General features: G+C 62.9%; 99 protein-coding genes (2 of these 99 only partly in view). 50 read left to right on the top strand and 49 right to left on the bottom strand.

All coding sequences use genetic code 11. The features are described from left to right. Positions 1-890: the final stretch of a peptidase U32 family protein gene (locus Q7F16_RS01220; RefSeq protein ID WP_409555448.1), read on the top strand. The gene continues 1,111 nt to the left of window position 1, outside the view; the window shows 890 of its 2,001 coding nt (coding positions 1,112-2,001); its start codon lies beyond the left edge, outside the window; it ends in the stop codon at positions 888-890. A gap of 337 nt (positions 891-1,227) precedes the next feature. Next, positions 1,228-2,967, top strand: a complete 1,740-nt coding sequence (locus Q7F16_RS01215; RefSeq protein ID WP_409555447.1) for a dipeptidase — start codon at positions 1,228-1,230, stop codon at positions 2,965-2,967. Positions 2,968-3,086: 119 nt separating this feature from the next. Here the strand turns inward: Q7F16_RS01215 and Q7F16_RS01210 are convergent, their stop codons facing one another. Next, on the bottom strand, positions 3,087-3,314 hold the full coding sequence (locus Q7F16_RS01210; protein WP_046062150.1) for a DUF3079 domain-containing protein: 228 nt from the start codon (positions 3,312-3,314) through the stop codon (positions 3,087-3,089). A gap of 204 nt (positions 3,315-3,518) precedes the next feature. On the opposite strand from Q7F16_RS01210, the gene Q7F16_RS01205 reads away from it, so the two are divergent. Genes Q7F16_RS01205 through Q7F16_RS01190 form a run of 4 tightly spaced genes read left to right on the top strand, consistent with a single transcriptional unit; the run spans position 3,519 to position 6,628 of the window. Beyond that, a complete protein-coding gene (locus Q7F16_RS01205; protein ID WP_014339191.1) occupies positions 3,519-4,049 on the top strand; it encodes an iron transporter in 531 nt (176 codons plus the stop codon). Between the two features lie 2 nt (positions 4,050-4,051). Then, positions 4,052-4,396, top strand: a complete 345-nt coding sequence (locus Q7F16_RS01200) for a cupredoxin domain-containing protein (RefSeq protein WP_046062149.1) — start codon at positions 4,052-4,054, stop codon at positions 4,394-4,396. Between the two features lie 22 nt (positions 4,397-4,418). Further along, positions 4,419-5,273 carry an FTR1 family iron permease gene (locus tag Q7F16_RS01195; protein WP_409555446.1) on the top strand — a complete coding sequence of 285 codons (855 nt, stop codon included), beginning with the start codon at positions 4,419-4,421 and terminating at the stop codon, positions 5,271-5,273. Then, a complete protein-coding gene (locus Q7F16_RS01190; protein ID WP_409555445.1) occupies positions 5,261-6,628 on the top strand; it encodes a 4Fe-4S binding protein in 1,368 nt (455 codons plus the stop codon). Before Q7F16_RS01195 ends, Q7F16_RS01190 begins: the two co-directional genes overlap by 13 nt. A 191-nt stretch (positions 6,629-6,819) precedes the next feature. Here the strand turns inward: Q7F16_RS01190 and Q7F16_RS01185 are convergent, their stop codons facing one another. From Q7F16_RS01185 to Q7F16_RS01130, 12 genes are all read right to left on the bottom strand, one after another. Then, positions 6,820-8,439 (bottom strand): methyl-accepting chemotaxis protein, encoded by a 1,620-nt coding sequence (locus tag Q7F16_RS01185; protein WP_409555444.1) that lies wholly within the window; start codon positions 8,437-8,439, stop codon positions 6,820-6,822. A 111-nt stretch (positions 8,440-8,550) separates the two neighbouring features. Next, entirely contained in the window at positions 8,551-9,246 is a 696-nt protein-coding gene (locus Q7F16_RS01180; protein ID WP_041476031.1) for an anaerobic ribonucleoside-triphosphate reductase activating protein, read from the bottom strand. Further along, on the bottom strand, positions 9,243-9,404 hold the full coding sequence (nrdD, locus tag Q7F16_RS01175) for an anaerobic ribonucleoside-triphosphate reductase (RefSeq protein ID WP_014339185.1): 162 nt from the start codon (positions 9,402-9,404) through the stop codon (positions 9,243-9,245). The genes Q7F16_RS01180 and nrdD overlap by 4 nt, the downstream gene beginning before the upstream one ends. Before the next feature lie 31 nt (positions 9,405-9,435). Then, complete coding sequence (locus Q7F16_RS01170; protein ID WP_409555443.1) at positions 9,436-11,451, bottom strand: ribonucleoside triphosphate reductase; 2,016 nt, start codon at positions 11,449-11,451, stop codon at positions 9,436-9,438. Positions 11,452-11,764: 313 nt separating this feature from the next. After that, the gene (moaA, locus tag Q7F16_RS01165; RefSeq protein ID WP_409555442.1) at positions 11,765-12,757 is read right to left on the bottom strand and encodes a GTP 3',8-cyclase MoaA; all 993 of its coding nucleotides are present in this window, start codon (positions 12,755-12,757) and stop codon (positions 11,765-11,767) included. A 25-nt stretch (positions 12,758-12,782) separates the two neighbouring features. Beyond that, positions 12,783-13,751, bottom strand: a complete 969-nt coding sequence (locus Q7F16_RS01160) for a peptidylprolyl isomerase (RefSeq protein WP_409555441.1) — start codon at positions 13,749-13,751, stop codon at positions 12,783-12,785. A 10-nt stretch (positions 13,752-13,761) separates the two neighbouring features. Beyond that, complete coding sequence (gene narI, locus Q7F16_RS01155; protein ID WP_409555440.1) at positions 13,762-14,442, bottom strand: respiratory nitrate reductase subunit gamma; 681 nt, start codon at positions 14,440-14,442, stop codon at positions 13,762-13,764. Further along, on the bottom strand, positions 14,435-15,190 hold the full coding sequence (narJ, locus tag Q7F16_RS01150; RefSeq protein WP_014339180.1) for a nitrate reductase molybdenum cofactor assembly chaperone: 756 nt from the start codon (positions 15,188-15,190) through the stop codon (positions 14,435-14,437). Before narJ ends, narI begins: the two co-directional genes overlap by 8 nt. A 2-nt stretch (positions 15,191-15,192) precedes the next feature. After that, positions 15,193-16,731 carry a nitrate reductase subunit beta gene (gene narH, locus Q7F16_RS01145; protein WP_409555439.1) on the bottom strand — a complete coding sequence of 513 codons (1,539 nt, stop codon included), beginning with the start codon at positions 16,729-16,731 and terminating at the stop codon, positions 15,193-15,195. Between the two features lies 1 nt (position 16,732). After that, positions 16,733-20,506, bottom strand: a complete 3,774-nt coding sequence (locus Q7F16_RS01140; protein ID WP_409555438.1) for a nitrate reductase subunit alpha — start codon at positions 20,504-20,506, stop codon at positions 16,733-16,735. A 64-nt stretch (positions 20,507-20,570) separates the two neighbouring features. Further along, complete coding sequence (locus tag Q7F16_RS01135; protein ID WP_046062143.1) at positions 20,571-21,968, bottom strand: NarK family nitrate/nitrite MFS transporter; 1,398 nt, start codon at positions 21,966-21,968, stop codon at positions 20,571-20,573. Further along, positions 21,946-23,247: an MFS transporter gene (locus tag Q7F16_RS01130; protein ID WP_189664758.1), complete on the bottom strand. Its 1,302-nt coding sequence runs from the start codon at positions 23,245-23,247 to the stop codon at positions 21,946-21,948. The genes Q7F16_RS01135 and Q7F16_RS01130 overlap by 23 nt, the downstream gene beginning before the upstream one ends. Positions 23,248-23,554: 307 nt before the next feature. On the opposite strand from Q7F16_RS01130, the gene Q7F16_RS01125 reads away from it, so the two are divergent. From Q7F16_RS01125 to Q7F16_RS01115, 3 genes are all read left to right on the top strand, one after another. Further along, positions 23,555-25,354 carry a HAMP domain-containing protein gene (locus Q7F16_RS01125; RefSeq protein WP_046062141.1) on the top strand — a complete coding sequence of 600 codons (1,800 nt, stop codon included), beginning with the start codon at positions 23,555-23,557 and terminating at the stop codon, positions 25,352-25,354. Next, positions 25,351-25,998 carry a two-component system response regulator NarL gene (gene narL, locus Q7F16_RS01120; RefSeq protein WP_003202460.1) on the top strand — a complete coding sequence of 216 codons (648 nt, stop codon included), beginning with the start codon at positions 25,351-25,353 and terminating at the stop codon, positions 25,996-25,998. Before Q7F16_RS01125 ends, narL begins: the two co-directional genes overlap by 4 nt. A 248-nt stretch (positions 25,999-26,246) precedes the next feature. Continuing rightward, on the top strand, positions 26,247-26,924 hold the full coding sequence (locus Q7F16_RS01115) for a Crp/Fnr family transcriptional regulator (protein ID WP_046062140.1): 678 nt from the start codon (positions 26,247-26,249) through the stop codon (positions 26,922-26,924). Between the two features lie 601 nt (positions 26,925-27,525). On the opposite strand, the gene Q7F16_RS01110 is transcribed toward Q7F16_RS01115, so the two are convergent. The 9 genes from Q7F16_RS01110 to norR form a co-directional block, all read right to left on the bottom strand. Next, on the bottom strand, positions 27,526-27,726 hold the full coding sequence (locus Q7F16_RS01110; RefSeq protein WP_409555617.1) for a nucleoid-structuring protein H-NS: 201 nt from the start codon (positions 27,724-27,726) through the stop codon (positions 27,526-27,528). A gap of 95 nt (positions 27,727-27,821) precedes the next feature. Beyond that, positions 27,822-28,187: a putative zinc-binding protein gene (locus Q7F16_RS01105; protein ID WP_095974048.1), complete on the bottom strand. Its 366-nt coding sequence runs from the start codon at positions 28,185-28,187 to the stop codon at positions 27,822-27,824. Continuing rightward, positions 28,187-28,657 (bottom strand): ubiquinone anaerobic biosynthesis accessory factor UbiT, encoded by a 471-nt coding sequence (gene ubiT, locus Q7F16_RS01100; protein WP_079303978.1) that lies wholly within the window; start codon positions 28,655-28,657, stop codon positions 28,187-28,189. The genes Q7F16_RS01105 and ubiT overlap by 1 nt, the downstream gene beginning before the upstream one ends. Continuing rightward, on the bottom strand, positions 28,651-29,541 hold the full coding sequence (locus Q7F16_RS01095; protein ID WP_003202470.1) for a U32 family peptidase: 891 nt from the start codon (positions 29,539-29,541) through the stop codon (positions 28,651-28,653). The genes ubiT and Q7F16_RS01095 overlap by 7 nt, the downstream gene beginning before the upstream one ends. 11 nt (positions 29,542-29,552) lie before the next feature. Next, entirely contained in the window at positions 29,553-30,548 is a 996-nt protein-coding gene (gene ubiU / locus Q7F16_RS01090; RefSeq protein ID WP_409555437.1) for a ubiquinone anaerobic biosynthesis protein UbiU, read from the bottom strand. Between the two features lie 80 nt (positions 30,549-30,628). After that, entirely contained in the window at positions 30,629-31,876 is a 1,248-nt protein-coding gene (locus Q7F16_RS01085) for a molybdopterin molybdotransferase MoeA (RefSeq protein WP_409555436.1), read from the bottom strand. Beyond that, complete coding sequence (moaB, locus tag Q7F16_RS01080; protein ID WP_409555435.1) at positions 31,873-32,427, bottom strand: molybdenum cofactor biosynthesis protein B; 555 nt, start codon at positions 32,425-32,427, stop codon at positions 31,873-31,875. Before moaB ends, Q7F16_RS01085 begins: the two co-directional genes overlap by 4 nt. A gap of 87 nt (positions 32,428-32,514) precedes the next feature. Next, entirely contained in the window at positions 32,515-33,162 is a 648-nt protein-coding gene (gene pdxH / locus Q7F16_RS01075) for a pyridoxamine 5'-phosphate oxidase (RefSeq protein WP_046065837.1), read from the bottom strand. A 206-nt stretch (positions 33,163-33,368) separates the two neighbouring features. Then, the gene (gene norR / locus Q7F16_RS01070; RefSeq protein ID WP_014339167.1) at positions 33,369-34,901 is read right to left on the bottom strand and encodes a nitric oxide reductase transcriptional regulator NorR; all 1,533 of its coding nucleotides are present in this window, start codon (positions 34,899-34,901) and stop codon (positions 33,369-33,371) included. A gap of 161 nt (positions 34,902-35,062) precedes the next feature. On the opposite strand from norR, the gene ytfE reads away from it, so the two are divergent. Then, positions 35,063-35,737 (top strand): iron-sulfur cluster repair protein YtfE, encoded by a 675-nt coding sequence (ytfE, locus tag Q7F16_RS01065; RefSeq protein ID WP_409555434.1) that lies wholly within the window; start codon positions 35,063-35,065, stop codon positions 35,735-35,737. Between the two features lie 186 nt (positions 35,738-35,923). On the opposite strand, the gene Q7F16_RS01060 is transcribed toward ytfE, so the two are convergent. Next, a complete protein-coding gene (locus Q7F16_RS01060; RefSeq protein ID WP_079303969.1) occupies positions 35,924-36,361 on the bottom strand; it encodes a hypothetical protein in 438 nt (145 codons plus the stop codon). Between the two features lie 25 nt (positions 36,362-36,386). After that, the gene (locus Q7F16_RS01055) at positions 36,387-37,577 is read right to left on the bottom strand and encodes an NnrS family protein (protein WP_409555433.1); all 1,191 of its coding nucleotides are present in this window, start codon (positions 37,575-37,577) and stop codon (positions 36,387-36,389) included. A gap of 577 nt (positions 37,578-38,154) precedes the next feature. Here Q7F16_RS01055 and Q7F16_RS01050 point away from each other — a divergent pair. Beyond that, on the top strand, positions 38,155-38,838 hold the full coding sequence (locus tag Q7F16_RS01050) for a Crp/Fnr family transcriptional regulator (protein ID WP_046065833.1): 684 nt from the start codon (positions 38,155-38,157) through the stop codon (positions 38,836-38,838). Continuing rightward, a complete protein-coding gene (locus tag Q7F16_RS01045; RefSeq protein ID WP_046065832.1) occupies positions 38,835-39,035 on the top strand; it encodes a hypothetical protein in 201 nt (66 codons plus the stop codon). Before Q7F16_RS01050 ends, Q7F16_RS01045 begins: the two co-directional genes overlap by 4 nt. A 4-nt stretch (positions 39,036-39,039) precedes the next feature. Here the strand turns inward: Q7F16_RS01045 and Q7F16_RS01040 are convergent, their stop codons facing one another. From Q7F16_RS01040 to Q7F16_RS01015, 6 genes are all read right to left on the bottom strand, one after another. Then, positions 39,040-40,878 carry a nitric oxide reductase activation protein NorD gene (locus tag Q7F16_RS01040; RefSeq protein ID WP_409555432.1) on the bottom strand — a complete coding sequence of 613 codons (1,839 nt, stop codon included), beginning with the start codon at positions 40,876-40,878 and terminating at the stop codon, positions 39,040-39,042. Between the two features lie 178 nt (positions 40,879-41,056). Next, a complete protein-coding gene (locus Q7F16_RS01035) occupies positions 41,057-42,484 on the bottom strand; it encodes a cbb3-type cytochrome c oxidase subunit I (RefSeq protein ID WP_079304768.1) in 1,428 nt (475 codons plus the stop codon). Between the two features lie 3 nt (positions 42,485-42,487). After that, positions 42,488-42,928 carry a c-type cytochrome gene (locus Q7F16_RS01030; protein ID WP_003202495.1) on the bottom strand — a complete coding sequence of 147 codons (441 nt, stop codon included), beginning with the start codon at positions 42,926-42,928 and terminating at the stop codon, positions 42,488-42,490. 331 nt (positions 42,929-43,259) lie between these two features. Beyond that, positions 43,260-43,517: a cytochrome C oxidase subunit IV family protein gene (locus Q7F16_RS01025; protein WP_409555431.1), complete on the bottom strand. Its 258-nt coding sequence runs from the start codon at positions 43,515-43,517 to the stop codon at positions 43,260-43,262. A 12-nt stretch (positions 43,518-43,529) separates the two neighbouring features. Next, complete coding sequence (locus Q7F16_RS01020) at positions 43,530-44,114, bottom strand: cytochrome c oxidase subunit 3 family protein (protein WP_409555430.1); 585 nt, start codon at positions 44,112-44,114, stop codon at positions 43,530-43,532. Further along, positions 44,098-44,901: a CbbQ/NirQ/NorQ/GpvN family protein gene (locus Q7F16_RS01015; RefSeq protein ID WP_079304772.1), complete on the bottom strand. Its 804-nt coding sequence runs from the start codon at positions 44,899-44,901 to the stop codon at positions 44,098-44,100. The genes Q7F16_RS01020 and Q7F16_RS01015 overlap by 17 nt, the downstream gene beginning before the upstream one ends. 198 nt (positions 44,902-45,099) lie before the next feature. Here Q7F16_RS01015 and Q7F16_RS01010 point away from each other — a divergent pair, with 198 nt between their 5' ends. The 11 genes from Q7F16_RS01010 to Q7F16_RS00960 all read left to right on the top strand — a co-directional run bounded on the left by Q7F16_RS01010 (position 45,100) and on the right by Q7F16_RS00960 (position 54,416). Further along, positions 45,100-46,779 carry a cytochrome D1 domain-containing protein gene (locus tag Q7F16_RS01010; RefSeq protein WP_409555429.1) on the top strand — a complete coding sequence of 560 codons (1,680 nt, stop codon included), beginning with the start codon at positions 45,100-45,102 and terminating at the stop codon, positions 46,777-46,779. A gap of 24 nt (positions 46,780-46,803) precedes the next feature. Further along, positions 46,804-47,112, top strand: coding sequence for a c-type cytochrome (locus Q7F16_RS01005; protein WP_014339157.1), 309 nt, complete (start codon positions 46,804-46,806; stop codon positions 47,110-47,112). A gap of 180 nt (positions 47,113-47,292) precedes the next feature. After that, a complete protein-coding gene (locus tag Q7F16_RS01000) occupies positions 47,293-47,622 on the top strand; it encodes a c-type cytochrome (protein ID WP_024616180.1) in 330 nt (109 codons plus the stop codon). Further along, entirely contained in the window at positions 47,619-48,797 is a 1,179-nt protein-coding gene (locus Q7F16_RS00995) for a cytochrome D1 domain-containing protein (protein WP_409555428.1), read from the top strand. Before Q7F16_RS01000 ends, Q7F16_RS00995 begins: the two co-directional genes overlap by 4 nt. Positions 48,798-48,799: 2 nt before the next feature. Beyond that, positions 48,800-49,258 (top strand): Lrp/AsnC family transcriptional regulator, encoded by a 459-nt coding sequence (locus tag Q7F16_RS00990; protein WP_046065825.1) that lies wholly within the window; start codon positions 48,800-48,802, stop codon positions 49,256-49,258. Next, entirely contained in the window at positions 49,255-49,767 is a 513-nt protein-coding gene (gene ahbB, locus Q7F16_RS00985; RefSeq protein WP_046065824.1) for a siroheme decarboxylase subunit beta, read from the top strand. The genes Q7F16_RS00990 and ahbB (Q7F16_RS00985) overlap by 4 nt, the downstream gene beginning before the upstream one ends. Next, on the top strand, positions 49,760-50,203 hold the full coding sequence (locus Q7F16_RS00980) for an Lrp/AsnC family transcriptional regulator (RefSeq protein WP_018613495.1): 444 nt from the start codon (positions 49,760-49,762) through the stop codon (positions 50,201-50,203). Before ahbB (Q7F16_RS00985) ends, Q7F16_RS00980 begins: the two co-directional genes overlap by 8 nt. Then, positions 50,178-50,747 carry a siroheme decarboxylase subunit beta gene (gene ahbB, locus Q7F16_RS00975; RefSeq protein WP_409555427.1) on the top strand — a complete coding sequence of 190 codons (570 nt, stop codon included), beginning with the start codon at positions 50,178-50,180 and terminating at the stop codon, positions 50,745-50,747. Before Q7F16_RS00980 ends, ahbB (Q7F16_RS00975) begins: the two co-directional genes overlap by 26 nt. A gap of 114 nt (positions 50,748-50,861) precedes the next feature. Next, positions 50,862-52,040 carry a heme d1 biosynthesis radical SAM protein NirJ gene (gene nirJ, locus Q7F16_RS00970; protein WP_409555426.1) on the top strand — a complete coding sequence of 393 codons (1,179 nt, stop codon included), beginning with the start codon at positions 50,862-50,864 and terminating at the stop codon, positions 52,038-52,040. A 40-nt stretch (positions 52,041-52,080) separates the two neighbouring features. Then, on the top strand, positions 52,081-52,923 hold the full coding sequence (gene cobA / locus Q7F16_RS00965) for a uroporphyrinogen-III C-methyltransferase (RefSeq protein WP_409555425.1): 843 nt from the start codon (positions 52,081-52,083) through the stop codon (positions 52,921-52,923). Then, positions 52,920-54,416, top strand: a complete 1,497-nt coding sequence (locus Q7F16_RS00960) for a cytochrome D1 domain-containing protein (RefSeq protein ID WP_409555424.1) — start codon at positions 52,920-52,922, stop codon at positions 54,414-54,416. The genes cobA and Q7F16_RS00960 overlap by 4 nt, the downstream gene beginning before the upstream one ends. A 293-nt stretch (positions 54,417-54,709) precedes the next feature. Here Q7F16_RS00960 and Q7F16_RS00955 read toward each other — a convergent pair whose 3' ends face one another. From Q7F16_RS00955 to Q7F16_RS00945, 3 genes are all read right to left on the bottom strand, one after another. Beyond that, on the bottom strand, positions 54,710-55,894 hold the full coding sequence (locus tag Q7F16_RS00955) for a porin (protein ID WP_409555423.1): 1,185 nt from the start codon (positions 55,892-55,894) through the stop codon (positions 54,710-54,712). A gap of 343 nt (positions 55,895-56,237) precedes the next feature. Continuing rightward, positions 56,238-57,512: a glucarate dehydratase family protein gene (locus tag Q7F16_RS00950; RefSeq protein WP_409555422.1), complete on the bottom strand. Its 1,275-nt coding sequence runs from the start codon at positions 57,510-57,512 to the stop codon at positions 56,238-56,240. Continuing rightward, complete coding sequence (locus tag Q7F16_RS00945) at positions 57,509-58,924, bottom strand: MFS transporter (protein ID WP_409555421.1); 1,416 nt, start codon at positions 58,922-58,924, stop codon at positions 57,509-57,511. The genes Q7F16_RS00950 and Q7F16_RS00945 overlap by 4 nt, the downstream gene beginning before the upstream one ends. Before the next feature lie 90 nt (positions 58,925-59,014). On the opposite strand from Q7F16_RS00945, the gene Q7F16_RS00940 reads away from it, so the two are divergent. Next, a complete protein-coding gene (locus tag Q7F16_RS00940; protein WP_409555420.1) occupies positions 59,015-59,911 on the top strand; it encodes a LysR substrate-binding domain-containing protein in 897 nt (298 codons plus the stop codon). Between the two features lie 119 nt (positions 59,912-60,030). Here the strand turns inward: Q7F16_RS00940 and Q7F16_RS00935 are convergent, their stop codons facing one another. Beyond that, complete coding sequence (locus Q7F16_RS00935) at positions 60,031-60,393, bottom strand: DUF6124 family protein (RefSeq protein WP_409555419.1); 363 nt, start codon at positions 60,391-60,393, stop codon at positions 60,031-60,033. Positions 60,394-61,104: 711 nt separating this feature from the next. Here Q7F16_RS00935 and Q7F16_RS00930 point away from each other — a divergent pair. Further along, positions 61,105-61,539: a nuclear transport factor 2 family protein gene (locus Q7F16_RS00930; protein WP_014339142.1), complete on the top strand. Its 435-nt coding sequence runs from the start codon at positions 61,105-61,107 to the stop codon at positions 61,537-61,539. A gap of 189 nt (positions 61,540-61,728) precedes the next feature. On the opposite strand, the gene Q7F16_RS00925 is transcribed toward Q7F16_RS00930, so the two are convergent. Beyond that, a complete protein-coding gene (locus tag Q7F16_RS00925; RefSeq protein ID WP_046062694.1) occupies positions 61,729-62,652 on the bottom strand; it encodes a LysR family transcriptional regulator in 924 nt (307 codons plus the stop codon). 128 nt (positions 62,653-62,780) lie between these two features. On the opposite strand from Q7F16_RS00925, the gene Q7F16_RS00920 reads away from it, so the two are divergent. Both Q7F16_RS00920 and Q7F16_RS00915 read left to right on the top strand, forming a co-directional pair. Then, a complete protein-coding gene (locus tag Q7F16_RS00920) occupies positions 62,781-62,987 on the top strand; it encodes a tautomerase family protein (protein ID WP_003202537.1) in 207 nt (68 codons plus the stop codon). A 325-nt stretch (positions 62,988-63,312) separates the two neighbouring features. After that, entirely contained in the window at positions 63,313-64,047 is a 735-nt protein-coding gene (locus tag Q7F16_RS00915) for an SDR family NAD(P)-dependent oxidoreductase (protein WP_046062695.1), read from the top strand. A gap of 66 nt (positions 64,048-64,113) precedes the next feature. Here the strand turns inward: Q7F16_RS00915 and Q7F16_RS00910 are convergent, their stop codons facing one another. Both Q7F16_RS00910 and Q7F16_RS00905 read right to left on the bottom strand, forming a co-directional pair. After that, on the bottom strand, positions 64,114-66,258 hold the full coding sequence (locus Q7F16_RS00910; protein WP_409555418.1) for a TonB-dependent siderophore receptor: 2,145 nt from the start codon (positions 66,256-66,258) through the stop codon (positions 64,114-64,116). Between the two features lie 258 nt (positions 66,259-66,516). Continuing rightward, a complete protein-coding gene (locus Q7F16_RS00905; RefSeq protein WP_046062697.1) occupies positions 66,517-67,908 on the bottom strand; it encodes an aminotransferase-like domain-containing protein in 1,392 nt (463 codons plus the stop codon). Positions 67,909-68,045: 137 nt separating this feature from the next. Here Q7F16_RS00905 and Q7F16_RS00900 point away from each other — a divergent pair, with 137 nt between their 5' ends. From Q7F16_RS00900 to Q7F16_RS00820, 17 genes are all read left to right on the top strand, one after another. Continuing rightward, on the top strand, positions 68,046-69,212 hold the full coding sequence (locus Q7F16_RS00900; RefSeq protein ID WP_046062698.1) for an MFS transporter: 1,167 nt from the start codon (positions 68,046-68,048) through the stop codon (positions 69,210-69,212). A gap of 205 nt (positions 69,213-69,417) precedes the next feature. Then, on the top strand, positions 69,418-70,089 hold the full coding sequence (locus Q7F16_RS00895) for a GntR family transcriptional regulator (protein WP_046062699.1): 672 nt from the start codon (positions 69,418-69,420) through the stop codon (positions 70,087-70,089). Positions 70,090-70,201: 112 nt separating this feature from the next. Continuing rightward, positions 70,202-71,134, top strand: a complete 933-nt coding sequence (locus tag Q7F16_RS00890; protein WP_095961927.1) for a 4-hydroxyproline epimerase — start codon at positions 70,202-70,204, stop codon at positions 71,132-71,134. Continuing rightward, entirely contained in the window at positions 71,131-72,246 is a 1,116-nt protein-coding gene (locus tag Q7F16_RS00885; RefSeq protein WP_409555417.1) for an NAD(P)/FAD-dependent oxidoreductase, read from the top strand. The genes Q7F16_RS00890 and Q7F16_RS00885 overlap by 4 nt, the downstream gene beginning before the upstream one ends. A 188-nt stretch (positions 72,247-72,434) precedes the next feature. Further along, positions 72,435-72,671, top strand: coding sequence for a 2Fe-2S iron-sulfur cluster-binding protein (locus tag Q7F16_RS00880; protein WP_003202550.1), 237 nt, complete (start codon positions 72,435-72,437; stop codon positions 72,669-72,671). Continuing rightward, complete coding sequence (locus tag Q7F16_RS00875; RefSeq protein ID WP_409555416.1) at positions 72,668-73,924, top strand: FAD-dependent oxidoreductase; 1,257 nt, start codon at positions 72,668-72,670, stop codon at positions 73,922-73,924. Before Q7F16_RS00880 ends, Q7F16_RS00875 begins: the two co-directional genes overlap by 4 nt. A 204-nt stretch (positions 73,925-74,128) precedes the next feature. Then, positions 74,129-74,878, top strand: coding sequence for an AraC family transcriptional regulator (locus tag Q7F16_RS00870; protein ID WP_409555415.1), 750 nt, complete (start codon positions 74,129-74,131; stop codon positions 74,876-74,878). 234 nt (positions 74,879-75,112) lie between these two features. Then, the gene (locus Q7F16_RS00865) at positions 75,113-75,931 is read left to right on the top strand and encodes an ABC transporter substrate-binding protein (RefSeq protein WP_014339130.1); all 819 of its coding nucleotides are present in this window, start codon (positions 75,113-75,115) and stop codon (positions 75,929-75,931) included. Between the two features lie 10 nt (positions 75,932-75,941). After that, positions 75,942-77,720: a cis-3-hydroxy-L-proline dehydratase gene (gene lhpI / locus Q7F16_RS00860; RefSeq protein ID WP_409555414.1), complete on the top strand. Its 1,779-nt coding sequence runs from the start codon at positions 75,942-75,944 to the stop codon at positions 77,718-77,720. Next, entirely contained in the window at positions 77,713-78,378 is a 666-nt protein-coding gene (locus Q7F16_RS00855) for an amino acid ABC transporter permease (RefSeq protein WP_409555413.1), read from the top strand. Before lhpI ends, Q7F16_RS00855 begins: the two co-directional genes overlap by 8 nt. A gap of 11 nt (positions 78,379-78,389) precedes the next feature. Further along, on the top strand, positions 78,390-79,040 hold the full coding sequence (locus Q7F16_RS00850) for an amino acid ABC transporter permease (RefSeq protein ID WP_003202560.1): 651 nt from the start codon (positions 78,390-78,392) through the stop codon (positions 79,038-79,040). Next, entirely contained in the window at positions 79,033-79,755 is a 723-nt protein-coding gene (locus tag Q7F16_RS00845) for an amino acid ABC transporter ATP-binding protein (RefSeq protein ID WP_046062706.1), read from the top strand. The genes Q7F16_RS00850 and Q7F16_RS00845 overlap by 8 nt, the downstream gene beginning before the upstream one ends. 120 nt (positions 79,756-79,875) lie before the next feature. Further along, positions 79,876-80,904: a trans-3-hydroxy-L-proline dehydratase gene (locus tag Q7F16_RS00840; RefSeq protein WP_095974032.1), complete on the top strand. Its 1,029-nt coding sequence runs from the start codon at positions 79,876-79,878 to the stop codon at positions 80,902-80,904. 171 nt (positions 80,905-81,075) lie between these two features. Continuing rightward, entirely contained in the window at positions 81,076-81,993 is a 918-nt protein-coding gene (locus Q7F16_RS00835) for a dihydrodipicolinate synthase family protein (protein ID WP_046062708.1), read from the top strand. A gap of 150 nt (positions 81,994-82,143) precedes the next feature. Further along, positions 82,144-82,698, top strand: coding sequence for a DinB family protein (locus Q7F16_RS00830; RefSeq protein ID WP_079304816.1), 555 nt, complete (start codon positions 82,144-82,146; stop codon positions 82,696-82,698). A gap of 26 nt (positions 82,699-82,724) precedes the next feature. Continuing rightward, positions 82,725-83,075 (top strand): DUF6152 family protein, encoded by a 351-nt coding sequence (locus Q7F16_RS00825; RefSeq protein WP_079304818.1) that lies wholly within the window; start codon positions 82,725-82,727, stop codon positions 83,073-83,075. Then, positions 83,075-83,578, top strand: coding sequence for a DUF6644 family protein (locus Q7F16_RS00820; protein WP_409555412.1), 504 nt, complete (start codon positions 83,075-83,077; stop codon positions 83,576-83,578). The genes Q7F16_RS00825 and Q7F16_RS00820 overlap by 1 nt, the downstream gene beginning before the upstream one ends. A 64-nt stretch (positions 83,579-83,642) precedes the next feature. Here Q7F16_RS00820 and Q7F16_RS00815 read toward each other — a convergent pair whose 3' ends face one another. From Q7F16_RS00815 to Q7F16_RS00795, 5 genes are all read right to left on the bottom strand, one after another. Further along, entirely contained in the window at positions 83,643-84,707 is a 1,065-nt protein-coding gene (locus tag Q7F16_RS00815; RefSeq protein WP_225919188.1) for a 2,3-butanediol dehydrogenase, read from the bottom strand. A gap of 84 nt (positions 84,708-84,791) precedes the next feature. Beyond that, a complete protein-coding gene (locus Q7F16_RS00810; protein WP_095961933.1) occupies positions 84,792-85,904 on the bottom strand; it encodes an acetoin dehydrogenase dihydrolipoyllysine-residue acetyltransferase subunit in 1,113 nt (370 codons plus the stop codon). Continuing rightward, complete coding sequence (locus Q7F16_RS00805) at positions 85,904-86,920, bottom strand: alpha-ketoacid dehydrogenase subunit beta (RefSeq protein ID WP_014339122.1); 1,017 nt, start codon at positions 86,918-86,920, stop codon at positions 85,904-85,906. The genes Q7F16_RS00810 and Q7F16_RS00805 overlap by 1 nt, the downstream gene beginning before the upstream one ends. 36 nt (positions 86,921-86,956) lie before the next feature. Next, positions 86,957-87,934 (bottom strand): thiamine pyrophosphate-dependent dehydrogenase E1 component subunit alpha, encoded by a 978-nt coding sequence (locus Q7F16_RS00800; protein ID WP_409555411.1) that lies wholly within the window; start codon positions 87,932-87,934, stop codon positions 86,957-86,959. A gap of 2 nt (positions 87,935-87,936) precedes the next feature. After that, the gene (locus Q7F16_RS00795; RefSeq protein WP_409555410.1) at positions 87,937-89,010 is read right to left on the bottom strand and encodes an ATP-NAD kinase family protein; all 1,074 of its coding nucleotides are present in this window, start codon (positions 89,008-89,010) and stop codon (positions 87,937-87,939) included. Between the two features lie 342 nt (positions 89,011-89,352). On the opposite strand from Q7F16_RS00795, the gene Q7F16_RS00790 reads away from it, so the two are divergent. Next, a complete protein-coding gene (locus tag Q7F16_RS00790; RefSeq protein ID WP_046062716.1) occupies positions 89,353-91,218 on the top strand; it encodes a sigma-54-dependent Fis family transcriptional regulator in 1,866 nt (621 codons plus the stop codon). A 4-nt stretch (positions 91,219-91,222) separates the two neighbouring features. Here the strand turns inward: Q7F16_RS00790 and Q7F16_RS00785 are convergent, their stop codons facing one another. The 3 genes from Q7F16_RS00785 to Q7F16_RS00775 all read right to left on the bottom strand — a co-directional run bounded on the left by Q7F16_RS00785 (position 91,223) and on the right by Q7F16_RS00775 (position 93,407). Further along, entirely contained in the window at positions 91,223-91,552 is a 330-nt protein-coding gene (locus tag Q7F16_RS00785; protein ID WP_027911912.1) for a hypothetical protein, read from the bottom strand. A 210-nt stretch (positions 91,553-91,762) separates the two neighbouring features. Continuing rightward, positions 91,763-92,974: a cytochrome c biogenesis protein DipZ gene (locus Q7F16_RS00780; RefSeq protein ID WP_409555409.1), complete on the bottom strand. Its 1,212-nt coding sequence runs from the start codon at positions 92,972-92,974 to the stop codon at positions 91,763-91,765. 169 nt (positions 92,975-93,143) lie between these two features. Then, positions 93,144-93,407, bottom strand: a complete 264-nt coding sequence (locus tag Q7F16_RS00775; RefSeq protein WP_409555408.1) for a DUF2790 domain-containing protein — start codon at positions 93,405-93,407, stop codon at positions 93,144-93,146. A 224-nt stretch (positions 93,408-93,631) separates the two neighbouring features. Between Q7F16_RS00775 and Q7F16_RS00770 the strand changes: the two genes are divergently transcribed. The 4 genes from Q7F16_RS00770 (at position 93,632) to Q7F16_RS00755 (ending at position 97,620) form a co-directional block, all read left to right on the top strand. Continuing rightward, complete coding sequence (locus Q7F16_RS00770) at positions 93,632-94,372, top strand: response regulator (protein ID WP_003202589.1); 741 nt, start codon at positions 93,632-93,634, stop codon at positions 94,370-94,372. Next, the gene (locus tag Q7F16_RS00765) at positions 94,369-95,679 is read left to right on the top strand and encodes an ATP-binding protein (protein WP_409555407.1); all 1,311 of its coding nucleotides are present in this window, start codon (positions 94,369-94,371) and stop codon (positions 95,677-95,679) included. Before Q7F16_RS00770 ends, Q7F16_RS00765 begins: the two co-directional genes overlap by 4 nt. Positions 95,680-96,460: 781 nt before the next feature. Further along, complete coding sequence (locus Q7F16_RS00760) at positions 96,461-97,096, top strand: ferric reductase-like transmembrane domain-containing protein (protein ID WP_409555406.1); 636 nt, start codon at positions 96,461-96,463, stop codon at positions 97,094-97,096. 17 nt (positions 97,097-97,113) lie between these two features. Continuing rightward, entirely contained in the window at positions 97,114-97,620 is a 507-nt protein-coding gene (locus Q7F16_RS00755; protein ID WP_409555405.1) for an HvfX family Cu-binding RiPP maturation protein, read from the top strand. A 143-nt stretch (positions 97,621-97,763) separates the two neighbouring features. On the opposite strand, the gene Q7F16_RS00750 is transcribed toward Q7F16_RS00755, so the two are convergent. The 3 genes from Q7F16_RS00750 to Q7F16_RS00740 all read right to left on the bottom strand — a co-directional run bounded on the left by Q7F16_RS00750 (position 97,764) and on the right by Q7F16_RS00740 (position 99,983). Continuing rightward, positions 97,764-98,525, bottom strand: a complete 762-nt coding sequence (locus Q7F16_RS00750; protein ID WP_046062723.1) for an HvfC family RiPP maturation protein — start codon at positions 98,523-98,525, stop codon at positions 97,764-97,766. Next, positions 98,518-99,363: an HvfB family MNIO-type RiPP peptide maturase gene (locus Q7F16_RS00745; RefSeq protein ID WP_046062724.1), complete on the bottom strand. Its 846-nt coding sequence runs from the start codon at positions 99,361-99,363 to the stop codon at positions 98,518-98,520. Before Q7F16_RS00745 ends, Q7F16_RS00750 begins: the two co-directional genes overlap by 8 nt. Positions 99,364-99,596: 233 nt before the next feature. Then, entirely contained in the window at positions 99,597-99,983 is a 387-nt protein-coding gene (locus Q7F16_RS00740; protein ID WP_409555404.1) for an HvfA family oxazolone/thioamide-modified RiPP metallophore, read from the bottom strand. A gap of 358 nt (positions 99,984-100,341) precedes the next feature. Here Q7F16_RS00740 and Q7F16_RS00735 point away from each other — a divergent pair, with 358 nt between their 5' ends. After that, positions 100,342-102,915 carry a bifunctional diguanylate cyclase/phosphodiesterase gene (locus Q7F16_RS00735; protein ID WP_409555403.1) on the top strand — a complete coding sequence of 858 codons (2,574 nt, stop codon included), beginning with the start codon at positions 100,342-100,344 and terminating at the stop codon, positions 102,913-102,915. Between the two features lie 149 nt (positions 102,916-103,064). Here Q7F16_RS00735 and Q7F16_RS00730 read toward each other — a convergent pair whose 3' ends face one another. Beyond that, positions 103,065-115,343, bottom strand: partial view of a filamentous haemagglutinin family protein gene (locus tag Q7F16_RS00730; protein WP_409555402.1) — the 3' portion only. Its footprint extends 288 nt past the window's final position; the window shows 12,279 of its 12,567 coding nt (coding positions 289-12,567); its start codon lies off the right edge, out of view; the stop codon is at positions 103,065-103,067.

The following is a 115,343-nucleotide window of genomic DNA, read 5'->3' as shown; positions in this document are numbered from 1 at the left end:
ATGGCCAGAAGCGTTACCGCTACCGCGTCGAGCCCAACGAAATGCCGGCCGGCATGTACCAGTTGCGCCCCAACCACCCGTTGAGCCGCAACCTGGACCACAACTGGCAGCAAGCGTTGCTCAAGACCTCCTCCGAACGCCGCGTGGGCCTGGCCTGGGTTGCACGCCTGCGTGAAGCGCGCCTGGAACTGACCGCCACCAGCGAAGAAGGCATCAGCGCCAGCGTCGCCCTGGATGGGCCGTTCGGCGTGGCCAACAAGCCGGAGCAGGCCCTGGAGCAGTTGCACGACCTGCTCGGCCAGCTGGGCACCACCGAATACCACGCCACCGCGATCAAGCTGGATGCGCCCCAGGCGTTCTTCATCCCTAACTCGCAGCTCAAGGCGTTGCGCCGCGAAGCCATCGAGGCCCTGACCGCCGCCCGCATCGAAGCCCACCCACGCGGTGGCCGCAAGGCCGAGACCAGCCCGCCGCCGGTGTACCCGGAGTCGCACCTGTCGTTCCTGGCCAACGTCTACAACCAGAAGGCCCGGGATTTCTACCATCGCCACGGTGTCAAGCTGATCGACGCGGCGTTCGAGGCCCATGAGGAAACCGGTGAAGTGCCGGTGATGATCACCAAGCACTGCCTGCGCTTCTCGTTCAACCTCTGCCCCAAGCAGGCCAAGGGCGTCACCGGCGTACGCACCAAGGTGGCACCGATGCAGCTGATACACGGTGATGAAGTGCTGACACTGAAGTTCGACTGCAAACCCTGCGAAATGCATGTGGTCGGCAAGATCAAGGGGCACATCCTCGACCTGCCATTGCCCGGCAGCACCGCGCAACCGGTGGTCGGCCATATCAGCCCTGAAGACCTGCTCAAGACGATTCCGCGCGCGCCGCATTAAACCAATACCCACCCGCTTCCCCTGTGGGAGTGGGTGTTCACAAAACTGGCATCCACCGCAGCCCCCCTGTGGGAGCGAGCTTGCTCGCGAAAGCGGTGGATCAGTTTGCATTGATGTTGAATGTGCCGCCGTCATCGCGAGCAAGCTCGCTCCCACAGTAGGTTCTCGGCTGTTTGATGACCCTCCGCTATTTTTCATTTCTGCGCCGTTTTTGCCTCACTGTGCGACAAATTCCCCCGCCAGACTCCCCTGCCCCACAATCGCCTGTTAGGTTGTAAGGGTTTGTGTCACCAAATCAGACACTTATCCCTTACAGCCTGCAAAGGAATGCCCAGCAATGGACTTCTCGCTCAAACACCTGGCCGTGACCACCCTGCTATTGTCCAGCCTCGCTTCGATCACCACCCCAGCATTCGCCAACATCAGCGCCCAACAGGGCGCCGCCATCGTCAAAACCTTCTCCGACACCTCCGTCACCGATTTCCGACAGTTCCTTGGTGAGGTAGCCAAAAGCGACCTGGGCAAAACCGCCAACCTCGGCCCGGCCATCAGCGCGTTCCAGGGCAACAAAACCCTTTCGGCTGAACAGCAGAACGAAATCCATCGTCTGCTGGGCCTCTATGCCCGAGTGAAATACGGCCAGGCGGCCACCGAGACACTGAAGGAACTGGTCGCCATCCCGACCTTTCGCAAGGACGGCGTGGCCCAGCACGAGAACCCGGAATTCCTCAAGATCGCCGACAAGATCAAAAACCTGGCCGAGGCGTTCAACCTCAACTTCCGCAATGTCGACAACCGCGTCTATGAGACTTCCCTCGAAGGCAGCGGCGACGAAGTCGTGGGCATTCACGCCCATGCCGACGTGGTGCCGGTAACGCCGGAAAACTGGGTGTTGAAAGATGGCACCCGCCTCGACCCGTTCAAGGTCACCCTGGTGGGCGACCGCATGTATGGCCGCGGTACCGAGGACGACAAGAACGGCATCGTGGTCGCGCTCTATGCGATGAAGATCATCAAGGAAGAGAAACTGCCGCTGGCGCGCAACTTCAAGCTGCTGGTCGACACCACCGAGGAAACCACCGGCGACGCCATCCCCTATTATTTCGAACGCAACCCGACGCCCAACTACAACCTGGCGCTGGATGGCGGCTACCCTGTGGTGATTGCCGAGAAAGGCTATGGCACCGTCATGGCGAACTTCACCCGGCGCGCTGCACAGGGCAAGGGGGCAGAAATTACCGCGTTGACGGGCGGCCTGGCGACCAATCAGATTCCGTCGACGTCCGTTGCTACCTTCGCCAGCGACAAGCCCGCCGAACTGGCCGCCAGCCTGCTCAAGGCCGGTACCGACTATGCCAAGCGCAACGGTGGCAACTTCGAAGTGACCAGCCAGGTCGTCGGCAAGGACGTCAATCTGACCTTCACTGGCGTTTCCGCCCACTCCTCCGAGCCCGAGTCAGGCGTCAACCCGGTGGCAAGGATGCTGGACTTCATCAATAGCCTCGACGGCAAGGTCGCGCTCAAACACAACCACATCACCGACGCCGCCCGCTACGCCGCCGACAACTGGGGCCTGGACTATCTGGGCAGCAAACTGGGAGTTGGTTTTTCCGATGCCTTCATGGGCCCGCTGACCGCGTCCCTGACCTACGTCGGGATGGATGAGAAGACCTTCAAGTTGGCAGTCAACCTGCGGGTGCCGGTGGGCAAGACCACAGAAGTCCTCAAGACTGAAATCGCCGACAAGCTGGCCGCCTGGAGCAAGAAGTCCCACGTCGCAGTGGCCTTCGACTATTCCATTGACGAGCCGATGTACCGCAACCCTGAGGGTGAATGGGTCAAGGCACTGTTGGCTGTGGCCAGTGAAAACCTGGGTATGGAACACAAATACGGCACCTCCGCCGGCGCCACGTCGGTCCATGAACTGCCCAACGGTGTGCAGTTCGGCCTGGCAATGCCCGACGTCAAGTACACCGGGCACAACGACAACGAGTTCAAGACGGTCGAGCAGTTCCTGTTGGACTTGCAGATCGTGACCGAGATGATGGGGCGGATCGGGCAATTGCCGAAGCTCTAAGGCGCGTGTGATCCATTGTGGCGAGGGAGCTTGCTCCCGCTCGGTTGCGCAGCGACCGCAAGTTTTTTGGGACTGCTGCGCAGTCCAGCGGGAGCAAGCTCCCTCGCCACAGGTTTACTTCATTCCTTCACGTGAGTGGCGCTTGGATCGATGACCTTGGCGGTAATGTCGACCAGCTCCAACCCCCAATCCCCATGCAGGTACCAGTCATCTCCAATCATCTCGGCCGGGTGCATCGTTCGATCGGCACCGTTACCGCAGGCCAGCGCACTGGTCGGACAGTAACGATCACAACCCCAGCAAATGCGCTCGGGATGTTTGGGACTGATGGGAAAGGGCTTTGCCATGACGACCCCGTATAACTGATGGGTGTACCCGCACCCTACCGCGTCGGGGCGCCGTGCCCCTTGATCCCGATCAAGAACAACCGTGCAGGAACGAGCCGGCATTTGTTGTTGGAAAATTCGCGCTAAAAATTGACAAGAATCATTATTATTCGCAGAAAAGCTTCCTAGACTCGGCGCCATCATTTAGCCAACCAGGAAGTCATCATGCGCACACTTGCCACTCTACCTCTGGCCTTGCTGTTTCTCGCACCACTGGCCCAGGCCAAGGAATACCCCATCGGCGAACCGCAACTGTGCCCAGGACTGGAGGTCGGTGCGGTGTATTTGCAGCCGATTGAAATGGCACCCGCCGGGATGATGCGGGCCACGGCTGACTCCGACGTGCACCTGGAAGCCGACATCCGCGCCACGGCGGACAACCAGCAGGGCTTCCAGGAAGGCAGTTTCGTGCCCTATCTCAACGTGTCGTTCCAACTGAAGAAGCAAGGCAACGACACCGAGCTCAAGGGTGACTTCCACGCCATGGTCGCCAACGACGGGCCGCACTATGGCGACAACGTCAAGCTGCTCGGCCCAGGCAAATATCAGCTGACGTTCACCGTCCTGCCACCCGGTGGCCATGGCTCCCTCGGTCGTCATACCGACAAGGAAACCGGCGTGGCGCCATGGTTCGAGCGCTGTGAATTGCACTACGAATTCGTCTACGCCGGGATCGGGAAAAAAGGCGGGTACTGAAAATGAATCGCCGATCCTGGCCGTCATACCTGGCCTGGCTGATGCTGGCCGGTCTGCTGCAACCGTCAATCGCCCAGGCTGAACTGCCGACCTACGAGCTGAGCATGCGCGACGGGCATTTCACGCCGGCGCAACTGCAAGTGCCGGCCGGGCAACGGTTCAAGATCGTGCTGAAGAACGTCGGCCAGGGCCCGGCAGAGTTCGAAAGCACGCCTTTGCGCGTCGAGAAAGTGCTCTCGCCCGGCGTCACGACCTTCGTGGTCATCCACCCGCTGCGTCCCGGGCACTATCCGTTTTTCGACGAATTCAATCCGCAACTGCCCGAGGGCGGGATTCTCGCCCAGTAATCGCTCAGCAGGAGGCGTTTGCATGACTCAATCGATGTTTATTGTCTGGCGCGAAAGCGTCGAGGCGTTGTTGGTGATCGGGATTCTCCAGGCCTGGGTCAGCCGGCAACAACAGGCCAGCCAACTGCTGCGCTATGTCTGGGCTGGCGCAGCGTTGGGCTTGCTGCTTTCCGGTGTGCTCGCAGGGCTGATCCTGCTGGCCGGCGAGGCCATGAGCGGGACGGCCAATGAATGGTTCCAGGCGTCGCTGGCACTGGTCGCCAGCTTGCTGATCGTGCAGATGGTCGGCTGGATGCACCGAAACGCGAGGACGCTCAAGCATGACCTGACACGCCACGCCGACCAGCGCCTGAGCCGCCAGGGCGGCCTGGGATTGTTGGTGCTGGCGCTGCTGGCGGTCAGCCGCGAAGGCAGTGAAACCGTGGTGTTCCTGTATGGCGCCGGTGCGCGCCTGCAAGGGCCGCAACTGGGCTTGTTCGCCGTCGGCGCGCTGGCCGGGCTGGTGTTGTCGCTGCTGACCGTCTCCTTGCTGCACAGCAGTCGCCGGCTCATCTCATGGCCGCGTTTCTTTGCCATCAGCGAAGCGATCCTGCTGCTGTTGGGGGCGGCGTTGCTGGTCAGCGGTATCGAGCGGGTCGGCGGGCAACTGCTCGCGATGGATTGGCCTGAGGCGGTGTATCGCGGCATTGGCGACGCGCTGTGGGACAGCAGCGCGATACTCGACGACGGCCATGGTTTGGGCGGGTTCCTGGCGGACTTCACCGGGTATCGGGCCAGCCCGAGTGCGATGACGCTGCTGGTGTGGCTGGGCTATTGGGGCGTCGTCGCAGGCTGGCTGTGGCCGCGCAAGGCGGAAAACCTGCCATGCCCAACCTGAACCCCTGGCTCCAGCGCCTGGGCGACGGCATGCGGCGCCACGGTGCAACCATTCGTGCCGTGCAATGGACGGTGGTGCTGTTCTACGCGGTGCTGTTGGTGGTGCCGGCCCTGCTGCCATTGCCCAGCGGCCAGGCACGCCTGTTCGACAATCTCACGTTGCTGGCGCAGTTTCTGTTCTGGGGCCTGTGGTGGCCGTTCGTGTTGCTGTCGATCGTGTTGTTCGGGCGGCTCTGGTGTGGCGTGCTGTGCCCGGAAGGCGCCTTGAGCGAATGGGCCAGCCAGTATGGCAAGGGCTTCGGGGTGCCGCGCGGATTGCGCTGGGCTGGCTGGCCGACCCTGGCGTTCTGCCTGACCACCCTCTACGGTCAACTGATCAGCGTCTACGACTACGCCCAGGCTGCATTGCTGATCCTGGGGGGCTCGACCGTCGCTGCGGTGATCGTCGGCCTGTTGTTCGCCCGGGGCAAGCGGGTGTGGTGCCGTTACCTGTGCCCGGTCAGCGGCGTCTTCTCCCTGCTTGCTCGCCTGGCGCCAGTGCACTTCCGGGTGGACGAACAACGCTGGCTGGAAAACCCGGCACCGCGTCGCCCTCCCCCCAACTGCGCGCCCTTGCTGGACATCCGCCGTATGCGCGGCGCCGCCGATTGCCACGCCTGTGGTCGCTGCAGCGGCCAGCGCGATGCGGTACGGCTGATTACCCGCTCCAGCAGCGAGGAAATCCTGCACTCGACGGCTGACACCCTCTCGCCCTGGGATGTTCGCTTGCTGTTGTTCGGTGTCATAGGCCTGGCCATGGGCGCCTTTCAGTGGACCGTCAGCCCGTGGTTCATTGCCCTCAAGCAAAGCCTGGCCCAATGGCTGGTCAGTCATGATTGGCTCTGGGCGCTCCAGGACAATGCGCCCTGGTGGCTGTTGACGCACTATCCGCAACTCAATGACAGTTTCAGTTGGCTCGATGGTTTTTGCATCGTCGCGTACCTGGGCATGAGTGCGCTGTTGATAGGCACTTCGCTGATGCTGCTGATACGCCTGGCGGCACGCCTCTCGGGGGATGGCGCACAATATTGGCCCTTAGCCATCACCCTGACGCCCCTTGGCGGTGCAGGGTTGTTCCTCGGCTTGTCGGCCACCACGGTCAAACTGTTGCGCTATGAGGGGCTGTTGCTGGAATGGGTCCAACCGGCTCGGGCCGGGTTGCTGATAGCGGCGATAGCCTGGAGTTTATGGCTGGGCTGGAAACGCCTGCAGCAAACAGAGGTATCACCGACCCAGCGATTGCCAGCCATGGCATGCCTGGTCTTGGCCAGCGGCCTGGTGGGTTATGGCTGGTGGTTGCAATTCTGGGGATGGTGATAGCCCCCGAACACAACACAAAATCCTGTGGGAGCGAGCTTGCTCGCGAAGGCGCCGGCACATCCAACATCACCACAGTTCAGACCTCCGCTATCGCGAGCAGGCTCGCTCCCACATTGAATTTGTGTTGCCCACAACATTCGGATTCGACACAAAACCCTGTGGGAGCTGAGGCTCCGACATTGCCCCGCCTACACCTTGAACCGCGCTACCGTCTCATGCAGTGAACCGGCCATCTGCGCCAGGTCCTGGCCCGCCGTATCGGTATGTCGGGCGCCCAGCATGACCTGTTCGGAGAGGTTGCGGATACCCACCAGGTTACGGTCCACCTCTCGCGCCACCAGGGCCTGCTGTTCCGTGGCGCTGGCGATCATCAGGTTGCGCTCGTTGATCTGCGAGATCGAGCGGGCGATTTCGTCCAGGGCATCGCCGGAGCGCTGGGCCACTAGCAGCGTGGCCTGCACCAGTTCGCTGTTGTTTTGCATGGAGCTCACCGCGTGCCCGCTGTCCAGGCGGATGTTACCGATCATGCCCTCGATTTCCCGCGTCGAATCCTGGGTTCGATGAGCCAGCGCCCGGACTTCATCAGCGACCACCGCAAAGCCACGCCCGGCATCGCCGGCGCGGGCCGCTTCGATGGCAGCGTTCAGGGCCAGGAGATTGGTCTGATCGGCAATGCTGCGGATCACATCCAGCACCGAGCTGATGTCCTGCACCCGCCCGGCCAATTGCTGGATTCGCCCGGAACTGTCCGTCACACCTTCGGCCAGGGCGGTAATGGAAGCCACCGTTTCCTGGACCTGTTCACGGCCGCGCTGTGCGGTTTGCTCAGACACTCGCGAGGCTTCGCTGGTACTCACGGCATTGCGCGCCACTTCATCCACCGCAGCGGTCATCTGGTTCACGGCCGCGGCCGCCTGTTCGATTTCATGCCCTTGCAACTGCAAGGTGCTGCTGGTCTGGCTGCTCACCGCGCTCAGTTCTTCGGAGGAACTGGCCACCCGATCCACCGAGGCCGCAATGTGCCGGACCATGCTATTGAGGCTCTGCTGCATGTCGTGCATGTTGCTCATCACGCTGTCATTGGCGCCGACGCCCACGGGCACGCGGATCGTCAGGTCGCCCTGGGCGATGAGGTTAAGCACCCGCGCCGCGTCATTGGGTTCACCGCCAAGGGGACGGGTCACGCTGCGGGTCACCAGGACCGCCACGGTGGTCACCAGAGCCAGACAGGCCAGCACCAACGCCAGCATGTTGCGCCTCGCATCGTTGTAACGTGCCTGGGCCAGGTGCTCACGCTCGACGAAGAGCTTGCCCTGCATCGCCATGATCCCTTCGAGACTCTTGTACACCTCGCGCTCTGCCGGAATCACCCCCTGCTTGAGCTGCGTCATCGCCTCCTGCGTCGCACCCTGACGGATCAACGCCTGCACCTGGACGAAAGCCGCCACATAGGCCTCGCGACGCTTCTTCAATTCGGCATACGCGGCCTTGCCTTCAGGCTGATCGAACAGCGGCTCCAGCGTGGCGAAGGCCTGGGTAATCCGTTGCCGGGTGGCGTCGATGGATTGCTGGACCTGTGCATTGTCCTTGTCGATCAGCAAGTCCCGGGTGTTCCTGGCGTTGTCGCGCACACCCGTGGCGATCACCATGATCGGGTCGATCTTGGGCCAGTCCTGCCTGACGATCTGCTCGGCCTGGTCGCGCAGCATCGCCAGGTCGTTCAAGGCGTAGAACGTCAAGGCGATCAAGGCCAGCGGCGCGATGGCAAAGCCGATCACGATGCGTTGGGCGGTGGTGAGTCTGGTCATATCAAATGCTCCCTGTTCAACTACCTGCCGGTTGGCAGCGCATTTGAAAACCTTGAAAAAAGAGGGCCCGGTTGTCCCGGGCCGCTGTCGGTCGTTCATCCCGGCGTCCGCTCAACTGCGCAATACGAACGAGGGAAACAGCTCGCGCATGGCGGCCCATAGTTCGGGCTGCAAAGCGTGTGCCGAGACGCTGGAAAGGTGGGGATCGAGCATCCGGGCGGTGCGTACCAGTTGCACGGCGAAACGTGTGACGCCGCGCTCACTCAAGCGTCGGGCCAGGGTCAGCAACCGCTCCGGGTCGAACAGATGCCAGTGCACCGTCGTGCGACACTCATAATCCACGCCGCTGGCCAGCAGATAGTCGAGGCTGCGCCAGTTGGCAGGGCCGCTGCCTTCGACCCGGGTCACGTCGAGGGCATCTTCGGGCAAGGCCTTGACGTCGAAACCCACCCAGTCGGCTTGTCCGACCACTTTGGCGAAGGCCGCCGGCTTGATGCCGGCACTGTGCAGGCCGATGCGAAAGCCCATCTGCCGCACTTCCTCCATGGCCGGCGCCAGGCCGTCCTGCAAGGTCGGTTCGCCGCCGCTGAAGACCACGGCGTCGAGCAGATCCTGACGGCGTTGCAAGAACGCCAACACCCGGCACCAATCCACCTCCTCGCTGCCGCGCGGCGGGATCAGTTGCGGGTTATGGCAATAACGACAACGCCAGGCACAACCCTGGCAAAACAGTACGCACGCCAGTTGACCCGGATAATCGAGGGTGGTCAGGGGCACCATGCCCCCGACCCGTAGCACTCGACTCATGGACGCCCGGCCGCGCGTTCGGTGAAGTGCACCCGCTCGCGGTGCTCGGACTGCTTGCCCGGGTTGAAGGCCGTTACCGGGCGGTGATAACCCATCACGCGGGTCCAGACTTCACAACGTTGACGCTGTGCTTGGGGAAGGCTTTGCGATGCATTCATGGGTGAAGCTCCTTGCGGTCGATGGATCGGATCAGTGAACGCTGCCTGCCAACTGCTGTTGCAGCAGCAAGGCCTCGTCGCATTTCGGGCAAAACTCGTGTTCGCCGGCCAGGTAGCCGTGCACCGGGCAGATGGAAAAGGTCGGCGTGATGGTCAGGTACGGCAGGCGGAAGCGTCCCAGGGCCTTGCGCACCAGCTGCTTGCAGGCCTGTGTCGAGGAAATCTGCTCGGCCATGTACAGGTGCAACACGGTGCCGCCGGTGTATTTGCATTGCAGTTCGTCTTGCAGCTCCAGGGCTTCGAATGGATCGTCGGTGAAGCCCACCGGCAGTTGCGACGAGTTGGTGTAGTACGGTGCGACCGGGCTGCCGGCCTGCAAGATATCCGGGTAGCGCTTGAGGTCTTCCTTGGCGAAGCGGTACGTGGTGCCCTCGGCGGGCGTGGCTTCGAGGTTGTAGAGGTGGCCGGTTTCTTCCTGGAATCGCAGCAGCGTGGCCCGCACGTGATCCAACAGTTTCAGGGCGAATTTCCGGCCTTGCTCGGTGTGCAGGCCTTGCTGGTCATCGGTGAAATTGCGCAGCATTTCGTGCAGGCCATTCACGCCGATGGTGGAGAAGTGATTGCGCAAGGTACCCAGGTAGCGCTTGGTGTAAGGGTACAAACCGGCATCCATGTGATGCTGGATGACCTTGCGCTTGACCTCCAGGCTCTCCATCGCCAGTTCCATCAGGGTGTCGATGCGTTGCAGCAAGGCGCTGGTGTCGCCCTTGTACAGATAGCCCAGGCGGGCGCAGTTGATCGTCACCACCCCCAGGGAACCGGTCTGTTCCGCCGAGCCGAACAGGCCACCGCCGCGCTTGAGCAACTCGCGCACGTCCAGTTGCAAGCGGCAGCACATCGACCGCACCTGATTGGGTTGCATGTCCGAGTTGAGAAAGTTCTGGAAGTACGGCAGGCCGTAGCGGGCGGTCATTTCGAACAGCCGGTCGGCGTTCTCGCTGTCCCAGGGGAAGTCATGGGTGATGTTGTAGGTCGGGATCGGGAAGGTGAAGACCCGGCCTTTCGCATCGCCGGCCTGCATCACCTCGATGTAGGCGCGGTTGATCAACTCCATTTCCGCTTGCAGGTCTCCGTAGGCGAACGGCATCTCCTGGCCACCGATCACCGGGATCTGTTCGCGCAGATCCTCCGGGCAGACCCAGTCGAATGTCAGGTTGGTGAACGGCGTTTGCGTGCCCCAGCGCGACGGCACATTGAGGTTGTAGATGAACTCCTGCAACGACTGGCGGACCTCGTCGTAGCTGAGTTGGTCCTTGCGTACATAGGGCGCCAGGTAGGTGTCGAACGAGCTGAACGCCTGGGCGCCGGCCCATTCGTTTTGCAGGGTGCCGAGGAAATTCACCATCTGTCCCAAGGCACTGCTCAGATGCTTGGGCGGCCCGGCCTCGACCCGCCCGGGCACGCCGTTGAGGCCTTCGTGCAACAGGGTGCGCAAGGACCAGCCGGCACAGTAGCCAGCGAGCATGTCCAGGTCATGGATATGCAGGTCAGCCTCGCGGTGCGCCTCGCCGATGGCCTGGCTGTAGACTTCGTCGAGCCAGTAGTTGGCGGTGACCTTGCCCGAAACGTTGAGGATCAGCCCGCCGAGGGAATACCCCTGGTTGGCGTTGGCCTGCACGCGCCAGTCTTCGCGATCCAGGTATTCGTTCATCGACGTGGCGACTTCCACCAGTGTGCGACGATCCCGACGCAGGCGTCCGTGTTGCTCGCGATAGACGATGTAGGCACGCATGGAGAGAAAGAAACCGGCGTCCATCAGTACCCGTTCGACACGGTCCTGGATCTGCTCGACGTTCAACCGCGTCTGCCCTTCCAACCGCGCCAACACCGCCTCCAGCAACGCCTCGGCCTCGGCTTCGGCGTATTCGCCGGTGGCCTTGCCGGCGGCGATCAGCGCCTGGCGGATCTTGTCCGCATCAAAGGCGACCACACTGCCATCGCGCTTGTGCAAGCGGTTACACCCTACTGAGATCAACGTGCTCTGCATTTTCGCTCCAGACACTACATATAGGCTTTTTGAGATCTTTAAACACAATATGCAGTGGAGAGTACGGGCAAAAGGCAGGGTTGCAATTGATCGACATCAAGAATCGGTTGCGACTATCCATCAGGCTTGAAAGGTCATTTTGCAGCCCCCTGATCCCCTGTGGGAGCAAAGCTTGCTCGCGATGAACGATGACACGGTCCTGCAGTTAAACCGTGTCGCCTGCATCGCGGGCAAGCCTTGCTCCCACATGGGTTACGGCGTGACTGTAAGATTTGTATCCACAACAAATCCCCTTGTGGGACCTGAGCACTGCTCACCCCCCACTCATGTTCATGAACCGCACAATCTGCACTTCCCCACCCGGATTGAAGTCATGGCGCAGTGGCTTGCCACGCAACGCCTGCTGCACCGCCTGAATCACCGGTTGGTCTTCCAGCGGATAACGCCGCAGCAAGCCGCGCAGGTCGAGGGAGTCCTCTTGTCCCAGGCACAACAGCAAGCGCCCTTCGACGGTCATGCGCACGCGGTTGCAACTGGCGCAGAAGTTGTGGGTGTTGGGCGAAATGAAACCGATGCGGGTATCCGGATGACGCTCCAGGCGCACATAGCGCGCCGGCCCGCCGCTGCTCTCGGCGCTGTCGAGCAGGCGATGATGGCGGGCGATCTCGGCCCGTACCTCATCGCTGGAACAGAACGACTCGCCCCGGGAACGCCCGACCTCCCCCAATGGCATTTCCTCGATGAAGCTGATGTCGATGCGCTGCTCGATGGCGTATTGCACCAGCGCCGGAACTTCATCGAAGTTGCGTCCCTTCATGACCACGCAGTTGAGCTTGATCCGTTCGAACCCGGCGACCTTCGCCGCTTCGATGCCGGCCAGCACCTGGTCCAGGTTGCCGTTGCGGGTGATCGCCCGAAAACGTTCGCCGTCCAGGCTGTCGAGGCTGATGTTCATGCGCTTGACCCCGGCCTCGACCAGCGGCTGGGCCAACCGCCCCAACTGCGAGCCGTTGCTGGTCATCACCAGTTCCCGCAGGCCGGGCAATGCAGCGATCTCACGACACAACCCGACGATGCCCGGACGGATCAGCGGCTCGCCACCGGTCAGGCGGATTTTCTTCACCCCCAGGCCGACGAACAGCCGCGCCAGGCGCTGCAACTCCTCCAAGGTCAACACTTGCTGACGTGGCAGGAACGTCATGTTTTTCGCCATGCAATACACACAACGAAAATCACAACGATCGGTCACCGACATCCGCAAGTAATCGATCTGGCGCCCAAATCCGTCCTGCAACACCGCGTTCATGAAAATCTCCCGATTGAGCCCGTGCTCACTGCACCAGCGGCGAGTCGGCACCCTGAAGGTGAATGCCGCGAATATCCGCCGCACCGATCAGGGTTTGCAGGTACTGCACCAGCGCTTTTTGCCACACGCCCTGCTGCAACTGGGTACGAATCGCCGTCGCTACCGCCTCATACGGCAATGGCTGGCCATCGATTCGCTGGTCGATGCTGATCACGTGCCAGCCGTAACGACTTTCCAGCGGTTTACCGGCCAGGCCCGCCGGCAGGGTGAACAACTGGCGCTCCAGTTCAGGCACGGTCTGGCCCTTGCTGATCTGCCCCAGCGAACCGCCTTGCGCCTTGGATGGACACGCCGAATGCTTCAGCGCCAACTCGGCAAAACTGCCCGGGAACTGGTCCAGCCGCTCCAGCAGCAGCTCGGCCTGGACATGTGCCAGGCTGCGCGCCTCGGCATCGTCCGGCGCACACTCGAGCAGGATGTGCCGCACTGCCAGCAACGGTGCGCTGTGAAACCGCGCCCGGTTGCTTTCGTAATAACGCAGGCAGGTAGCCTCGTCGCACTGCGGCACCTGCACCTCGCGTTCGAGCAGCAGCCGCGTGGCCGCTTCCTCTTCGTTTTCACCGGCGCCGACCTGCAACGCCAGGCCCAGTTCGGCGATACGTTGCTGCAGCAACTCACGAATCACCAAGGCCCGTGCCGCTTGGTAAACCGCCTCCTCGCGGCTTTGTGCCGGGTGATACTGCAGCTCCTGGGCCATCGCCTGCGGGGTGACCGACACCCCGTTGACGCTGACGATCGGCCACTCTTGCTCACTGCTGGCAATCAACTGTGGCGCTTCATCCTCCGCCACCGGCCCGGCCTGGGCCGGCTCGAACTGCACCGCCCCCACTGGTTCGGCATCGGCCACCGGCGCGATCACCGGTGCCGCTTTTGCCGAAGAACCACAGCCGCCGCTGCCGCCACCACCACCGCCACATCCGCATCCACTCGCCATGATCTTCTCCTCAAAACTTCTGCCGAACGATTTGATAACGACGTCCCAGGTACCAGACCGGCGCACTGACGATGTGGACCAGACGAGTGAACGGGAACAACACGAACAGGGTCAGGCCCAGCACCACGTGGAGCTTGTAGACCAGGCCCACCGGCGCTATCGAGGTCGCGGCTTCAACCGGACGCAACAGCACGGTGTTCTGGGCCCAATCGGCCAGCATCACCATTACCGAGCCGTCCATATGGGCGGTGGACGCGACGATGGTCATCAGCCCCAACACCAGTTGCACCAGCAGCACCACCAGCACCAGGATGTCCGAGGCATTGGAGGTGGCGCGAACCCGTGGGTCAGTCAGGCGACGGTTGAGCAGCATCACCAGGCCAATCAGGCCGAGTACGCCGAAGAAACCGCCGGAAACCATCGCCAGCAACTGCTTGTTTTCGGTGCTCAGGAAGTGGTGATAAACCGCCGAAGGCGTCAGCAGCCCGACGAAGTGGCCGGCCAGCACGAACAGCACGCCGATGTGAAACAGGTTGCTGGCCACGCGCATGCCGCGCTTGTTCAGCATCTGGCTGGAACCGGCCTTCCAGGTGTACTGGGACAGGTCGAACCGCGCCCAGCTACCGATCAGGCAAATCGCCAGGGCGACATAGGGGTAGACCCCGAACAACAACAGATCCCATTTAGACATTGCCCACCTCCCCGGCTGGCGCTGCGGCCCGCCCTTCATGCTGAAAATCCACCCAGTGCAGCGGCACCGCACTTTCGTCCCGCGCCTTGCCCGGCGCGCTTGGCATCGAGCTGCAACGGTCTTGCTGCTCGGCCTTCATGAAATCGACCGCCTCTTCTTCCCAGACCCTGTCCAGGGCTTCGAGGGAGTCGTCCCGTGGCTCGGCCTTTACTTGCTCAAGCATCTCGGCCACCGCCACCTGGGGTTCAGCGCCGGATATCTGCAGCAGAGCCCGGAAGCAACTGGCGTAGGCGCTTTCACGCTCTTCCAGGCGCGCCGCGAGCAAGGCCAGCAGGTGCGCTACATCGGCCAGGCCCTCGCGGGCCTCGATGTCTTCGCGGGTGGAAAGAAACTCCAGGTACAACGGGATGTAGTCAGGCAGCTCCTTGACGCCGATGGCGAAACCGGCTTCTTCGTACTGGGCCATCATGTCGACCATGGCCTGGCCGCGGTCACGGGATTCGCCATGGACATGTTCGAACAACAGCAGCGACAGCGAACGACCGCGGCCGAACAGCGCACCGTAGTGCTCCTGGCCGTCCATCAGGTCCTTGCCGCAGATCACCTCCAGCAACTCGAACAACCCGGAGCGCTGGGCGGGACTGATTTCCCGCGCCTGGAGAATGGCCTGTTCCAGCTCGTCACGACCGGCCACCAGGGTCTCGGTCGGGTAATCGAGCAGCAACGAAATCACTTTGAGAATGCGCATGCTCATTCCTCCCACAACTGCACGGTTTTGATCACGTCGCGGCGGTTGGCCTTCTTGCCACCGAACATGTTGGTGTCGGAACTGCCACTGCAACCACTGCCAAAGCTGAAGCCGCAACCGGAGCGCTCGGCGAACGCGTCGCTCATGGCGTCTTCGCGGTGGGCGCTTGGCACCACGAAGCGGTCTTCGTAGTTGGCGATGGCCAGGTAGCGGTACATCTCTTCCACCTGGTTCACGCTCAAGCCGACGTCGGCCAGCACTTGCAGATCCTGCACGCCGTCGACCTGCTCGGAACGCTTGTAGGCCCGCATCGCCAGCAAGCGTTTGAGCGCAAGCTTGACCGGCTTTTCATCGCCGGCGGTGAGCATGTTGGCCAGATAGCGCAGCGGGATACGCAAGCTGTCGACGTCCGGGATCACCCCGTTCATGCCCACGGTGCCGGCCGTCGCAGCGTTCTGGATCGGCGACAGTGGCGGCACGTACCAGACCATTGGCAAGGTGCGGTATTCCGGGTGCAGCGGCAGTGCGAGTTTCCAGTCCACGGCCATTTTGTAGACCGGCGAGCGTTGCGCCGAGTCGATCACCGACTGCGGTACACCATCGGCCAGGGCCTGGCGAATCACCGCCGGGTCGTTCGGGTCGAGGAAGATCTCCAGTTGTTTCTCGTACAGGTCCTGCTCATTGGCGGTGCTTGCCACTTCGCTGATGCGATCGGCGTCATACAGCAGCACACCGAGGTAACGGATCCGTCCAACGCAGGTTTCAGCGCAGACGGTCGGCATCCCGGCTTCGATGCGCGGGTAGCAGAAAATGCATTTTTCCGATTTGCCGCTCTTCCAGTTGAAGTAGATCTTCTTGTACGGGCAGCCGCTGATGCACATGCGCCAGCCGCGGCATTTCTCCTGGTCGATCAGGACAATGCCGTCCTCCTCGCGCTTGTAGATCGCACCGCTCGGGCACGACGCCGCGCACGCCGGGTTCAGGCAGTGCTCGCACAGGCGCGGCAGGTACATCATGAAGGTGTTTTCGTACTCGCCGTAGATGTCCGCCTGGATCTTGTCGAAGTTCTTGTCCTTGCGCCGCTTGGCGAATTCGGTGCCGAGGATTTCCTCCCAGTTCGGGCCCCATTCGATTTTCTGCATGCGCTTGCCAGACACCAGCGAACGCGGGCGTGCGGTGGGTTGATGTTCGCCCAGTGGCGCGGTGTGCAGGTGCTGGTAGTCGAAGTCGAACGGTTCGTAGTAGTCGTCCAGGCTCGGCAGGTCCGGGTTGGCGAAGATGTTCGCCAACACGCGGAACTTGCCGCCGATGCGCGGGTTGATCGAACCGTCAGCGTTGCGGATCCAGCCGCCTTTCCACTTGTCCTGGTTTTCCCACTCCTTGGGATAGCCGATGCCCGGCTTGGATTCGACGTTGTTGAACCAGGCGTATTCCATGCCTTCACGGCTGGTCCAGACGTTCTTGCAGGTAATCGAGCAGGTGTGGCAGCCGATGCATTTGTCCAGGTTCAGGACCATGCCGATTTGTGAGCGAATCTTCATCTCAGTTCTCCTCGATATCAGTCGGCAGTGGACGCGGCAAATCATCGCCACTGGAACCATCGAGCCAATCGACCTTGACCATCTTGCGCACCACGACGAATTCGTCGCGGTTGCAACCGACCGTGCCGTAATAGTTGAAGCCGTAGGCCTGTTGGGCGTAGCCGCCAATCATGTGGGTGGGCTTGAGCACCACGCGGGTCACCGAGTTGTGGTGGCCGCCACGGGTCTTGGTGGTTTCCGAACCCGGCACGTTCACGATCCGTTCCTGGGCGTGATACATCATCACCATGCCTTCCTTGACCCGTTGGCTGACCACCGCACGGGCGGTCAGCGCGCCGTTGACGTTGAAGCATTCGATCCAGTCGTTGTCCTCGATACCGGCGCGCTTGGCGTCGATTTCCGAGAGCCAGACAATCGGTCCGCCACGGCTCAAGGTCAGCATCAGCAGGTTGTCGCTGTAGGTGCTGTGGATGCCCCACTTCTGGTGCGGGGTGATCCAGTTCAGGACGATCTCGGTCTCGCCATTGCTGCGTTTACCCTTCACGCCGGCGATGGTGCGGGTGTTGACCGGTGGCCGGTAACTCATCAACTGCTCGCCGAACGCCTGCATCCACGGGTGGTCCTGGTAGAACTGCTGGCGACCGGTGATGGTGCGCCATGGGATCGACTCATGGACGTTGGTGTAGCCGGCGTTGTAGCTCACGTGATCGTCTTCCAGGCCAGACCAGGTCGGGCTGGAAATGATCTTGCGTGGCTGGGCCTGGATGTCACGGAAGCGAATCGCCTCGTGCTCCTTGGAAATGGCCAGGTGGCTGTGGTCGATGCCGGTGAATTCCGACAGCGCCGCCCAGGCTTTCAGTGCGACATGGCCGTTGGTTTCCGGCGCCAGGGACAGGATCACTTCGGCAGCGTCGATGGCGCTGTCGATTTTTGGCCGCCCTTGGCTGATGCCCGCCTCGACTTCCTTGTGGTTCAGCTCACCGAGGAATTTCACTTCGGTTTCGGTGTTCCAGTTGATGCCCTTGCCGCCGTTGCCGAGTTTTTCCAGCATCGGGCCCAGGGAGGTGAACTGCTTGTAGATGTTCGGGTAGTCGCGTTCCACCACGTGCAGGTTCGGCGCGTTCTTGCCCGGGACCGGTGCAACGCCGGCGCTTTTCCAGTCGGTGCCGCCAAATGGCTGGGCCAACTCGCCGACGCTGTCGTGCATCAGGGGTACGGTGACCAGGTCTTTCTCGACACCCAGGTGGCCGACCGACATGGCGGAAAACGCCTTGGCGATGCCCTTGTAGATTTCCCAGTCCGAACGCGATTCCCAGGCCGGATCGATGGCGGCCGACAGTGGGTGAATGAACGGGTGCATGTCCGAAGTGTTCATGTCGTCTTTTTCGTACCAGGTAGCAGTCGGCAAGACGATGTCGGAATACACGCAGGTCGAGGACATGCGGAAGTCCAGGGTGGTCACCAGGTCGAGCTTGCCAATGGCGCCCTCGTCGACCCATTCGGCTTCGGTGGGCTTGCACTCGGTGCTATGGCCGATGTCTTCATTCATCACGCCGTTCTTGGTGCCCAGCAGGTACTTGAGCATGTACTCGTGGCCCTTGCCCGAGGAGCCCAGCAGGTTGGAACGCCAGATGAACATGTTGCGCGGGAAGTTCACCGGGCTGTCCGGTTGCTCGCAGGCAAAGCGCAGGGAACCGTCCTGCAGCGACTTGACCACGTAGTCCTTGGGGTCCAGGCCCGCGGCGGCGGCGTCCCGGCAGATGTGCAGCGGGTTGGTGTTGAGCTGCGGTGCACTCGGCAACCAGCCGGCCCGTTCGGCGCGGATGTTGTAGTCCAGGGCGTGCTCGGGGAATTGCGATTTGTCGGCCAGGGGCGAGAGCACATCGTGCATGCTCATCTTCTCGTGGCGCCATTGCGAACTGTGGCCGTAGAAGAAGCTGGTGCCGTTCATCTGCCGTGGCGGACGGTTCCAATCCAGGCCAAAGGCCAGGGGCAGCCAGCCGCATTGCGGACGGAGTTTTTCCTGGCCGACATAGTGGGCCCAGCCGCCGCCGGTCTGGCCGACACAACCGCAGAGCATGAGCATGTTGATCAGCCCGCGGTAGTTCATGTCCATGTGGTACCAGTGGTTCATCGCCGCACCGACGATGATCATCGAGCGTCCACGGGTCTTGTCGGCGTTGTCGGCGAACTCGCGGGCGATCTGGATCGCCTTCTCGCGGCTCACACCGGTGATCTGCTCCTGCCAGGCCGGGGTGCCGGGTACCGAAGCGTCGTTATAGTCCTTGGCAACGTTGGCGCCGCCCAGGCCACGGTCGATCGCCAGGTTGGCCGCCGACAGGTCGAATACGGTGGCGACTTTCGCCACGCTGCCATCGGCCAGCACCACGCTGTGCACCGGCACCCGACGGAACTGCACCGCATCACCGGCCACATGCTGGAAGTACTCCTGGGCTTCGCCGGCGAAGTACGGGAACGCCACCTCGGCGACGTCGCCGCCGATCAGGCTCAGCTTGAGGTCGATCTCACGCCCCTCGCCGCCTTCACGGGGCAGGATGTTCCACTTGCCCTTCTCACCCCAGCGATAGCCGATGGAGCCTTGGGGCGAAACCAGTTCGCCGCTGGCATCCAGGGCGATGGTTTTCCATTCCGGGTTGTTGTCCTGGCCGAGGTTGTCGGTCAGGTCGCTGGCCCGCAGGAAACGGTCCGGCTGGTAACCGGCACCCGGCGCGGCGCCGAGCATTGGCTTGAGCATCACCAGCACCGGCAGGTCGGTGTAGCGCTTGGCGTATTCGGTGAAATAGGCGCTCGGCTTGTCCAGGTGGAATTCTTTGAAGATCACATGGTTGAAGGCCTGGGCCAACGCGGCGTCGGTGCCCTGCTTGGGGTTGAGCCACAAGTCGGTGAGCTTGGCGACTTCTGAATAGTCCGGGGTGATCGCCACGGTCTTGGTGCCCTTGTAGCGCACCTCGGTGAAGAAGTGGGCGTCAGGGGTGCGGGTCTGCGGGACGTTGGAGCCCCAGGCAATGATGTAGTTGGAGTTGTACCAGTCGGCCGATTCCGGCACGTCGGTCTGCTCGCCCCAGACCATCGGCGAAGCTGGCGGCAGGTCGCAATACCAGTCGTAGAAGCTCAGGCACACGCCACCGATCAACGACAGGTAACGCGAGCCGGCGGCGTAGCTGACCATCGACATGGCCGGGATCGGCGAGAAGCCCACCACCCGGTCCGGGCCATGTTCCTTGATGGTGTAGACGTTGGCCGCGGCGATGATCTCGTTGACTTCTTCCCAGTTGGAACGGATGAAGCCACCCATGCCGCGCTTGCTTTTATAGGAGTAGGCCTTGGCCTTGTCCTCGACGATGCTGGCCCAGGCTTCCACCGGCGGCAGAGTCTGCCGGGCTTCGCGCCACAGCTTGAGCAATGGCTTGCGAATTTTCGGGTACTTGAGCCGGTTGGCGCTGTAGATGTACCAGCTGTAGCTCGCGCCGCGAGGGCAGCCGCGTGGTTCGTGGTTGGGCAGATCGTTGCGGGTACGCGGATAGTCGGTCTGCTGGGTTTCCCAGGTGATCAGGCCATTCTTGACGTAGATTTTCCACGAGCACGAACCGGTGCAGTTCACCCCATGGGTGGACCGCACGATCTTGTCGTACTGCCAGCGCGAACGGTAGACGTTCTCCCAGTCGCGGGACTCCTTGCGGGTCTCGCCGTGACCATCGGAAAACTCGCCTTGCTTGCGGTTGAAAAACCGCAGTTGATCCAGTAAATGACTCACAGTGTGTTCCTCTCAGGCTTGCTCCGCGGGGTCTGCGCCCCGCCCACGCAGGTTTAGGTTCGGCTTAGCAAGGTGTCGCGGCGCCCTTGCGGGCATACCACCACCAGGTCACCACGATGCAGCTCAGGTAGAAGCCGACGAACATGTAGAAGGCCATCTCCGGGCCGCCGGTCAGGGCCATCGAAGTGCCGAATGATTTGGGAATGAAGAAGGCTCCGAAGGCGCCCATGGCCGAGCTGAAACCCAGCACGGCGGCCGATTCCTTGCCGGCATTCTTGAGCGCCTGCTCGCGCACCTCGGGCTTTTTCCCCAGGGCGGCTTTTTCATGCAGGGTGCGGAAGATCACCGGGATCATGCGGAAGGTCGAACCGTTGCCCACACCCGTGGTAATGAACAGCAACATGAACATGCCCAGGAAGCCGTAGAAGCTGCCGCCCTGGCCGTTCTGCGGAAGAAAGTGCAGGACGCCGAAGACCATCGCGATCATCAACACGAAGTTCCACAAGGTGACCTTCGCGCCACCGAGCTTGTCCGCCAGCCAGCCGCCCAGCGGCCGTACCAGCGCGCCCACCAGCGGGCCGAGGAAGGCGAATTTCAGGGCGATGACTTCCGGGAACGAGGTCTTGATCAGCAGCGGGAAGGCGGCGGAGAAACCGATGAACGAACCGAAGGTGGCCAGGTACAGCCAGCACATCAGCCAGTTGTGCTTGCGCTTGAAGATCACCGCCTGCTCGCTGAACGAAGCGCGGGCGCTGGACAGGTCGTTCATGCCGAACCAGGCAATCAGGGTCACGGCGAGGATGAACGGCACCCAGATGAAGCCGGCGTTCTGCAACCACAGCGAGCTGCCGTCGGCCAGGACTTGCGGTTGGCCGCCCATGAAGCCGAACACACCGAAGGAAATCACCAGTGGCACGCTGAACTGCATCACCGACACGCCCAGGTTACCCAGCCCGGCGTTCAGGCCCAGGGCGGTGCCCTGCTGGGACTTGGGGTAGAAGAAGCTGATGTTGGACATGCTCGAGGCGAAGTTGCCGCCACCAAAACCGCAAAGCAATGCGATCAGCACGAACACGCTGTAGGGCGTGGCCGAATCCTGCACGGCGAAGCCCATCCACAAAGCCGGTATCAGCAACGACGCCGTGCTCAGCGCGGTCCAACGACGCCCGCCGAAGATCGGCACCATGAACGAGTAGAAGATGCGCAAGGTCGCGCCGGACAGCCCCGGCAATGCCGCCAGCCAGAACAGCTGGTCAGTGCTGAAGCTGAAGCCGATGGCGTTCAGGCGCACAATCACCGTGCTCCAGACCATCCACACCGCGAAGGCCAACAGCAGCGCCGGGATGGAAATCCACAGGTTGCGCCGGGCGGTCAGTTTGCCGCTACTGCCCCAGAAAGCAGGGTCTTCCGGGCGCCAGTCATGAATGACCGGGCCCTTTTCAGGCGTTTGCAGAACGGACATGTTCTTCTCCTTGGGCAATGCTGGAAAACGGGGATTGAGTGGCCGGCGGCTGTTTACCCAGCAGCGGGCGCTTGCGTATTTCGCTGAAGTACATCCAGGCCAGGGACACCCAGACCACGCCGTACATCAACATGAAGCAGGACGAGCGCACGCCGGTGAGGTCCACCAGGGCGCCGAACATGATCGGCAGCACGAACCCGCCCAGGCCGCCGGCCAGGCCGACGATGCCGGACACTGCGCCCATGTTTTTCGGGTAGTCGTTGGCGATGTACTTGAAGACCGAGGCCTTGCCGAACGCGAAGGCGATGCCCATCACGAACAGCAGCACGGTGAACAGCGTGGCGTTGAGGCCGATGTGGAAATCGACGATGCCGTTGACGGTCTGCACTTGCAGTTGAGTCTGGGGATAGGAGAGCAGGAACAGGCAGATCCAGCTGACCCACAACACCCACCAGGTCACGCTCTGGGCGCCCCAGCGGTCGGACATCCAGCCACCGACGGCCCGCAGTACGCCACCGGGCAGGGAGAAACACGCCGCCAGCAGCGCCGCGCTTTGCAGGCTGAAGCCGTATTCCTGCACGTAGTACTTGGTCATCCACAAGGCCAGCGCCACGTAGCCGCCGAAGACGATCGAGTAGTACTGGCAGTAGCGCCACACGGCTGGCTCTTTCAGGGTTTGCAATTGCTCGCGCAACGTCGCACCGCCAGTGCCGCTGTGTTCCTTTTTCTCGGTGGTGAGAAACCAGAACAGCAGCGCAGTGATGAACAGGATGGCGCTGAACACTTTCGGCACCAGGTGCCAGCTGCCGAACGCGATCAGCGCCGGAGCGAGGAACTTGGTCACCGCCGCACCGGCGTTGCCGGCGCCGAACACGCCCATGGCAAAACCCTGGTTCTGCTTGTCGAACCACTTGGCGACGTAGGCGATGCCCACCGAGAACGAGCCCCCGGCCAGGCCGACGAACAGGCCCAGCACCAGGAACTGCCAGAAGGCCGTGGCGAGGGTGATCAGGTACAGCGGCAGTACACAGGCCAGCATCAGCAGGAAGAACACGATCCGTCCGCCAAAGCGGTCGGTCAGAAGCCCCAGGGGTAGACGCACCAGCGAACCGGTCAACACCGGCGTGGCGGCCAGCAGGCCAAACTGGGTTTCATTGAGGGCCAGCAGTTCCTTGATCGGAACCCCCAGCACAGCAAACATCATCCAGACCATGAAGCACACGGTGAAGGCCAGGGTACTCATCCCTAGTACCAGCCCTTGTTGCACTTGCGCTCGCATCACGATGCACTCCGTCAGTTCGATGGGCGCAGCCTAGTGATACGAACCCCGCGAAAACTTGACCTGGGTCAACGTGCGCCGGGGCGGTACAGGCCTATGCTTGGCCCGTCTACCTCCAAGGAGGTAGGTCCTGATATTGATACAACCCTTTATTTATCAATACTTTGAACAAGTCTGCCGAAGCTTTTATGGAAATGGAGCGGCCGACAACTCTTTAGAGGTAGTACGCCCAGGATTGGCTGCTACACCCCCAGGTCCAAGGCGCGCCCATGCTCGCTTCACCGTTTTTCCTCGCAGGTCCGCGTCGATGATGCGTTGGCTGCGCAGTTCCCTGCCCGCTCGCGCCGGGCTGGCGGTGATCTTGATCGCCATCCTGGCCCTGGCCAGTTCCTTGAGTGCCGGGTTGATCGCCTGGTTCAGCCAGGGTGACGCTGCCGCCATCAACACCGCCGGCTCCGTGCGCATGGAGACCTACCACCTGAGCTGGAAACTGGCGGCGGGGGCCCACGACGACATCCCGGCGATCATGGACAGCCTGCAACAACGCCTCGACAGCCCTGCCCTGCGCGCTGTGCTGGAAGACGGGCCGGAAACCTCCCTGCACACGAGCTATCGCGACCTTGTACAACGCTGGAACCAGACCTTGCGCCCGGCCATCGAGCGTGGTGACTCGGCATTTTTCCAGGCCAGCGCCAACACCTTCGTCGATCAGTTGGACCAGTTCGTCACCCTGCTGCAACGCCAGAGCGAGCATAAGCAAGGCTGGCAGCAGGCGATCCAGGGCATGGCGCTATTCAGCACCATGATCATCCTGCTGATCGGCCTGTATGAATTGCAGTACGGCGTGGTCACGCCCTTGCAGGAGTTGGTCGACGCCACCCAGCGCTTTCGCCGTGGCGAATTCCAGGTGCGGGTCAATCACCAGTCCGAAGATGAACTGGGCCAGTTGGCGACCAGTTTCAACACCATGGCCGAAACCATCGAACAATCACACCGCACCCTGGAAAACCAGGTCCAGCAAAAGACCCTGAACCTGCAACAGGCCAACGCCGCCCTGGAGCTGCTGTACCAGAGCAGTCGCAGCCTGGCGACGCGCCAGGCCAATGCCGAAGGGCTGGATGAACTGATCCGGCGCTTCCAGCAGCGCCTGCCGGGCCTGCGTCTGACGTTGTGCCTGCAAGGGCAATTGCAGTCACCGGCCAGGCACCTGCTGGCCCTGCATGGCGCCGCCAGCCGCCAGGTCTGCGCCAGCAGCGATTGCGCCAGTTGCCATAAACACAACGCTGCGCGCCCGCAAGCCTTCAGCATCAGTAACCAGGGCAACGAGCTGGGTGAGCTCAAGGCGCATTTTGTCGACGGCCACGCCGCACAGCCCTGGGAAACCGCATTGATCCAGGCCCTGGCCAACCTGATCGGCACCTCGCTGTCCCTCAAGCGCCAGCGCGAACAGGACCATCGCCTGCTGCTGCTCGATGAACGCACGATCATTGCCCGCGAGCTGCACGACTCCCTGGCCCAGGCCTTGTCGTACATGAAGCTGCAAGTCAGCCGCATGCAGACCCTGATGCGTCGCGGCGAACCGGTGCAGACCCTGGAGACCGTCACCGGTGAACTGCGTGAAGGGCTCAACAATGCTTATCGCCAGTTGCGCGAGTTGCTGACCACCTTCCGCTTGCAGATCCACGATGACGGCCTGGTCGAGGAACTCAAGGACACCGCCGAGGAGTTCTCCAACCGAGGGGATTTCCAGGTGCACCTGTTCATCGACACCCTGGCCTTCGAGCTGTCGGCCAGCGAGCAGATCCACATCCTGCAGATCACCCGCGAGGCCCTGTCCAACTGCCTGCGCCACGCCCATGCACAAAACGCCTGGCTCGAACTGCGCCAGGAAGGCGAGACCGTGCAGCTGTCGATCGAAGACGATGGCCGCGGCTTCAGTGGCGAGGTCGACCAGCGCGAACACCATGGCCTGAACATCATGAACGAACGGGCCCGCAGCCTGCACGGCCAACTGCAGATTCTCTCCAGAACACCCCAGGGCACCCGCATCCAGGTGCATTTCCAACCGGAATTCCTGGGCCAACACACCGAAGGCCTCGCAACATGAACGCCCCCCTGCGCCACACCCTGCTACTGGTCGACGATCACCCGATGATGCGTCGCGGGATCCGCCAGATGCTAGAGCTCGAAGACGATTTGCAGATCGTTGGTGAAGCCAGCCACGGCGAAGAAGCCCTGACCCTGATCGAGCCGCTCAAGCCCGACCTGGTCCTGCTGGACAACAACATGCCGCAGATGAACGGCATCGAGACCCTGCGCCGGCTGCGCGCCATGCACTACACCGGCAAGGTACTGCTGTTCACTGTCTCCGATGCCGAGGACGACATCCGCGATGCCTTGCGCCTGGACGCCAACGGTTACCTGCTCAAGGACATGGAGCCGGAGCTGCTGATCCAGTACATCCGCGATGCCCTCAACGGCGCCCTGGTGATCAGCCCGGGCCTGACCCGCGTCATGGCCCAGGCGCTGCGCTCGCCACCGCGCCAGGCCGATGTGGAACTGACCGAGCGCGAACGCCAGGTACTCAAGACCATCGCCGGCGGCTACAGCAACAAGGTCATCGGGCACAAGCTGGGCATCACCGAAGGCACGGTCAAGGTCCACGTGAAGAACCTGCTGCACAAGCTCGGCTTGCGCTCACGGGTCGAAGCCGCCGTGTGGGCGATGGAGCATTTGCGCGGGGCGGGTTAGCCCAGCAAAACACACCAACTGTGAGAGCAGAGCCTGCAGGAAAAAAACCTGTGGGAGCAAAGCTTGCTCGCGATAGCGGTGGTTCAGCTTGCGCAAATGTTGAGCGTGCTGCCGCCATCGCGAGCAAGCTTTGCTCCCACAGGATTTGTGTCTTGATCGAGAGGCCCATCCCTCTTCCGAGGTAGGCCTGCCGAGGCATAGGCCGGCGGCGATTTGGGCTCTACCATGACGGCACGCGGAGGTACGCCATGCTGACCCACCCTTCCATCGTTTTACTGTTGCGTCGTCATCACCTGTTCAGCCAACTGCCGGAGCGGGTTTTTGAGGATGTCTGCAGCCTGGCTGTCCTCAAACGCCTGGAATGCAACAGCACGCTCATGCACCAGGGCGATCCGGCCAAGCGGTTTTTCTTGCTGGTCAGTGGCCAGATCAAGCTGTTCCGAGTGACCGGTGAGGGCCAGGAGAACCTGGTGGAAATCATCCAGCCCGGCCAGACCTTCGCCGAGGCCCTGCTGTTCAGCCAGGCCCGTTGCTATCCGGTCAGTGCGTCGGCGATCAAGGACAGCGTGCTGGTGAGTATCGAAGGTACCCATTACCGCAAGGCCCTGGAGGACCAGCCCAAGGTCTGCCTGGCGATCCTGGCGAGCATGAGTATTCATTTGCATCAGCGGCTCAAGGACATCGACAACCTGACCTTGGCCAGCGCCAGCCGGCGGGTGATCAATTTCCTGCTGCAGGAACGCGATCCGCGCGATGGTCAGGTGGTTTTGCAGGTGTCCAAGCGGCTGGTGGCTTCCAAGTTGGGGATCCAGCCGGAGACGTTTTCGCGGATTCTTCATCGGTTGGTGGATGGGGGGTTGATTGCCATGGAGCGACGTCAGATTCGTATCTTGTCCGAGGATGGGCTTGAGGGTTATCAGCAGTAGGTTTCTTTGTGTGAATATCCATTTCTTCGGTAACGGCTACTTAGGGTTCCGCCCTGACGGCGGCTCACTTTTGAGAAGCGCAAAAGTAAGCAAAACGCTTTTTGCCCCACCACTCGGTGCCTCGCTTAGGCTCGGCATTCCCTCACTCAGGCATTGCTCCGTGGGCCGCCGCGAAGGGCCATCCATGGCCCAGCGCGGCTACCTCGGCATCCATGCCGAGGTGCCCACTCCACAATGCCTGCGTTCGGCCATCGTGGTTAACGGGGCGCCGAGATCAACGTCCACCACGAGGCGGCCTGATAGCCGACCTGGCTCTGGGTGAGACCGCGTTTCTCCTGTGGGAGCAACTGTCTTGGATGGTTTATTTAGCCGGCACATTCAGCATCCGCGTCGATTGTGAGACCGCATTCGCGAGCAAGCTCGCTCCCACAAGAGGGCTGCGGCGTACATAGGTTTTGTGGCTGCTGAAGATCCAGTGTGGGAGCGAGCCTGCTCGCGATTGCGGTGGTTCAGTCACATGGATGTTGAACTTGCTGGCCTCTTCGCGAGCAGGCTCGCTCCCACAGGGGAAACGCGGTCCCACCAAGAACCAGGTCGGCTATCAGGCCGCCTCGTGGTGGACGTTGATCTCGGACGCCCCGTTAACCACGATGGCTGAACGCAGGTATTGCGCAGTGGGCATCCCGGCATGGATGCCGGGATAGCCGCGCTGGGCCATGGATGGCCCTTCGCGGCGGGCCCACGGAGCAATGCCGGAGTGAGGGCACACCGAGCCTAGGCGAGGTGCCGAGTGGTGGGGCAAGAGCGTTTTGCTTACTTTTGCGCTTCTCAAAAGTGAGCCGCTGTAAGAGCGGAACCATAAGCCGCCATTACCGAAAAAATGGATATTCACCCAACCTAACCCACATCAATCAACCCCACCACCCGCGAAAACACCAACTCCATCTCAGGCTCACCGCAATCCACCCCGAACCGCTTGCGCAACCCCAGCTGGTTCAGAATCACATGCACATCCGCCACCAAATCATGCTGCCGCAAACACGCCTGAACGCACTGCAACGGACAACCATCCAACGCAATGATCCGCCGCCCCGACCGCGCCTTGTCAACCAGCGGCGCCACACCCCCACCCACCCCGACAATGCAGGACATCTCAGCCAGCCCCGCACGATCCAGCCGCAGGGCGACGGTGTTGGCCAGTTGCGCCACGTTGGAACAACCGGAACACGAATACACCAGAGGCAATAAACTCGGGGCTTTCATCAGACCGTCGCCAACCCCTTGCCCGCCCGCTCCAGATTGCGCCAGAGCCAAGGCGGCAGGACGTCCGGATCAAGACTGTCGATCAAATTCTTCAACGCCAGCCCCAACTCGGTATCCCCCTCGATCACCAACCGGCGACGGAAGAACAACGTGTCAGGATCCTCCTGCCGACTGGCCAACAACAGGAACTCGCGCCAGTTGCCGCTGATGGTGACCTGGGCCTCGGCGCGTTCGGCGATGCGCAACCCATCCCGCGCCAGGGTCAGGTACCAGCACAACTTCAGATCAGGCACCCGCAGGCACAACCAGCGCCCACGCAGCATCTCGAAACCACCGTCGCGCAACGGCTCGGCCAGGCAGCGATTGAGCGCCTGCTGCAACGCCAGTCGCTGCACCACGAACGGCACCTTGCCCACCAACGGCAGCAAGCGGTCGGCGCCTTTGAGCACCCATTTCTTCGGACTCAACACAGACCAGCCTCCTCTACCTTCAACATGCCGGCATGGCCGTGCCAGTAGCCATTGCAACCGTCCACGAACAGCGGGGGTGCCTCGCCCTGGCGAACCTTGTCGAAGGCCGTCACCACTTCGGCCATGCCCTGGGCGCGCGGACTCAGGCGCAGCACATCGGCGCCGCAGGCCATTAGCGCGTTGTAGTCGGCCAGCAGGTTCGTCACCTCGCCGGACATCGTCTGGATGCCGTTGAGGGTGAACAGCTGTTGGCCTTCCTGACTGCTCAGCGCCAGGCCGTCGGGGTAGTTGATGCAGCAGAACTGACAGTCGTCCTTGGGGCGGTTTTCGGCTCGGGCGGTAAAGCAGCGTGCCGAGTACGCCAAGGGCAGATGACCGTAGGCGAAGATCTCCACCTCGGGCACCTCGCGGTCCATGTCCCGCACCTGCTCCAGCACATCGCCGATCAGTGCCGCCGAACATTCCACGGGCGGCACCCAACGGATCATGCCGCTGTCGAGCAATTGCCCCAGGGCGTGGCCGTTGTACAAGTTCAGCGCCGGGCCGCCGACGAAAGGCAGCTTGCGTTCGGCCATGAACTGCACCGCGCCCATGTCATTGGCTTCCACCAACAACTGGCCGTTGTCACACAGGCGTCGCAGCGAGGACAGCTCCGAGGCCGCCTCGATCAGCGTCAGGCTCGACAACACAATCTGTGCCTGGCTACACGCTTGCAGCTCGCGCGCCAACCCCAGCCATTGATCCAGGGAGAACGCCCGGCGTTTCGAACACACGGTTTCCCCCAGGTAAATCACGTCCAGCGGCAATGCCGACATCTCGGCATAGAAATTCCCCAGTTGCGCTTTGTCCCAGTAAAACAGGACCGGTCCCAGGCTGAGTTTCATCTGGCCTCCCCTCATTGCCATGATCGATGGTAGGCACCCAGGGTGGTCTGGCTGCCTTCGGACAAGCCAGCCAGCACCTGGCGCCATTCTTCCTGCACCCGGAACCGTTGCGGCGCGACCTGGTGGGCATCCAGTGCGGCGCGCCAGACCCGGGTCACTTGTTCAACGTAAGCCGGGCTGCGTTGGCGACCTTCGATCTTCACCGCTTCGACGCCGATGGCTGCCAACTCCGGCAGCAGGTCGAGGGTGTCGAGGCTGGTGGGTTCTTCCAGCGCATGGAAGCGCTTGCCGCCGACCAGGAAGCGGCCTTTGCACAGGGTCGGATAACCGGCCGGTTCTTCGGGGGTATAACGGTCGATCAGCACCTCGCTCAGGCGTGCGCTGAGGCCCTGGGCATCCTCGCTCCAGCGCACCGCCTTGGCGGGCGAGCAGACGCCGCACAGGTTCGGCGATTCGCCGGTGATGTAGGAAGACAAGTGGCAACGGCCTTCGGCCATGATGCACAGGCTGCCGAAACCGAAGACTTCGATCGGCACCGGACTGCCCGCCGCCACCTGTCGCACCTGGGCCAGGGACAGTACCCGTGGCAGCACGGCGCGGCGGATGTCATAGCGCTGGGCGTAAAAAGCCAGGGCCGCGGCGTGGGTCGCCGAGCCTTGTACCGACAGGTGCAGCGCCAGTTTCGGATGGCGCTGGCTGGCGTAGCTGAGCACGCCGGGGTCGGCGGCAATCAGGGCATCCACGCCAAAATCGGCGGCACGGTCCACTGCCCGTTGCCAGCGCTCCCAACCCTTGGGTTGCGGGTAAGTGTTGACCGCCACGTACAGCTTGCGTTGGTGCTGACGGATGTGTGCGACAGCCGCGTCGAACTGCTTGTCGTCCATGTTCAGCCCGGCAAAATGCCGGGCGTTGGTGTCATCGCGAAAGCCGACATAGACGGCATCGGCGCCTTGGCGCACCGCCGCTTTGAGGGCAGGCAGATTCCCTGCCGGGCAAACCAGTTGCATGGGGCATCCTCATGAGAAAACTCAAGCGCCGCCAGTCTAGCCAGACCTCGGCCGGCGACCTTGACGGCAATCAATTGCCGTCAATGCATCAGCTCGGCGAACGGCAGGTACAGCACCTTGTCGTGCTTGTGCACTTGCGCCTGGCACTCCACCACGGCCAAGCCATCGGCCCAGCATGCGGCCGCCAACATGGCCGAACTCTGCTGGGGATGCAGCTCGACACACAGCGAGCCATCGGCGCTCGGGGTCAATTTCGCCCGCAGGTACTGCCGTCGCCGGTTGGGCTTTGGCCAGTCGAACCCGGCCGGCAACTGCAACGCCACGGGCAACACGTCATCCACGCCCTGGGCCCGGAACAGGAACGGGCGCACGACAATCAACATGGTAATCAGCGCCGCCGACGGGTTGCCCGGCAGCCCGATCCAGGGTTTGCCGGCCACCTCGCCAAAGGCCAGGGGTTTGCCCGGCTGGATCGCCAGGCGCCACAGGTCAACACTACCCAGTGCTTCGATGGCTTGCTTGAGATGATCTTCCTCGCCCACCGACACGCCGCCGGAGGTCAGCAGCAAGTCGCATTCGGCCGCCGCCAGGCTCAAGGCTTGGCGACTGGCGAGCAGTTTGTCGGGCATGACGCCGTAGTCATGTACCTCCATACCCCAGCCGCGCAGCAGTGCCGCAAGGCTGTGGCGATTGCTGTTGTAGATTTGTCCCGGTGCCAGCGTTTCGCCCGGCTCACGCAGTTCATCGCCGCTGCTGAGCAGGCCCACCTGCAAAGGTCGATAGACCTCCACCCGCGCAATCCCGGCCCCGGCCAGCAACCCCAGCTCCTGGGCCCGCAAGCGTTTTCCGGCCGCAAGCAAACGGTCCCCGCGCTGCATTTCCTCGCCTTCCTTGCGTACATGCTCCCCGCCATTGACCGGTGGCAACCAGACCCGCTCACCTTCCACCCGGCAGCTTTCCTGAGGCACCACGGTGTCAGCCCCCGGCGGCAACGGCGCGCCGGTAAAAATCCGCACCACCTGCCCGGCCTGTAACGGTTGGCCCGGTGCCGCTCCGGCGGCAATGCGTCCGGCCAAGGTCAGATGCCCCCCGACGGCCGGCAGGTCGGCGGCCCGCAGGGCATAACCGTCCATGGCGCTGTTGTCCCACGGCGGCAGGTTCATGGGGCTGCGAATGTCTGCCGCCAGCACTCGGCCCAAGGCCTGGTCCAGCGCCATCCGCTGCACCGGAGGCGGCAGCGGTGCCTGATCCAGCAGGTAGCGGATAGCTTCATCCACCGGCATCAGCGCGCCGCTGTCACAGGCGCTGCCACACGCGCCGCTGCTCATGAACGCGCCTCACAAGGTTCCAGGGCAATACCGGGTTGCGGCTTGAGGTGGGGTGTGAAATTGCACGGGCCGGTGCGGCTGTCCAATTGCCCGCCCAGGATCTGCTCCCAACCGGTCCGGCACGCCCCTGGCGAACCCGGCAAGCAGCACACCAGCACCCCATTGCTCATGCCTGCCAAGGCGCGCGATTGCAGGGTGGACATGCCGATCTCCGCCAGCGACACCTGGCGGAACAGCTCGCCAAAACCGTCCACCTGTTTGTCCAGCAGTGGCGCCACCGCTTGGGGGGTGTTGTCGCGCGGGGTGAACCCGGTGCCGCCGGTCATCAACACCACCTGCACCTTGGGGTCGGCGATCCATTGGGAGACCTGGGCGCGGATCTGGTAGATATCATCCTTCACCAGCCCACGGTCGATGAGCACGTGTCCGCCCGTTTGCAGCAGGTCCGCCAGGGTTTGGCCCGAGGTATCGGTGTCGAAGGTGCGGGTATCGCTGATGGTAAGGACCGCGATGTTCAGCGGTTGAAAGAGGCGTTGCGTCAGATGGGCCATGATCAGCCGTCCTGTCAGAAAAGATGGCCCAGCCTGAACCGCAATCGTTGCCGGGCCTATTCCTCCTTGGAGGTACCTCCCTTGGCGTCAGGGTGCCAGGCGGCAACGCTGCCAGGCGCCATCCTGCAGGCGGTAGTCGAGGCGATCGTGCAAACGGTCGGCGCGGCCCTGCCAGAACTCCATCCGTTCGGGCCGCAGGCAATAGCCTCCCCAATGGTCGGGGCGCCGCACGGGTTGATCGGCAAAGCGTTTTTCGGTTTGCGTCAGCAAGGACTCGAGCGCGGCCCTGTCCTCCAGTGGTCGGCTTTGTGGCGAGGCGCAGGCACCCAGGCGACTGGCGACGGAACGGGATTCGAAATAGGCATCCGACAACGCTGGATCGAGTTTGTCGACCGGCCCTTCGATGCGGACTTGCCGCTCCAGCCCCGGCCAGAAAAACGTCATGGCCGCCCAGGGGTTGGCCGCCAGGTTCTGGCCCTTGCCACTTTGGTAGTTGCCAAAAAAAGAGAAGCCCTCATCGCTGAACCCCTTGAGCAACAGGATCCGGCAATGCGGCCGACCCTGCTCGTCCACCGTCGCCAGGGCCATGCTGTTGGCTTCCACGGGTGGACTTTCGGTGTCGCGGGCCTGTTGCATCCAGAGCCTGAACAAAGCCATGGGGGCGTCGGGTGCCTGGGTTTCATCCAGGCCATCGAGGGTGTACTGGCGGCGCATTTTGGCCAGGGAAAGGGGCATGACGGTGATCTCCACGATGGATTTGGGCCAGTGTGGATTCTGCGGCGGTGGCGGGCCTTGATCGTTGTCAATGCCGGTTCTTGTGGTGAGTTGAAGGGTGCTATCGCGAGCAAGCTCGCTCCCACAGGTGATCTGCTGTGCTCACAAGATCCCTGTGGGAGCGAGCTTGCTCGCGATGAAGGCAACTCGGTCTAACGGATCAACGACTACTTAAGCCCCAACCGCCGCGCCAGCTTATGCAGATTGCTCGGGTCAACCTCCAACAACCGCGCCGCCCCCGCCCAGTTCTGCCCGCAGCGTTCCAGGGCCTTGAGGATCGCCTGTCGCTGGCAACCGTCGACAGCCTCGCTCAAGGGTTGCACGGGCGCATCCAACGCTTGCAGGGCCTGTTCCGGCAGCGCCTGCGCCGAAGCTGCGCTGGCGTTGACGTCAAGATCCAACACCTGCGGTTCCAGGGTCATGATCAGGCTGCGACTGGCGCCCCGGCTCAGTTGCTTCAACGCCGCGCGGCTGATGACGTGCTCCAGCTCCCGCACATTGCCGGGCCAGCTGTACGCCAGCAACGCCTGTTCGGCGGCCGGTGACAGGCGCAAGCCGCGCAAGCCCAGGCGCGTGCGGTTCAGTTCGAGAAAGTGCCCGGCCAGCATCAACACATCGTGGCCGCGCTCGCGCAGCGGCGGGATCGGCACTGGGTAGACCGAAAGCCGGTGGTACAGGTCGGCGCGAAACAGCCCGTCGCGAATGCTGTCGGGCAGGTGCCGGTTGGTGGCGGCGATGATCCGCACATCGACGTGCAGCGGCTTGTCCGCCCCCAGGCGCTGGATCTCGCCGTTCTGCAGGGTACGCAGCAACTTGGCCTGCACGCTTAGCGGCAACTCGCCGACCTCATCGAGAAACAGCGTGCCACCATTGGCCGCATCGAAGCGCCCGGCGCGGTCGGCGGTCGCCCCGGAGAACGCGCCTTTGACGTGACCGAACAACTCGCTTTCGGCCAGGGACTCCGGCAACGCTGCGCAGTTGACCTGGACCAACGGCTTGTGGCCCCGCCGGGACAGCCGATGCAGCCGCCGGGCGAACAACTCCTTGCCGACACCGGTTTCGCCCAGCAACAGCACTGGCAGTTCGGAGTCCGCCAGCACATCCAGCTCGTTGAGCAACTGCTGCAACCCCTCGCTGCGCCCGAGGATCTCGCCCTCTTCGGCGGGCAGCCGCAGATCGGTCTGGTCGCTGCGCGACGCCCGCAAGCTGCGGTTTTCCTGCTCGAGCCGGGTGACCCGCACAGCGGCCTCGATCTGCAACGTACAGCGCTTGAGTTCCTCGCGAGCACGGCTGTCGAAGGTGCCGGCGTGCAACGCATCCAGGGTGATCGCCCCCCAGAGCCGGCCTTCCACGTACAGGCTCACGCCCATGCAGTCATGCACCGGCAGTGGCTCGCCGACGTGGTTGTCGAGCAAGCCGTCATAAGGATCCGGCAAACGGCTGTCCGGCTCGAACCAGGTGGGTTCGCGCGACGCCATGATCGCCGCCAGGCGCGGGTGCTGGGCGATCACGAAGCGCCGTCCCAGCGCCTCATGGACCAGGCCCACGGTGGCCACGGGCCTGAGACTGTCGTCGTCCAGGCGCAGCAGCCCCACGGCGCCACTGTTGAAGTATTCGCGCAGGGTCTGCACCAGGCGCTGCAATCGCACCGCATTGGGCAGCTCGACGATCAGGTCGGCGGCCAGGCTTTCACGCAGCATGGTAGTGATGACCCTCCAGGGTTCGTTTGACCCTTCACAATCAGGGTGACAATCACCCTGGCAAAAATTTAATGCTTTGTTTTCAATCAGTTGAATCTGGCACGTCGGCTGCAACGACAGCGTTCATCTGTCCCTGCCGGGATTCAACCCAAGGAAACATGATGAGCCTCGATCTGCTGGAACAAAGCCTCGGCCAACTGGCCTGCGACATTCCCGGTGCTACTCGTACCTTCCATCATTACAACCTCGACTTCTGTTGCGGCGGGCGAAAATCCTTGCGCGAAGCCGCGCTGGGCAAAGGCCTGAACCCACTGCTGATCGCCGATGCCCTGCGCACCCTGCAAGCCGCCGGGGAGATGGGCCATGACTGGCGCGACGAGCCCCAGGCGACCTTGATTGCCCACATACTGGAGCGTTACCACGCACGCCATCGCGAACAACTGCCGGAACTGATCCGCCTGGCCCGGCGCGTCGAGCAGGTCCACGGTGTGCGACCCAGTTGCCCGAACGGCCTGGCCGATCACCTGCAGGACATGTACCAGGAACTCGAAGGCCACATGCTCAAGGAAGAACAGGTGCTGTTCCCGATGCTGCAACAAGGCTTGGGTGAACGGGCCTCGGCGCCGATCCAGGTGCTGCGCTACGAACACGACCAGCACGGTGAAGCCCTGGAAACCATGCTCACCCTGACCGACCAGATCACCCCGCCCTCCGACGCCTGCAACACCTGGCGCGCCCTCTATCGCGGGTTGGTGGAGTTTCGTGATGACCTGATGCAGCACATCCACCTGGAAAACAATGTGTTGTTCATCAATGCGATGAAGCCTGCTCACTAACTCTCAAACATTGCCCATTACTTCTGTGTTACTCCTGTGGGAGCAAAGCTTGCTCGCGATGGCGTAGTGTCAGTCAATATCAATGTTGACTGATTCACAGCCATCGCGAGCAAGCTTTGCTCCCACAGGCATTTGCAGCTCTCATTTGCACATTTGCAGCTCTAATTTGCTGCCCTCATCTGCTGCTCAAAACTGCCAATAGAACATCGCCTTGGCCAACACCACGATCAGCACCATGTGCCCCAGGATACTGCGGCGCAACCAGCAGGCGCGACTGGGCGTCAGGCGACCGCTCTTGAGCCAGTACGCCAGCCACAAATAGTGACCGATGATGCTCAGCGCCAGCAGGATCTTCAGGCTCAGCAGCAGGCCGAAACTGTTGCTCAACGGCTGGCTCAATGCGCCGCGATGCTGCCAGGCCAGGGCCAGGCCGGCGCCGTACAGCACCAGCACGACGCCGTGCAGCACGTGCCGCGAGCGCTGGGCGATGGCTTGGTCGGCAGCGTCCTTGACGCCTTGGGCCAAGGGCCGACGGGCGTTATGCCAGATGAAGACCTCGAAAAACAGCGTGCCAATGAAAGCAATGGCCGCCAACAGGTGGGTAACCAGCAGGACCCCGTACATTATCGATTCCCTCTGCCCAACCGGCTCATCCCGGATGCCCATCCACCCGGGCCTTGAGCAGCATCGGCCCATAGCGCCAGGCGTATAAACCGAACGCCAGTGTCCAGCACAGCGCCGCCAGCCACAGCCCGGCCAACGGCAACAGCAGCACCAACAGCACGCGGCTCAGGCACGCCAGGTTCAGCAGGATGAACGCCAGGGTCATGCCCGCTGGTGGCTCAAGGGGGCGCCCGGTATGGCCCAGGCTGACACGGGCAACCATCGCCAGGATCAATCCGGCCATGGCGCCGATGGTCAGGCTGTGCACCGCCAGGCTCGGGTTCACCGGCACACCGAAGTGCCACAGCGCCATGCCCAGGCAGGCCACCGCCAGCCAGGCGTAGGCCAGGTGCAACGACCACAGCAGTGGCACCCGCCACAAATCCCGATCATGCCAACGCACCAGTCGAATCCCGTGGCCCACCGCCAACGCGGCGAACAACAGGCCGACCCAGACGCTGGCCACCAGCGCCGGACCGAAGGCATACAGCAACGCCACCAGCGCCGACCCTGCCAGCAACAGGCGATCAAGCCACGGCCAAGGGGCAACGCCCTCGACCCTACCAAGGCCGCGCTGGGTAAAAAATGGAATCACGCGCCCGCCGATCAACCCCATCATTGCCGCCACCAGCCACAGGCCGGTGAGCACGCTCTGGCGTTGCAAGCCCTCGTTGTGCTGCACCAGGCCGTACACGGATAACCCATCGGCGGCGGCCAACAGCAGCAATACCAGCACAATCGGGTAATTGCGCTTCTGCCGCACACGCCACAACGTCACACCCATCAACGCCGCGACCGCCAGGGCAAAACCCAGCTCCAGCAGCGTCAGCAATGGCCAGGGCGCATCGACCAGCCAGGCCAACCGCGCGCCCAGCCACAACAATGCCAGGGTTGCCAAGCGCTTGCCGCTGAGGCCCGGGGTTGCGGTCCAGGTTTGCACCGCCGTCAGCAGGAACCCGGCGATGATCGCCAGGCCGAAACCGAACAACAGTTCATGCCGGTGCCAGGCCAACCATCCTCCGGCCGGCTGCCAGGCCGACAATCGCCCGGTAAACGCCGCGAGCCAAAAGGGAATGGCCAGCAGCGCCAACACACAACCGGCCAGAAAGAATGGCCGAAACGCCAGGCGCCACAGCGGCGCGATGGCCATGGCCTTGCGACGGTCAAGCACTTGCATACATCACTCCTTTTGCCTCGCTGAACCGCCAGCGAGGTACAACAAACCAGGGTTCGAATGATCGACTATCGACGCCGGCCGGCCTTGTCTCAGATCAAGCCAGCTCATCGGCAACCTCCCGTCTCGAACAGGTACTTGCAAGGGGCTTGCCGAACTGGATCAAGCCTCCCGACAAAACACCTCTGCCCCCTGTGGGAGCGAGCTTGCTCGCGATGGCGGTGGGTCAGGTGGCATTGATGTTGGGTGTGCTACCGTCATCGCGAGCAAGCTCGCTCCCACAAGGACTATAGCCACAAAGGGTATTTATGACCCTTTCATGGTTGTTTTAACCCTGCTAGACCAGGGTCATTTATACCCTCCCCAACCCCAACGCCCCACGAATCAACGCCCGCAGGCATGGCCCGTCTCTTGCTCAGGCACGGCATCACCTTTCTTGTCGGGGTCATCCATGAAATCCGTCGTTCTGCCGCTTACCTGGTTCGTCTTGCTCTCCTGCGTCGTGGCGCTTGCCAGCGGCCTGTCCCTGAGCCTGGTCTGACCCCGATCACCTCTTTCGCCCTTACAAGGATTCCATGCCATGGTGCTCCACCGCGTCCATCACCAGATTCTGCGCAGCCATCACCTGTTCGAGCCCTTGAACGAAGAAGAGCTCAACGAATTGATGAGCAACAGCCAACTGCTGAACATCGACAAGGGCGATCCGCTGTTCCGCCAGGGAGAACCGGCGCAGGCGTTTTACTTCGTGATTTCCGGCGCCGTGAAAATCTACCGGCTGACCCCGGACGGCCAGGAAAAAGTCTTCGAGGTGATCGGCGAGCGCCAGACCTTCGCCGAAGCCATGATGCTGATGGACACACCCAACTACGTCGCGTCCGCCGAAGCCGTCGGCCCGACCCAGGTCTACCGGTTGTCCAACGCCACTTACATGCGTCTGCTGCAAAGCAACAGCCGGCTGACCTTCGCCCTGCTCGGCAAACTCTGTGTGCGCCTGCACCAACGGGTCAACGAGATTGAAACCCTGTCGCTGAAGAACGCCACTCACCGCGTGGTGCGCTACCTGTTGACGCAACTGGTGCGCCTGCAAACCGTGGACAGCCAGTTCGAACTGCCGATGGCCAAGCAGTTGATCGCCGGGCACTTGTCGATCCAGCCGGAAACCTTCTCGCGGATTATCCGGCGCCTGATCGATGAAAAAATCATCACTCAGGACGGTCGCCAGATCGCCATTCTCGATCGCCTGCGCCTGGAACAGTTCGAATGACTACACAGCCCACCTGCCTGTATTGCCAGCAAGCCAACCCGATACATGAAACCGAATGTCGCCAGTGCGGCATGCCCCTGCCAGTCGAGGCCGCAAAGGCCAGCGAGCGCCGGTTGCGGCACTTCACCTGGTTCTGTGTCGGCTTGACGATCTTCTGCATCGTCATGTTCTTCTGGCTGCCCCGTGACATCGTCTGAACCCTCAATCCTGAGTCAATTGCCGGTACAACTGCGGTAAACGCAGCGGCAGTTGCTCGGGCTGGCGAATCAAGGTGTAGCCATTGGCCCCGAACATGTACGGCAGGTAATCCCCCGCTTCGCGATCGATGGTGATGCAGAACGGCGTCAGCCCTTGGCGCCGGGCTTCCAGCACTGCCTGGCGGGTGTCTTCCACACCGTAGCGTCCTTCGTAAAGATCCAGGTCATTGGGCTTGCCGTCACTGAGCAGCAACAACAATTTGCGCCGCCGCTTGCAACCCGCCAACCGTTGCGTAGCCTGGCGAATCGCCGCGCCCATGCGCGTGTAGTAACCGGGCTTGAGGCCCTGGATGCGTCCGCGGGTGTGATCGTCGTAGCGCTGGTTGAAGGCCTTGAGCTCATGCATGCGCACCTGCTGGCGGCGCAGGGAAGAGAACCCATACAAGGCGAAATCATCCCCCAGCACCGACAGGGTTTCGCCGAACAGCAACAGGCTGTCGCGGATCACGTCGATCACCCGGTGTTCGTCGTTGAGGTGGGCATCGGTGGACATCGACAGATCGGCCAGCAGCAGGCAGGCCAGGTCGCGGCGAGTCTGGCGCTGGTCCATGAACAGTCCGCGTTCGCTGCACTGCCCGTGCTGGCGCTCGACATGAAAATCCAGCCAGGCTTGCAGGTCCAGTTCCGAGCCTTGGGTTTGCTGGCGCAACCATTGGCGATCGTTGCGCAAGTGTTCGAACTGGCGACGCAAGCGCTGGGCCGAGCTCCGCAGGCGTGCGGGCAACGGCTGAGGCGGGCAATCGCGGGGGGTGAAGGTTTGCAGGCTGACGAAGTCGTCCTGCAATCGTTGCTTGCGGTAATCCCATTCCGGCAACAGGATGCCTGCGCCCAACGGGATGTCATCCACATCGGCCGGCGGCAGGTCCAGGTGCAGTTTCAAACCACCGCCCTTGCGCAAGCGGGTGCGCGACAGGGTCAATTGGTCCAGGTCTTCGGCGACGCGGGCAGCGTCCGGGTCTTCGCTGTCATCCGCCCAGCGATCCAGGTCCACGTGTTCGGTCCAGCTGAACAGGTTTTCCAGGCGCACGATCAGCAGCCCACCGTCACGGGTGGTGTCGTCGATTCGCTCGGCGCGCTTGCGCCCGCCCTGCTGTTCGCCGGGCGGCGTCGCCAGGTATTGCTCGGACTCCTCAAGGTTGGCGGCCTGGGGATTGGCCAGGTGTTGGGGTGGGTATAGCCACAGCGGCAACGGCCAGGCCGCCCGCTCGCTGCGGGGAAACTGTTCGACACTGCCCGGTTCGCACAAGGCCTGGCACAACGCCCGCTCCAGGGCGGCTTCGGCCGGGTTGAGCGTGGCCGGATCGGGGCGCAGGGACAAGTGCGCCTCCACCAGTCGCCGGTAGCGAGGCCGCAGCGCCGGGTAGCGCTTCAACACCGCCAGGGTCCAGCGCTGATTGTCCCGCCCCCAGTGCTTCATCGGCCCCGACTGCGCCGCCAGCAACGCCAGCCAGCGATACAGCTCTTCGTTGAGCCCGACATCAGGGAACGTCGCCAGGCTCGCCGGCAGCCGCAGATTGTCGCCATCGCAACAGGCCAGGGGCACTTGCTTGCAGGTGCCGGCGATCTGCTGCAACAGGTTGCGACGCAGCAGCAGGTCGCGGTCGCTGACCGCTTCCACCCCCAGGTGAGGCGCACCGCCGGTGGCGCGAAACAGCACCTGCAACGCGCGTTGCCGGGGGACCAGTTCGACCCGGGCCTCAGGAAAATCGGCACTGGCCCGGCGGGTGATGAAACGGTGCCAGACACTGCCGACCCATTCTTCCAGCTCCAGGGTGAATGCCATGGTTATTCTCCTATCAACCCATTGCAGTGAAGAGACTGGCTCATACTGCTTTTGTGGCGAGGGAGCTTGCTCCCGCTTGGGTGCGAAGCGCCCATCAAAAAGGGTCTGCTGCGCAGCCCAGCGGGAGCAAGCTCCCTCGCCACAAAAGCTCCCTCGCCACAGTCTCAGTGGCGATGATTTACGAAGGCACCACCGCCGCCGGTGCGCGCAGGGCCGCACGACCACGTTGACGGAAGCTGAACAGGTAGCAGAGCAACCCGGCCAGGAACCCGACGCCGCTGACCAGTCGCGCCCAGAACAGCGGCTTCAAGTGATCCATCGTGGCCATGAATGGCAAGGCACTGCCATCCGTCATCCAGCGCTGCAACCAGACCTGGACGACACCGGCCGCGGTGAGGAACAAGGTGATCATCACCATCGACAAGGTCATCAACCAGAAGCCCCAGATCTCCAGGCGCTGCGAACGCTCGTCCGCCGCTTCACCCAAGCCCCGCAAGCGTGGCATGGCGTAGCTGATCAGCGTCATCACGATCATTGCGTAGGCACCGTAGAAGGCCAGGTGACCATGGGCCGCGGTCAGTTGCGAACCGTGGGTGTAGTAGTTGACCGGTGCCAGGGTGTGCAGGAAACCCCAGACGCCCGCGCCGAAGAACGCGGTGACCGTGGTGCCCTTGGCCCACAAGGTAGCGGCGCGGTTCGGGTGGTGCCGACGACGGTTTTTCACCATGCTGAAGGCGAAGACCACCATCGCCAGGAACGGCAGCGGTTCCAGTGCCGAGAAGATCGAGCCTACCCACAACCAGACCTCAGGCGCGCCGATCCAGAAGAAGTGGTGGCCGGTGCCGATGATCCCGGTGATCAATGCCATGGCGATAATCACGTAGAGCCACTTCTCGACCACTTCACGGTCCACACCGGTGATCTTGATCAGGACGAAGGCGAGCATCGAACCCATGATCAGTTCCCAGACGCCTTCCACCCAAAGATGCACCACCCACCACCAGTAGTACTTGTCGCGAGCGAGGTTTTCCGGGTTGTAGAAGGAGAACAGGAAGAACACTGCCAGGCCGATCAGGCCGGTCATCATCACCATACTGACCGTGGTCTTGCGACCTTTGAGCAGGGTCATGCCGATGTTATAGAGGAACCCCAGGCACACCACCACGATACCCATCTTGGTGATGGTCGGCTGCTCCAGGAACTCGCGACCCATGGTCGGTAGCAAGTCGTTGCCGGTGAATTTCGCCAGCGTCGCATAAGGCACCGAGAGGTAGCCCAGGATCGTTGCCACGCCTGCGGCGGCGAACACCCAGAACAACACGAGCGCCAGTTTCGGGCTGTGCAGTTCGCGGTCGGCCTCCTCCGGTATCAGGTAATACGCCGCGCCCATGAAGCCAAACAGCAGCCAGACGATCAGCAGGTTGGTGTGGACCATGCGGGCCACGTTGAAAGGGATCAGCGGGAACAGGAAGTCGCCGACCACGTATTGCAGGCCCATGATCAAACCGAACAACACCTGCCCCAGAAACAGCATCAGGGCAAACACGAAGTAGGGTTTGGCGACGGCCTGCGAGGCGAATTTCAGATGCGGATTAGCCATGCTCATCTCTCAGCCCTCCTTGTTTGGCGGCCAGCCATTGGTATTGATTTTCGAGCTCCATTTGAGGAACTCGGCGATGTCGTCGACTTCCTGCTCGCTCAGGTTGAACTGCGGCATGGCCCGACGACCCGGAACGTTCAGCGGCTGCATTTTCATCCAGGCCTGCAGGAACGGCTTGAAGGCTTCATCGCCACCGCGACGGTTGACCACGTTGCCCAGCTCCGGCGCAAAGTACGCGCCCTCGCCCAGCAGGGTATGGCAGCCGATGCAGTTGTTGCGCTCCCAGACGCCCTTGCCGCGTATCACCGATTCCGTCAATTGCGCCTGGTTGCTGCGTTCCGGAAAGGTCTGTTCCGTGTGGTAGGTCAGGGCCAGGAATATCAGGAAAAAGAAGATGCTTCCCCCGAAATAAATATTCCTGGCCATGCCTTTGGTGAAGGTATCTGACATGGTCACTTCCTCATTGCTTGGCGTGTTCATTCTAGGAAGCAAGGGGTCGGAAACCGCTTGATGGCGATCAAGAATCTCCGATGGTTTTGGTGGGTTGTTCCAACACCGCCCGAAAAGGCGGGTGAGCTGTTGTGTTTTGCTGGGGTGTTCCAACACTGCCAGAAAGGCAGGTGAGCTTTTGTGGCGAGGGGATTTATCCCCGCTGGGCTGCGAAGCAGTCCCTATGGCTGGCGCCTCGGTGTGTCAGATGTAGCGAGTGAGCTGTCTTGGGACTGCTTCGCAGTCCAGCGGGGATAAATCCCCTCGCCACAGGGGTTCTGTGTTTGCAGGGTCAGATCGCGATGGAAATTACGATCCCTATAACGGTCGCAAGCAGCGCCGCCCAGCTCAACACCAACCGCCGCCACAACCGCGGCGCGTGGCGCAGCTCCATGAAGCCGTCGGCGATCAGCCAGGCCTTGGTCACCGCGACCACCAGGATGGCAATGGACACCAGCCCGGTAGCCGCGACCTGGCCCAGGGCGACGGTACCGGTGCTCAGCACCGCCAGCGTCATCCAGCATGCAATCAAGACACGGGAAGCCGACATGAGCACCTCCGCTCAATCAAGGATGTAGACCACCGGGAACAACAGCACCCAGACCAGATCGACCATGTGCCAATACAGCACGCCGGACTCCAACCCACTGTTGCGCTGCGACCCATAGCGACGCCGCCGACAACCCTCGGCCAACCAGGCGAGGATCACCATGCCCAGCAGCACATGCAGGAAGTGGAACGCGGTGAGGATCCAGTACAAGGTGAAGAACGTGTTGTGCTCCATGCCCAAGCCGTTCGCCAACAGATGGGCGTACTCCGTGAGCTTGATCCCCACATAGCCGCAGGCGAGTAACAAGGCCACCCACAACAACAGTGCGCCTCGACGCGGTCGGTCCTGCCTGACTTGCTCCTGGGCCAGGGCGGCGAACAGGCCAGCGGTCAGCAGGCTGAGGGTCATCGCCAGGCCCGTGGAGCGGTCCAGCAATTGCCGGCCTTCGCTGAAAGTCTGCGGATGCAACGCCTGGGCAACGGTGAACGCCAGGATCAACAGCGCGAACACCGACAGCTCGGCGAGGATGAAAAACCACATCGCCAGGTCCCCGGGCAAACGTCGGGGCACGGCAACGGCTTCAGCCAAAGTGGACATCGACTACATCCATCAACGCGGAGACAGTCTGCGGATCGTCACTCAATGGCTCGGCCAGGCACGCCAGACAGGCTTGGCGCGGGTCCATGCCGGAGCCGATCATGCGCGCCGCGAAGATCAGCAGGCGCGTAGAGGCGACTTCCTCCAGGTCATGCTGATCGAGCCGGCGCAGCGCCTGCCCCAACCGCACCACCTGGGCCGCCAGGGCCAGATCAACCCCTGCCTCGCGGGCGACGATGCGTTCTTCATCGGCCACCGCCGGATAGCCAAAGCGCATCGCCACGAAACGCTGGCGCGTGCTGGGCTTCATGCCCTTGAGCAGGTTCTGGTAACCGGGGTTGTACGACACCACCAGCATGAAGGACGGCGGCGCCTGCAGTACTTCGCCGGTGCGTTCCAGGTACAACTGCCGACGATCATCGGCCAGCGGGTGCAACACCACGGCCGTGTCCTGGCGCGCTTCGACCACCTCATCCAGATAACAGATGCCGCCCTCGCGCACCGCCCGGGTCAAGGGCCCGTCCTGCCACCAGGTGCCCTGGGCGCCGATCAAGTGACGGCCCACCAGATCGGCCGCGCTCAAGTCATCGTGGCAGGCCACGGTGTACAGCGGCAGTTTCAGGCGGTGGGCCATGTGCTGGACGAAGCGGGTCTTGCCGCAACCGGTGGGGCCTTTGATCAGTACCGGCATGCCGTGATGCCAGGCCTGTTCGAACAGCGCCTGCTCGTTGTCCTGGGGTTGATAAAAGGGTTCGTCGGGGTGCTGCAAAGTGTGGATAGCGTTCATGGCAAGGCCTGATCAGACAACACGATTGCAGGCCACGCTACGGTGCCCTGCGACAACCTGGCAAGGGCTGCGGCCGGCAAACTTGATCGCCGTCAAGCGGCTAACCACCGCCTCGGGCATAGCCTTGCACCGCACCAAGAACCTGCGCGCCGAACGTCAATTACAGCGCAGCGCGGGTCACGCCTGAGGAGAAATGGAATGCTGATCAGCCACAAAAAATCGTGGGCCCTGCGGGTCACGGCGCTGTGTACAGCGCTGGCCGCCCCCCACGCCTTCGCCGACCAAACCGCTGCGCCGGAACAACCCCGCGTGGTCAAGACTGAAGGCGCGCCCGACCTGAGCCAGGCCGACTTCGATTCGGCCAAGGAAATCTACTTCCAGCGCTGCGCCGGTTGCCACGGTGTGCTTCGCAAAGGCGCCACCGGCAAGCCGCTGACACCCGACATCACCCAATCGCGCGGCCAGGCCTACCTGGAGGCGCTGATCACCTACGGCTCGGCCGCCGGCATGCCGAACTGGGGCACCTCCAATGCACTGACCAAAGACCAGATCACGGTGATGGCCAAGTTCATCCAGCACACCCCACCGACCCCACCGGAATGGGGCATGGCCGAAACCCGCAAGACCTGGAAAGTGCTGGTCAAACCCGAAGACCGGCCGACCAGGCAGATCAGCACCCTCAACCTGCAGAACCTGTTCTCGGTGACCCTGCGCGACGACGGCAAGATTGCCCTGATCGACGGCGACAGCAAGAAGATCGTCAAGCTGATCGACACCGGTTATGCGGTGCACATCTCGCGCATCTCGGCCTCGGGTCGCTACCTGCTGGTAATCGGCCGGGACGCCAAGATCGACATGATCGACCTGTGGCCGAAAGAGCCGACCAAGGTCGCGGAAATCAAGGTGGGTATCGAGGCCCGCTCGGTGGAAACCTCGAAGTTCAAGGGCTACGAAGACAAGTACACCATCGCCGGTTCCTACTGGCCGCCGCAGTTCACCATCATGGACGGCGAGACCCTGGAACCCAAGCAGATCGTCTCGACTCGCGGCATGACCGTCGACACCCAGCAATACCATCCCGAGCCTCGGGTCGCAGCCATCATCGCGTCCCACGAATGGCCGGAGTTCATCGTCAACGTCAAGGAAACCGGCAAGGTGATGCTGGTCAACTATCAGGACATCAAGAACCTCACCATCACCAGCATCGACGCCGCACCGTTCCTGCATGACGGCGGTTGGGACAGCAGCCATCGCTACTTCATGACGGCCGCCAACAACTCCAACAAAGTCGCGGTGATCGACTCCAAGGAACGCAAGCTCACCGCCCTGGTGGACGTTGGCAAGATCCCGCACCCGGGACGCGGCGCCAACTTCAATCACCCCCTCTACGGACCGGTCTGGGCCACCAGTCACTTGGGCGATGCCGGGGTTTCGCTGATCGGCACCGACCCGGTCAAACACCCGCAATACGCCTGGAAACAGGTCAGCACGCTCCAGGGCCAAGGTGGCGGCTCGCTGTTCATCAAGACTCATCCTGCGTCTCGCCACCTGTATGTCGACACCACCCTCAGCCCTGACGCCAAGCTCAGCCAGTCGGTGGCGGTGTTCAACATCGACAAGCTCGACGCCGGCTACACCGTGCTGCCGATTGCCGAGTACGCCGGCATCAAGAAAGGCGCGCTGCGTGTGGTGCAACCGGAATACAACAAGGCCGGCGACGAGGTCTGGTTCTCGGTCTGGAGTGGCCAGGAAGACGAGTCGGCGCTGGTGGTGATCGACGACAAGACCCTCAAGGTCAAGAACGTGATCAAGGACAAACGCCTGATCACCCCAACCGGAAAATTCAACGTCTACAACACCCAACACGACATCTATTGAGCCCCATCAATAAGAGGAAAAACCATGAAGCCTATTCTGATTGCCTTGGCCTTGACTGCCGCCTACAGCCTGCCGGCGTTGGCCCAAGACGGCCCGACGCTGTTCAAGAGCAAACCCTGCGCGGCCTGCCACTCCATCGACACCAAGGTGGTTGGCCCGGCACTCAAGGAGGTCGCGGCGAAAAACGCCGGCGTCGCCGGAGCACAGGATTTACTCGCCAAGCACATCAAGGAAGGTACGCAAGGCAACTGGGGACCGATGCCGATGCCGGCCAACCCGGTGACGGAAGAGGAAGCCAAGATCCTGGCTGCTTGGGTCTTGACCCTTAAATAACTGGGCAGGATCTGCCTGATGCCTGTGGCGAGGGAGCTTGCTCCCGCTGGGCTGCGAAGCGGCCCCAAATAGCAACCTGACGACTCGCTGTGTCAGGCAAACCCAAGGGGCTGCTGCGCAGCCCAGCGGGAGCAAGCTCCCTCGCCACAAAAGCCGTGCAATTTTGTTCAGGAGGACGTCATGGAACGACACAGCTCTGCAACCTTGATAACCACCCTCCTCTTTGTTTTCTCTTCCTGCGTGCTGGCCGCTCCCGACAGCCAGCGCCAGGCCCAACTGCAACACCTGCTGGACCAGGATTGTGGCGCCTGCCACGGCCTGTACATGACCGGCGGCCTCGGCCCGCCCCTGACCCACGAAGCCCTGGCCGGAAAATCCCGCGACAGCCTCATCGCCACCGTCACCCTCGGACGGCCCGGCAGCGCCATGCCCGGTTGGGCACCGCTGCTTGCGCCCGACGACATTCGCTGGCTGGTGGACCGGCTCCTTCAAGGAAAACCCGCCTCATGATCCGTTCTTTCCTATCCTCCACCGCCATCGCCCTGCTGCTCTGCGGTTGCGCCCAGACACCGTTGCGCGGCACCGGCGATTTGGGCGTGGTGGTGGAGCGCGCCAGCGGCAGCCTGCAAATCATTGAAAGCGACACCCGTACCGCCCTGGGCCGCGTCGAAGGCCTGGGCGACTTGTCCCACGCCTCGGTGGTGTTCTCCCGCGACCAGCGCTACGCCTACGTATTCGGCCGCGATGGGGGCCTGAGCAAAGTCGACCTGCTGCGCGCGCACATCGAACGCCGGATCATCCAGGGCGGCAACAGCATCGGCGGTGCAATCAGCCAGGACGGCAAGCTGATCGCCGTCTCCAACTACGAGCCTGGCGGCGTCAAGGTATTCGATGCCCAGACCCTGGAACAGGTCGCCGACATCCCGGCCACGCCGTTGCCCGGCGGACAAAAGCGCTCGCGGGTGGTCGGTTTGGTGGATGCGCCGGGACAACGCTTCGTGTTCAGCCTGTTCGACACTGGCGAGATCTGGACCGCCGACTTCAGCCAAGGCCTCACCCCGCGCATCGAACGTTTCACCGCCATCGGCCAGCAACCCTACGATGCCCTGATCACCCCGGACGGGCGTTATTACATGGCCGGGTTGTTCGGTGAAGACGGCATGGCCCAACTCGATCTCTGGCACCCGGAGCGCGGGGTGAAACGGGTACTGGGCCATTACGGCCGCGGCCAGGAGCGGCTCCCGGTGTACAAGATGCCGCATCTGGAAGGCTGGGCCCTGGCCGACCAGCAAGCCTTCGTGCCTGCCGTCGGGCATCACCAGGTGTTGGTGATGAACGCCCAGGATTGGCAGCAGACCGACGCCATCGCCGTGGCCGGTCAACCGGTGTTCGTCACGGCGCGTCCGGACGGTCGACAGCTGTGGGTCAACTTTGCCTACCCGGACAACGACCGCGTCCAGGTCATCGACACCCAGACCCACGCCATCGTCGCCGACCTGCGGCCAGGCCCGGCGGTGCTGCACATGGAGTTCACCGCGCGGGGTGACCAGTTGTGGCTGTCCGCCCGGGATGGTGGTCAGGTGCAGGTCTGGGATCCTTATCGCCTCGAACGCCTGAACAGCCTGCCGGCCCTGAGCCCGAGCGGCATTTTCTTCAGCAGTCGCGCGCACAAGCCGGGGTACTGACCATGACTTCCAGCTCACTGGCCCGGCGCCTGATCGATCAATTCCAGCATGGCCTGCCGTTGTGCGCCGAGCCCTATCGGGCCATGGCCGAGACCTTGGGCTGCAGCGAAGCCCAGGTCATCGACTGCCTGCAACACCTGCAAGTGGCCGGGACCTTGTCGCGGGTCGGCCCGGTGTTCGAACACACCCGGGCCGGGGCCAGCACCCTGGCCGCCCTGGCCGTGCCCGAAGAGCGCTTGCACCAAGTGGCCGCACGCATCAGCCAATACCCGGAAGTCAATCACAACTATGCCCGCGAACATCGCTACAACCTGTGGTTCGTGCTGACCGGCCCCAACCGCGCCCACCTGGAAAATATCCTCCAGGAACTGGAGAACGACACCGGTCTCACGCCACTGGACCTGCCCATGCTGACCGCCTACCGCATCGACCTGGGCTTTGCCCTGGAGGCCACCCCATGAAAAACGCCCTGAGCGAACAACAGTCACTGGCGCTGCGCCGTTTGCTGGAAACCGGCCTGCCCCTGACATCGCGTCCCTTCCAGGCCCTGGCCGAGCAGATCGAGGCCAGTGAGCCGCAGGTGCTCGAGCAGGTGCAGCATTGGCATGAACAGGGGTTGTTCCGCCGTGTCGGCCTGGTGGTCAACCATCGCGCCTTGGGGTTTGCCGCCAACGCCATGCTGGTGCTGGACGTGCCGGACGCCTTGGTCGATGAAGTCGGCCGACGCCTCGGACAAGCACCGGGCATCAGCCTTTGCTACCAACGCCCCAGGCGCCTGCCCCAGTGGCAATACAACCTGTTCTGCATGATCCACGGTCGCCAGCGTGACCGTGTCGAGACCCAGGTCCAGGCGTTGCTGGAAGAACACCAGTTGGACGACCTGCCCCATCAGTTGCTGTTCAGCACGCACCTGTTCAAGCAATGCGGCGGACGTTTCGCCGCCCCGGCCGGAGCCCGTAGCGATGGATGACCTCGACCGCCGCCTGATCAATCGCCTGCAACTGGGCCTGCCGCTGGTCCGTCATCCCTGGCAGGCCCTGGCCCAGGAACTGGACAGCAGCAGCACCGAATTGCTCGATCGCCTGCATGAGTTGCTCAACGACGGGGTCCTCACCCGCTTCGGTCCGATGTTCGACATCGATCGCCTGGGCGGTGCATTCACCCTGGCGGCGCTGGCGGTGCCCGAACCGCGCTTCGAGGCCATCGCCGAGCTGCTCGCGGACATGCCCGAGGTCGCCCACAACTACCGCCGCGAGCACACCTGGAACATGTGGTTCGTGCTCGCCTGCCCCAGCGAACAGGCAATCAACGACACCCTGCTGCACATCGAACACCTGACCGGCCTGGTGCCGCTGAACCTGCCCAAAGAGGAGACCTACCATGTCGGCCTGTATTTCCCCGTCTGAGTCTTTGTGGCAAGCGCCGCCACGGCTGGATGAAACGCCCTTGGCGCTGCGCCTGGTGGAACTGACCCAGGCCGGCCTGCCCTTGCTCGAAGACCCCTGGGCCTGGCTGGCCGAACAACTGGAACTGAGCGTGGAATCCACCCTCGACCTGCTCAAGCGCCTGCAGGCCGACGGTGCGATCCGCCGCATTGCCGCCGTGCCCAATCACTATCGCCTGGGTTATCGCCACAACGGCATGACGGTCTGGGACGTGGCCGATGCCGACATCTCGCGTCTCGGCGCCCTGCTGGGGGCGCAGCCCTTCGTCAGCCACTGCTACCGGCGCCCGCGCCGGCCCGGCTGGCGCTACAACCTGTTCGCCATGGTCCATGGCCGCAGCCGCGAAGAAATCGACAGCTACCGCGAACACCTGCGCTACCTGCTGGGGGACGCCTGCGCCGCCGACGACATGCTGGTGAGCAGCCGCATCCTGAAAAAAACCGGCCTGCGCCTGACACCTGTGGGAGCAAAGCTTGCTCGCGAAACAGATGCGTCGGTTTTATGAAGGACCGCATCGGCTTCATCGCGGGCAAGCCTTGCTCCCACCAAACCTTGCTCCCACAACGCGGGAATAAGCCGCGCTGAACTCGGACATCGATCGAAATCGAAGGAGCGCCTTATGTTGAGGATCAGCCATTACCTGCGAGCCCTGGCCGGGCATTGCCCCGCCCTACGTGTCGCGCCACCGGGCAGCAGCCGTCCGCCGGTGGTGATCTGGAACCTGCTCAGGCGCTGCAACCTGACCTGCAAGCACTGCTATGCAACGTCGGCCGACAGCGTGTTTCGCGATGAACTGGACACCGCGGCGGCACTCCAGGTCATCGACGACCTGCACGATGCCGGCGTACGCGTGTTGATCCTGTCCGGCGGCGAACCGCTGCTGCGCGAGGACCTGTTCCAACTCAGCGCCTATGCCCGTGACAAAGGTTTTTTCCTTGCCCTGTCCACCAACGGCACGCTGATCGACGCTTCCAATATCGAACAGATTGCGGCGGCAAACTTCGATTACGTAGGTATCAGCATCGATGGCCTGGAAGCGACCCACGATGAATTCCGTCAGCTCAAGGGCAGTTTCGCCAGCTCCATGGCGGCCATCCGGCTCTGCCGCGAACAAGGCATCCGGGTCGGATTGCGCACCACCCTCACCCAGCAAAACCATGCCCAGTTGCCGCGTTTGCTGGACTTGATGAATGAGTACGACGTACAGAAGTTCTACCTGTCGCACCTCAACTACAGTGGCCGGGGCAAGCGCAGTCGCAAGCTCGATGCCCATCAGCAGATGAGCCGCGAGGCCATGACCTTGATCTTCGAACGAGCCTGGCGCGACATCGAACAAGGCCGCGACAGTGACTTCGTCAGCGGCAACAACGACGCCGACGCGATCCTGCTGCTGCAATGGGTATCCCGGCGCCTGCCCCAACACTACGCCGCACTGGAGCAGATGCTGCGGGCCTGGGGCGGCAATGCCTCGGGCAGCGGCATCGCCAACATCGACAATACCGGCGAGGTACACCCCGATACGTACTGGTGGCAGCACTCGGTGGGCAATGTCTGCCAGACACCGTTCAAGACTCTCTGGCTCGAGCGCCCCGATGCCCTGCTGCTGAAGCTGCGCGAACACCCACGGGCCGTGGGCGGTCGCTGCGGGCAATGCCGCTGGCTGGCGATCTGCAACGGCAATACCCGCACCCGGGCCTGGGCCGACGGCGACCTGTGGGGCCAAGACCCCGGCTGCCACCTCAGCGACGAAGAAATCGGCTTGCACGCGATCCCCAGCGTTGCGATGCCCTGCGCCTGATCAACCGACGGCGAACCTGATACCGAACCAAGGAAGTCCCATGCCTGCCTCCATCGTTTTGCCCGCTGCCCTGCAATCGCCCTTCAGATCGGGTGAAGTCGCCCTGGTCGGCGCCGGCCCCGGTGACCCGGGCCTGCTGACATTGCGCGCCTGGAGCCTGTTGATGCAGGCCGACGCGGTGGTCTACGACCGCTTGATCAGTTCGCAATTGCTCAGCCTGATCCCGCTGACCTGCGCCCGGCACTACGTCGGCAAGGCCGCCGGTTGCCACAGCCTGCCCCAGCCACAGATCAACGAACTGCTGGCCGACCTGGCCGACCAGGGACAGCGGGTGGTGCGACTCAAGGGCGGTGATCCGTTCATCTTCGGTCGCGGCGCCGAGGAGTTGGAGTATCTGCTGGCCCGCGGTATCGATTGCCAAGTGGTGCCCGGCATCACCGCCGCAGCCGGTTGCAGCACCTATGCCGGCATTCCCCTGACCCATCGCGACCTGGTCAATTCCTGTCGCTTCATCACCGGTCATTTGCAACGCGAAGGCGACTTGAACCTGCCCTGGCAAAGCCTGGCGGATGACAGCCAGACCCTGGTGTTCTACATGGGTCTGTCGAACCTCGGCACCATCGCCGCACAACTGATCGCGGCGGGCCTGGCGGCAGATACGCCGGCGGCGCTGATCAGCAACGGCACGCGCCCCGACCAGCAGGTCCTGCGCGGCACCCTCCAGCAATTGCCGCAGATGGCGCTGGCATGCGCCGAGGGCGTGCCGACCTTGACGGTGATCGGCAAGGTGGTTGGCTTGTTTGCCCATCAGGTATTGGAGCATCCGGCCCGCCTGCACCCGGCCCTACCGCTCCAGCCAGGTATCGCGAGGGTGGCCTCATGAGAATCGGCTGGCTTGCCCCATTGCTGTGGATCGGCGCCGTCCACGGCGCCACGGCGCCTGAACCGGACCTGGCGTTGGCCGAACAGAACTACCAGCAACACTGCCAGCAATGCCATGGGGTGAATCGCATCGGCGGCGCCGGGCCGGCGCTGTTGCCCCAGAGCCTTAGTCGGATCAAGCCCGACGAAATCCGCCAGGTGATCGAAAATGGCCGCCCGGCCAGCCAGATGGCGGCGTTCGGTGCGGTGCTCGAGCCTGCGCAGATCGATGGCTTGACCCACTATCTCCAGCGTTCACCCGCCGTCGAACCGACCTGGAGCGAGGACGACACGCGCCGCAGCCATCGCCTGCTGGCGGATGTCGCCAGCCTGCCCGATAAACCCCAGCACCACGCCGACCCGCTGAACCTGTTCGTGGTGGTGGAGGCTGGCGATCATCACGTCGATATCGTCGATGGGGATCGCTTCGAGGTCCTGGCGCGCTTCGCCTCACATTTCGCGGTGCATGGCGGACCGAAGTTTTCGCCGGATGGACGCTTCGTCTATTTCGCCTCCCGGGACGGCTGGATCAGCCTGTATGACCTGCACAACCTCACGCTCATCGCCGAGGTGCGGGCCGGGCTCAATACCCGCAACCTGGCGGTGAGCAAGGACGGGCGCTGGGTGCTGGTGGGCAACACCCTGCCCGGCGACCTGGTGGTGCTGAATGCCCGCGACCTGTCACTGGTCAAGACCGTTGCAACGGTGGGGCTGGACGGCCAGGCTTCGCGGGTCAGTGCGGTGTATACCGCGCCGCCGCGCAACAGCTTCATCGTCGCCTTGAAAGATGTGAAAGAGGTCTGGGAACTGTCCACCGGCCCGAATCCGGACTTCGTGCCCAGGCGGATCGAGGCCGAGGATTACCTCGATGATTTTTCCTTCTCGCCCGATTACCGACAGTTGCTCGCCACCTCGCGCAAGGCCCAGGGCGGCCAGGTGATCGACCTCGACACGGGGCGGATCGTCACCGACATCGCGCTGCCGGGCATGCCGCACCTGGGCTCGGGGACCTATTGGAAACGCGATGGGCACTGGGTGTTCGCCACGCCCAACATCAGCAAGGGGCTGATTTCGGTGATCGACTTCGACACCTGGAAAGTCATCAAGCAGATCCCCACCCTGGGGCCGGGTTTCTTCCTGCGCAGCCACGTCAACTCTCGCTACGCCTGGACCGATGTGTTCTTCGGCCCGGACAACGATGCCATTCACCTGATCGACAAACAGACCCTGGAAATCGCCCACACCCTGCGACCCATGCCCGGCAAAACCGCCGCCCACGTCGAGTTCACGCGCGACGGCCGCTACCTGCTGCTGAGCATCTGGGATACCGATGGCGCGCTGATCGTCTACGACAGCAACACCCTCAAGGAAATCAAGCGCCTGCCCATGAACAAGCCTTCGGGCAAGTACAACGTCGGCAACAAGATCGAGTTCGCCGAGGGGACGTCACACTGAAAAAAAGGGGGGCTGATGCGCAGCCCCCCGAGAGTAAACTCCTCCGCCACAAAAGACTGCGACGGTGTCCAGTTGGAATGACTATTGTGGCGAGGGGATTTATCCCCGCTGGGCTGCGAAGCAGCCCCCAGACCGGGCAACCCGGTGCATCAGCCTGCTCAAGTGGGAAGCTTATAGGGGCTGCTTCGCAGCCCAACGGGGATAAATCCCCTCGCCACAGGAGCTTGCTCCCGCTGGGCTGCGCAGCAGCCCCAAAAGTCGACCTGACACGCCTCAGTTGAAGGGAGTCACCCTTACCAGGTGAGCACCGCCCCCACCGCAAAGGTGTCGGTGTCTTCGTTTTGGGCGCTGGTATCGTGGCCGTTGATTTCGAACTGGTTGTACTCGGCCACGAGCTTGAGGTTGTCGTTGATGTCGTGGAACAGCGCGACGCCACGGGTTTCGTAATCGGCGCCACTGCCTACCACGCCGTTGCCGTCGTCATCGGTCTTGCCGTAGGACAACGCCAAGCGGTTCTTGCCCAGCTTGTAGGAGCCCTGCAACAGGTAGCCCTTGCTGTCGACATTGCGCAGGGTGGCTTCACCGGCGTTGTTGGTGAAGAACGGGTTGATACCCTTGGCCTGGAACCCCGAGCCGGTGAGCGACAGCCCGCCCATCTTGGCCTGCACGCCGTAGCCCAGGCCCTTGGAAGTCACCGACTCAACGGTGGCGTCGGTGTTGTCCGAGGTCTGGTAGCTGCCGTTGAGCCAGCTGTAGATCTTCGCCCCGCCCAAGTCGAACTGGTAGGTGATCTCGCTCTCGGTGCGCGGGTTTTCCTGGTAGGCCTTGCCGGTGGCGCTGTTGTCGTTGGTGTCCACCGGGTCCATGATCCCCACCGCCACGCGCAAGCCCTCCATCACCGGCGTGCGGTAGGTGATCTGCGAGGTCGGGAACGGATACGGATAACCGCTGCCGATGTTGCCAAACGACACGCCACCGCCATCCACCAACCCCAGGGTGTCACTGACCTGGCCATAACCGGCGAGCAGTTCGTCCAGCAGGATGTTGGAGCGGGCAAACAGGCCGAAGTCCTTGCCGATCAGCACTTCGCCCCACTCCGGGTTGGCCACGGTGCCGTAGAACTGGCGCACGTCGATGGCGGTGTCGGTGCCATTGGTTTCACTGTCGTTGATGGTCACCCAGAACGAAGCCCGGGCACCGAGCTTGAGGTCATCGACCTGCTTGCCCATGTTGAAACCCAGGTAGTTGGGCAAGAAGCCCATCTTGACCCGCGCCTGCCGACGGTCGTACTGCTCACCCGCGCGGTCCACGTCACTGTTGACGTAAAAGGCGTTGACGTAGCCATCGGTGGAAAAGGTGGTCTGGTCCTTGTCGTACAGCATGATTTCGGCGTTGGCCCAAGGCGTCAGGCCCAGGCTCGAAATACCGACGATGACCGCAGGCAAAAAACGTTGGCGGGTATTTTTATTGTTGTGCATGGCGCGCTCCGCAACAGGGGACGGGATGTCGGAGGCGATTATCGAAAGGCGCCCGGGCGCGTCATACGCTGCCTTGGAGGCATTTGGCGGATGCTTTGGAAGCGCCGGCCTGGCGCGGCAGTTTGGGTGTAAGACGGCTATTGCGACGGGGGCGGTACTTTGGGTGTGGGCCGCTGGGCGGCCTATGGAATGCAGTCTGTGGTAGGTCTGTGGGAGCAAGGCTTGCCCGCGATGAACGATAACGCGGTTCAGCTGTTCGACCGCGGCGCGGCTATCGCGGGCAAGCCTTGCTCCCACAGACCTTGCTCCCGCTGGCCTGCGCAGCAGGCCTCTCTGCGGTGTATCAGAACCGCGGCTTGACGGTCTTCCACTCCGGCCGGTAACGCTGCATCTGGCGCACATCGTCGCGCTGGCGGATGCCGCAACTGAGGAACTGCTCATGCAGCTTGCCCAGTTGATCCCGGTCCAACTCCAGGCCAAGACCAGGCGCCCGGGTGATCTTCACGCAACCGTCGACAATCGGCAGCTTGCCGCCCTTGATCACTTCTTCATCCGGTTCCTGCCACGGGTAATGGGTGTCACAGGCGTAGTCCAGGTTCGGCACTGCGGCCGCCACGTGGGCCATGGCCATGAGGCTGATGCCCAGGTGCGAGTTCGAATGCATCGACACGCCCAGGCCGAAGGTGCTGCACATTTTCGCCAAGACCTGGGTGTCGCGCAGGCCGCCCCAGTAATGGTGGTCGGCCAACACGATCTGCACACTGTCCAGCGCCACACTGCGGCGAAACTCATCGAAATCGGTGACCACCATGTTGGTCGCCAGCGGTAGCCCGGTGCGCTTGTGCAGCTCGGCCATGCCCGCAAGCCCCGGCGTCGGGTCTTCGTAATACTGCAGGTCATCCCCCAGCAGCTCGGCCATGCGAATCGAGGTTTCCAGGGACCAGTTGCCATTGGGATCGATGCGCAACGGGTAGCCGGGAAACGCCCGTTTCAGCGCCTTGATGCAGGCGACTTCATGCTCCGGATCGAGGGCGCCGGCCTTGAGCTTGATGCTCTTGAAGCCATAGTCCTGGATCATCCGCCGAGCCTGGGCGACGATCTGCTCTTCGTCGAGCGCCTCGCCCCAATTGTCTGGCGGGTACGGCGAATCGATGTGTTCGGCGTACTTGAAAAACAGATAGGCGCTGAACGGAATCTCGTCGCGAATCGCGCCGCCCAGCAGGTCCACCAGCGGCACGTTCAGGTAGTGGGCCTGCAAGTCCAGGCAAGCCACTTCGAACGCCGAATAGGCATTGCTCACCGCCTTGCTCGCGTGGGAACCCGGCGCCAGTTCGGCACCGGCGATGCTGGCCGGTTTCTGCGCGGCGACGGTCGCCTGGACGATAGCCCGCAACTGGTTGAGGTTGAACGGATCCAGACCGATCAACTGGCTTTGCAACTGCTGCTGGATCGCCAGGGCCGGTGCATCGCCGTAGCTCTCCCCCAGGCCGATGTAACCGTTGTCGCTCTCGATCTCGATGATTGAGCGCAACGCGAACGGTTCATGGATGCCGCTGGCGTTGAGCAAAGGTGGATCGCGAAAAGCAATGGGGGTGACGGTGACGCGTTTGATCTTCATACAGCGGCTCCCGATGGACCAGGTTTCAAAGCTTGAGAGATTTGCGACTGATCGGCTTCGACATCGGTTTCAGGCCGGCCGGACAGTGAATTCTGGGTATCGCGCTTCGGTGCGGTGCGGGCGAAAAAGATCACCACGGCGGCGACAAGCGAAGTGGCAGCCAACCCATACAGGCCGCCCTCGATGGAGCCGGTGGTCTGCTCCAGGAAACCGAAGGCCGTCGGCGCGACAAAGCCGCCGAGGTTGCCGATGGAGTTGATCAGGGCGAGCACCGCCGCCGCGATGCGCGCATCCAGGTAACCCTGGGGAATCGGCCAGAACAACGCCGACGCCGCCTTGAAACCGATCGCCGCAAAACAGATCGCCACGAAGGCAAAGATCGGTCCTCCCGTGGTGGACATGAACATGCCAAACGCAGCGACCACCAGCGTCACCGCGACCCAGGCCTGCTGGAATTTCCATTTGCCGGCCAGGGCAGCGAAGCCGTACATCGCGATGATGGAAATGATCCATGGAATGGAATTGAGCAAACCGACCTGGAAGTCCCCCAGGTTGCCCATTTTCTTGATCATGCTCGGTAGCCAGAACGTGGCACCGTAGATGGTCAGGGCGATGGAAAAGTAGATGAAACAGAACAGCGCGATCTGCCGGTCGGCCAGCAACTTGAACATCGACGGCTTGATCACCTGAGCCGCTTCCCGGGCCCGTTGCTCTTCGGCGATGGCGGCGATCAATACGCTTTTCTCGTCAGCCGTCAGCCATTTCGCCTGGCTCGGGTGCGATTGCAGCCAGAACCAGACAAACCCGCACAGCACGATGGAGGCGAAACCTTCGATCAGGAACATCCACTGCCAGCCATGCAGGCCCAACCCGCTGATGTGCAGCAAGGCGCCGGACACCGGGCCGGAAATCACCGAGGCGATGGCCGAGCCGCTGAGGAAGATCGCCATCGCCTTGCCGCGCTCGTTGGCGGGTAGCCATTGGGTGAAGTAGTAGATGATGCCGGGAAAGAACCCCGCCTCCGCCGCTCCGAGGATGAAGCGCAGCACATAGAAACTGGTCTCGCCACGCACAAAGGCCATGGCCATGGCCGCCGCGCCCCAGGTGAACATGATGCGTGTCAGCCAGGCCCGCGCGCCGTAGCGTTGCAACAGCATGTTGGACGGCACTTCAAACAGCGCGTAGCCGACGAAGAACAGCCCGGCACCGAGCCCGTAGGCTGCGGCGCCAATGCCCAGGTCGGTTTCCAGGTGACTGCGCACGAAGCCGATGTTGACCCGGTCGATGTAGTTGACGATGAACATCACCACCACCAGCGGCAGGACATGACGTTTGACCTTGGCCGCCGCGAGCGCCAGGGTGCTGTCATGGGTGGAGTCCGTTACGTTATTCAAGGGGTGCCTCCCGATCATTGTTTTTGTGGGGAACGGGACGATGATGGACGCGGCGGATTGTTCCCGTCTAATCTAACTTGGCACTTGATTGATACCTGGATTGAATCAATGTTTGAACTGGCCCAGCTACGCTGCTTCACCACCGTGGCGACCGAACTCAACTTCCGTCGCGCCGCCGAACGCCTGAACATGACCCAGCCACCGCTGAGCCGGCAGATCCAATTGCTGGAGCACCACCTGGGCGTCGAGCTGTTTACCCGCAGCACCCGCAGCGTGGCGCTCACTGCTGCCGGCCGGGCGTTTTTCATCGAAGCGCAGAACCTGCTGGAACAGGCCCAACAAGCCGCCATCGCCGCCCGGCGCTTTGCCCAGGGTGACATCGGTTCGGTGACCATCAGCTTCGTCGGCAGCGCGGTATACGAGTTCTTGCCCAAGGTGATTGCCGAGGCCCGGCTGAAACAGCCCCAGGTCAAAATCGTCCTGGCGGAGATGAACACCTACCAGCAGCACGAAGCCCTGCGCGCCCGGCGCATCGACCTGGGCATCGTCCGCTCGCCCCTGCTGGAAACCGGCTACGCCACCGAATGCCTGGTGCGCGAACCCTTCGTGCTGGCGGTGCCTGCCGGACATCCGCTGGCCAGCGCCGAGACCGTGAGCGTCCAGGACCTCGACGCCCAACCGTTCCTCATGTACTCCCACGCCGCCTACCCGCCCTTCAACGAACTGCTCACCGGCACACTTCGCTCGGCCCGGGTCGCGCCGCAGTTCGTGCAATGGCTGGGGTCGTCGCTGACGATCCTGGCACTGGTCAACGCCGGCATGGGCCTGGCGCTGGTGCCGCGTTGCGCCAGCAGCGTGGTGTTCAAGCAGGTAGTGTTTCGCGAGATCGACCTGGGCGAAGGGGTGCAGAGCGAGTTACACCTGGTGTGGCGCGAGGACAACGACAATCCGGCGTTCACCATGTTGCTGGAGGGGATTCGGGGGGCGGTTCAGGAGGGGTTGTGAAGGCGGAGCAACAAGGCCCATGCGGTTGGCAGTGCCTGACGGCACCCAACGTTCCACCGAGCTTCGTGGACCTAGGTTGTGAGGGCGCTTGCGGCGCCCCCCACAACACTACCTGGCGACTACCCAGGCTTGTGGTTATCCAGTACTCGATTGACCGCTAGCTCACCCAACATGATGACCCGTTGCAGCACCAGCATCGTTTGGCGTCTTGGGCCGTCCGTCAAATCGGTGAGGTCGCTGACCATCACGCTGGCGGATGCCAAGGATTCGCACGCCTCAACGAGTAACGTTTCGTCATCCACCGCTGCGTCGATGGTGAAGATCGTGCAGGGCTTGCGGGGCGGTATCTGCGTTTTCGTCGCCCCGGGGTTCAGGTAGTACTTGAGCGCGCGGTCTGCCGCCTCTTTCAACTTTTCGGGGTCGAGAGAGTCGCCGTAGAGTACCGAATCGATATCCGGGGGGTTGGGAGTTACTTTGAACATAAGTGACAATTCCTACATTGGAGCTGCAACCGTTCTCGACTAAAAGAAGGGTGGCGGCTGTACGCAGGTTAGTCGACCGGTAGGAATTGGTAAAACCCGGCGCGCCCGAGGACGCCCTGCGCACAACCACCATTTAGTGCAGGAATATAAATGACCTGACTGAACGGTGCTCAAGCACCTTACCAAACCTGATGGGCGACTAAACCCGACCACTGATGGGCAGTGGCAGGTAAACGATAGAGGCCAGGGGCAAAGCGCACAAGCCAGCGGATTCTGACGCATGCGTAAGTTAGGACGCAAGGTCTCGTAGCCTTTAGGGCGTAATGTGGAATGTATTTAAACGTGTCGCGCTAGGTATGTTTATGGCAATTAAACGTGGCGATTTTTCTTCGTTATTTCTTGGGGCTGTATTGGTGTAAATACAGTCTCTTACGAGACGCTCCGGGGTCATCGATATTAAACGAGGTCATGCCGTAGATAATACGTTGGCGGATGCTTTGGGGAATTTTCCTACAGTTGATTGGCTATAAATTGTTGCGTTATCACATGGCACCTTGCCCGATAGCCCAAGGAACCTGATCGCAATCTTTTTTATCGAAAAAGCAACGCACACTCGCTCGGCTGTTCCCCCATCTCAAAACAAGTTGTACGATGACCGACGAGCCAATAATCGCTCGCGCTCCCGATACCTACAAAAATAAGGAAATCCCCATGAAAAAAACGACATTGGTCATCAGCTTCTTGTGCCTGTTCAGCGGCTACGCGGCGGCCGCCGCCACATCCCCCGAGCAGGAGGTGGCCCAGGCGGTCGATCATTTGACCCAAGCCATGCTGCACAAAGACATCCCCCAGCTCCAGGCCCTGGCCGCCGAGAACCTCACTTATGGACACTCCAGCGGCAACATCCAGGACAAGAAAGCCTTCATCGCCGACATCGAAACGGGCAAGAGCGCATTCAAGACCCTGGAAATGAAGAACCAGAAAATCACCTTGTCAGGTGATGTGGCGCTGGTGCGCAACCACTTCTCGGCGCAGGCGCTCAAGGGTACTGAAGTGGTGCCAACGGAAATCGAGAACTTCCAGATCTGGCAGAAGCAGAAGAATGGCAAGTGGTTGCTGATCGGTCGTCAGGCGTTTCGGTTCTGATAGCGGGTTGACCGGGAACACCTCTGTGGCAGGCGGAATTTTGTTCACTTGAGGCTGCAGTGATTCCTTGTGGCGAGGGAGCTTGCTCCCGCTGGGCTGCGTAGCGGCCCTTTCTGTGAGCGCTTCGCACTCAAGCGGGAGCAAGCTCCCTCGCCACAGATTGCTCCCATCGCCGGTAGTTTTTTCCCCTCAAATCGCGGCCCACTGCTCCCGGTACTGCAACAGGAAATCCACAAAAGCACGCACCCGCTGCGGTACGTACCGGCCGTGAGGATAGAGCAAGGTGAACGGCCGTGAGCGCCCCGCGAAAGGCGCAAGCACCTCCACCAGTTGCCCGTTGGCGAGCTCCTGTTCGACGATGAATTTGTAAGTCTGGAACAAGCCCGCGCCATGCTTGGCCAGCGTCACGCCGCCGAGCACATCATCCGAACAGCAATAGCCCCCTTCGCCGAACACCTCCTTTTCCTTGCCCTCGACATTGAACAACCAGGAAATCCGTCGCCCGCTACTGGGCAATTCGAACTGGATGCATTCGTGGTCGTCCAGGTCTTCAAGAACCTGCGGCGTGCCGGCCTTGCGCAGATAGTCAGGAGACGCGACCACCACCAGTTTCCCGTCTTCCAGCAGTCGGGCAATCATCGACGAGTCGGGTTGGGCCCGCACCCGGATGGCGAGGTCATAACCTTCGGCCACGAAATCGATGTTTCGATTGCTCAGGTGCAGGTCCACAGTCACTTGCGGGTACAGCGCCCGAAAGGCCGGCAGCAAGGGCAGGATGCGGTGATGACCGTAAGTTGTGGGCAGGCTGATGCGCAGTTGCCCGGACGGCACCGATTGCGCGCCCATCATTTCCTGTTGCGCCTCGACCAGTTGCGTCAACGCCTGGCGGCATTGCTCGAAATAAATCTTGCCGGCTTCGGTCAGGCGAATGCTGCGGGTGGTGCGCACGAAAAGCCGTGAGCCCAGGCGCTCTTCCAGGCGAAAGATCGAGCGGCTCACCGCCGCCGGGGTAACCCCCGCCAACTGCGCCGCCGCCGTGAAGCTGCCCGCCTCCGCCGCCAGGCAGAACAGTTCTATGCTGCCCAACTGCAGGTCTTCGAAATGACGCTTCATGATTCATTACACCGCGTATCAACTGAAGTTTCCAAAGGCCTGTTTATCAGTCTGCGGCATATAAATACAGTGGGCCCTCAACGGCGTGGGATTCTTCCTGCGCACTTTCTCAGCAGCAGGAGTGCAACATGCCTTTCGTCAATGTGCGAATTACCCGAGACGGCGTCACCCGTGAACAGAAAGCCCAGGTGATTTCCGAAATCACCGAAACCCTCCAGCGCGTACTGGGCAAGGACCCACACTTGACCCATATCGTGATCGAGGAGGTCGACACGGATAATTGGGGATACGCGGGGATGACGACGACGCAGTATCGAAGTCTTCCCAAGGAATAACCCTCCACCCTTCCGAGCCCGGTCCGATTGACCGGGCTTTTTTCTGCCTACCAACCGGACTGCCTGACAATCCTGTGGGAGCGAGCTTGCTCGCGATAGCAGTGTGTCAGTCAGCATCAATACCGACTGGCCTGACGCCATCGCGAGCAAGCTCGCTCCCACAGGGGTCCACCGGGGGTATGTGTGGCCCCGGCCATTGATTACATGACGTATCAACTCAAGTACCAGAAGCCTTATTTATCAAACTCTGGCGCATCAATACCCTGAACTCAACCACCGCCAACACAGGCGCATCGGTTCAACTCAATGTGATCAGGAGTCAATCATGAGCCTCAACAAAACCGTCATCATCACCGGCGCTTCCAGCGGGATCGGCCTGGGTCTGGTCAAGGCGTTCCTGGATCGGGGTTATAACGTGGTGGGCAATGCCCGCTCCCCGTCCGGCCTTGACGCTGCCGCCGCCGAGCTCGGCCACCCGGCGGGTTTCATCGGCGTGGCCGGCGACATCGCTGATCCGGCCACTTCAACCGCCCTCATCAGCCAAGCCGTCGCGGCGTTTGGCGCCGTTGACGGGCTGGTGAACAACGCCGGTTTCTTCCTGCCAAAACCCTTCGTCGAATACAGCCCCCAGGACCTGAACGCGCTGCTGGACACCAACCTCAAGGGGCTGGTCTACGCCAGCCAGGCTGCTGCCGCACACATGATCGGGCGCCAGCAAGGCTTCATCATCAACATTTCGGCCGCCGTGGCCCTGCAACCGAACATCCAGGTGCCGGCAGCACTACCGGTGTTGATCAAGGGCGGCGTCAACCAGATGACCCGCGCCCTGGCCCTGGAACTGTCGCCCCACAACATCAAGGTCAACGCAGTCGCCCCCGGCATCATCGACACGCCCATGCACGACCCGGCTCACCGCGAATTCCTCGACAACCTGGCCCCGGCCGGTCGCGTGGGCACCATCGAGGAAATTGCCGAGGCCGTGTTGTACCTGGCGGGCGCCGATTTCACGACTGGCGCGATACTGCCGGTGGACGGCGGGATGAGCACAGGCAAGTGGTAAAGAGGCAAGTGATAAAAAGAAAAACCCCGAAGGCAGAACCTTCGGGGTTTTCATGAAGCGCGGGACTTAGAGCGTGTAGGAGATACCAGCCTGCACGGTCCGCGGTGCGCCTGGGTAGGCATAGACGCCACCGAATGCACCCTCTTCGTAGTCGGCGTCAAACAGGTTCTTCAGATCCAGGTTGAGGCGGATCCGCTCGTTGACCTTGTAGTAACCGAGCAGGTCCACGACGGTGTAGCTGTCCATGGTAAAGGTGCTGGCCGCGGTATTGCCGGCCCGCTCATCGACGTACTTGGCACCTACGCCAAGGCCGAGGCCCTTGAGGCCACCGTCCTGGAACTCGTAGACGTTCAACAGGCTGAAGGAGTTCTTGGGCACGTTGAGCAGGCGAGTGCCGGACGGGATGTTGATGTCCTTGGTCACTTCGGCATCCACATAGGCGTAACCACCGATCACGCGCCACTCCGGCGTCAAATTGCCCGCCACGTTCAAGTCAAAGCCACGGCTGCGCACTTCCCCGGCAGCGACGTTGAAGGTGGAATCAAGCGGATCGGGCGTGAGGACGTTGCGCTTTTCAATCTGGTAGATCGCTGCGTCGACGCTCAACTGGCGATCCAGCGCTTCCCACTTGACACCCATTTCGTAGGACTTGCCCTCTTCCGGCTTGAACCCCCCGCCACCTTCGCGACTGGCACCGGTGTTGGGTTTGAACGAGCGTGCGGTATTGGCATAGACCGCCACGGTGTCGGTCAGGTCGTAGATCACACCCAGGCGCGGGGTGACGGCGCTGTCGGTGACGTCCCAGTTCCGGCTACCGGGCGGGTTCTGCGGGACGAAGCTCTCGTACTGATGCTCGAACCGCTCGAAACGCGCCCCGGCCAACAACTTCAAGCGCTCAGTCAGCGCCAACTGATCCTGGACGAACACACCAAACGTCTTGAGGTTTTCCTGGTCATCGGTGGGCTTGCGCGTCAAGGCCGGGCGTGGCTGGCCATGCACCGGGTCGAAGATATCGATCGGGTAGGCACCGGCGGCGCCGGAGGAACGCTGGATGATGGACTGGTAGTCGTAGTCCTCATACTCGATGCCTGTCAGCAACGTGTGCTCGAACCCGCCGGTGGAAAAATGCCCGGTGAGGTTAAGCTGGGTGTCGCGGTCGGTCCATTCCAGCTTGCGGTAGTTGAAGTTGCGACTCAGGGTACGCCCATCGGCGCCGATGCTGTTGCCCTCCACGGCATTGCCCTGCAAGGTTCCGTCGAGCCATTGGGTACCACCGGCCAGGGTCCAGTCGTCGTTGAGCATGTGCTCGAAACGCACCTGCAGCATGTTGTTGTCGTTGTGCAGCTTGCCGGCGTCTTTTTCGCCGAAGAACGTATCGCGCGACGCGGTGCCGCGCTGGCCGGCGTAATGGGTCAGGCCACGGTCCAGCGGCGCATTGTTGCGCATGAAATCGCCTTCGAAGGTCAGGCGCGTGGTGTCGTTGACCTGCCAGCTCACCACCGGCGCGATGCCGTAGCGCTCGGTCTCGACGTGGTCGCGGAACGTATCGCCGCCCTCGCCGATCACGTTCAGGCGATAAGCCAGGCGCCCTTCTTCGTCCAGTGGACCGGAGGCGTCCAGCGTACCGCGACGCATCCCCTGGTCGCTGGCCTGGCTGCCCAGGGTCACCGTGCGCTCGGCCAATGGTTGTTTGGACACCACGTTGAAGGTACCGCCCGGGTCGCCGCGGCCATAGAGCATGGTGGCCGGGCCGCGCAGGACCTCCAGCCGCTCGATGGTGTTGGCGTCCGGCATGTTCGGGTAGCCACGGTTGATCGGGAAGCCGTTGCGGTAGAACTCCCCAGTGGTGAAGCCGCGTACGGTGAAGGTGGTCAGGCCCTGGCCGCCGAAGTTGTTGCCCCGGCCGACCCCGCCGGCATAATCGAGGGCGTCCTGCAGGCGCGTGGCGCCGAGGTCTTCGACAACGTCGCGAGACACCACGGAAATGGATTGCGGGGTTTCATGGATCGCCGTGTCGGTACGGGTGGCGCTGGCCGAACGGGTGGCGTGATAGCCCTTCACCGGGCCTTGTGCTGATTCATAGTCGGCGTTACCGACGATATCCGTGGCTTGCAGCTCAAGGGTCGACGGGGTGGCAGGGATTGGCTCTTCTGCCCAGGTGGAAACGGAGTAAGCCTGGAGCACACACAGTGAAACGAGAATCCGACGCATCGATGCACAATCCTAATGGAAACAAACCACCCACATCGGGAGGCTGACAAAAATGTGTCGCGAAAGATACAGTAACTCATTGTCGTTTGATATCTATTCCCATTAGCGTCGATGTTTTTTGTGACCGGTCAGTCCGTCATCGCGAGCAAGCTTTGCTCCCACAGGATCTTCAGCGGGAACAAGTCTTGTGGTTGGCCCCTGCCTCCCCTGTGGGAGCAAAGCTTGCTCGCGATGGCGCCAGAACAATCCCCCCATACCCTATTGGCCCGCCGCAATCGACTCCTGCTCCACCCGCTGGAAGAACACCTGCGCACGATGATCCTGGGTATAAGCCACGTTCAACCGCAACCAATCGCACGCCTCCCCTTGTGGCAGGAACGTTGAGCCCTGGGACAGTTGGATTTGCAGCTCCCGGGCGATCTGCTGCACCCGTTGTGCCGCCAGGCACCGCGGCCTGGCCCAGACGAACAGGCCCCCCATCGGCTCGGCAAATACCTCCCAGTGGGCCGGGTCCAGCTGGCGCAGCGTACTTGCCATCTGCTTGTTCAGGCGCTGGCGCAAGCGCTGGATCAGCTTGCGGTAAGCACCGTTGGCCAGCAACGTCGCCACCACGTTTTCCGCCAGCAGCGAACAACCGATGCCGGTAATCATCTTGACTTCGGCCAGGCGCTGGATGATCTCGGGGTGGGCGACCACGTAACCGATGCGCAGCGAACTGGACAGCGTCTTGGAAAAACTCGCCAGATAAATCACCCGGTCCAGGGCATCCAGGGAGGCCAGGCGTGAGGTCGGACCGTTCTGGAAATCGGCGTAGATATCGTCCTCGATGAGGCGAAAGTCATGGGCGGTTGCCAGTTGCAGCAGACGATAGGCCACGCTCGGCGCCAGGCTGGTGCCAGTGGGGTTCTGGTACATGCTGTTGATGAAGAAATACGAGGGTTTATGCTCGCCGAGAAGCTGTTCCAGGCGGGCGATGTCCGGGCCTTGCGCGGTTCTTGGCACCGCCAGGGTCTGGACCCCATGCAGTTTCAGCAGATTGAACAGGTTGTAGTAGCCGGGGCTTTCCACCAGCACCAGGTCACCGGGCTTGAGCAGGGTTCGCACCAGCAGGTCGAGGCCCTGGCTGGCACCTTGGGTGGTGATGATCTGCGTCGGGTCGACATGAATATCGATCAGGCCCAGGCGCTTTTGAAGGTGCAGGCGCAGATGAGGCGAGCCCAACGGGGTGCTGTAGTTGAACAACGCATGGTTGTCGCTGCGCACCACTTGGCGGATCGCCTGGCCCAGGTCGGTGTCGTCGCGCCAGGCGTCGGGCAGCCAGCCGCAACCGAGCTTGAGCTGCGTCGATTCATTGTCGAACAACCGCCACCGAGCGTTATCCGCTTCAGGTGCAGGTTCCACCGGCTGGGCCAACTGCTGCGCGACAAAAAAACCCGCGCCGTGCCGGGACTCCAGCACCCCGCTGGCGACCAGTTGGTCATAGGCCTTGATCACGCTCGACAGGCTCAGGCTGTTTTCCCGGGCCAGTTGGCGAATGGACGGCATGCGCGCGCCGGGGCGGATGCCATGGGCGTTGATCCAGCCCATGAGGTGCGTCACGAGCTGCCGGATCACGGGCTCGGCAACGTTGCGATCAATCTTCAGGTCCACGGCTGGCACTCTTGGCTAAGTGTTCTCGATTTTCGAGCGAACAGTTAAGCACAAATGGCCTGGGTCTGTTCCTTGTTTGCGCTGTGCCCGGCAGTGATAGTCCCCGGGACTTCATGCACACCCTTTAAGGAACACCCTTGAAAGCATCGCATCGACATTCCTGGGGGCTGGCTTTCGGCCTTTGCCTGATCACCCTTGCGGTCAACCTGCAGGCGCCGCTGTACACCACCTACGCGCAGTTGTCCGGCTACGGGGCCGGCGCCACGGCGGTGGCGTTTTCCGGTTATGTGCTGGGCGTACTGCCGGTCCTGCTGGCGTTCGGCGGGCTGGCCGACCGGGTGGGACGCAAACCGTTGATCCTGGTCGCGCTCGGGCTGTCGATGCTGGCGACGCTGGTAACACTGCTCTGGCCAAGCCTGGAGGCGCTGGGCGTGGCGCGCCTGATGATGGGGATCGGCACAGGGCTGGCCTCGACCACATCAACCGCCTATATGGCCGAGCTCATGGCAACCCGCGATCCCCGCTCGCCGGCCAACCGGGTCACCGCCAGCACCTCCCTGGGCTTTGGCCTGGGCGCGGCGTTGACCAGTCTGTTCCTGTTCGTCCATCACAGCGCCACGCCCGGCAGCTTCTGGTTGCAGCTGATGTTGGCTGCCATCGCGATCGTCGTGGTCTGGCGGTTACCGGACCCGGCGCTGAAAATCAAAGACGCACCGTTGCTGCGCCTGCCGTTGTTTCCCGCCGGCAGCCTGCCCTACAGTTTTTCCATGCTGCTGGCCTGGGCGACCTCGGGCCTGGTCATCGCCATATTGCCGTCAGTGCTGGCGACCCACGACTTGCAGCGTTGGTCTGGCCTGTCGACCTTCACGGTCATCAGTTGCGGCTTGCTCTTCCAGCCCTGGGTTCGGCGCATGCAACCGGCCAGGGCGACGGGCTTGGGCCTGTTGATCCTGCCTGCGAGCTACGTGTTGCTGGCCTGGGGCGCGAGCGCCGGCTCGCTGCTCGCCGTGTTGCTCGGAGCGCTGGGCGCCAGCAGCGCTTGCTACGGTTTCCTGTACCTGGGCGGGCTGTCAGCCGTCACGGCCATGGCCAGCACGGAAAAGGCCCGGGTCAGCGCCGGGTTCTTCCTGTTCGCCTATGTCGGGTTCAGCCTCCCGGTGGTGGTGACCGGGTTGCTGGCTGACGCTTTCGGCGCTGACGTGGCGTTGATCGTGTTCGGCCTGGCGCTGCTGGCGGGGGCGTCCGTCACCGGATGGCGCATCGTCCGGACGCAGGCTTATGTGAGCCAGCTATCCCACGGCTGAGCACACCAACCTGTGGCGAGGGAGCTTGCTCCCGCTGGGTTGCGCAGCAACCCCAACATTCTGCGATTGCTGCGCAATCGAGCGGGAGCAAGCTCCCTCGCCACAGGGGTCTGGCTGAAGGATTGGAGGAAGCCTGGGACAGCTCGACACCACGCTCGGCAAAGTCGTATACCATATCCCCACCTAAGCCGAACGACCCGCCACCGTGACTTTATCCAAGTTCAACCTGCCTGACCTGGGCAACACCCCTTCCACCTCGGAAATCATCACCCGCCACCTGCGCGATGCCATTGTGGCCGGGCACTTTGCCGAGGACGAGCCCATTCGCCAGGATGACATCGCCCGGCAGTTCAACGTCAGCAAGATCCCCGTGCGCGAGGCTCTCAAGCGCTTGGAGGCCGAGGGCCTGGTGATGTTCCAGCGCAATCGCGGGGCGATGGTGACGCGCATTTCCGAGGCGGAGCTGGCGCAGATGTTCGAGGTGCGGATGCTGCTGGAAGACAAAGTGCTGCGCCTGGCGATTCCCAACATGACCGAAGCCACCTTCGCCCGCGCCGAAAGCATCTGCCGGGAGTTCATCGGTGAAGACGACGTCGGGCGCTGGGCCGAACTGAACTGGCAACTGCATGCCTGTCTCTACGAACCGGCGCAACGGCCCTTCATGGTTAGTCTGATCCGCTCGGTCCACGACAAGCTGGAGCGCTACTTGCGCATGCAGATGAGCCTTTCGGCGGGCAAGGAACGCGCCGATCACGAGCACCGGGAAATCATCAAGGCCTGCCGCGCTGGCGATGTCGAGCACGCGGTGAAGCTGCTGGACGAACACATCGCCGGGGTCTGCGAGACCCTGTTCAAGTTCCTGCCTTCCAGCCATTGATGGGCCGGCACTGTGCCGATTTCGTCATCGGTGACAGATAAATCCATCAAGCCGTCACCCCCCGGCGCGGGCCACGCTTGCCGTCACTCATCTGAACGGACGTGGCCCTCCCATGAAACGCATCACCGTGATCGATTCCCATACCGGCGGCGAACCGACCCGACTGGTCACCGACGGTTTTCCTGACTTGGGCCAGGGCAGCATGGCCGAGCGCAAGCAACGCCTGGCCACGGAACACGACGCGTGGCGCAGCGCCTGCGTGCTCGAACCGCGGGGCAGCGATGTGCTGGTGGGGGCGCTGCTCTGTGAGCCGGTGGACCCCAGCGCCTGTGCCGGCGTGATCTTTTTCAATAACAGCGGCTACCTGGGCATGTGCGGCCACGGCACCATCGGCCTGGTGGCGTCACTGGCCCACCTGGGCCGGATCGGCCCCGGCGTGCACAGCATCGAAACCCCGGTAGGCACGGTACAGGCAACCTTGCACGAAGACCGCTCGGTGAGCGTGCGCAACGTGCCGGCCTACCGTTACCGCAAGGCCCTGGCCCTGGAGGTGCCCGGCATCGGCCAGGTGGTGGGCGACGTGGCCTGGGGCGGCAATTGGTTTTTCCTGGTCGCCGAACATGGCCAGCGAGTGGCCGGCGATAACCTCGACGCGTTGACCGCCTACACCTACGCCGTGCAGCAAGCCTTGGAGCAGCAAGGTTTTCGCGGCGAGGACGGCGGCCTGATCGACCACATCGAACTGTTTGCCGACGACCCGCAAGCCGACAGCCGCAACTTCGTGCTCTGCCCGGGCAAGGCCTATGACCGCTCCCCTTGCGGCACCGGCACCAGCGCCAAACTGGCGTGCCTGGCGGCCGATGGAAAACTGCAACCGGGGCAGATCTGGCGCCAGGCAAGTGTCATTGGCAGCGAGTTCGAAGGCTCTTATGAGCGTTCCGGCGAGCGCATCGTGCCGACCATTCGCGGTCGCGCCTACATCAGCGCCGAAACCACACTGATCATCGAAGCGGATGACCCGTTCGCCTGGGGCATTCGTCCGTGAGCGAGGGCCATGTCGCCGACGTGATCATCATTGGCGCAGGCATCATCGGTGCGGCCTGCGCCCAGGCGTTGGCCCGACGCAACGTCAACGTGTTGGTGCTGGACGCCGGTTGGCACGGCGCCACGGCGGCCGGCATGGGGCACCTGCTGGTGCTCGATGACAACCCGGCGGAGCTGGCCCTCAGTCAATATTCCCTGCAACGCTGGCGCGAGCTGGCCCCGGCCCTGCCCGACGGCTGCGCCTGGCGTAACAACGGCACCTTGTGGCTGGCGGCCAATGCCGAAGAAATGGCGGTGGCCCACACTAAATACCTGAACCTGCTGGCCCATGGCGAAGCCTGTGAATTGATCGGCAATGCCGCGCTGCATCAGCGCGAACCCGAACTGCGCCCGGGGCTGGAAGGTGGGCTGCTGATCAAGGGCGACGGCATCCTCTACGCCCCGGCAGCCGCCCGCTGGATGCTCGACGCGCCGAACATTCGCCAGCAACGGGCACAGGTCAGCGAAGTCGATGGTCATCGCGTGCGCCTCGACGACGGTCGCTGGTTGAGCGCCGAAGCGGTGGTCCTCGCCAATGGCATCCAGGCCACTGAATTGTGCCCGGAACTGCCGATCGTGCCGAAGAAGGGCCACCTGCTGATCACCGATCGCTACCCCGCTACCGTCACCCACACCCTGGTGGAACTGGGCTACGTCACCAGCGCCCATAACGCCAGCGGACCGTCGGTGGCGTGCAATATCCAGCCGCGCCCGACCGGGCAATTGTTCATCGGCGCCTCGCGGCAGTTCGGCACCGTCGACCCGCAGGTGGAAGGCTGGATGCTGGCGAAGATGCTCAAGCGCGCCGTCGAATACCTGCCAGGGTTGGCGCATCTGAACGGCATCAGGGCCTGGACCGGTTTTCGCGCAGCGAGCCCCGACGGCTTGCCCTTGGTGGGCCAACATCCACAGCGCCAGGGACTGTGGCTGGCGGTGGGTCACGAAGGACTGGGCGTCACAACGGCGCCGGCAACGGCCGACCTGCTCGTCGCGCAGCTGTTCGACGAAACCCCACCACTGGCCGCGCAGCCTTACCTGCCGCAGCGTTTTTTGGGAGAACCGGCCCATGCCTGAAGCCCGACACACTTCCCCTGTTTGCTCCGGGGATAGGTTGACCCTGTGGCGAGGGAGCTTGCTCCCGCTGGGCTGCGCAGCAGACCCGACATTTTTGCGATTGCTGCGCAATCGAGCGGGAGCAAGCTCCCTCGCCACAGGTTTTGGGTGTGCTCCTGACATCCACTTAGCCAAGGAGTATTGGAGCCATGCCTGACTTGTTTTTGGACGGCCGCCCACTCTCGGTTGCCAACGGCACCAGCGTCGCGGCGGCATTGGCGTTGGGCGCGGATGGTTGCAGTCGCACCTCGGTCAGCGGCCAGCGCCGAGCGCCGTTGTGCGGCATGGGTATCTGCCAGGAGTGCCGGGTGCTGATCGATGGCCGTCGCCGCCTGGCCTGCCAGACCCTGTGCCACGACGGCATGCAGGTGCAGACCCGACCATGAACGAAACCACCGACCTGCTGATCATTGGCGCCGGCCCCGCCGGCATGGCCGCCGCCCTCGCCGCAGCCAGCAGCGGCGCGCGCATCGTGCTGCTGGACGACAACCCGCTGCCCGGTGGGCAGATCTGGCGCGACGGCCCCCAGGCCAACCTACCCAGCGCCGCCCGACGCCTGCGCGAGCAACTGCAAACCTGCGCCAACGTACGCTGCCATGCCGGCGCCCGTGTGATCGCCTGCGCGGCGGATAAAACCTTGCTGGTGGAAGATGCCGAGCGCGGCTGGCAGATCAGCTACGAGCGCTTGATTCTCTGCACCGGTGCCCGCGAACGGCTGCTGCCGTTTCCCGGCTGGACACTGCCCGGCGTGACCGGTGCTGGCGGCTTGCAGGCGCTGATCAAGGGGGGCTTGCCGGTGCGCGGCGAACGGCTGGTCATCGCCGGCAGCGGCCCCTTGCTGCTGGCCAGCGCCGCCACGGCAAAGCATCAAGGTGCACAGGTGCTGCGCATCGCCGAGCAGGCCAGCCGCACCGCTGTTGGCGGTTTCGCCGCGCAACTGCCGCGCTGGCCGGGGAAGTTTTTCCAATCGTTCAATCTGTTCGACCGGCACTACCGTACCGACACCCATGTGGTGGAAGCACTCGGTCGGGAACGGCTGGAGGGCGTGCGTCTGCATCAACAAGGCAAGACGATTGAATTGGCCTGCGACCGGCTCGCCTGTGGCTTCGGGCTCATTCCCAATACCCAATTAGGCCAGGCCCTGGGCTGCGCGGTTGAGGACCAGGCGCTGGCGGTTGACGCCTGGCAAGCGACCACTCGCCGTGAACATTACGCGGCAGGCGAATGCACCGGTTTTGGCGGCAGCGAACTGGCGCTGGTGGAAGGCGCTATCGCCGGCCATGCCGCCGTCGGCAACACCGAAGCCGCCCAGCAGCTGTGGCCGCGCCGCGCACGCTGGCAGAGTTTTGCCGGGGCATTGAACAAAGCCTTCGCCCTCGATCCACGGCTCAAGACCCTGGCCCGCAACGACACCCTGGTCTGCCGCTGCGAAGACGTACCGTACGGCGAACTGGTCGGCCACGAAAACTGGCGCGAAGCGAAACTGGCAAGCCGCTGCGGCATGGGCGCCTGCCAGGGCCGAGTGTGCGGCGCCGCCCTGGAACACCTGTTCGGCTGGACACCGCCCGCACCCCGCCCCCCCTTCAGCCCGGCGCGAATCGAAACCTTGCTGAACCTGGAAGAAACCCCACCCACCTGAACCCGACACACATCCCATCCTGACCTGCACAACCACAAAACCTGCATTCAGCACCGCTCCCACATGGGTTCCTGCGGTGCCTGCAAAGTCGAAGTTCAGCGCAAATCCCTGTGGGAGCGAGCCTGCTCGCGATGGCGGCGTGACAGGCAGCACATTTTCGACTGACACTGCGTCATAGCTCCCACAAAAAAGACAACGCCGGCCATGTACCCCTCGCTCACTTCCCTAGCCCCCTGCGACCTCGACACCCTGCTGCGCAGCCTGCAGCCCATCGCCCCGCTGCTGGACACCCTCGCGGACGTGGTGTTTTTCATCAAGGACCCGCAGGCCCGCTATGCCTTCGTCAACCAGACCCTGGCCCGGCGCTGCGGTTTCAAACACAGCGGCGACCTGCTCGGCCTCACCGCCGACCAGGTGTTCCCCGAGCGCTTCGGCCCGCTGTACACCGAACAGGATCGCCGGGTGCTGGCCAGCGGACGGGAGTTGGCCGACCAGCTCGAACTGCATTTGTATTACGGCAACCAGCCCGTATGGTGCCTGACCCACAAGCTCGCCCTGCACGATCCAGACGGCCAGATCGTCGGCCTGGCCGGCATTTCCCGCGACCTGCAACTGCCGCAATCGAGCCATCCGGCGTTCCACAAACTGGCGGCGGTGGACGCCCATATCAAGCAGCACTTCGCCCGCCCCATCAGTCTCGCCGAGCTGACCGCCATTGCCGAATTATCGGTGGCCCAACTGGAGCGGCACTGCAAACGCATCTTCCAACTCACGCCGCGGCAGATGATTCACAAGGCACGACTGGAAGAGGCCTCACGGCTGTTACTCGACAAAGACCTCCCGATCACCGAGATCGCCCTGCGCTGCGGTTACACCGACCACAGCGCCTTCAGCCGCCAATTTCGGGCCCTGACCAGCCTGTCGCCCAGCCAATATCGCGAGAATCAGCGCTGATTCTTGTTCCCTGATGGGGCGTCGGGCCCCGTGGCTGCTCCCATCTGTAACACCCGCGACAACGTAGCTCCCTGCCCATAATGCGTCATCGCCAGTCGGGAAAGCCTCTAGATCAGCCCTCCAGTGACAATACTGCGCCTCAAGCGGAAACGGGCATGCCGATTGCTTATCTAATATCGTATACGAAATCCTCAATACGATATCTCACCGCATTTATTCGACAGCGAGGCATTTATGAAAAACCCTGCATTGGCCGTAGCCCTCAGCGTTGTCCTCACCCCGCTTTTCATCGCCCCCGCCCACGCCGACAAGCTCGATGACATCATCGGCTCCGGCAAGCTGCGTTGCGCCGTGACCCTGGACTTTCCCCCGATGGGCTTTCGCGATGAAAGCAACAAGCCGGCCGGCTTCGACGTGGACTATTGCAACGATCTGGCGAAGGTCCTCGGTGTAGATGCCGAAGTGGTGGAAACCCCATTCTCCGACCGAATCCCCGCGCTGCTGTCCGGCCGCGCCGATGTCATCGTCGCCTCTACCTCCGACACCTTGGAGCGGGCCAAGACCGTGGGCCTGACCGTGCCCTACTTCGCCTTCCAGATGGTGGTGCTGACCCGCGACAACACCGGCATCAACAGCTACGCCGACCTCAAAGGCAAAGCCCTGGGCAACACCAGCAGCACCTACGAAGCCATCGCCCTGGAGAAGGACCAGAAGAGTTGGGGCAGCGGCAGCTTCCGCGCCTACCAGTCGCAGAACGACACCTTGCTGGCCGTCGCCCAGGGGCACATCGATGCCACCGTGGTGACCAACACCGTGGCCGCCGCGACCATCAAGTCGGGCAAGTACAAGGGCTTGAAGATCGCCGGTGACGCGCCCTACGTCATCGACTACGTGTCCCTCGGCGCCAAGCGCAGCGAATACGGCCTGCTCAACTACCTCAACCTGTTCGTCAACCAGCAGGTGCGCACGGGTCGCTACAAGGAACTGTTCGTCAAATGGGTCGGCACCGACATTCCGCCGGCCAACCTGACCGTTCCCCAGGTCTACTACTGAGGATCGGCGCATGCCAAGCACGCCTGTCCGTGTGAAAGGCCGCAGCCTGGTGGAGGGTGCCGCCCAGGGCGCCCTGCTGTTCGCCGACGTGGGGCTGAGTTTCTGGGGCGGGGTCGATCCAGCCAGCGGCGAAGTCATCGACCGCCACCATCCATTGAGTGGTCAGCGCCTGGCCGGGCGCGTGCTGGCGATCCCCAGCGGACGCGGCTCCTGCACCGGCAGCAGCGTCTTGATGGAACTGATCAGCAACAGCCACGCACCGGCGGCCCTGGTGCTGGCTGAAGCCGATGAAATCCTGACCCTGGGCGTGCTGGTGGCGCAGGTGATTTTCCAACGCTCGCTGCCGGTGGTGTGCGTGGGGCACGAGGCCTTCAATGGGCTGCGCGGCCAGGGTTTCGTACGCCTGGAAGGCGACGTCCTGACACTGTCTGGCCGGCCGCCAAACGACGGTTGGCAAGGTTCTGACCCAGCGCCGCAGCCGCCCACGTCCTCAACCCTGGCGCTGAGCGAACAGGACCGGGCGTTGCTCGACGGCAGCCACGGCAAGGCCGCCCAGGTGGCGATGCAAATCGTGCTGCGCATGGCCGAAATCCAGGGCGCCACACAACTGCTGGATGTGACCCAGGCCCACATCGACGGCTGCATCTACACCGGCCCGGCCAGCCTGCGCTTTGCCGAACAACTGGTGCAGTGGGGGGCGAAAGTTCGCGTCCCCACCACCCTCAACTCCATTTCCGTGGACCAGCGACGCTGGCGGGAACTGGGCGTCGATCCGGTCCTGGGCGAACCGGCCAGTGCCTTGGGCGATGCCTACATGGCGATGGGCGCGCAACTGAGTTTCACCTGCGCCCCCTACCTGCTGGACAGCGCGCCAAAGGCCGGCGAACAAATCGTCTGGGCCGAATCCAACGCCGTGGTCTACGCCAACAGCGTGCTGGGGGCGCGCACGCAGAAGTACCCGGACTTCCTCGATATCTGCATCGCCCTGTGCGGACGGGCACCGTTGACCGGCTGCCATCTCGACGACCCGCGCAAGGCCCGGCTGATCGTCGACGTGCCGGCGCTGGGTCACGTGGACGACAGTTTCTATCCACTGCTGGGCTATCACATCGGCAGCCTGGCGGGCCGGCGCATCCCGCTGATACGTGGGCTGGAACACGCCGCGCCCACCCTGGACGACCTCAAGGCCTTCGGTGCCGCGTTCGCCACCACCAGCGCCGCGCCGTTGTTCCACATCGCCGGGGTAACGCCGGAAGCCCTCGACCCTGCCGATGTCCTGGAGAGCGACGTCACCTTGCCGCAGGAAAGCGTCGATGCCGCAGGCCTGCTTGCCAGTTGGCGCGAGCTCAACAGCGCCCGGGACAACTGGGTGGACGTGGTGTCCCTGGGTAACCCGCATTTCTCCCTCAGCGAATTCGCCGCCCTCGCGACCTTGTGCACGGGCCGGGTCAAGCATCCGTATGTGGTGCTGGCGATCACCTGCGGCCGGACAGTGCTGGAGCAGGCCCGCAAAGCCGGGTATCTGGCCGCCATCGAGACCTTCGGCGCGGTGCTGGTGACCGATACCTGCTGGTGCATGCTGGGCGAACCGGTGATTCCGCCCCACGCCACCACGCTGATGACCAACTCCGGTAAATACGCCCACTACGCACCGGGCCTGGTCGGGCGTGGGGTGCACTTTGCCGCCCTCGCCGAATGCGTCGAGGCCGCCTGCACCGCCTCGACCCGCGGCCAGCCGCCGGCATGGCTGCAACCCACCGCCCGCACGGGGAGCCCGACTCATGTTTGACTACAGCTTCCAATGGCGCCCGGCCTTGCGCGCCCTGCCCGACATGCTCGCCGGGGCCTGGGTGACGTTCGAGACGGCCGCGCTGTCGATGATTTTCGGCGTGCTGATCGCCCTGCTGCTGACGGTGATGCGCCAGGCCCCGAATCGCTTGCTGCGGGGCGTGGGCAATGGCTGGGTGTCCATCGCCCGCAACACGCCCTCGCTGTTCCAGATTTACATCCTCTACTTCGGCCTCGGCTCCCTCGGGCTGCACGTCAGTTCCTGGCTGGCCTTGCTGGCCGGGATCACCTTCAACAACGCCGGCTACCTGGCGGAAAACTTTCGCGGCGGCCTCAAGGCTGTGCCCAGTACGCAAATGCGCGCCGCCCGCTCCCTGGGGATGAGCGCCTTCCAGGCCTACCGGATGATCATCGTCCCACAACTGTTGCGCATCGTGTTCTACCCGTTGACCAACCAGATGGTCTGGGCGGTGCTGATGACATCCCTGGGCGTGGTCGTCGGCCTGAACAACGACCTCACCGGTGTCACCCAGGAATACAACGTCAAGACCTTCCGCACCTTCGAATACTTCGCCCTCGCGGCGCTGCTGTATTACCTGATCGCCAAGCTGATCGTCGGGTTGGCCCGGCTGTTGTCCTGGCGGTTGTTTCGTTATTGAGGAGGTGGGTCATGTTTTCTACAAGCCTCAGCGTTAACGACCTGCTGTACCTGCTCGAGGGGGCCTGGGTCACGCTGCAATTGACCGTCTGGTCGATCCTTTTGGGCACCCTCGCCGGGTTGCTGTTCGGTCTGTTGCGGGCGTTGTTGCCGCGGGCCAGCCTGCCGTTGGCCTGGTTGCTGGACGTGTTCCGCAGCGTGCCGCTGCTGATCCAGTTCGTGCTGTTCAACTCGCTCAAGAGCATCGCCGGCCTGAACCTCAGCGCCTTCGCCGTCGGTTGCATCGTCCTCGGCGTCTACGCCGCGGCTTACTTCACCGAGATCGTCCGCGGTGGCGTGCTGGCGGTGCCGTTGAGCACCCGTCGGGCCAGTCGGTCACTGGGCCTGAGCTATGTGCAGGACCTGCGTTTCATCGTCCTGCCGATCGCCACGCGGGTGGCCTTTCCCGGCTGGCTGAACCTGGTGCTGGGCGTGATGAAAGACACCGCCCTGGTGATGTGGATCGGCATTGTCGAATTGCTGCGGGCATCGCAAACCATCGTCACGCGCATTCAGGAACCCCTGCTGGTGCTGTGCATCGCGGGCCTCATTTACTACGTCATGAGCCTGGTGGTCGCCCGCCTCGGCGCACGCCTGGAAAGAAGGTGGCAGGAAAATGATTGAGATCGAAAACGTGCACAAATCCTTCGGCGACCTGGAAGTGGTCAAGGGCGTGAGCCTGACGGTGGACAAGGGCGAAGTGGTGTCGATCATCGGCGGTTCCGGCTCCGGAAAGTCGACCCTGCTGATGTGCATCAACGGCCTGGAACCGATCCAGAAAGGCAGCATCCGCGTGGACGGCATCGAGGTCCATGACCGCGCCACCGACCTCAATCGCCTGCGGCAGAAGATCGGCATCGTGTTCCAGCAATGGAACGCCTTCCCCCACCTGACCGTGCTGGAAAACGTGATGCTGGCGCCGCGCAAAGTGTTGGGCAAAAGCAAGCAGGAGGCCGAAGCACTCGCGGTGCAACAGCTTGAGCATGTGGGCCTGGGGGACAAGCTCAAGGCCTTCCCCGGCAAGCTTTCCGGCGGCCAACAGCAGCGCATGGCCATTGCCCGGGCGCTGGCGATGTCGCCGGACTACATGCTCTTCGACGAAGCCACCTCGGCCCTCGACCCGCAACTGGTGGGTGAAGTGCTGGACACCATGCGCATGCTCGCCGAAGACGGCATGACCATGGTGCTGGTGACCCACGAAATCCGCTTCGCCCGGGACGTGTCCGACCGCGTGGCGTTCTTTTGCAATGGCCGGGTTCATGAGATCGGGCCGCCGGACCAGGTGATTGGCAATCCGGTGCAGCCCGAGACGGCGGCTTTTCTCAAGTCGGTGAAATAGCCGATGGCCCCTTCGCGAGCAAGCTCGCTCCCACACTGTTTCGTGTGCACCACAAAACCCTTTGTGGGAGCAAGGCTTGCCCGCGATGAGGCCCGAATAGACAACACAAGGATTTGACCCATGCGCTCATCAAAAATCATCCATGTCGTCAGCTGCCACGCCGAAGGCGAAGTTGGCGATGTGATCGTCGGCGGCGTCGCCCCTCCACCCGGCGCCACGGTGTGGGAACAGTCTCGCTGGATCGCCCAGGACCAGACCCTGCGCAACTTCGTCCTCAACGAGCCCCGCGGCGGGGTGTTCCGCCACGTCAACCTGCTGGTGCCAGCCAAGGACCCGCGGGCGCAAATGGCCTGGATCATCATGGAACCGGCCGACACGCCGCCGATGTCCGGCTCCAACTCGTTGTGCGTCGCCACCGTGCTGCTGGACAGCGGCATCCTGCCAATGACCGAGCCCCAGACCCGCCTGGTGCTCGAAGCGCCGGGCGGCCTGATCGAAGCCGTGGCCGACTGCCGCGACGGCAAGGTGCAACGGGTTGAAATCAAGAACGTGCCCTCCTTCGCCGACCGCCTCGATGCCTGGATCGAAGTCGAGGGGCTGGGCTCGTTGCAGGTTGACACCGCCTACGGCGGCGACAGTTTTGTCATCGTCGACGCCCAGCGCCTGGGCTTTGCCATTCGCCCGGAGGAAGCCGCCGAACTGGTGGCCGTGGGCTTGAAAATCACCCGCGCCGCCAACGAACAACTGGGCTTCGTGCATCCACTGAACCCCGACTGGTCGCACATCTCGTTCTGCCAGATTGCCGCGCCCATCGTCCAGGAAAACGGCATCGCCACCGGCGCCAATGCGGTGGTGATCCAGCCCGGCAAGATCGACCGCTCGCCCACCGGCACCGGTTGCTCGGCGCGCATGGCGGTGCTGCACGCCAAGGGCTTGATGCAGGTCGGCGAGCGTTTTATCGGCCGCTCGATCATCGGTTCCGAATTCCACTGCCGCATCGACTCACTCACCGAAGTGGCCGGACGCCCGGCGATTTATCCGTGCATCGCCGGACGGGCGTGGATCACCGGGACCCATCAGTTGTTGCTCGACCCGGCCGATCCGTGGCCCGAGGGCTACCGGCTTTCGGATACCTGGCCGGGCGCATGACTTTCAGATTCACCCAAAACCCTTGTGGCGAGGGAGCTTGCTCCCGCTGGACTGCGAAGCAGTCCTGAAGACTGACAACTCGGTGTATCAGTCAGATCCTGAGGGCCGCTTCGCGACCCAGCGGGAGCAAGCTCCCTCGCCACAAAAGCACTATCAAAAACGGAGACAACCATGAGCAAACGCATCAACTGGAGCGGCGTCTTCCCTGCCGTCACCACTCAATTCAACGATGACTTTTCCATCAACCTGGAAAAAACCCACCAAGTGATTTCCAACGTCATTCGTGATGGCGTTTCCGGCCTGGTGGTCTGTGGGTCGGTGGGGGAAAACACCTCCCTGAGCGCCGAGGAAAAAATCGCCGTGACCGAAGTGGCAGTGGACGCTTCCCGTGGCCGCGTGCCGGTGATCTGCGGCGTGGCCGAATTCACCAGCGTGCAAGCCGCCAAGGTTGCCAACGCAGTGCGCAAGGTCGGCGTCGACGGGGTGATGCTGATGCCAGCGCTGGTCTACGGCTCCAAGCCCTTCGAGACCGCCGAGCATTTCCGCTACGTGGCCCGGCACGCCGACGTGCCGCTGATGGTCTACAACAACCCGCCGATCTACAAGAATGACGTGACACCGGACATCCTGATTTCTCTGGCCGATTGCGACAACGTGGTGTGTTTCAAGGATTCCTCCGGCGACACCCGGCGCTTTATCGACGTGCGCAACGAAGTCGGCGATCGCTTTGTGTTGTTCGCAGGCCTCGATGACGTGGTACTGGAAAGCCTCGCCGTGGGTGCCGAAGGTTGGGTCTCGGGCATGTCCAACGTGTTCCCAAAAGAAGGCGAGACCATTTTCCGCCTGGCCCGCGCCGGACGCTTCGCCGAGGCGATGCCCATCTACGAATGGCTGATGCCGATCCTGCACCTGGACGCCCGCGCCGACCTGGTGCAATGCATCAAGCTGTGCGAAGCCATCGCCGGCCGCGGCAGCGCCCTCACCCGCCCACCGCGCCTGGCGCTGCCGGAAGCGGACCGGGTGTATGTGGAGCAGATCATGGCCAAGGCCCTGGCCAATCGGCCGGTGTTGCCGGATGTGGGGCTTTAGGACTGCCCCCTGAGGTAAGGGCGCCCTGTGTGGGAGCGGGCTTGCTCGCGAAAGCGGTCTATCTGATATGACTATGCTGTGTGTGCCGCCGTCTTCGCGAGCAAGCCCGCTCCCACAGGATTTGTGGCGGACATGATAGGGAGGCTTCCCATGAATTATTTCCTGGCCCAGGCCCTGAACAATCAATGGGCCAACCACAGGCTGCTCAGCGCCTGCGCGAATCTGAGCGAGGCTGACTACGCGGCGCCGCGCACGGGGTTCTTCCCGTCCATCCAAGCCACGCTGTGCCACATCCTGGAAGTGGACCGTTATTACCTCACCGCCCTGGAAGGCGACCGGGACGGCCAGATAAAGGACTTTTCTGAAACCCTGGCCTTTGCCCAACTGAAGCAAAGCCAAACCCAGACCGATCAGCGGCTGGTGGCGTTTTGCGAAACCCTGCGGGAAAAAGACCTCGCCCGCTCCGTCGACCTGGTGCGTGTCGACGGTGTGGTGCAGGAACGAATCGACCGGCTGCTGTTGCACCTGTTCGAACATCAGATCCATCATCGTGGACAGGTTCACACCATGCTCAGCGCCACCCACGTCGCGCCGCCACAACTCGATGAGTTTTTTCTCGACTGCGACCGACCGTTTCGCAAGAACGAGGAGCAACTGCTTCAATTGGATGAACGGCGGGTCTGGCGCGAATACCTGCCTGGTTGAACGGATCACCCAAAGGAGACCTTGCCATGAACTTCATTCTTCGTAGCATCGGTTTGGCATTGATGCTGGTCGCCACGGCGGCCCTTGCCCACCATGGCTGGAGCGAATACGACGCCAGCAATCCCCTGACGCTCGAAGGCACGATAAAGGAAGCCGGTTATTCCCATCCCCATGGCTACGTGCGCCTGCAAACCACGGACAAAACCTGGACCGTCGTGCTGGCCCCGCCGTCACGCATGGAAAATCGGGGCCTGAGCAAAGACATGCTCAAAGCGGGTAACCGCGCCACCGTGGTCGGCTATGCAAACCGCAACAAACCCGACGAGTTACGCGCCGAACGCATCACCATCGACGACAAGACCACCGAGTTACGCTGATGCAGGCCTCCCAGGCAGGCTCAGCCCAAGGCTGGATGGACCGTCTGAGCGATTCGTCCCTGGCGTTGGCCATGCGCAGCGAGTTGTGGCTCTATCCGCTGGTGGAAGTGGTGCACATTATCGGCTTTTCGATATTGGTCGGCGCGGTATTGATGTTCGACCTGCGCCTCCTCGGGCTGTCCAAGGGCATCGCCGTGACCGCACTGGCCCGCCACCTGCTGCCCTGGGCCGTTGCGGCCCTGCTATTGATCGTGCCTGCCGGGTTGATGATGTTCAGTGCGCATCCCCATGATTTTGCCGGCAACGACGTCTTCATCCTCAAACTCTGCCTGATCGCGGCGGCGGGCCTCAACGCCCTGCTGTTCCACGTTGGAACCTACCGTTCGGTCGAGCAATGGGACACCGGTCACAAGACCCCCGGCCAGGCCAGAATTCAAGCACTGGTGTCCATGGTGCTATGGATCTCGGTCATTCTCTGCGGCCGATTGCTGGCCTATACCTGAACTACACCTGAAAAAAAGGCGATGGCCGCTGCCGGCCATCGCCAAATCGCCCACCCGGGCGCTCTCAGATCCGTGCGGGAGACACGATGATCTTCACATTGTGCTCCTTGTTGTTCACCAACTCCTCGAAGCCCTGCCCGACGATCTCCTCCAACTGGATGCGCCCGGTCACCAGCGGTGAGATGTCCAGGCGTCCGTCGGCGATGAAGGCAATCACATCGGCGAACTCACCGTTGTAGGCCAGCGCGCCCAGCACTTGCTTCTCCGTGGAGACCAGCTCAAAGAAGTTGAACTCGCTCGGTTCCTCGAAAATGCCCACCAATACACACTTGCCGGCCTTGCGGATCAGGTCGATGGCCAGTTTGGCGGTGTGCTTGTTGCCGATGCATTCGAAACTGACATCGGCCCCCAGGCCAGCGGTCAGGCGGCGGACTTCGGCCAGGGCATCGCATTCGTTCGGATCGATCACATGGCTGGCCCCGACTTCCAGGGCCTTGGCCTTGCGCGCACCAGACATTTCCAGGGCGATCACCTGGGCCGCCCCGGCGGCCTTGGCGCACATGATGGTGCACAGGCCGATGGTCCCGGCACCGACCACCACCACGTTCTGGCCCAGCAGGCTGCCGGCCTTTTTCACCGCATGCATGCCCACCGCCAATGGCTCGATCAACGCACCGGCCTCGGCCGGGAAATCGGCGGGCAGTTTGTAGAGCAGGTTGGCCGGTACGTTGACCAGTTCGGCGAACGCACCGTTGTTCATCAGCCCGGTGAAGGCCAGGTTCTCGCAAATGTTGTAGAGCCCGTGGGTGCAGTAATAGCAGGTGCCGCAGTGCTGGCAGGCGTCCGCCGCCACTGGCTCGCCGACAGTGAAGCCTTCGACGCCGGCACCCAGTTCGACGATCTCGCCGCAGAACTCATGGCCGAGGATGCACTGGCCCTTGATCCCGGTCAGCGGGTGTGGCGCGTCCACCGGAATGAACACCGGCCCGGCCACGTATTCATGCAGGTCGGAGCCGCAGATGCCGCACCACTGCACGCGGATCTGCACCCAACCGGCGGGCGGCGAAACCGGCAGTGGCACGTCTTCGACGCGGATGTCGTTGCGGCCATGCCAGACGGCGGCGCGCATGCTGCGGGTCGGCTTGATTGAAACGTTCATAACGTTGCCTCCAGAATTTTGTAGGAACGACGACGCATGTCGCCGCCCGCTTGATCAGTGCTGCTCGATGAAGCCGAGGATCAGCCGGTTGACCTGCTCGGCCGCTTCCATTTGCACCATGTGGCCCTGGCCGGACAGCACCTCCACCTGGGCACTCAGCCCGTCGCTATGGGCCGCCGGGATGATCGCGTCATCGCTGCCCCAGATCACCAGGGTCGCTACGTCGCCGGCCTGCACCACTTCGCGCAGATCCACCTGTTGGCGGCCGTCGGCGAACAGCGTCGCTGACAGCTGCTGCAGCGCCGCGTCCACGCCCTCCAGGCGCTTGTACTTGAGCATGTCGTCGAGCATCTGGCGGTTGACCAATTCAGCATTGGAAAACAGTTGCACCAGCTGCGGCTTGAGGGCGTTGCGGTTGGCCGCTTCGACAAAACCTTGCAGGTAGCTGCCGTTGATCTGCGCGCCCAGCCCGGCGCTGCCGATCAAGGTCAGCGACCGGACTCGCTGGGGCATCAGGCGTGCGGCATTCAGCGACACCGCCCCACCCATGGAATGCCCCACCAGATGCACAGCGTTGATGTCCAGGTGATCGAGCAAGGCCTGCACCACGCCGCTCAGTTCGTCCAGGTCGCCGCGTTGCAGGGCTTTCGAAGATTCCCCGTGGCCCGGCAGATCCAGCGCAATGACTCGACGCCCAACCGCCAACGCCTCATGGTTGAACAACCAGTTGTTCAGGTCGCCGCCGAAACCATGCACCAGCAACAACGGCGTGCCGCCCTCGCCCCGCTCGAAATAGCGGATCACCCGGCCGTCCAATTCGACTTTCTGCGGTTTCGGCCCGCTGTCTTCATCGGCTGCGTCACCGGGGACAAAGGTCGATTGGAACTGCTCGATGACCGCGTCGATCTCGGCATCGCTGGCGTCGCCGTCGACCACGATGCCGAGCAAGGCGCCGACCGCCAGGGTTTCGTCCTGGCGGGCAATCTGGCGGCGCAGGATGCCGGAAAACGGCGCTTCGACGCTGCTGGAGATCTTGTCGGTCTCCACGTCCATCACTTCATCGCCCTTGGTGATGGCCTGGCCCTCCTCCTTGAGCCAGGCGTCGACCCGGCCCTCAGTCATCGACAAGCCCCACTTGGGCATGGTCAGGGTATGAATCTGGCTCATCAGCGCTTGCTCCACTCGATCACGTTGAGCACGGCTTGTTCGATCTTCGCCGCGTCAGGGATGTACAGGTCTTCCAGCGAGTCGGAGAACGGCACCGGGGTGTGCGGCGCGGTGACCATTTCAATCGGCGCCTTGAGCGCGCCAAAGGCTTTTTGCGCCACCAGCGCCGAAATATCGGTGGCCATGGAACAGCGTGGGTTGGCTTCGTCGATCACCACCAGGCGCCCGGTCTTCTCGACACTTTCCAGGATGCTGTCCTCGTCCAGCGGGCTGGTGGTGCGCAGATCGATGACTTCGCAGTCGATGCCACGCCCGGCCAGGCTGCGCGCCGCATCCATCGCGGTGTTGACGGTGCGCCCGTAGGACACGAGGGTCACGTCCTTGCCGTCGCGCAGGAAGTTGGCCTCGCCAAAGGGAATGGTGTAGAGCTCTTCCGGCACCTCGCCCTGCATGCTGTAGAGCAACTTGTGCTCGCAGAAGATCACCGGGTCGTTGTCGCGGATCGCCTGGATCAGCAGGCCCTTGGCGTCGTAAGGCGACGATGGGCAGACCACTTTCAGTCCCGGAATGTGCGTCCACAACGATGTGAGCATCTGCGAATGCTGGGCGGCGGCGCGCAGGCCGGCGCCGACCATGGTGCGGATCACCAGGGGGGTGGAGGCCTTGCCGCCGAACATGTAGCGAAACTTCGCCGCCTGGTTGAGGATCTGGTCCAGGCAGCACCCGGCAAAGTCGACGAACATCAGTTCGCACACCGGGCGCACGCCGCAGGTGGCGGCCCCGACCGCCGCGCCGACGTAACCGATTTCCGACAGCGGCGTGTCCAGCACGCGTCCGGGGAACTGGTCGTAAAGCCCCTTGGTAACGCCGAGCACACCGCCCCAGGCGTCGTTTTCACCGGGTGCCCCGGCACCACCGGCCACGTCCTCACCCATGATGAAGACGCTGGAGTCGCGGCGCATTTCCTGGGCCAGGGCCTCGTTGATTGCCTGCTGATAGCTGATTTTTCTCGCCATGATGGGATTCTCTATTGTTGTTATTCAGGAGGGCGTTCAGGGATAGCTGACGTAGACGTCGGTCAGCAGGTCCGCCGCGGTGGGCTTGGGATCGGATTTGGCCTTGCTCACGGCGTTTTCAATCAACATGTCCACTTCCTTGTCGATCTGGTCCAACTGCTCGACGGTGAGCAAGCCGGCCCGGGTGGTGCGCTCGCGGAACTGCATCAGGCAGTCCTGGTTCTCGCGAAAATGCTTGACCTCGTCGGGCGCCCGATAGGTTTGGGCGTCGCCCTCGAAGTGACCGTAGTAGCGGGTCAGCTTGACCTCGATCAGCGACGGCCCTTCCCCGGCACGGGCGCGTTCGACGGCGGCCCCCGCGGCCTCATGCACGGCAAAGAAGTCAAAGCCATCCACCGTCACCCCGGGCATGCCGAACCCGGCCGCACGGTCGGCGATGTGATCGCAGGCCACCGACCAATTGGAAGCGGTGGCTTCGGCGTAGCCGTTGTTTTCGGCGATGAACAGGCACGGCAGGTTCCACACCGAGGCCATGTTCATGGCTTCGAACACCGCGCCCTCGTTGGAGCCGCCGTCGCCGAAAAACACCACGGCAACGCTGTCGGTGCCCTTGAGCCGGGCCGCCAGCGCGGCGCCCACCACCAGCGGCGCGCCGGCACCGACGATGCCATTGGCACCGAGCATGCCTTTTTCGAAATCGGCGATGTGCATCGAACCGCCCTTGCCTTGGCAGACGCCGGTTTTCTTGCCATAGATTTCGGCCATCATCCCGTAGACATCCACGCCCTTGGCGATGCAATGGCCGTGACCACGGTGGTTGGACGCGATGCAATCGTCATCGCCCAGGTGGGCCATGACGCCGGCGGCCGAGGCTTCTTCGCCGGCATACAGGTGGACGAAACCGGGAATCTCGCCGGTAGCGAACTCCACGTGCAGGCGCTCTTCGAAGGCGCGGATGGTGCGCATCACCTGGTAGGCGTGCAGCAGTTGATCGTGGGTGAGCGGTGTCGACATTTTTATTCTCCTGGGGTGTCTTCTTGAAGATTCAGAGGGTGTTGCGGGTGTTCGCGGCCGATGGCCAGCAAACGCTGTTGCGCGGCGTAGGCCAGCACCGCGTTGACGTCGATGCTCAGCGGGCCGCCGGCATCGAGGGTGACCGTGGGCCGGTCCTGCGCGTTGAATTCGATTTCCCGCTCGCCATCCAGGGCCAGGGTGCCGCTGGAGAGCGACAGGCCGTGGGGGACGCCAGGTTCCAGGGGCCCGGCAGCGAGCACGCCACAGCCTTGCAGCAACCCTGGCGCAAGCGGCACCAGCAGCGCTTCGGGGGATTGCGGGTCCAGGCGCATCCAGGCGCCACCCGGTGCCTGGCGCGACACCGGAAACCACAAGCCGCACAGCGCCGACAGGCCAATGGATTGCGGTTCGGCGAAGGTCACGAAGACTTCGGCCAGGTCCTGTGCGCGACTGATCGCCCGGGCGCCGACAAAGCGCAGCGGCGACACGGCGACGTCCACCAGGGCGACTTCGCGCAAGCCACGTCCGGCATCACAGACCAACAAGCGTTTGTTGCGGCGCAAGCCGATCGAGCCCGGCACCCGGCCACTGGCGTACAACCCGCCGGCCAAGCCGGCACTGGTGGCTTCGCGCAGTTCGGGAAAGGCGTTGTTGGTGCCGGTGGACAGGGTCAGCAACGGGATGTCCCCCACTTCGGCGGCCACCGCCTTGTGGGTGCCGTCGCCGCCAAGCACGGCGATCAGCGCCACCTCGCGCTCGGCCATCAGGCGTGCGGCCCGGCGGGTGTCTTCGACGGTCTGGCGCAGGGTCAGCTCGAGAAACTCCAGGGCCGGCCAGTGGCTGCTGCGGGCCTGGCGGCTGTGGCTGTTCTTCAGCACCGCGGCGGCCATGCCAATCATGTCGGTGGGCATCAACACCTGTTCGATGCCGGTGGCGCCGAAAGCGGCCAGCAGGCGCTGGATCACCGAGACCTTGTCAGTGCTGGAAAACAGCCCGGCATTGGCGGTCAGGCGCCGCACGTCACGGCCCGATGCGGGGTTGGCGATGATGCCCACGGTCAGTGGCCGGCGACTCATGACGCCACCGTGGAGGGGGCAGGCACACGGCCTGGGCAGGAAACCATAGACACCTCGTTGTTATTATTGGATGACCCGTCGAGCGGGCTCCAGAGGTAGAGCAAGGGCGGTGCCAGTTGTGAAAAAAACCTGCTCAAAGCCCGGGCCAGAGCGGCCCCCATGGGATTTTCGATGAAGCGAACCGAGCCCCGGTGAGACGCCCCATGTCAGCCTGCACGACGTTTCGGCGAGACTCTGAGACGTGGCGTCTCACTCCGCCCGAAGAACCCGTCGAGCTTGTCTGCACCCGGCGAACGGCGCTTAATGTGCGCACAACGATAAGAAGCTGAATCGGAGGCCCCTATGCTTTCCGCTCACTCCCGGGCGCACGTGGATTGCGTCAGCCGCGTGGTGAAAAACGCGAACCAGTTGCCACAACTGCCCGTCCCGGACCTGATCCTCGACTCCTGGCGCCGGTCCATGGAGCAACATCACCTGGACCCCGGTTCGCTGCAGGGCCCGCGCATCCTGTCCCAGGACGTGCTCAAGCAATGCCGTGAGCGCTCCGAGCTGTTCCTCAATATCGCCAGCGAAGAAGTGGCCCGCCTCCATGGCCGGGTCCGCGATGCCGACTACTGCGTGCTACTGACCGATGCCCAGGGCCAGACCATCGACTATCGGGTGGAAACCACGATTCGCAATGACTGCCGCAAGGCCGGGCTGTACCTGGGCACCTGTTGGTCGGAGGGCGAGGAAGGCACCTGCGGCGTGGCGGCGGTGCTCACGGCCAAGGCCCCGGTGACGGTGCACAAGCGCGACCATTTCCGGGCGGCGTTCATTGGCCTGACCTGCTCCGCCGCACCGGTCTTCGATCCCCAGGGCGAATTGCTCGGGGTGCTGGACGTCTCGGCGGTGCGCTCGCCGGATGATCGGCGCTCGCAGCACCTGATCCGGCAAATGGTGGTGCAGAGCGCCCGGGAGATCGAACAGGCGTTTTTCATGAGCAGCGCCCAGGGTTACTGGGTGCTGCGGGCCCATCGCAACGCCGGCTACGTCGACAGCCAGCCGGACTTCCTGTTCGCCTGGGACGACGACGGTTGCCTGCAAGCCTTGAACCCGGCCGCCCGCCAGTACCTGCTGCAACATTACGGACAGTTGCCGCAACACATCGGCCAGGTGTTCGACCAGCAGCTGCTGCACCGTGCCCGGGACGAAAGCCTCTGCTCGCTCGATCACGCCATGCACGGGCGCTTGAGCGCGCCACGCCAGCGGGCCAGTTCACGTTCGCGGGTGGCGATGACCCCGCTGGAAATCGATCCACGCCTGGCCGACAGCCTGCGCCTGGCGGTGCGGGTCAAGGATCGCAACCTGCCGGTGCTGATCCAGGGCGAAACCGGTTCCGGCAAGGAAGTGTTCGCCCGTCAGTTGCACCAGGCCAGCCAGCGCCGTGATCGCCCTTTCGTGGCGTTGAACTGCGCCGCCATTCCCGAAAGCCTGATCGAAAGCGAATTGTTCGGCTACGTCGCCGGCGCCTTCACCGGCGCCTCGGCCAAGGGCATGCAGGGCCTGTTGCAACAGGCCGATGGCGGCACCTTGTTCCTGGATGAAATCGGCGACATGCCGCTGGCCTTGCAGACCCGCCTGCTACGCGTATTGGCCGAGGGTGAAGTGGCGCCACTGGGCGCGTCCCGTCGCAAGGCCGTGGACATCCAGGTGATCTGCGCCACCCACCGCGACCTGGAGACCCTGGTGGCCGCCGGCGAGTTTCGCGAGGATTTGTATTTCCGCCTGGGCGGCGCGCGCTTCCAACTGCCACCGTTGCGCGAACGCAGCGACCGGCTGGCGTTGATCAATCGAATTCTTGCCGAGGAGTCGACGCTGTGCGGGGCAACCGTGCAATTGAGCAGCGCGGCCTTGGAATGCCTGCTCGGCTATCACTGGCCGGGCAATGTGCGCCAGTTGCGCCATGTGCTGCGCTATGCGTGCGCAGTGTGCGAAGCCAGCGTGGTCCAGCTCAGCCACCTGCCCGAGTCAATGCACCGCGCGGACGCCACCGATCACGGGCCGGAACCGAGCGCCAGCCCGGAACGCCAGGCACTGCTCGATGCCTTGGTGCGCCACCGCTGGAAACCCACCGCCGCCGCCCGGGCCCTGGGCATTTCCCGGGCGACCCTGTATCGACGAGTAAACCTGCATGGCATCGAAATGCCAGGCCGCAGCCCGGCCTGAGGGCCTAGCGTCGCGCCAGCTCATGGCGAACACACTGTTCGTAGTAGGTCTGCTTGACCGCGACCGGCTTGAGGCGCGAAGCGCTGTTGTAGGTCTGTTCGGTAATGCCCAAGGCGGTCATGCGCATCCAGGGCCGGGGAAACTTGCGCACTTGCAGCTTCTTGCGCGCGCCGTACAGGCTGACGCCGGAAAGCTTCGAAGCTTGCGCCCCCGCCGCGATATCCGAACCCCAGCGGCACACCGACTGCTGGTTTTGCGTCAGCGCCCTGGCCTGGGCCTCGAGCGAGACGGCGGCCAGGAGAAACGTCGCCACGACCCACATAGAAATACGCATAGGTTTGTCGCCCAACTTTCTGAAAGGAAAGAAGTTTGACCTTATGCAAATGAGCAAGGGGCCAGCATTTGCACATGACCCCTGTGGCTATGCCTTCGCCAACTACAATATCTGCCTCAAGCGATATTCCATTCTAGAAACAGATAGAGGTTATTTAGTTAACACCATGAAATTAAACTAATTTTATTTGATACCTATCCCTCACCACGCTCATTGCCCTGCCTTCGCCTCCTGCAACAATTGCTGGATCACCTGCTCCTGCTCGTCATAGCGTCCTTCGCCAAAATGGCTGTAGCGCACCTGCCCCTTGGCATCGATGAAGTAATGAGCCGGCCAGTACTGATTGTTGAAGGCACGCCAGATCGCATACTGATTGTCGATCGCCACCGGGTAGTGGATGTCCAGCTTGCGCACCTGCTCGCGCACGTTGTCGATGATCTTCTCGTAGCCGTACTCCGGGGTGTGGACACCGATCACCACCAATCCGTCCTTTTCATACTTCTTCGCCCAACCGTTCACATAGGGCAAAGTGTGCTGGCAGTTGATGCAGTCGTAGGTCCAGAAGTCCACCAGCACCACCTTGCCCTTGAGTGATTCGCTGCTCAGAGGGGGCGAGTTCAGCCATTGCACCGCGCCGTCCAACGCAGGCATGGTGCCCTGGGATTCGAGGGCCGGCATGGAACTTGCGCCAGCCTTGCTCACCACATAGTCGATGGCCTTGGGCACGTTCTCCAGCAGGCTTTTTTCCAGGCTGGCCGATTGTTGGGAGGAAGTCGCCGCCAACAAGCGGTCATCCGCCCCGGTGCCAATCGCCACGGCCGCCAGCAACACCACCGCTCCCGTTCCCCGGCGCAGCCAGGTGGTGATCGGCAGCGAGAGTTTCAAGCGTCCGACCAGTCCGCGCCCGGCCAGGATCAGTGTCCCCAGGGACAAGGCACTGCCCAGGCCGTAGGCGAGCAACAGCAGGCTGGTTTGTGCGCTGGCGCCTTGCAGCATGGCCCCGGTCAGGATCACCCCGAGTATCGGGCCGGCGCACGGTGCCCAGAGCAGCCCCGTGGCGACCCCGATCAGCACTGACGCCACTGGCCCGGCCATCCGCCCCGCCCCGGCGTCCAGGCGATTGCCCAGGCTGACCAGCGGCCGCGCCAGCCAGGTGCCGACCCGACTGAAGATCAGCGACAAGGCAAACACCACCATCACCACCAAAGCAACTTGCCGGCCGACGCTGCTGGCGCGCAGCACCCACTCACTGCTGACCACCGCCAGGCTGGAGACCAGGGCAAACGTCAGCACCATGCCGCCAAGGGTCAGCAGCACCGAGCCACGGGAGCGATCGGCCCGGGCGAACAGAAACGGCACCACCGGAAGAATGCAGGGGCTGAGGATCGTCAGGATCCCGCCGAGAAAAGCGATCAGAAGCATGGCAACACCTCAAAATAAAAAGCTGACATAGACCCTGTGGCGAGGGAGCTTGCTCCCGCTGGGGCGCGAAGCGGCCCTCTTTATTTTTCTGAAGCATCCAGTTGTCAGGTCGATTTCGGGGGCTGCTTCGCAGCCCAGCGGGAGCAAGCTCCCTCGCCACAAAAACAGGTCAGTTCTGGTTGCTGCAGTTATCGGAAAGCTTGCGATAGTCCAGCGCCTGCTTGTGGCCTGCCGAATCCAGGTAGGTCATCTGGGCGTTGACCACGCCGCAGGTCGGCTCGGTGTCTTCGCTAAGGGACAGCACCTTCTGGATGTCCAGGTTGGTGCCGTAGGTGTAGGTGTGCGCTTGCACGTTGCTTTCGGCCCGGGCCGACAGGGTGCAGATGTTCAGCGCGGCGAAAAGGCAGGCGGCGTAGATGGCTTTGGTGTTCATGGCGACTCCTCGATTCAATGGGGGTTATCTGCCGAGGCCTGTTGTGTTGCCTCGATGGGTGCCATTGAATGCCGCGCAGGTATCGCGTCTGTATCGAGCCAGGTGGCTTTTTGCATCGCTGTGTATCCGTCGCGCGCCAGATACACTGCAATACAAACCGCCGCGAGCCGGGCCGGCCGGCGCCTGTAGACTGCTCACAACGAAACGCCGAGGAGCTGGACACCATGGATCATGTCGATCACGTGTTGATAGTGGATGACGATCGCGAGATCAGAGAACTGGTTGGCAACTACCTGAAAAAGAACGGTCTGCGCACCACTGTCGTTGCCGATGGCCGGCAAATGCGCGCCTTCCTGGAAACCACTCCGGTGGACCTGATCGTGCTGGACATCATGATGCCCGGCGACGACGGCCTGGTGCTGTGCCGGGAGCTGCGTGCCGGCAAGCACAAGGCCACGCCGGTGCTGATGCTCACCGCGCGCAACGACGAAACCGACCGCATCATCGGCCTGGAAATGGGCGCCGACGATTACCTGGTCAAGCCCTTCGCCGCCCGTGAGCTGCTGGCCCGCATCAATGCCGTGCTGCGCCGCACCCGCATGCTGCCGCCCAACCTGGTGGTCACCGAGAGCGGTCGCCTGCTGGCTTTCGGACGCTGGCGCCTGGACACCACCGCCCGTCACCTGCTGGACACCGACGGCACCATGGTTGCCTTGAGCGGCGCCGAATATCGTTTGTTGCGGGTATTCCTCGACCATCCGCAACGGGTGCTCAACCGCGACCAGCTGCTTAACCTCACCCAGGGCCGGGACGCCGACCTGTTCGATCGCTCCATCGATTTGCTGGTCAGCCGTCTGCGCCAGCGCCTGCTGGATGATGCCCGGGAGCCGGCCTACATCAAGACCGTGCGCAGCGAAGGCTACGTGTTCTCGCTGCCGGTGGAGATCCTCGAGGCCTCGGTATGAGCCTGTCGTTGCGCTGGCCGCGTACGCTAGCCTCGAGGCTGTCGCTGATCTTCCTGATCGGCCTGATCCTGGCCCAGGGGCTATCCTTCGGCGTCCAGTACTACGAGCGCTACCAGAGCGCCAAGTCGACCATGCTTGGCAACCTGGAAACCGACGTCTCGACCTCGGTCGCCATTCTTGACCGCCTGCCTGCCGCCGAACGCCAGGCCTGGCTGCCGAAACTCGCCCGGCGCAACTATGGCTACCTGCTCGACGAAGGCCAGCCCGGGCAACCGATGGACCTTGCCGACGCGCCGATCTCGGTCAGTTCGATCCAGGAAGCCATCGGCCAGGCCTATGGCCTGACGTTCAAGCAGATTCCCGGGCCGAAAATGCACTATCAGGCACACCTGCGCCTGGCGGACGGCAGCCCCCTGACCATCGACGTGCGCCCGGCGATGATGCCCCTCTCCCCCTGGTTGCCGATGGTGTTGCTGGGGCAGTTGGCGTTGTTGATCGGCTGCACCTGGCTGGCCGTGCGTATCGCCGTCGGTCCCCTGACCCGGCTGGCCCAGGCGGTGGAAACCCTCGATCCGAACGCCCACGGCGTGCGTCTGGACGAAAAAGGCCCGACCGAAGTGGTGCATGCCGCCAAAGCGTTCAACGCCATGCAGGACCGCATCGCTGCCTACCTCAAGGAGCGCATGCAGTTGCTGGCGGCGATTTCCCACGACTTGCAGACCCCTATCACGCGTATGAAGCTGCGCGCCGAATTCATGGACGAGGGGATCGAGAAGGACAAGCTGTGGAGCGACTTGAGCGAAATGGAGCACCTGGTGCGTGAAGGCGTGGCCTATGCCCGCAGCATCCACGGCGCCACCGAGGCCAGTTGCCGGATCAGCCTGGATGCGTTCCTCGACAGCCTGGTGTTCGACTACCAGGACACTGGCAAGGATGTGCAACTGTCCGGGAAAAACGCTGCGGTCATCGACACCCGCCCCCATGCCCTGCGGCGGGTGCTGGTCAATCTGGTGGACAACGCCTTGAAATTTGGCGGCGCGGCGCAGATCCAGGTGCAACTCGCCGACAACGGGCAATTGGCGATCCAGGTCCTGGACCGCGGCCCCGGGATCAACGAACAGGAACTGGCCGAGGTGCTCAAGCCGTTCTACCGGGTGGAAAGCTCACGCAACCGGGAAACCGGCGGCACCGGCCTGGGCTTGGCCATCGCCCAGCAACTGGCGATCGCCATGGGCGGCTCACTGACCCTGAGCAACCGCGACGGCGGCGGCCTGTGCGCCGAGTTGCGCCTGGCATTCGCAAGCTGACACGGCCCTTGTGGGAGCGGGCTTGCTCGCGATGGCGGCCTGACTGTCGGCTAGGATGTTGTTGATTGAGTACATATCCATTGCTGTGGTAACGGCGGCTTAGGGTTCCGCCCTGACGGCGGCTCACTTTTGAAAAGCGCAAAAGTAAGCAAAACGCTTTTGCCCCACCACTCGGCACCTCGCTTAGGCTCGGTGTGCCCTCACTCCGGCATTGCTCCGTGGGCCCGCCGCGAAGGGCCATCCATGGCCCAGCGCGGCTATCCCGGCATCCATGCCGGGATGCCCACTCCACAATGCCTGCGTTCGGCCATCGTGGTTAACGGGGCGCCCGAGATCAACGTCCGCCCCGAGGCGGCCTAGTAGCCGACCTGGTTCTCCCGGTCGTACACCCATCAGATCTGTTTGAGCAGGACCTGTGGGAGCAAAGCTTGCTCGCGAAGACAGCTGCAAATTCAACACAAATATGGATGCCTTACCCAATCCCCCTGTGGGAGCGAGCTTGCTCGCGATGGCGGTGTATCTGCCAGCACCTGTTCAACTGACCTGACGCCATCGCGAGCAAGCTCGCTCCCACAGGGGTTGGGGGTTGGGGGTTGGGGGTTGGGGGTTGGGTATTGGATTTGGATGCGGTTTTGTATGGCAGTGTGTCTGCGGATGATCGGCATACACAAACTTGCACAATGCTGCGTGGCGGACACACCCCGCTTACACCTGTTTGAAAGACTCCCCCCTGTTCCCGGCTGCTGTCACGACCGGGTCTCACCATCCAAGGAGCCTTTACATGCCTAACGCAACTGCATCCCCCTTTCGTTATCAGGGCTGGTCGCTGTTCAGCCTGCTCGCCGCCCTGGTGCTGTTGATGACCGGGTTGATCCTGGTGCTCAACCCGGACCTGACCGAAGGCGTACGCAGCGCCATTCGCGCCACGGCGCGTTCGTCCTTTATCTTGTTCCTGCTGGCCTTCACCGCCTCGGCATTCGCGGTGCTGGTGCCCTCGCCCCTGAGCCGGTCCCTGGTGCGCGAACGGCGCCTCATCGGGCTGGCCTTTGCTTTTTCCCATCTGGTCCATGCCGTGCTGATCTACAGCTACGGCCAGCTCAATCCCGAGTTCTGGCCCGGCCGCACCACTCTCGGCAACGTGCCCGGCACCGTGGGCTACGTGTTCATCCTGTTGCTGGCGCTGACCTCGTTCAAAAGCACCACGCGCCTGATCGGTTTCCAGGCCTGGAAGCGCCTGCACGTCACCGGCATGTGGGTGCTGGCGGCGATCTTTGCCTATTCCAACTTCAAACGCATCCCCATGAGCGCCTGGTATGTGCTGCCCTTCGGCCTGATCTGCGCCGCCACCGCCATCCGCCTGGTGGGCAAGCTGGCCCAGGCCACCCAGCGACGCCAACGGCCGCCACACGCGGCTTGAGCCCAGGGGAATCGATCATGTATTCAAATGCCTTGAAAACACTGCACCTTCATCTCGATCACGCAGGTGCATGGCTCGCGCCGCTGGGCCTGCGCCTGTTCCTGGCCTGGGAGTTCTTCGAGTCCGGCCTGGAGAAATGGAACGGCGAGAACTGGTTCGCCGAGATCCAGTCCGCCTTCCCGTTCCCCTTCAACCATGTGCCGGCCCAGTGGAATTGGGAACTGGCGATGTGGGCCGAACTGATCGGCGCCATCGCCCTGTTGATCGGCTTGGGTACGCGCCTGTCGGCGCTGGTGCTGATCGTCGTCACCGTGGTGGCGACCGCCGCCGTGCACTGGCCGGCGGATTGGTCAAGCTTGAGCGAACTGGCCCAGGGCTATGGGATTACCAACAAGGGACATGGCAACTTCAAGCTGCCGTTGATCTACCTGGTGGCGTTGCTGCCGTTGCTGTTGCAGGGGGCTGGGAAGTTGAGCGTGGATGCGCTGCTGAAGATCGGTGTGCACCCGCGAAACAAGGCCTGACAAAAATCCCTTGTGGGAGCGTGCTTGCTGTGGGAGCAAAGCTTGCCCGCGATACAGACGACTCGGTCAATCAGTCAGACCGAGGGTGGCCCATCGCGAGCAAGCTTTGCTCCCACAGCAGGCCCTCACAGGGGTTGGCATTTTCAATGGGCAGATAACTGTTGTACGCCAACAACCCCTTCGTCCTGCATCTGCCGCAGCAGCGCCACCGCGCTGTCCATGAACGCGGATGAATCCACCCCCGCCTCCCGCGCCAACGCCAGCAACTGCCCTCGCCCCGCCAACCCGGGATATTCCTCGATACGCTGCAAAAGCCGCCAGGCCAACGGACTGAGTTCGGAAAAGCGCACAGCAAACCCAGGTGTTCGCCGCACCAGCAGCAGCGTCGGTTGGGCCGGTGGCGTCAAGGGCTGGTAGCTCGGCGCCAGGCGATGCACCGGCCACTGGTACGCCAGCGGCCAGGCCAGGGGCGAGACGCGCAGCGGCTGGTCGAGCCAGGAGGCCTCGTCATGGGTCGGCAACGGCTCGGCCGGAGATTGCAGTAATGCCATCTCGACCCATTCGTAATGCGCCAGCTCTGCCGCAAACGGTGGCCAGTCCGGCGACGCGTGGGTCGCGAGGTAGCCGACGAATTCCTCGGCGATTTCACCGAACCGGGGGGTGGCACAGCGATGTTCGCGCAGGAAGCGGCGCACGCAGGCACGCCAGGGGGCCTGCCCCAACACGCTCACCAGCACCGGGAAGGTGCCGCTGAGCAACGAGCGCATGTTCTCGAAAATCAGGTCGCGGTACACCTGCGCCCGCGCCGCGTCCATGCCGGCCGGGACCGGGCAGTGTTCAGGGTCGCGCAGGTAACGGGTCAGCGCCTGTTGCTGCTGATGCAGTGTCTGCCGGGGCTCAGCCATGGATCACCGCCTGCCGGGTAACGGTTTGGTGTTGCAACTGGCGAATGGTCTGCAATTCGCCCACCAGCGCGGCATAGGGCGGAAAGTTGAAGTCCCGTTCGAGCAAGGTCGGCTGCGCGCCAAAATGCGCGTAGGCCTGGGCCAGCAGCGCCCAGACCAGCGGCTTGACCGGCGCGCCATGGCTGTCGATTTTCAGCGTGTCGGATTCGTCGTAATGCCCGGCCACATGCATCGCGACCACCCGCCCCGGTTCAAGGCCCACCAGGAATGCCTGGGGATCGAAGCCGTGATTGATCGAGTTGACGTAGACATTATTGACGTCCAGCAACAGGTCGCAATCGGCTTCGCGCAACACTGCCCGGGTGAATTCGAGCTCGCTCATGTCCTGCCGGGGCGCGGCGTAATAGGAGACGTTTTCCACCGCCAGGCGGCGCCCCAGCACATCCTGGGCCTGACGGATCCGCGCTGCCACGTGATGCACTGCTTCTTCGGTAAAGGGCAGCGGCAAGAGGTCATACAAATGCCCTTCATCACCGCAGTAGCTCAAGTGCTCGCTGTACAACGGCACGTCGAAACGCTCAAGAAAAGCGCGCACCTGCGCGAGAAACGCCAGGTCCAGAGGCGCCGGCCCACCCAGGGACAACGACAGGCCATGGCACGTCAACGGATAACGTTCGGCCAGCCAATGCAAGGCGGCGCCATGGGCACCGCCGATTCCGATCCAGTTTTCCGGGGCGACTTCGAGAAAGTCGAAATCCCCCGCCGGCGCCTGGCGCAACTCATCGAGCAAGGCCCGGCGCAGGCCGAGGCCTGTTGAGGGTTGGGGTAAATTCAACATGACACATCTCCTGGGGAAACGAGATGTGGTGAGCCTCATGAGACGATTAATCGCACGATAGAAAACCGAACACCCGTGGCGAGGGAGCTTGCTCCTGCTGGGTCGCGCAGCGGCCCCAGTGTTTTGGGCCTGCTACGCAGTCCAGCGGGTGCAAGCCCCCTCGCCACAGGTTCTTTGTTCGATGCCGCATCAGTGGGCTGGCATCAACTCATCAGGCTCACCACTGGGGCCAATCAGGACTCGATAGCCGCCCCGCACTTGCCTTCGCCACATTTACCTTCCGCGCTCTTGGCCTGGGCCGACAGGTATTGCTTGGCTTCCGGCAACGAGATACTGCTGTCATGGTTGGCGTCGATCTTGTCGAACTCAGTGGCGCGCTCCGGGGCCGCGGCGATGAACTCATCACGCGAGACCTGGCCATCGTGGTTGGTGTCGGTCTTGGCGAACTTGTCTTCGCCACACTTGCCTTCGGCGGGTTTCTTCACGGTATCGGCTGCCGCCAGGGTGTAGCCCTGGGCCAAGTCATTCATGGTCAAGGCCGAAGCCGCCGTGGACAGACCCAGGCCGCCGACCAGGGCCAGGCCGAGTGCAAGGGATGAGTTTCGGGAGAAGTTGAGCATGGGGTATTCCTCGAACGATCAATACGCCAGTCACCCGCACCGAGGCTCGGTGCCGGCTGGCTGGCGTAGTTAATCGTCGGTGTGTATCGGGCCTGTGTCGCCGGCCCGGGTCTTCGTCAAGCCGGTGTATCCGGGGCCGCGCAGTACACACTGCGATACAAACCCGCCTCGGCCGCAGGTCCTTGCTCTTGAGAAAGGAAGCTCTGGACCGCGTGTCCCGACCAACCGTTGCATGCCGTCCCACCTGGTGGCAGCTCAGCCAGGCGCACCATTTGTGATCACGACTAAGTAAATCAGCCCTACAGCCGATACAAGACAGGTGCGGGTGAAATCGCTTTTTTGCTGATGACTTATTTTTATGATTGAAATTGCTGGCAATGACTCGACTGTCCTTTCCCCGGGTTCGCCAACCCGAAGTTTCACTCGTCGCACTTTCCCGGCCATCATGCTCCTGCTGTTTGTCATGTCCGCACTGGCGATCGCCGTGCTGCTCAACATCACCGCGGCCCAGGACCAGCGCGCCCGTGAACAGAGCCTGTTTTTCGCCCAGCGGGCCATCGAGGGGATCCGCAAAGGTATCGGACGGGATCTGAGCGACTACTCCAAGTGGAGCGACGCCTACCGGCACCTGCATGTCAGCGTCGACAAGGAATGGGCCTATGACCAGGAAAACGTCGGCAGCAGCGTGTTTTCGCTCTATGGCTACCAGGCCGTGTTTGTCATTTCGCCAACCGGCCAGACCGTCTACTCAGTGATCGATGGCCAGATGAGTGAGGTCGATGCCGACACCTGGCTGACCGGCGACTTGCGAGCGCTGTTGAAAAAAGCCAACGCCGCGGAAAATCACGAGGAAGTGATCGTCGAGATGCTCCATCACGAGGACGCCCCGGCGTTTGTGGCCGCGTCCGCCATCACCATCGGCACGGACAGCAGCGTGCCGGAAATCCCCGGCCCGCCCAGCCTGATGCTCTTCGTCAAGGTCCTTGATCCCGGTGCCCTGGAAAACCTGGCGCGGGACTTCGCCCTGCCCGATGCCCATATCGCCAGGACCCCGGGCCCAGCCGATACCGCCCAACTGCTGCTCGACGACCTGACCCTGGAAGCCTTGGCCTGGCGGCCGCAGACCCCGGGCCAGGACCTGCGTAAATTCCTCCTGCCGTTGCTGGCCGTGGCGTTACTGGTGCTGGGGATTCTGGCCCTGGCGGTTCTGCGCCATGCCCTGGCCATGCTCCGCGCCCAGGAGCGCCAGTACGCCAGCCTGCTGGCCCACCGCAAGGCGCTGGAACGCAGTGAAGAACGTTTCCGCGACATTGCCGAAGTCTCATCCGACTGGTTGTGGGAGGTCGATTCGACCGGGACGCTGACCTATCTGTCGGAACGCTTCGAACAAGTGACCGGGTTCAGCCCCACGGAGTGGCTGGGCAAACCTCTGCACCGGCTGCTCCACCCCCATGGCGGCTCGATCTCGATTGCCCAATGGCTGCTCGGCGGCGCCAACAGCCTCTCCTCGGCACCGCTGCTGTGCGAGTACACCGCGCGCAACCAGCGCATCCGCACCTGCAAACTCTCGGTGCGGGCTATCGAAGCTGGCACCCTGGGTTTTCGTGGCACCGCCACCGATATCACCGACGAATTGCGGGCCCTGGCCCAGATCAAGCACCTTTCCCTGCATGACCCGCTGACTGGGCTGGCCAACCGCAACCGCTTGTTCGATTGCCTGCGCGAACACCTGGACCGGACCGATCGCCCGCCCCTGGCGCTGCTGAACCTGGACATGGACCGGTTCAAGCCGGTCAACGACTCCCTGGGTCATGCCGTGGGCGATAAAGTGCTCAAGGAAGTGGCGCATATCCTCCAGCAAAACGTGCGCGGCACTGATCTGGTGGCCCGCCTGGGCGGTGATGAGTTTGTCATTGTCATGCCCGACCCGGGCGATGCCGGCGATCTCGATCAACTCTGCGAACGGCTGATCGATTGCATGCAACGACCCATGCACCTGGACGGCAATACCCTGTACCTGGGGGTGAGCATCGGCGTTGCCTGGTCGCAGCCCGGTGACGAACGTGCCGATGAACTTCTGCGCCACGCCGACATCGCCTTGTATGCAGCCAAGGCGGCGGGCCGCAACACCTGGCGCGTGTATGTGGAAGCCATGGGCAACCTGGCCCGCGACCGGCGGCAATACGAGCAGCAACTGCGCGACGCCATGCAACGGGATCAACTGGAACTGCGTTACCTGCCCCGCTTCGATGTGAGCGCCGAACAACTGCATGGCTTCGAAGCCCAGACCTTCTGGCACCATCCCGAGAAAGGTGAACTGGGTGGGGCCGACTTCATACCGGTGGCCGAAACCTCGGGCCAGCTTGAAGAACTCGGCACCTGGATGTTGATCAACGTCTGTGAAGAGGCCGCCACCTGGCCGAGCGCCGTCAACGTCTCCATCGCAGTTTCACCCCGATGGTTCAACAGCAGTTTCCTGCTCAACCAGGTACAGACAGCCCTCGAAGCGAGCGGCCTGGCGCCTCAACGGCTGACCCTGGAAGTGGCTGAAGGGGTGCTGCTGGCCGACCACAAGACCGTCGCCAGCACCCTCCATGCGCTCAAGGACCTCGGCGTGCGGATCAACATCGACAAATTCGGCACCAGCATCGCCTCCCTGCGCGAGGTACTGGACCAGCCGTTCGATGGCATCCGCTTCGATCGCAACATCCTCACGCAGCTGGGCCTGGAGGATGACAAGGAAGGCGTCCTGGCGATGATCCGATTGAGCCGCAGCGTGGGGCTGATGGTCACTGCCGAAGGCATCGAAAACGCCCGGCAATTCAGCCAACTGCGCAACGTAGCCTGCGACCATGTCCAAGGCCCCTACTTCGGCGCGGCCCTGGCCCGCTCGGAAATGGCCTCGTTCTTCACCACGCCGCGGTGGCTGTAACCCACCTCCCCACCGCTATCGCGAGCAAGCTCGCTCCCACAATAGGTTCTGCGGTGCATGCAGAGCTCATGAACGCCTCAAGCCCCCTGTGGGAGCGAGCTTGCTCGCGATGAGGCCAGCACAGCCGACATCCCTGCAAGCTCGGTCTCTTACAAACTCAACCGCCCCCGCTCCTCCTCTGTCAGCCGCTGGCGGTTCTGTTCGTCCAAAGGCCCCGCACCCAGGACCTGCACCGGGCTGGCCGGATCGTAGGCCCGAGGCGCTTCGCGGCTGGCACCATCGCGTGATGGGGCCAGTTGCTCGGAGCCAAAACTCACCACCTGCACGGTAAACACCGACGCCTGGTTCTGCCGCGCCGCGTTCTGTTGCTGACGCGCCACATCCTCAGCCGCCTGCGTCGCCGAAGACGCCGCCGAACTGGCCGAGGTTATGGCTCCGGTGTTCACCGAGGCCGCCAGCGGCACGCCGGTGGATTTGCCCTGGGTCTGGATGTTGGCCGCGTTCACCACGGTCAACGCTGCGATGTTGACGTTGCCCGACACCCGGATCCCCGCCTCGCCCGCATCGATGGTGCCCAACGGCGCGATCAGGTCGATATCCCCCGGCGCCACTTCGGCAATCGGGTTGAGGGTGGCGATACCCGCGCCGGTGCTCGGCACCGATGGCGACAGGGTCACGTTGCCCCAGGTGTCGTACAAACGCTTGGGCGGCGTGTAGACCACGGTGGTCTTCGAACCGCGACCGGCGTTGATATCGCCCTGGGCCGACCAGCCGAGAATAGAACCGCCGAAGGTGGTCATGATCCGGCTCTGCCCCAGCAGGATGCTGTTCTGCGCATACAACTGGATATCGCCCTCGCCCTGGGTGATGACCCCGGCGGTGGACGGCGGTGCGCTGCCCTCGATACCAAATGTCTGCCCGCCCCCCGGGGTCAGCATCTGGATGCTGCCGCCGAAATCGGTGTGCACACCGGCCCCGCCGAACATGGTGATGTCGCCCTTGTAGGTGATCGCGTTACCCGCCACATCCTTGCTCGGGAACAACCAGTCGATAGCCTCCCGCCCGCGCAGGTAGCTGCCTTGGCGCACGCCGCCCACTTCGTTGTACTCACGGCCACCGGCCTTGAGTTCAGCAAAGTACACATTGCGGGCAAACACCCGCTGCTGCTCCGCCGGCAGCGCCGCGAAGAAGTTGCGGGCCTGCTCGGTGTCACCGCTGAAGCCGAAGCGTTTCTCCAGCCAATCCACCAGTTCCGCCTCGTAGGTCTTGGCGACCTTGCCGTCCTGGTTCGCCAGGGGCACACCGGCCAGAGCCTGGTTGGCCGGGTCCAGGTACGCCTTGACGAAGCGCTCGTAATCCGCCCCGTTGAGGCCCGCGCCGGCTTGCAGCACCAGACTCGCGCCGGGGCGGGAATCCCCTGGCACCACCGCGCCGATACTGGTGATGCTGACCTTGTCGTCCATCAGGATATTGCGCCCGGCGGTGATTTCCAGCAGGCCGGGGCCGGCGACGTTGAAGCTGCTGTAGAGGATGTCGCGCCCGGCTGACACGATGGAGATGTCGGTGGGGTTGTTGTGGATGAAGAGGTTGCCGGTGGTGGTGTAGGACCCTACGTCGGGAAGACCTCCTTTACCACCACTAAGCGGTGTACCGCTGCTGACGATGTCTCGTCCGGCCATCATTCGCACAGAGCCTGTACCTTCGTAATAAGTCTGTCCGAGTCGGCTGTCGTTCGTGGTGGTAAACGTCATCGCTCGCCCGCTATTGACGGCCAGCAAGTCGCCCTTGATCGCATAGAAACGAGCAGGATCGGAGTTGAGGGCCCATTCGCTGGAGGCGCTGCTGCTGTCAAAGGTAAACAAGGGCAACGTACTTGCGTCTGGAGGAACACGATTAGCATCGGCGGAGAGATTGCTGACCACCACGCTGCCATTGACGAGCCCCATAAAGGCTGGTCGCAGCGGTGTGGCCATGGCCGTAGACGAGGCGCCGGAGCGACTGACCGTCAGGTCGCCTCCATAGATGGAATCGCCGGCGAGGAACTGCAGCTCGCTGTTGACGCCGGGGGCGAGCAGCAAGGCAGAACGATAGCTACCGTCGTAGTTCCCCGAATCAAGACGCATGGCTTCGCCGTAATAAAGACTGCCGCTAGCCGCTACAGCCCGCAGGATCGACGGATAAACCACCGCCAGGTCCGTCTCGATTTCTGACACCAAAGGGGTCAGATTACCTCCGGATGACCACACATCAATCGCCGTATTGGCGGTCCACAAGGTAAACCAACTCTTACCCGATCCGTTCGTCGCACCATTTTTGAAGGGCGACACGCTCATCATCGGCGCCCGGCCTGGGTCGGCAACATCCATCACGACCAGGTCGCCCAACGTACGCACATCGAAGGTAGCATCACCTGGCATGAGGGTCAGTCCGCCGATAGCAGATCCTCGTGTGGACTTGAAGGAGTCGTAGGCCCGCGTTTCTCCAGGGGATTGTACGGGGGCACCGTTGCCGTAGAGCAGGTCGATACGTCCAATGGCACCACTATCGATTTGCGCGTGTCCTCGCAAATTGACGACCGCGCCATTGAGATGGCCAGTCGCGAACACGCTATTGGGGTTCAAGGCGCCACTTACACGTAGGTTGAGATCACCACCGCCGGTCAATTGCAGGCGGCCATCTGTGCCCACACGACCAGTGCTGCCCACGGCAAACACCAATCCTTGGCTGCGGCTGTTGCTGCGCGGGTCGAGGAGACTCCCTGCCATTTGATCAAGCACCCCGGCATCGCCCGCGACCTGAACATCCAGGTTACCGCCGCCCAAGGTACCAAACCCCGTAAATCCGACCATCAAGTCAGCCTTGCCATTCTGTGCTGCGGTATAGCTCCCGAAATTGATCCACCAGGCAGCGGGTTGTGCCTGGGTACCGGTGGAGACTGAACCGTTGCCTTGGCGCCACAGCCAGTTTCCGACACTGGCAGTGTCATACCCCAAGTCACCGGGATTAGGTCGTGTGCTACCGCTGCCAGTCACCATATCCATTGTATTGCCGGTCAGACTACCGCCAACATTCAAAGTCAGGTTGCCGCCAAAGTCCGGGTACCAGGCACGATAAAGACTGTTGGTACCGCCATCCACAAACTGCTCGTTTTCACCCAGCGCATCATTGAGCACCTTACCCCCCGCCCCCAGCGCCTTGGGCTGATTGTACGGGTCGTTTGCATAAGTCTCGCTGGCTGAACTGCCAGCGGTATAAACGCCGTACAGCGAATCCATTTTCAGATCACCTGCAGACAGCAGTTCAAGGTCTGCCGCGCCGGTACGGATGACACTCCAACGTTGGCTGCCAGGCTTGTATTCTGTTTGCCCTACAGCTTTGCAGAACGACGGCGTGTCATCACACATTCCCGGATAGGCAACGTTCTCGAAATCGATCGGCTGCCCCGCGTAGCTCGGATCCCCCAGGAAGTTTTCCGCCCCTTCCTCCGTCCAGACAAAACCGCTACTGGCCTTGCAAAATGACGGGCTGTCTTCACACATTCCCGGATAAGCGACATTCTCAAAATCAATGAATTTGCCTGCCAGGCTAGGGTCTCCGAAGTTTTCCGCCCCTTCTTCGGTCCACACCATCCCCCCAGCCCCGGCCTTGCCAAACATGCCGTAGTGACTATCAGCCAAATGAAGATCACCACCCGCCAACACAGGCTGCACGACCCGACTGTCCGCCGCCCGTGTATCGGCACCGGCCACCAGTCGCAGGGACCAAGACTGCGAACCCTCGGCCAGCATCGGCGCGAGAGCCCAGTTGCTCCCTGCCACTTCCGGGCGCAACTGCACCGACTCCACTCCGGTCGGCAACTTGATGTCGGTACCCGACGGGATTTTCGACCCCACACTCAACGCCAGGGTACCGTTGAGCCGCAGGACATTGGTCAAGCCGTTGCTCGCATCCGCAATGCCTGGCAAGGCAACGCCTTTGGGCCAGACCAGGCTGCCGATGGTTGCACTGCTGCCCAGCAGGCTGCCTGCCCCCAGCACTGTGCCCGCCTCAAGGGTCTGGGTCGTAGCCAACAAAGTGCCGGCGGCGAACAACAGATTACCCGAGGCGTCATGCACCGCCGCGGCCAGCACCGTGCCCGCCGGCAGCACCAGCGGTTGATCAAGCGTCGCGGCAACCGGCAGACGCGTTCCCGCCGCCAGGGTAGCGCCCTTGAGCGGCACGTCGAAGTTGAGCACCGAGCCGGCCGGAAACGCCGTGTCGTCCGCCAGGGTCACGCCGGTACCGGGTACGACAATATCGCCCGCCGCGAAATCAATGCCCGGCAACAGCACCCAGCCCTTGTCATCGTTGCTGGCCGGTGGCTGGGCAAACCCGTCGGTGATGCTGCCATAGATGTTCAGGTCACCCCCGGCCCGCAGTGTCAGGCTGCCGGACTCACCGGAGCCGTAGACTCCGCTCAGGACGTTATGCGGATTGAGGCTCTCATAACGATAGCGCGACAGGTCCAGGTCACCCTGGACCACCAGGTCACCGTCGGCCGTCGCACTCACCACCTCCACGCCGGGGCGCAGATGCAACACGTCGCGATAGTGGCTGTTGTTCAGCCCGGCGAGTTTGCGCTGCAACAGATCATCATTGTCGAGGGCGTTAGTGATAAAAGCGGTATTGTCCTTATGGACGAATTCGTCCAACCAGGCTTGATTGATGACCTGATAAGGCTTGCCGCTGGCCGACGGTACGTCAATCAGCGGCGCGTCGCTGTATTGCCACATGGCAACCAGCGAGATCGAGCGGGCACCTTGAATATCCAGGGCGCCACTGGCATCGATCGCCACGTCGCCACCCGACGCGCCACCCAATCGTGGTGCGCTGAGCTGCAACGTGCCGCGAGCGCGACCGTCATTCATGCCGGGCGCACTGCCCAGCGCGACCTCGGTACCGTGACGCAGGTCGATGCGGGCGCCGTTCCCCAAGGTCAGGAGGCCTTCCCGAGCGGTCAAGTCGACAATGGCGCGGTTCGGCGAATCGATGATCTTGCCGTAGCTGTCCACGCGCAGGCGTCGACCATGGGCGTCGAGCACAGCACCGCTGCCCAAGGTCAGGGCATTCTTGGCGGCCAGATAAATGCTGCCGACCCGCTCACCGCTGGCGTCCACCGTGCCATTGACCAGCAGGCTGCCATTGTCCAAGGAAACGCTAATGGACGAGGCTTTGAGTTCGTTACCGATCACCAGGTCGCCCTGTTTGAGCTGGAAGCTGCGGGAACCGAACACCTGCCCGTCATTCAACCGTTGGTTCAAGGCTGCGAACTGCTCGCTGAGGTTACCGCTGCCGCCCAGGCGCTGCGCCTGGATTTCCACGCCGCCGGCCAGGTACGGCATGGCGGTGCCGCCGGCGTCATATTCGCCCGTGCTGCTGCCGAGAATCCGCCCGTGCAAATCAACGATCCCGGCGGCCTCGTCCAAGGCCACGGCACTGAGCCGGCCAGCCTGGTTGTTGCGAGCCGAGAAGTCGATGCTCGATTCATTGGCCTGGCGGATGTTGCCATTCTGGCTTTGCAGGATCACTTCGCCACCAGCGCTGTAACGTGTCACATCGTTGAAGGTGACCGTGCGGCCTGCCACGTCGATCAATGCCTCATCAGCCAGGGTCAGGTCATCCGTAGCGCTGAGGGTCAGCTTGCCGCTGGGCAGCACCACCGCACTGGCCAGGTTGAGGCTCGCGCCCTTGAGGGACAACTCGCCTCCAAGCCCGGAGACGGTGCCCGGCTTAGCGCTCGCACCCGTCACGTTGAGCGCGCCGCCCGCGGTGATGCGGTTGACCGATCCGGCTTCACCGGTGAGCAACGGCGTGAGGATATTCAGGTTGCCGCCGTTGTAGGCGTAGCCCGTTTTCGCGTCATAGGCGCCCTGGCTCTGATACACCGCCAGGCTGCCCTTGTGATTGGCGGTCACACGTTCGCTGGCGCTGAGGTTGACGTTGGCGAACCCCAGCGCCAGACGATCCAAGGTGGTGATCGAGCTGGGTTGGGTGAACGCACCGTAACCGAACTCGATACGCTGGGCCTGGATGTCCAGGCGACCGGCACCGGTACCGGCCCCACCGGCAATCACCGAACCCGGCGCGCCGACGGCGCCGTTCCAGATCAGGTTGGCGGTACGGATGGTCGCCACGTCACTGGCGCTGCCGGCACCATAGATGGCCGGGGTGCTGAGCATCAGGTTATTCAGGCGCGACTTGCCTGTTGTCGGGTCATAGGTGTCGAGACTGACGGTGCCGTAGAAATTCAGCGCCTCGCGGGCCGACAGTTCGAGGGTTTCCAGGGCTGGGGCACCGTATTGGGTATCCCCGCGCAATAGGCGATTGAGCACGGTCTGGCTCAAGGTCAACCCCGCCGGCAAGACCTGGCGCGTTGCCGCATCGCTGAGGGCCTGGGCGGTGCCGACATTGATGTTGCTCAAAGCCAGGGTCAAGTGACGGGTGCCGTAGCGAACCTGGTCGTTCAGTTCCAGACCACCTCCAGTGGCGGCGACAATACTGCCTTCGGAGTGAATCCGCGTGACGCCACTGCACGGCGTCAGGCTGCAGCCGCCTATGTTGATAGAGCCGCTGCTACCCGATGGAGGTGCCAACACATTGAGCAAGCCATTAGAGGCTGCCAGCATGTTGAAGTCTTTAAGCAAGCTATAAATAAAGCCATCACGGGCATCGTAAGCAGCCGCTCCACGACCAATGGTATTGATGGCGGCGCCTTGTTCCACCAACACCTCACCGCCACTGGCAAGCAGGAAAACCTCCGGCGCCGCCAGCGTCGCCCCTTCGCGCAAAATCACATTGCGCGACATATCAAACTGGGGGATGACATAGTTTCCGCTCTGGCCATAACTAATCGAAAATAGCCCGCCGATCACCTGACGCGAAGCATTCAGCGCATTGAGGCTTTCGGCATTGAGGGTCACGCCCTCGAAGCCGGCCGTGGCCCCTCGCCCATCAGCAACCACCTCCAGTGCGCTGCCGGTGCTCCCAACCACTGCGACGGTACCGCCGTAGCCCCCTTTCTGGGGCGCGAACTTACCGATACCCTTGAAGGAGAACGCCTGGTCTCCGGCCCCGGTGGACAGACTCAACTTCAGGGTCTTGGCGTCTATCGGCAACATCGCCCGAGGCACGCCCAGGCGCGCTGCGTCAGCCATGGCGAATTGTGCGTAGCTGGTTTCGTTGTATTGCGAGTAACGACGCAGCACCTCTCCCGACGTCAGGATGACCTGGCTGGACAAACTGTTACGCTGCCCGGTATTGGCGATCGACAACACCCCGGCGGTGCTCCAGGAGCCGTTGCGCATCTGCTGCGCGCCCGTTGTGGAGCCTGGCCCTGCCAAGCCGTTGACCTCGACCCGGAACGCCCCCGGTAGCAACGCATAAGTGGAAGGCATCAGGGTATAGGTACCCGCCGCCAACCCGGGAACACCGGTACCTATGGTGATCTGCTGGCCCACCCGCGGATCCACCGCGCCGCCTTCCGGGGCGACTGGCGCATAAGCACTCTGGTTGCCTGGCACGATGGCGTAGACCGGGTTGGAGGACAGTCCCGGCAGGGTGAAACCGCCGTTGGCGCCAATCTGGACCAACGGATTGAAACGCGCATCGGTGGAACCGCCACGGCCAGAGATAAAACCGGCCCCGAGCAATTCACCGCCTCCTGAGAGATCCAGGACCGAACCTTCCTGGGCCGCCACCGACTTGCCGCCCAGAATCACACCGATGTTCAGGTCGCCGGTGGTGGAAGGCACCGCGCCTTGCCCCAGCAAAACAACCTTCTTGCCTGCGTACTGATAACTCTGGCCATCGACAGTGCCGCCATAAGGCAGGACCAGACCCTGGCCACTGACCGACGTCAAGCTGCCCGGCAGCAAGTCCACCCGGGCGGACACACCCGCCAAGCTATTGTTCGTACCGACTTCAAGCAACCCCAACGGAGCACGTACGACACCACCTTGTTCGATCTTCGCGCTGCCCAATTGCAAGCGACCGAACACCGAATAAGGCACCTGGGGGAGGACCTGGGTGGTACGACCGATAACCAAGCTACGCATCGGATCGTAGAGAGGGATATTGTTAACGGGATCGCGCCCCCAGCCATACCCGGCCAAAACACGAGCGCCTACGCCGGTCGCTGGATACAGTTGGGCGGCCTGCAAGAGCATGTCCGCAGGCGTCACGAGTTGAGTTGTGAAACCTGAAGGCAACCCTTCGCTCGAGAACCCGGCCAGGAATCGCACATCTCCCCGACTGCTTAACTGAACCCGGTCAAAACCGGCGCGCTCCAACTCGACGGTGCTGTCGTCGGCCTGCCGCACGGTTCCCTTGCTACTGAACGTCACGTTACCCTGCACATCCAACAGGTCTGCATTGACAGAAAACACTGCCTTGTTCGTCTGCAACGATACGCCGCCATCGACCACCGGTCGGACGTAGTTATCCTTGTTTAGAAGGTTGGCCGCGGGGCCCGACAGCAATACATGGGAAGCATTGAGCTGAGCCCGGGTATTGGGTGCGGCTCCACTCGTGACAAAGCTGCGGGCATACAGGCTCAGGCTTTGGCTAAGGGACAGCGACACGTCACCCTCGATGCTCAACAGTCCATTGCTCAGCAGCGCCAGGCTGTCGAAACCTCCCGACTGGACCTGATCAACACCCAAGCGCCCGTGGCCGTAAACCAACGAGTCCGCCGCCTCGGCATTACCCTCCAGCAAGCTCGCAGACGCGGTCTGTCCCAGCACCAGCTCACGCACCTTCATCACTCGGTCGCTGGCTGCGTTCTTCACGTAGTAAGGCGTTTCCAATGCCACCGACAACTTGCCGCCCGCCGCCCCTGTCCCGCCCGAACGGGCGCTGAATGCGCCATCCAGGTACAAACCATTGGCTGACGCCAGGGAAATGCTGCCGCCATTGCTCGCCACCGAGGTGCGCCCCTGTCCGGGAATATCCAGCACGGCCAGGCTGCCATCCGCTTGCAGACGCGCACCCTCGCGCACCACCACAAACAATTCGGACGCTGAAGCCGAACCTTTCGCGGCATCGATCTGGCCGCCGATGACGATCTGCCCGCCATCGCGTACCAGGCCATAGGTCTGACCGCGCATATCCTGGGCAGTCACGGCCCGACTGGAGACGTCGATCAGCGCCTGCTCGCCCAGCCAGATGGAGCGACCGTGGCCCTGAGCGTTGACGGCTTCACCCTCCGTACCGATGACGCTCAACCCGGTAAGGCTGACCCGCCCACCCCACGCATTAAGGGTACCGTTGGCAGTCAGTTGGCCGATGCTGCGCACATCGATGCCCTGCCCCGGATCGACGCTGATCACACTGCCCTTGCCCAGGTTCAATATCGTGCTGGCCATGTCGGCGGCGCTGGAATTCGCGGTGCCGGCAGTGAGGCTCAGGCTCGCGCCGCGACGCTGGGTCATGACGCCTTTGATCGCATCTTCCTGGTACAGCGCCGCCGTCCAGCGTTGCAAGGCATCGGCCGGCTCTGCATCACTGCCGGTGCTCAACGCCTGCTCGCCAAAACGGTACACCGGCATTGTCACGTCGACTTGGGTCCCCTCGGCCACGGTCAGGCCTTGGTTACCGGTGATGTCATAGGCGGAGAAGCCCTTATCGAAGAAGTCGCCGCCTAGCTGCAGGGTGCCCGGTTCAAGCGGCGAGCCGCTGTTGCCGATCAGCACTTTACTGGCCGCCAGCGTCAAGGTCCCGCCGCCATTCACGCCAGTGCCGCGCAGTTCACCGTCAAGGTTCAAGGCGCCGTTACCGGACGACGCGCCGGTACTGGCGGTCAGGGTCAGGTCACCGCCCTTGCCGCCGCGGGTCTTGCCATCGGCCATGACCGCAGCGCCGGAACTGACGTCGATCAGGCTGCCCTGGCGCACGTCGATGTCGCCACTGCTGCGCACCGACACAGTGCCGCCATTGAGGAACGGCAGACCTTGGCGGTCGTTGCCGTCAAGCAGCAAATTGCTCCACCGCCCAGCAGTGTTCAACGTCACGCCCTCGCCCAATGTGACCCCGGCACGCTGACCGGTGGCGGGCGAAAGCACGACATCTGCCATCTGGAAATTATCGGTTCTGATCTGTTTAAGCACGTTACCCAAGGCAATGCGACCGCTGCGGGCCGTCAGGTCGGCGTTCACTTCCACCTGCGGCGCGTAAAGCGTGATGTCGCCGCCATCGGCCACCTTGAGCGCGTCATCGACCTTGATGCCCTCAAGCGCCGCCACCTTGACCGCGCCGAGCTGGAAGCCATTGAGCAGTTCGTTATCCAGCACCAACTTGCCTTGCCGGTCGCTGCGGACCACCGAGGTCAGGTCCAGGCCCGCGGCAATCTTGTCGGTCACCTTGCCGACGGTGACCTGATCGAAGGTCGGGTTCAAACCACTGTTGATCACGCCTGCAGTCTTGTCATAGATCGGCGTGTAACTGCCCACCCACAACTGCGCCCGTCGGGCCACGGCGTTTTGCGATTGCTGGTAACCGTCGAGGTTGAGGTTCGGTGCCTGGGTCTGGCGTTCGCCCTGGTAGACCTCGCCGACAATCTGGCCTTCCAGCACGGCGTTGCGGGTCGACACCACCAGCTTGCCGGCATCGCGTCCGACGGTGTAGCCGGCTTCAAAGCGCTCGCGCGGGGCGATCAGCGGGTTGTAGTAGTAATCGGTCTGGCCCCAGCGTTGGCTGTGGTCTTCGTAGCCCTTGTAAATCCCGCTGTAGAGGATGTCCCCCGGCGCCTTGGACAAGTCATACAAACGCCCATTGGGGCCCTTGAGCCAGGACTGGCGCAAGTAGCCGCTCTGCACATCCAGGGTGCCGCCAGACAGGTTCAGTTGCGCCGCCTGCTGAGTCACCACGTCGTTGCCGGTGAACGTCAGGGTGCCGCCTTGAGCAGCCCATTCACCGACGCTATGGCCTCGGGTCCCCAAATAACCGCCGACTTCCAACAGCCCACCCGCCGTGTACCAACGGTCGGTGACGTAACCGTTGGTGCCCGCCGGCACATAGATCAAGTCACGCACGTCCACCCAGACATCGTTGTTGGTCAGCTTGCCGTCCTCGCGGTTGACCGGCGCATCACGCTGCTCGTTGCCCTGGACGTTGACCTTGATGGAGTTGGACTCCATTGCCACCTTGACGCCGATGGCGCCGGAGACATCGATCACCGCGCCATCGCGCACCAGGCTGCGACCGGCGGCGCTGACCGCGACCTGGCCGCCGGTGGCCAGGGTGATGGAGCCGTTCTGGAAGTCGACGCTGCCGCCACTGACAATCTCGACTCGGGACTGGTCGGTGCGATCGACCACGCTGCTGAGGTTGTTGAACTGGCCGGTGATCAGGTTGTTCGGCGTGCCATCCAGGCCGGCCGGTCCGGCATTGCGCTGGCTGTCCAGGGCACTGCCGCCCGCGGCGTCGAGCAGCACCGCCGTGGCACTGCCCAGCCCCAGGGTCACGCTACCGGTGCTGTCGCTGAAGGCGTTGAGCAGGTGCACGGTGCCACGGGTGTCCACTGAACTGGTGGCGACGACCACGCCGTTCTGCTCGACCCGGTGTCCGGTGAGGGTGATGTCGCCGGTGCTGGCCTGGATCAGGCCGCTGTTGATCACCGTACCGGCGCTGCTGCCCGGTTTGAGGGACGTCGCGACCTCGTTGCCACGGGTGGTGGAACGCAGGTTACCGCTGGTGCCCTGGCCGCGTCGGATGTAGAAGCTGTCGCCCGCCGCCAGGGTGGTCTGGCCCTTGGCGGTGATGATGGAGCCGGCGTTCTCCACTTCGCTCCCCAGCAGCAAGGCATAGCCGCCCCCGGCCGTGGAGGTAGCTGCGCGGTGGGTTTCGATCAGCGCGCCCTGCTGCACTTCGACCTTGCCCGCCGCGTCGGTGAAGGTCGGTTGGCTGCCGGTGGCATCGACGTACAAGCCGCGCTTGCTGAATTGCTCATCGCTGACGTTGGCCGCCACCGCCGCCAGGTTACGCACGTTGACCTGGCTGCTGCCGCTGAAAATGATGCCGTTGCGGTTGACCAGCATCACCGTGCCGTTGCCCTTGATCTGGCCCTGGATCTGGCTCGGTCGCGCCTGGGGGTCGTTGACCCGGTTGAGCACGGCCCAGTCCGACTGCTGCTGGAAATCCACCGTGGTATTGCGCCCGACGTTGAAGGTTTCCCAGTTGAGAATCGCCTTGTCGGCGGTCTGCTCGATCTTCACCGTGGTCTTGCCACCGACCTGGGTCTGCTGCGGTCCCTTGGCGTTGAGCCAGCCCTGGGTCAGGCTGTTATCGACCTTGAGCCCGCCCTCGCCCAAGCCGTCAGGCACAACCTGTATCTGCCCTAGCGCGGCTTGCCGACCCGCGGCCTGTGCCGCCTGCTGAGCCGCAATGGCGGCCAC

Origin of the sequence: Pseudomonas sp. Lb2C2, assembly GCF_052112205.1 — a bacterium.
Classification (GTDB): domain Bacteria; phylum Pseudomonadota; class Gammaproteobacteria; order Pseudomonadales; family Pseudomonadaceae; genus Aquipseudomonas; species Aquipseudomonas kilonensis.
This window is presented reverse-complemented; position numbering and strand designations above follow the sequence as displayed.

Coding starts and splice junctions, on each gene's coding strand:
- norR (WP_014339167.1), bottom strand. CDS start 34,901: ATGCTGCGTGAAAGCCTGGCCGCCGACCTGATCGTCGAGCTGCCCAAT.
- Q7F16_RS00930 (WP_014339142.1), top strand. CDS start 61,105: ATGAAAAAAACGACATTGGTCATCAGCTTCTTGTGCCTGTTCAGCGGC.
- Q7F16_RS00775 (WP_409555408.1), bottom strand. CDS start 93,407: ATGAACACCAAAGCCATCTACGCCGCCTGCCTTTTCGCCGCGCTGAAC.
- Q7F16_RS00935 (WP_409555419.1), bottom strand. CDS start 60,393: ATGTTCAAAGTAACTCCCAACCCCCCGGATATCGATTCGGTACTCTAC.
- Q7F16_RS00890 (WP_095961927.1), top strand. CDS start 70,202: ATGAAACGCATCACCGTGATCGATTCCCATACCGGCGGCGAACCGACC.
- narH (WP_409555439.1), bottom strand. CDS start 16,731: ATGAAGATTCGCTCACAAATCGGCATGGTCCTGAACCTGGACAAATGC.
- ytfE (WP_409555434.1), top strand. CDS start 35,063: ATGAGCCTCGATCTGCTGGAACAAAGCCTCGGCCAACTGGCCTGCGAC.
- Q7F16_RS00925 (WP_046062694.1), bottom strand. CDS start 62,652: ATGAAGCGTCATTTCGAAGACCTGCAGTTGGGCAGCATAGAACTGTTC.
- Q7F16_RS00780 (WP_409555409.1), bottom strand. CDS start 92,974: ATGCTTCTGATCGCTTTTCTCGGCGGGATCCTGACGATCCTCAGCCCC.
- Q7F16_RS01130 (WP_189664758.1), bottom strand. CDS start 23,247: ATGCGAGCGCAAGTGCAACAAGGGCTGGTACTAGGGATGAGTACCCTG.
- Q7F16_RS00835 (WP_046062708.1), top strand. CDS start 81,076: ATGAGCAAACGCATCAACTGGAGCGGCGTCTTCCCTGCCGTCACCACT.
- Q7F16_RS01025 (WP_409555431.1), bottom strand. CDS start 43,517: ATGTCGGCTTCCCGTGTCTTGATTGCATGCTGGATGACGCTGGCGGTG.
- Q7F16_RS00820 (WP_409555412.1), top strand. CDS start 83,075: ATGCAGGCCTCCCAGGCAGGCTCAGCCCAAGGCTGGATGGACCGTCTG.
- Q7F16_RS01095 (WP_003202470.1), bottom strand. CDS start 29,541: ATGAAACTCAGCCTGGGACCGGTCCTGTTTTACTGGGACAAAGCGCAA.
- Q7F16_RS01045 (WP_046065832.1), top strand. CDS start 38,835: ATGACTACACAGCCCACCTGCCTGTATTGCCAGCAAGCCAACCCGATA.
- ahbB (WP_409555427.1), top strand. CDS start 50,178: ATGTCGGCCTGTATTTCCCCGTCTGAGTCTTTGTGGCAAGCGCCGCCA.
- Q7F16_RS01010 (WP_409555429.1), top strand. CDS start 45,100: ATGCTGATCAGCCACAAAAAATCGTGGGCCCTGCGGGTCACGGCGCTG.
- Q7F16_RS01135 (WP_046062143.1), bottom strand. CDS start 21,968: ATGTCCGTTCTGCAAACGCCTGAAAAGGGCCCGGTCATTCATGACTGG.
- Q7F16_RS01060 (WP_079303969.1), bottom strand. CDS start 36,361: ATGTACGGGGTCCTGCTGGTTACCCACCTGTTGGCGGCCATTGCTTTC.
- ubiU (WP_409555437.1), bottom strand. CDS start 30,548: ATGCAACTGGTTTGCCCGGCAGGGAATCTGCCTGCCCTCAAAGCGGCG.
- moaA (WP_409555442.1), bottom strand. CDS start 12,757: ATGAACGCGGTGTTGCAGGACGGATTTGGGCGCCAGATCGATTACTTG.
- Q7F16_RS01180 (WP_041476031.1), bottom strand. CDS start 9,246: ATGAGTCGAGTGCTACGGGTCGGGGGCATGGTGCCCCTGACCACCCTC.
- moaB (WP_409555435.1), bottom strand. CDS start 32,427: ATGGCCCATCTGACGCAACGCCTCTTTCAACCGCTGAACATCGCGGTC.
- Q7F16_RS01050 (WP_046065833.1), top strand. CDS start 38,155: ATGGTGCTCCACCGCGTCCATCACCAGATTCTGCGCAGCCATCACCTG.
- Q7F16_RS00920 (WP_003202537.1), top strand. CDS start 62,781: ATGCCTTTCGTCAATGTGCGAATTACCCGAGACGGCGTCACCCGTGAA.
- Q7F16_RS00990 (WP_046065825.1), top strand. CDS start 48,800: ATGACTTCCAGCTCACTGGCCCGGCGCCTGATCGATCAATTCCAGCAT.
- Q7F16_RS00910 (WP_409555418.1), bottom strand. CDS start 66,258: ATGCGTCGGATTCTCGTTTCACTGTGTGTGCTCCAGGCTTACTCCGTT.
- Q7F16_RS00805 (WP_014339122.1), bottom strand. CDS start 86,920: ATGGCGAGAAAAATCAGCTATCAGCAGGCAATCAACGAGGCCCTGGCC.
- narJ (WP_014339180.1), bottom strand. CDS start 15,190: ATGCGCATTCTCAAAGTGATTTCGTTGCTGCTCGATTACCCGACCGAG.
- Q7F16_RS00810 (WP_095961933.1), bottom strand. CDS start 85,904: ATGAGCCAGATTCATACCCTGACCATGCCCAAGTGGGGCTTGTCGATG.
- Q7F16_RS01190 (WP_409555445.1), top strand. CDS start 5,261: ATGCCCAACCTGAACCCCTGGCTCCAGCGCCTGGGCGACGGCATGCGG.
- Q7F16_RS00840 (WP_095974032.1), top strand. CDS start 79,876: ATGCGCTCATCAAAAATCATCCATGTCGTCAGCTGCCACGCCGAAGGC.
- Q7F16_RS01160 (WP_409555441.1), bottom strand. CDS start 13,751: ATGGCGAGTGGATGCGGATGTGGCGGTGGTGGTGGCGGCAGCGGCGGC.
- Q7F16_RS00955 (WP_409555423.1), bottom strand. CDS start 55,894: ATGCACAACAATAAAAATACCCGCCAACGTTTTTTGCCTGCGGTCATC.
- Q7F16_RS00870 (WP_409555415.1), top strand. CDS start 74,129: ATGTACCCCTCGCTCACTTCCCTAGCCCCCTGCGACCTCGACACCCTG.
- Q7F16_RS01185 (WP_409555444.1), bottom strand. CDS start 8,439: ATGACCAGACTCACCACCGCCCAACGCATCGTGATCGGCTTTGCCATC.
- cobA (WP_409555425.1), top strand. CDS start 52,081: ATGCCTGCCTCCATCGTTTTGCCCGCTGCCCTGCAATCGCCCTTCAGA.
- Q7F16_RS00740 (WP_409555404.1), bottom strand. CDS start 99,983: ATGCTCAACTTCTCCCGAAACTCATCCCTTGCACTCGGCCTGGCCCTG.
- Q7F16_RS01055 (WP_409555433.1), bottom strand. CDS start 37,577: ATGCAAGTGCTTGACCGTCGCAAGGCCATGGCCATCGCGCCGCTGTGG.
- Q7F16_RS00845 (WP_046062706.1), top strand. CDS start 79,033: ATGATTGAGATCGAAAACGTGCACAAATCCTTCGGCGACCTGGAAGTG.
- Q7F16_RS00850 (WP_003202560.1), top strand. CDS start 78,390: ATGTTTTCTACAAGCCTCAGCGTTAACGACCTGCTGTACCTGCTCGAG.
- Q7F16_RS00865 (WP_014339130.1), top strand. CDS start 75,113: ATGAAAAACCCTGCATTGGCCGTAGCCCTCAGCGTTGTCCTCACCCCG.
- nrdD (WP_014339185.1), bottom strand. CDS start 9,404: ATGAATGCATCGCAAAGCCTTCCCCAAGCACAGCGTCAACGTTGTGAA.
- Q7F16_RS01105 (WP_095974048.1), bottom strand. CDS start 28,187: ATGAAAGCCCCGAGTTTATTGCCTCTGGTGTATTCGTGTTCCGGTTGT.
- Q7F16_RS01200 (WP_046062149.1), top strand. CDS start 4,052: ATGAATCGCCGATCCTGGCCGTCATACCTGGCCTGGCTGATGCTGGCC.
- Q7F16_RS01125 (WP_046062141.1), top strand. CDS start 23,555: ATGATGCGTTGGCTGCGCAGTTCCCTGCCCGCTCGCGCCGGGCTGGCG.
- Q7F16_RS01195 (WP_409555446.1), top strand. CDS start 4,419: ATGACTCAATCGATGTTTATTGTCTGGCGCGAAAGCGTCGAGGCGTTG.
- Q7F16_RS01205 (WP_014339191.1), top strand. CDS start 3,519: ATGCGCACACTTGCCACTCTACCTCTGGCCTTGCTGTTTCTCGCACCA.
- Q7F16_RS00915 (WP_046062695.1), top strand. CDS start 63,313: ATGAGCCTCAACAAAACCGTCATCATCACCGGCGCTTCCAGCGGGATC.
- Q7F16_RS00880 (WP_003202550.1), top strand. CDS start 72,435: ATGCCTGACTTGTTTTTGGACGGCCGCCCACTCTCGGTTGCCAACGGC.
- narI (WP_409555440.1), bottom strand. CDS start 14,442: ATGTCTAAATGGGATCTGTTGTTGTTCGGGGTCTACCCCTATGTCGCC.
- Q7F16_RS00795 (WP_409555410.1), bottom strand. CDS start 89,010: ATGAGTCGCCGGCCACTGACCGTGGGCATCATCGCCAACCCCGCATCG.
- Q7F16_RS00800 (WP_409555411.1), bottom strand. CDS start 87,934: ATGTCGACACCGCTCACCCACGATCAACTGCTGCACGCCTACCAGGTG.
- Q7F16_RS01215 (WP_409555447.1), top strand. CDS start 1,228: ATGGACTTCTCGCTCAAACACCTGGCCGTGACCACCCTGCTATTGTCC.
- Q7F16_RS00790 (WP_046062716.1), top strand. CDS start 89,353: ATGCTTTCCGCTCACTCCCGGGCGCACGTGGATTGCGTCAGCCGCGTG.
- Q7F16_RS00815 (WP_225919188.1), bottom strand. CDS start 84,707: ATGCGCGCCGCCGTCTGGCATGGCCGCAACGACATCCGCGTCGAAGAC.
- Q7F16_RS00940 (WP_409555420.1), top strand. CDS start 59,015: ATGTTTGAACTGGCCCAGCTACGCTGCTTCACCACCGTGGCGACCGAA.
- Q7F16_RS01040 (WP_409555432.1), bottom strand. CDS start 40,878: ATGGCATTCACCCTGGAGCTGGAAGAATGGGTCGGCAGTGTCTGGCAC.
- Q7F16_RS00760 (WP_409555406.1), top strand. CDS start 96,461: ATGCCTAACGCAACTGCATCCCCCTTTCGTTATCAGGGCTGGTCGCTG.
- Q7F16_RS00735 (WP_409555403.1), top strand. CDS start 100,342: ATGATTGAAATTGCTGGCAATGACTCGACTGTCCTTTCCCCGGGTTCG.
- Q7F16_RS00750 (WP_046062723.1), bottom strand. CDS start 98,525: ATGGCTGAGCCCCGGCAGACACTGCATCAGCAGCAACAGGCGCTGACC.
- Q7F16_RS00825 (WP_079304818.1), top strand. CDS start 82,725: ATGAACTTCATTCTTCGTAGCATCGGTTTGGCATTGATGCTGGTCGCC.
- Q7F16_RS00875 (WP_409555416.1), top strand. CDS start 72,668: ATGAACGAAACCACCGACCTGCTGATCATTGGCGCCGGCCCCGCCGGC.
- Q7F16_RS00745 (WP_046062724.1), bottom strand. CDS start 99,363: ATGTTGAATTTACCCCAACCCTCAACAGGCCTCGGCCTGCGCCGGGCC.
- Q7F16_RS00765 (WP_409555407.1), top strand. CDS start 94,369: ATGAGCCTGTCGTTGCGCTGGCCGCGTACGCTAGCCTCGAGGCTGTCG.
- Q7F16_RS00770 (WP_003202589.1), top strand. CDS start 93,632: ATGGATCATGTCGATCACGTGTTGATAGTGGATGACGATCGCGAGATC.
- lhpI (WP_409555414.1), top strand. CDS start 75,942: ATGCCAAGCACGCCTGTCCGTGTGAAAGGCCGCAGCCTGGTGGAGGGT.
- Q7F16_RS01020 (WP_409555430.1), bottom strand. CDS start 44,114: ATGTCCACTTTGGCTGAAGCCGTTGCCGTGCCCCGACGTTTGCCCGGG.
- Q7F16_RS00950 (WP_409555422.1), bottom strand. CDS start 57,512: ATGAAGATCAAACGCGTCACCGTCACCCCCATTGCTTTTCGCGATCCA.
- Q7F16_RS01000 (WP_024616180.1), top strand. CDS start 47,293: ATGGAACGACACAGCTCTGCAACCTTGATAACCACCCTCCTCTTTGTT.
- Q7F16_RS01005 (WP_014339157.1), top strand. CDS start 46,804: ATGAAGCCTATTCTGATTGCCTTGGCCTTGACTGCCGCCTACAGCCTG.
- Q7F16_RS00855 (WP_409555413.1), top strand. CDS start 77,713: ATGTTTGACTACAGCTTCCAATGGCGCCCGGCCTTGCGCGCCCTGCCC.
- Q7F16_RS00785 (WP_027911912.1), bottom strand. CDS start 91,552: ATGCGTATTTCTATGTGGGTCGTGGCGACGTTTCTCCTGGCCGCCGTC.
- Q7F16_RS00755 (WP_409555405.1), top strand. CDS start 97,114: ATGTATTCAAATGCCTTGAAAACACTGCACCTTCATCTCGATCACGCA.
- nirJ (WP_409555426.1), top strand. CDS start 50,862: ATGTTGAGGATCAGCCATTACCTGCGAGCCCTGGCCGGGCATTGCCCC.
- Q7F16_RS01035 (WP_079304768.1), bottom strand. CDS start 42,484: ATGAGCATGGCTAATCCGCATCTGAAATTCGCCTCGCAGGCCGTCGCC.
- Q7F16_RS00830 (WP_079304816.1), top strand. CDS start 82,144: ATGAATTATTTCCTGGCCCAGGCCCTGAACAATCAATGGGCCAACCAC.
- Q7F16_RS01170 (WP_409555443.1), bottom strand. CDS start 11,451: ATGCAGAGCACGTTGATCTCAGTAGGGTGTAACCGCTTGCACAAGCGC.
- narL (WP_003202460.1), top strand. CDS start 25,351: ATGAACGCCCCCCTGCGCCACACCCTGCTACTGGTCGACGATCACCCG.
- ahbB (WP_046065824.1), top strand. CDS start 49,255: ATGAAAAACGCCCTGAGCGAACAACAGTCACTGGCGCTGCGCCGTTTG.
- pdxH (WP_046065837.1), bottom strand. CDS start 33,162: ATGCCCCTTTCCCTGGCCAAAATGCGCCGCCAGTACACCCTCGATGGC.
- Q7F16_RS00980 (WP_018613495.1), top strand. CDS start 49,760: ATGGATGACCTCGACCGCCGCCTGATCAATCGCCTGCAACTGGGCCTG.
- Q7F16_RS01085 (WP_409555436.1), bottom strand. CDS start 31,876: ATGAGCAGCGGCGCGTGTGGCAGCGCCTGTGACAGCGGCGCGCTGATG.
- Q7F16_RS01030 (WP_003202495.1), bottom strand. CDS start 42,928: ATGTCAGATACCTTCACCAAAGGCATGGCCAGGAATATTTATTTCGGG.
- Q7F16_RS00945 (WP_409555421.1), bottom strand. CDS start 58,924: ATGATCGGGAGGCACCCCTTGAATAACGTAACGGACTCCACCCATGAC.
- Q7F16_RS00995 (WP_409555428.1), top strand. CDS start 47,619: ATGATCCGTTCTTTCCTATCCTCCACCGCCATCGCCCTGCTGCTCTGC.
- Q7F16_RS01015 (WP_079304772.1), bottom strand. CDS start 44,901: ATGAACGCTATCCACACTTTGCAGCACCCCGACGAACCCTTTTATCAA.
- Q7F16_RS01210 (WP_046062150.1), bottom strand. CDS start 3,314: ATGGCAAAGCCCTTTCCCATCAGTCCCAAACATCCCGAGCGCATTTGC.
- Q7F16_RS00960 (WP_409555424.1), top strand. CDS start 52,920: ATGAGAATCGGCTGGCTTGCCCCATTGCTGTGGATCGGCGCCGTCCAC.
- Q7F16_RS01115 (WP_046062140.1), top strand. CDS start 26,247: ATGCTGACCCACCCTTCCATCGTTTTACTGTTGCGTCGTCATCACCTG.